Annotated in this window: 85 protein-coding genes and 14 pseudogenes (1 of these 99 running past the window's edge); 57 read left to right on the plus strand and 42 right to left on the minus strand. The window is 68.2% G+C overall.

All coding sequences use genetic code 11. The features are described 5' to 3' along the window. The 3 genes from OG689_RS40855 to OG689_RS40865 form a co-directional block, all read right to left on the minus strand. A protein-coding gene (locus OG689_RS40855; RefSeq protein ID WP_266328128.1) for an ABC transporter permease crosses the window boundary here: on the minus strand, positions 1 to 897 show its 5' portion. Its footprint begins 102 nt before the window's first position; only the first 897 of its 999 coding nucleotides appear in the window; the start codon lies at positions 895 to 897; its stop codon lies beyond the left edge, outside the window. Beyond that, positions 894 to 2,342 (minus strand): sugar ABC transporter ATP-binding protein, encoded by a 1,449-nt coding sequence (locus OG689_RS40860; protein ID WP_266328130.1) that lies wholly within the window; start codon positions 2,340 to 2,342, stop codon positions 894 to 896. Before OG689_RS40860 ends, OG689_RS40855 begins: the two co-directional genes overlap by 4 nt. A 131-nt stretch (positions 2,343 to 2,473) precedes the next feature. Next, positions 2,474 to 3,490 carry a sugar ABC transporter substrate-binding protein gene (locus tag OG689_RS40865; protein WP_266328132.1) on the minus strand — a complete coding sequence of 339 codons (1,017 nt, stop codon included), beginning with the start codon at positions 3,488 to 3,490 and terminating at the stop codon, positions 2,474 to 2,476. A gap of 1,004 nt (positions 3,491 to 4,494) precedes the next feature. Here OG689_RS40865 and OG689_RS40870 point away from each other — a divergent pair. Beyond that, complete coding sequence (locus OG689_RS40870; protein ID WP_266328134.1) at positions 4,495 to 4,962, plus strand: ATP-binding protein; 468 nt, start codon at positions 4,495 to 4,497, stop codon at positions 4,960 to 4,962. A 298-nt stretch (positions 4,963 to 5,260) separates the two neighbouring features. Here OG689_RS40870 and OG689_RS40875 read toward each other — a convergent pair whose 3' ends face one another. Both OG689_RS40875 and OG689_RS40880 read right to left on the minus strand, forming a co-directional pair. Further along, positions 5,261 to 6,940 carry a hydantoinase B/oxoprolinase family protein gene (locus OG689_RS40875; protein ID WP_266328136.1) on the minus strand — a complete coding sequence of 560 codons (1,680 nt, stop codon included), beginning with the start codon at positions 6,938 to 6,940 and terminating at the stop codon, positions 5,261 to 5,263. Next, positions 6,937 to 8,958 (minus strand): hydantoinase/oxoprolinase family protein, encoded by a 2,022-nt coding sequence (locus tag OG689_RS40880; protein ID WP_266328385.1) that lies wholly within the window; start codon positions 8,956 to 8,958, stop codon positions 6,937 to 6,939. Before OG689_RS40880 ends, OG689_RS40875 begins: the two co-directional genes overlap by 4 nt. Positions 8,959 to 9,721: 763 nt before the next feature. Here OG689_RS40880 and OG689_RS40885 point away from each other — a divergent pair. The 7 genes and pseudogenes from OG689_RS40885 (at position 9,722) to OG689_RS40920 (ending at position 20,733) form a co-directional block, all read left to right on the plus strand. Then, entirely contained in the window at positions 9,722 to 10,270 is a 549-nt protein-coding gene (locus tag OG689_RS40885) for an MFS transporter (protein ID WP_266328138.1), read from the plus strand. After that, on the plus strand, positions 10,249 to 11,061 hold the full coding sequence (locus tag OG689_RS40890; RefSeq protein WP_266328140.1) for a GDSL-type esterase/lipase family protein: 813 nt from the start codon (positions 10,249 to 10,251) through the stop codon (positions 11,059 to 11,061). The genes OG689_RS40885 and OG689_RS40890 overlap by 22 nt, the downstream gene beginning before the upstream one ends. Before the next feature lie 54 nt (positions 11,062 to 11,115). After that, positions 11,116 to 12,542 (plus strand): annotated as a pseudogene (locus OG689_RS40895) (IS3 family transposase). Positions 12,543 to 13,778: 1,236 nt separating this feature from the next. Then, on the plus strand, positions 13,779 to 14,867 hold the full coding sequence (locus tag OG689_RS40900) for a bifunctional DNA primase/polymerase (RefSeq protein ID WP_266328142.1): 1,089 nt from the start codon (positions 13,779 to 13,781) through the stop codon (positions 14,865 to 14,867). Next, positions 14,867 to 16,477 (plus strand): phage/plasmid primase, P4 family, encoded by a 1,611-nt coding sequence (locus tag OG689_RS40905; RefSeq protein ID WP_266328144.1) that lies wholly within the window; start codon positions 14,867 to 14,869, stop codon positions 16,475 to 16,477. The genes OG689_RS40900 and OG689_RS40905 overlap by 1 nt, the downstream gene beginning before the upstream one ends. Then, the gene (locus OG689_RS40910; RefSeq protein ID WP_266328146.1) at positions 16,474 to 16,878 is read left to right on the plus strand and encodes a DUF6009 family protein; all 405 of its coding nucleotides are present in this window, start codon (positions 16,474 to 16,476) and stop codon (positions 16,876 to 16,878) included. Before OG689_RS40905 ends, OG689_RS40910 begins: the two co-directional genes overlap by 4 nt. 2,685 nt (positions 16,879 to 19,563) lie before the next feature. After that, on the plus strand, positions 19,564 to 20,733 hold the full coding sequence (locus OG689_RS40920) for a S53 family peptidase (protein ID WP_266328387.1): 1,170 nt from the start codon (positions 19,564 to 19,566) through the stop codon (positions 20,731 to 20,733). A gap of 247 nt (positions 20,734 to 20,980) precedes the next feature. Here the strand turns inward: OG689_RS40920 and OG689_RS40925 are convergent, their stop codons facing one another. Then, positions 20,981 to 21,226, minus strand: a complete 246-nt coding sequence (locus tag OG689_RS40925; RefSeq protein WP_266328148.1) for a hypothetical protein — start codon at positions 21,224 to 21,226, stop codon at positions 20,981 to 20,983. 998 nt (positions 21,227 to 22,224) lie between these two features. Between OG689_RS40925 and OG689_RS40930 the strand changes: the two genes are divergently transcribed. Both OG689_RS40930 and OG689_RS40935 read left to right on the plus strand, forming a co-directional pair. Continuing rightward, positions 22,225 to 22,635: a hypothetical protein gene (locus OG689_RS40930; RefSeq protein ID WP_266328149.1), complete on the plus strand. Its 411-nt coding sequence runs from the start codon at positions 22,225 to 22,227 to the stop codon at positions 22,633 to 22,635. A gap of 315 nt (positions 22,636 to 22,950) precedes the next feature. Then, the gene (locus OG689_RS40935) at positions 22,951 to 23,169 is read left to right on the plus strand and encodes a hypothetical protein (protein WP_266328151.1); all 219 of its coding nucleotides are present in this window, start codon (positions 22,951 to 22,953) and stop codon (positions 23,167 to 23,169) included. 137 nt (positions 23,170 to 23,306) lie between these two features. On the opposite strand, the gene OG689_RS40940 is transcribed toward OG689_RS40935, so the two are convergent. The 3 genes and pseudogenes from OG689_RS40940 to OG689_RS44970 form a co-directional block, all read right to left on the minus strand. Further along, complete coding sequence (locus tag OG689_RS40940) at positions 23,307 to 23,540, minus strand: DUF4193 family protein (RefSeq protein ID WP_266328389.1); 234 nt, start codon at positions 23,538 to 23,540, stop codon at positions 23,307 to 23,309. Between the two features lie 124 nt (positions 23,541 to 23,664). Continuing rightward, complete coding sequence (locus tag OG689_RS40945) at positions 23,665 to 24,927, minus strand: ISL3 family transposase (protein ID WP_266328087.1); 1,263 nt, start codon at positions 24,925 to 24,927, stop codon at positions 23,665 to 23,667. Between the two features lie 500 nt (positions 24,928 to 25,427). Continuing rightward, a pseudogene (locus OG689_RS44970) lies at positions 25,428 to 25,940 on the minus strand (helix-turn-helix domain-containing protein); the annotation flags it as partial. Between the two features lie 15 nt (positions 25,941 to 25,955). Here OG689_RS44970 and OG689_RS40950 point away from each other — a divergent pair. After that, positions 25,956 to 26,405 (plus strand): plasmid pRiA4b ORF-3 family protein, encoded by a 450-nt coding sequence (locus tag OG689_RS40950; protein WP_266328153.1) that lies wholly within the window; start codon positions 25,956 to 25,958, stop codon positions 26,403 to 26,405. A gap of 1,049 nt (positions 26,406 to 27,454) precedes the next feature. Here OG689_RS40950 and OG689_RS40955 read toward each other — a convergent pair. The 8 genes and pseudogenes from OG689_RS40955 to tnpA form a co-directional block, all read right to left on the minus strand. Beyond that, positions 27,455 to 27,634: a hypothetical protein gene (locus OG689_RS40955; RefSeq protein WP_266328155.1), complete on the minus strand. Its 180-nt coding sequence runs from the start codon at positions 27,632 to 27,634 to the stop codon at positions 27,455 to 27,457. 201 nt (positions 27,635 to 27,835) lie between these two features. Beyond that, positions 27,836 to 28,202, minus strand: a pseudogene (locus OG689_RS40960) (IS110 family transposase); the annotation flags it as partial. Between the two features lie 1,529 nt (positions 28,203 to 29,731). Continuing rightward, positions 29,732 to 30,585: pseudogene (locus OG689_RS40965) on the minus strand (IS5 family transposase). A gap of 65 nt (positions 30,586 to 30,650) precedes the next feature. Further along, complete coding sequence (locus OG689_RS40970) at positions 30,651 to 31,079, minus strand: RacP protein (RefSeq protein WP_266328157.1); 429 nt, start codon at positions 31,077 to 31,079, stop codon at positions 30,651 to 30,653. Positions 31,080 to 31,082: 3 nt separating this feature from the next. Continuing rightward, positions 31,083 to 32,204: a DUF6192 family protein gene (locus tag OG689_RS40975; protein ID WP_266328159.1), complete on the minus strand. Its 1,122-nt coding sequence runs from the start codon at positions 32,202 to 32,204 to the stop codon at positions 31,083 to 31,085. 526 nt (positions 32,205 to 32,730) lie between these two features. After that, positions 32,731 to 33,300 (minus strand): annotated as a pseudogene (locus tag OG689_RS40980) (IS110 family transposase); the annotation flags it as partial. A 2,420-nt stretch (positions 33,301 to 35,720) separates the two neighbouring features. After that, entirely contained in the window at positions 35,721 to 36,188 is a 468-nt protein-coding gene (locus tag OG689_RS40985) for a hypothetical protein (RefSeq protein ID WP_266328161.1), read from the minus strand. 692 nt (positions 36,189 to 36,880) lie between these two features. Further along, a pseudogene (gene tnpA / locus OG689_RS40990) lies at positions 36,881 to 37,326 on the minus strand (IS200/IS605 family transposase). Positions 37,327 to 37,351: 25 nt separating this feature from the next. Here tnpA and OG689_RS40995 point away from each other — a divergent pair. Next, a complete protein-coding gene (locus tag OG689_RS40995) occupies positions 37,352 to 38,590 on the plus strand; it encodes an RNA-guided endonuclease TnpB family protein (protein ID WP_266328391.1) in 1,239 nt (412 codons plus the stop codon). A gap of 865 nt (positions 38,591 to 39,455) precedes the next feature. On the opposite strand, the gene OG689_RS41000 is transcribed toward OG689_RS40995, so the two are convergent. From OG689_RS41000 to OG689_RS41020, 6 genes are all read right to left on the minus strand, one after another. Further along, on the minus strand, positions 39,456 to 39,893 hold the full coding sequence (locus OG689_RS41000; RefSeq protein WP_266328163.1) for an ATP-binding protein: 438 nt from the start codon (positions 39,891 to 39,893) through the stop codon (positions 39,456 to 39,458). Positions 39,894 to 39,953: 60 nt separating this feature from the next. Continuing rightward, entirely contained in the window at positions 39,954 to 40,988 is a 1,035-nt protein-coding gene (locus OG689_RS41005; RefSeq protein WP_266328165.1) for a hypothetical protein, read from the minus strand. 142 nt (positions 40,989 to 41,130) lie between these two features. Next, complete coding sequence (gene ltrA / locus OG689_RS41010; protein WP_266328079.1) at positions 41,131 to 42,912, minus strand: group II intron reverse transcriptase/maturase; 1,782 nt, start codon at positions 42,910 to 42,912, stop codon at positions 41,131 to 41,133. Positions 42,913 to 43,524: 612 nt separating this feature from the next. Further along, positions 43,525 to 43,971 (minus strand): hypothetical protein, encoded by a 447-nt coding sequence (locus OG689_RS41015; protein ID WP_266328077.1) that lies wholly within the window; start codon positions 43,969 to 43,971, stop codon positions 43,525 to 43,527. A gap of 104 nt (positions 43,972 to 44,075) precedes the next feature. Continuing rightward, positions 44,076 to 44,264 carry a helix-turn-helix domain-containing protein gene (locus OG689_RS45110; RefSeq protein WP_354536926.1) on the minus strand — a complete coding sequence of 63 codons (189 nt, stop codon included), beginning with the start codon at positions 44,262 to 44,264 and terminating at the stop codon, positions 44,076 to 44,078. A gap of 415 nt (positions 44,265 to 44,679) precedes the next feature. After that, on the minus strand, positions 44,680 to 44,865 hold the full coding sequence (locus OG689_RS41020) for a hypothetical protein (RefSeq protein WP_266328167.1): 186 nt from the start codon (positions 44,863 to 44,865) through the stop codon (positions 44,680 to 44,682). 99 nt (positions 44,866 to 44,964) lie between these two features. Here OG689_RS41020 and OG689_RS45115 point away from each other — a divergent pair, with 99 nt between their 5' ends. The 3 genes from OG689_RS45115 (at position 44,965) to OG689_RS41030 (ending at position 46,107) form a co-directional block, all read left to right on the plus strand. Then, positions 44,965 to 45,204 carry a transposase gene (locus tag OG689_RS45115; RefSeq protein WP_354536927.1) on the plus strand — a complete coding sequence of 80 codons (240 nt, stop codon included), beginning with the start codon at positions 44,965 to 44,967 and terminating at the stop codon, positions 45,202 to 45,204. Further along, complete coding sequence (locus OG689_RS41025; RefSeq protein WP_266328169.1) at positions 45,183 to 45,878, plus strand: transposase; 696 nt, start codon at positions 45,183 to 45,185, stop codon at positions 45,876 to 45,878. Before OG689_RS45115 ends, OG689_RS41025 begins: the two co-directional genes overlap by 22 nt. Positions 45,879 to 45,951: 73 nt before the next feature. Then, complete coding sequence (locus OG689_RS41030) at positions 45,952 to 46,107, plus strand: hypothetical protein (protein ID WP_266328171.1); 156 nt, start codon at positions 45,952 to 45,954, stop codon at positions 46,105 to 46,107. Positions 46,108 to 47,331: 1,224 nt separating this feature from the next. On the opposite strand, the gene OG689_RS41035 is transcribed toward OG689_RS41030, so the two are convergent. The 5 genes from OG689_RS41035 to OG689_RS41055 form a co-directional block, all read right to left on the minus strand. Further along, positions 47,332 to 47,577: a hypothetical protein gene (locus OG689_RS41035; protein WP_323189404.1), complete on the minus strand. Its 246-nt coding sequence runs from the start codon at positions 47,575 to 47,577 to the stop codon at positions 47,332 to 47,334. Beyond that, positions 47,574 to 48,068, minus strand: coding sequence for a hypothetical protein (locus tag OG689_RS41040; protein ID WP_266328173.1), 495 nt, complete (start codon positions 48,066 to 48,068; stop codon positions 47,574 to 47,576). The genes OG689_RS41035 and OG689_RS41040 overlap by 4 nt, the downstream gene beginning before the upstream one ends. Positions 48,069 to 48,689: 621 nt before the next feature. After that, positions 48,690 to 49,883 (minus strand): ParB/RepB/Spo0J family partition protein, encoded by a 1,194-nt coding sequence (locus OG689_RS41045; RefSeq protein ID WP_266328175.1) that lies wholly within the window; start codon positions 49,881 to 49,883, stop codon positions 48,690 to 48,692. Beyond that, on the minus strand, positions 49,880 to 51,079 hold the full coding sequence (locus OG689_RS41050) for a ParA family protein (RefSeq protein ID WP_266328177.1): 1,200 nt from the start codon (positions 51,077 to 51,079) through the stop codon (positions 49,880 to 49,882). The genes OG689_RS41045 and OG689_RS41050 overlap by 4 nt, the downstream gene beginning before the upstream one ends. 294 nt (positions 51,080 to 51,373) lie before the next feature. Continuing rightward, positions 51,374 to 53,104 (minus strand): IS1182 family transposase, encoded by a 1,731-nt coding sequence (locus tag OG689_RS41055; protein ID WP_266328179.1) that lies wholly within the window; start codon positions 53,102 to 53,104, stop codon positions 51,374 to 51,376. 1,341 nt (positions 53,105 to 54,445) lie between these two features. Between OG689_RS41055 and OG689_RS41060 the strand changes: the two genes are divergently transcribed. The 3 genes from OG689_RS41060 to OG689_RS41070 all read left to right on the plus strand — a co-directional run bounded on the left by OG689_RS41060 (position 54,446) and on the right by OG689_RS41070 (position 58,075). Beyond that, on the plus strand, positions 54,446 to 56,146 hold the full coding sequence (locus tag OG689_RS41060; RefSeq protein ID WP_266328393.1) for an IS1182 family transposase: 1,701 nt from the start codon (positions 54,446 to 54,448) through the stop codon (positions 56,144 to 56,146). A 233-nt stretch (positions 56,147 to 56,379) separates the two neighbouring features. Continuing rightward, positions 56,380 to 57,573, plus strand: a complete 1,194-nt coding sequence (locus OG689_RS41065) for an ISAs1 family transposase (protein WP_266328181.1) — start codon at positions 56,380 to 56,382, stop codon at positions 57,571 to 57,573. A gap of 64 nt (positions 57,574 to 57,637) precedes the next feature. Beyond that, positions 57,638 to 58,075: a hypothetical protein gene (locus OG689_RS41070; RefSeq protein WP_266328183.1), complete on the plus strand. Its 438-nt coding sequence runs from the start codon at positions 57,638 to 57,640 to the stop codon at positions 58,073 to 58,075. Here the strand turns inward: OG689_RS41070 and OG689_RS45120 are convergent. Further along, positions 57,991 to 59,646, minus strand: a pseudogene (locus tag OG689_RS45120) (IS701 family transposase). The gene OG689_RS41070 and the pseudogene OG689_RS45120 overlap by 85 nt on opposite strands. Before the next feature lie 656 nt (positions 59,647 to 60,302). Here OG689_RS45120 and OG689_RS41085 point away from each other — a divergent pair. The 3 genes from OG689_RS41085 (at position 60,303) to OG689_RS41095 (ending at position 62,698) form a co-directional block, all read left to right on the plus strand. Next, positions 60,303 to 60,842 (plus strand): winged helix-turn-helix domain-containing protein, encoded by a 540-nt coding sequence (locus OG689_RS41085; RefSeq protein WP_266328187.1) that lies wholly within the window; start codon positions 60,303 to 60,305, stop codon positions 60,840 to 60,842. Beyond that, positions 60,839 to 61,366, plus strand: a complete 528-nt coding sequence (locus OG689_RS41090; protein WP_266328189.1) for a transposase — start codon at positions 60,839 to 60,841, stop codon at positions 61,364 to 61,366. The genes OG689_RS41085 and OG689_RS41090 overlap by 4 nt, the downstream gene beginning before the upstream one ends. Before the next feature lie 582 nt (positions 61,367 to 61,948). Further along, positions 61,949 to 62,698 (plus strand): transposase family protein, encoded by a 750-nt coding sequence (locus tag OG689_RS41095; RefSeq protein WP_266328191.1) that lies wholly within the window; start codon positions 61,949 to 61,951, stop codon positions 62,696 to 62,698. A gap of 10 nt (positions 62,699 to 62,708) precedes the next feature. Here OG689_RS41095 and OG689_RS41100 read toward each other — a convergent pair whose 3' ends face one another. From OG689_RS41100 to OG689_RS41110, 3 genes are all read right to left on the minus strand, one after another. Beyond that, on the minus strand, positions 62,709 to 66,530 hold the full coding sequence (locus OG689_RS41100; protein ID WP_266328193.1) for an alpha/beta hydrolase: 3,822 nt from the start codon (positions 66,528 to 66,530) through the stop codon (positions 62,709 to 62,711). A 277-nt stretch (positions 66,531 to 66,807) separates the two neighbouring features. Continuing rightward, positions 66,808 to 68,001 (minus strand): ISAs1 family transposase, encoded by a 1,194-nt coding sequence (locus OG689_RS41105; RefSeq protein WP_266328181.1) that lies wholly within the window; start codon positions 67,999 to 68,001, stop codon positions 66,808 to 66,810. A 26-nt stretch (positions 68,002 to 68,027) separates the two neighbouring features. Next, positions 68,028 to 68,528 (minus strand): reverse transcriptase domain-containing protein, encoded by a 501-nt coding sequence (locus tag OG689_RS41110; protein ID WP_266328195.1) that lies wholly within the window; start codon positions 68,526 to 68,528, stop codon positions 68,028 to 68,030. Positions 68,529 to 68,925: 397 nt separating this feature from the next. On the opposite strand from OG689_RS41110, the gene OG689_RS41115 reads away from it, so the two are divergent. The 7 genes and pseudogenes from OG689_RS41115 to OG689_RS41145 form a co-directional block, all read left to right on the plus strand. Continuing rightward, positions 68,926 to 69,237: a transposase gene (locus OG689_RS41115; protein ID WP_266328197.1), complete on the plus strand. Its 312-nt coding sequence runs from the start codon at positions 68,926 to 68,928 to the stop codon at positions 69,235 to 69,237. Beyond that, the gene (locus OG689_RS41120; RefSeq protein ID WP_266328199.1) at positions 69,234 to 70,019 is read left to right on the plus strand and encodes an IS3 family transposase; all 786 of its coding nucleotides are present in this window, start codon (positions 69,234 to 69,236) and stop codon (positions 70,017 to 70,019) included. Before OG689_RS41115 ends, OG689_RS41120 begins: the two co-directional genes overlap by 4 nt. A gap of 74 nt (positions 70,020 to 70,093) precedes the next feature. Next, positions 70,094 to 70,774 (plus strand): annotated as a pseudogene (locus OG689_RS41125) (transposase); the annotation flags it as partial. 178 nt (positions 70,775 to 70,952) lie between these two features. Next, a pseudogene (locus tag OG689_RS41130) lies at positions 70,953 to 72,379 on the plus strand (IS3 family transposase). A 582-nt stretch (positions 72,380 to 72,961) separates the two neighbouring features. Beyond that, the gene (gene ltrA / locus OG689_RS41135) at positions 72,962 to 74,773 is read left to right on the plus strand and encodes a group II intron reverse transcriptase/maturase (RefSeq protein WP_323189265.1); all 1,812 of its coding nucleotides are present in this window, start codon (positions 72,962 to 72,964) and stop codon (positions 74,771 to 74,773) included. Positions 74,774 to 74,846: 73 nt separating this feature from the next. After that, a pseudogene (locus OG689_RS41140) lies at positions 74,847 to 75,365 on the plus strand (IS30 family transposase); the annotation flags it as partial. A 4-nt stretch (positions 75,366 to 75,369) separates the two neighbouring features. Next, a pseudogene (locus OG689_RS41145) lies at positions 75,370 to 75,672 on the plus strand (integrase core domain-containing protein); the annotation flags it as partial. A gap of 475 nt (positions 75,673 to 76,147) precedes the next feature. Here OG689_RS41145 and OG689_RS41150 read toward each other — a convergent pair. Then, on the minus strand, positions 76,148 to 76,606 hold the full coding sequence (locus tag OG689_RS41150) for a hypothetical protein (protein WP_266328201.1): 459 nt from the start codon (positions 76,604 to 76,606) through the stop codon (positions 76,148 to 76,150). 1,036 nt (positions 76,607 to 77,642) lie between these two features. On the opposite strand from OG689_RS41150, the pseudogene OG689_RS41155 reads away from it, so the two are divergent. Then, positions 77,643 to 77,911: pseudogene (locus OG689_RS41155) on the plus strand (transcription termination factor Rho); the annotation flags it as partial. 348 nt (positions 77,912 to 78,259) lie between these two features. Here OG689_RS41155 and OG689_RS41160 read toward each other — a convergent pair. Together OG689_RS41160 and OG689_RS41165 are read right to left on the minus strand one after the other, a co-directional pair. Next, positions 78,260 to 79,816, minus strand: a complete 1,557-nt coding sequence (locus OG689_RS41160) for an exonuclease domain-containing protein (protein WP_266328203.1) — start codon at positions 79,814 to 79,816, stop codon at positions 78,260 to 78,262. A 303-nt stretch (positions 79,817 to 80,119) separates the two neighbouring features. Continuing rightward, positions 80,120 to 80,320: pseudogene (locus tag OG689_RS41165) on the minus strand (5'-nucleotidase); the annotation flags it as partial. A gap of 579 nt (positions 80,321 to 80,899) precedes the next feature. Here OG689_RS41165 and OG689_RS41170 point away from each other — a divergent pair. The 8 genes from OG689_RS41170 to OG689_RS41205 all read left to right on the plus strand — a co-directional run bounded on the left by OG689_RS41170 (position 80,900) and on the right by OG689_RS41205 (position 89,316). Continuing rightward, the gene (locus tag OG689_RS41170) at positions 80,900 to 81,709 is read left to right on the plus strand and encodes a hypothetical protein (RefSeq protein WP_266328205.1); all 810 of its coding nucleotides are present in this window, start codon (positions 80,900 to 80,902) and stop codon (positions 81,707 to 81,709) included. Between the two features lie 90 nt (positions 81,710 to 81,799). After that, entirely contained in the window at positions 81,800 to 82,636 is an 837-nt protein-coding gene (locus tag OG689_RS41175) for a nucleotidyltransferase domain-containing protein (protein ID WP_266328207.1), read from the plus strand. Positions 82,637 to 83,047: 411 nt separating this feature from the next. Next, positions 83,048 to 83,440: a hypothetical protein gene (locus tag OG689_RS41180; RefSeq protein ID WP_266328209.1), complete on the plus strand. Its 393-nt coding sequence runs from the start codon at positions 83,048 to 83,050 to the stop codon at positions 83,438 to 83,440. Between the two features lie 380 nt (positions 83,441 to 83,820). Continuing rightward, on the plus strand, positions 83,821 to 84,258 hold the full coding sequence (locus OG689_RS41185) for a hypothetical protein (protein ID WP_266328211.1): 438 nt from the start codon (positions 83,821 to 83,823) through the stop codon (positions 84,256 to 84,258). 18 nt (positions 84,259 to 84,276) lie between these two features. Further along, positions 84,277 to 84,555, plus strand: coding sequence for a hypothetical protein (locus OG689_RS41190; RefSeq protein ID WP_266328213.1), 279 nt, complete (start codon positions 84,277 to 84,279; stop codon positions 84,553 to 84,555). A 768-nt stretch (positions 84,556 to 85,323) separates the two neighbouring features. Further along, a complete protein-coding gene (locus OG689_RS41195) occupies positions 85,324 to 86,595 on the plus strand; it encodes a hypothetical protein (protein ID WP_266328215.1) in 1,272 nt (423 codons plus the stop codon). A 1,254-nt stretch (positions 86,596 to 87,849) separates the two neighbouring features. Further along, positions 87,850 to 89,040: a hypothetical protein gene (locus OG689_RS41200; protein WP_266328217.1), complete on the plus strand. Its 1,191-nt coding sequence runs from the start codon at positions 87,850 to 87,852 to the stop codon at positions 89,038 to 89,040. 45 nt (positions 89,041 to 89,085) lie between these two features. Beyond that, the gene (locus OG689_RS41205) at positions 89,086 to 89,316 is read left to right on the plus strand and encodes a hypothetical protein (protein WP_266328219.1); all 231 of its coding nucleotides are present in this window, start codon (positions 89,086 to 89,088) and stop codon (positions 89,314 to 89,316) included. 429 nt (positions 89,317 to 89,745) lie between these two features. On the opposite strand, the pseudogene OG689_RS41210 reads toward OG689_RS41205, so the two are convergent. The 3 genes and pseudogenes from OG689_RS41210 to OG689_RS41220 all read right to left on the minus strand — a co-directional run. After that, positions 89,746 to 90,105 (minus strand): annotated as a pseudogene (locus OG689_RS41210) (DUF742 domain-containing protein); the annotation flags it as partial. Between the two features lie 14 nt (positions 90,106 to 90,119). Beyond that, positions 90,120 to 90,704 carry a sigma-70 family RNA polymerase sigma factor gene (locus OG689_RS41215; RefSeq protein WP_266328221.1) on the minus strand — a complete coding sequence of 195 codons (585 nt, stop codon included), beginning with the start codon at positions 90,702 to 90,704 and terminating at the stop codon, positions 90,120 to 90,122. Next, on the minus strand, positions 90,701 to 90,943 hold the full coding sequence (locus OG689_RS41220) for a hypothetical protein (protein WP_266328222.1): 243 nt from the start codon (positions 90,941 to 90,943) through the stop codon (positions 90,701 to 90,703). The genes OG689_RS41215 and OG689_RS41220 overlap by 4 nt, the downstream gene beginning before the upstream one ends. Positions 90,944 to 91,229: 286 nt before the next feature. Between OG689_RS41220 and OG689_RS41225 the strand changes: the two genes are divergently transcribed. From OG689_RS41225 to OG689_RS41235, 3 genes are all read left to right on the plus strand, one after another. Beyond that, positions 91,230 to 91,991, plus strand: coding sequence for a hypothetical protein (locus tag OG689_RS41225; RefSeq protein WP_266328224.1), 762 nt, complete (start codon positions 91,230 to 91,232; stop codon positions 91,989 to 91,991). 134 nt (positions 91,992 to 92,125) lie between these two features. Next, positions 92,126 to 92,386 carry a hypothetical protein gene (locus OG689_RS41230; RefSeq protein WP_266328226.1) on the plus strand — a complete coding sequence of 87 codons (261 nt, stop codon included), beginning with the start codon at positions 92,126 to 92,128 and terminating at the stop codon, positions 92,384 to 92,386. Positions 92,387 to 92,500: 114 nt separating this feature from the next. Next, positions 92,501 to 93,055: a hypothetical protein gene (locus tag OG689_RS41235; RefSeq protein ID WP_266328228.1), complete on the plus strand. Its 555-nt coding sequence runs from the start codon at positions 92,501 to 92,503 to the stop codon at positions 93,053 to 93,055. Positions 93,056 to 93,847: 792 nt separating this feature from the next. Here the strand turns inward: OG689_RS41235 and OG689_RS41240 are convergent. Beyond that, the gene (locus OG689_RS41240) at positions 93,848 to 94,051 is read right to left on the minus strand and encodes a hypothetical protein (protein WP_266328230.1); all 204 of its coding nucleotides are present in this window, start codon (positions 94,049 to 94,051) and stop codon (positions 93,848 to 93,850) included. A 647-nt stretch (positions 94,052 to 94,698) separates the two neighbouring features. Here OG689_RS41240 and OG689_RS41245 point away from each other — a divergent pair. The 12 genes from OG689_RS41245 (at position 94,699) to OG689_RS41300 (ending at position 103,186) form a co-directional block, all read left to right on the plus strand. Continuing rightward, positions 94,699 to 95,256: a hypothetical protein gene (locus tag OG689_RS41245; protein ID WP_266328232.1), complete on the plus strand. Its 558-nt coding sequence runs from the start codon at positions 94,699 to 94,701 to the stop codon at positions 95,254 to 95,256. Positions 95,257 to 95,508: 252 nt separating this feature from the next. Further along, positions 95,509 to 95,913, plus strand: coding sequence for a hypothetical protein (locus tag OG689_RS41250; RefSeq protein WP_266328234.1), 405 nt, complete (start codon positions 95,509 to 95,511; stop codon positions 95,911 to 95,913). Positions 95,914 to 95,995: 82 nt separating this feature from the next. Then, positions 95,996 to 96,151, plus strand: a complete 156-nt coding sequence (locus OG689_RS41255; protein ID WP_266328236.1) for a hypothetical protein — start codon at positions 95,996 to 95,998, stop codon at positions 96,149 to 96,151. Positions 96,152 to 96,227: 76 nt separating this feature from the next. Continuing rightward, positions 96,228 to 97,175, plus strand: a complete 948-nt coding sequence (locus OG689_RS41260) for a hypothetical protein (RefSeq protein WP_266328238.1) — start codon at positions 96,228 to 96,230, stop codon at positions 97,173 to 97,175. A 396-nt stretch (positions 97,176 to 97,571) separates the two neighbouring features. Next, positions 97,572 to 98,168, plus strand: a complete 597-nt coding sequence (locus OG689_RS41265) for a GNAT family N-acetyltransferase (RefSeq protein WP_266328240.1) — start codon at positions 97,572 to 97,574, stop codon at positions 98,166 to 98,168. A 174-nt stretch (positions 98,169 to 98,342) separates the two neighbouring features. Then, the gene (locus OG689_RS41270) at positions 98,343 to 98,624 is read left to right on the plus strand and encodes a hypothetical protein (protein WP_266328242.1); all 282 of its coding nucleotides are present in this window, start codon (positions 98,343 to 98,345) and stop codon (positions 98,622 to 98,624) included. Next, on the plus strand, positions 98,578 to 99,105 hold the full coding sequence (locus OG689_RS41275) for a DUF6879 family protein (RefSeq protein ID WP_266328244.1): 528 nt from the start codon (positions 98,578 to 98,580) through the stop codon (positions 99,103 to 99,105). The genes OG689_RS41270 and OG689_RS41275 overlap by 47 nt, the downstream gene beginning before the upstream one ends. Before the next feature lie 41 nt (positions 99,106 to 99,146). Next, the gene (locus tag OG689_RS41280; protein WP_266328246.1) at positions 99,147 to 99,995 is read left to right on the plus strand and encodes a helix-turn-helix transcriptional regulator; all 849 of its coding nucleotides are present in this window, start codon (positions 99,147 to 99,149) and stop codon (positions 99,993 to 99,995) included. Between the two features lie 260 nt (positions 99,996 to 100,255). Beyond that, on the plus strand, positions 100,256 to 100,768 hold the full coding sequence (locus OG689_RS41285) for an ATP-binding protein (RefSeq protein ID WP_266328248.1): 513 nt from the start codon (positions 100,256 to 100,258) through the stop codon (positions 100,766 to 100,768). A 2-nt stretch (positions 100,769 to 100,770) separates the two neighbouring features. Beyond that, a complete protein-coding gene (locus tag OG689_RS41290) occupies positions 100,771 to 101,652 on the plus strand; it encodes a carbon-nitrogen hydrolase family protein (RefSeq protein WP_266328250.1) in 882 nt (293 codons plus the stop codon). A gap of 362 nt (positions 101,653 to 102,014) precedes the next feature. Next, positions 102,015 to 102,734, plus strand: a complete 720-nt coding sequence (locus OG689_RS41295) for a hypothetical protein (protein WP_266328252.1) — start codon at positions 102,015 to 102,017, stop codon at positions 102,732 to 102,734. Positions 102,735 to 102,943: 209 nt separating this feature from the next. After that, the gene (locus OG689_RS41300) at positions 102,944 to 103,186 is read left to right on the plus strand and encodes a hypothetical protein (RefSeq protein WP_266328254.1); all 243 of its coding nucleotides are present in this window, start codon (positions 102,944 to 102,946) and stop codon (positions 103,184 to 103,186) included. A 63-nt stretch (positions 103,187 to 103,249) separates the two neighbouring features. Here OG689_RS41300 and OG689_RS41305 read toward each other — a convergent pair whose 3' ends face one another. Further along, positions 103,250 to 103,414: a hypothetical protein gene (locus tag OG689_RS41305; RefSeq protein ID WP_266328256.1), complete on the minus strand. Its 165-nt coding sequence runs from the start codon at positions 103,412 to 103,414 to the stop codon at positions 103,250 to 103,252. Positions 103,415 to 104,445: 1,031 nt separating this feature from the next. Between OG689_RS41305 and OG689_RS41310 the strand changes: the two genes are divergently transcribed. From OG689_RS41310 to OG689_RS41325, 4 genes are read left to right on the plus strand one after another with little or no spacing between them, the layout of a single operon-like run. Then, positions 104,446 to 105,681 carry a helix-turn-helix transcriptional regulator gene (locus OG689_RS41310; RefSeq protein WP_266328258.1) on the plus strand — a complete coding sequence of 412 codons (1,236 nt, stop codon included), beginning with the start codon at positions 104,446 to 104,448 and terminating at the stop codon, positions 105,679 to 105,681. A 46-nt stretch (positions 105,682 to 105,727) separates the two neighbouring features. Next, positions 105,728 to 106,987 carry a hypothetical protein gene (locus OG689_RS41315; RefSeq protein WP_266328260.1) on the plus strand — a complete coding sequence of 420 codons (1,260 nt, stop codon included), beginning with the start codon at positions 105,728 to 105,730 and terminating at the stop codon, positions 106,985 to 106,987. Beyond that, a complete protein-coding gene (locus OG689_RS41320; RefSeq protein WP_266328262.1) occupies positions 106,977 to 110,315 on the plus strand; it encodes a hypothetical protein in 3,339 nt (1,112 codons plus the stop codon). The genes OG689_RS41315 and OG689_RS41320 overlap by 11 nt, the downstream gene beginning before the upstream one ends. 56 nt (positions 110,316 to 110,371) lie before the next feature. Continuing rightward, complete coding sequence (locus tag OG689_RS41325) at positions 110,372 to 111,814, plus strand: DUF3962 domain-containing protein (protein WP_266328264.1); 1,443 nt, start codon at positions 110,372 to 110,374, stop codon at positions 111,812 to 111,814. A gap of 685 nt (positions 111,815 to 112,499) precedes the next feature. On the opposite strand, the gene OG689_RS41330 is transcribed toward OG689_RS41325, so the two are convergent. Together OG689_RS41330 and OG689_RS41335 are read right to left on the minus strand one after the other, a co-directional pair. Further along, entirely contained in the window at positions 112,500 to 112,907 is a 408-nt protein-coding gene (locus OG689_RS41330; RefSeq protein WP_266328266.1) for a hypothetical protein, read from the minus strand. A gap of 602 nt (positions 112,908 to 113,509) precedes the next feature. Further along, positions 113,510 to 113,779: a hypothetical protein gene (locus tag OG689_RS41335; RefSeq protein ID WP_266328268.1), complete on the minus strand. Its 270-nt coding sequence runs from the start codon at positions 113,777 to 113,779 to the stop codon at positions 113,510 to 113,512. 159 nt (positions 113,780 to 113,938) lie between these two features. On the opposite strand from OG689_RS41335, the gene OG689_RS41340 reads away from it, so the two are divergent. After that, the gene (locus OG689_RS41340) at positions 113,939 to 114,205 is read left to right on the plus strand and encodes a hypothetical protein (RefSeq protein WP_266328270.1); all 267 of its coding nucleotides are present in this window, start codon (positions 113,939 to 113,941) and stop codon (positions 114,203 to 114,205) included. Positions 114,206 to 115,343 lie beyond the last annotated feature (1,138 nt).

The following is a 115,343-nucleotide window of genomic DNA, read 5'->3' on the forward strand; positions in this document are numbered from 1 at the left end:
GCCGTTGCCGATCAGGGTGAGGATCGCGATCCCGACCAGCCCCCGCCAGAGTGCGCCTTGCCCGCCCAGGACGCTGGTGCCGCCGACGACCGCCGCCGCGATGGCTGAGAGCTCCAGCAGGGAGCCCATGTCCGCCTGGGCGGACCCGCCGCGTGACGCCAGGACCAGACCGGCGAGCGCGGCGCACACACTGCTCAGCACCAGCACCGCCACCCGCACCGCCCCGACTCGGATGCCCGAGAGACGCGCCGCCTCGGCGTTTCCGCCGACCGCGTAGACCCGTCGGCCGAAGGTGGTACCGGCGAGGAGCAGCCACAGCGCCGCGGCGACCAGGAGGAACAGCACGGAGGCCGGTGTGACACCCGCGGGCAGGTCCGGCCGGGCGAGGAGCTGGAATCGGGGGAGCTGCCGGGCCTGCGGATAGACGATGGCCCCCGCGGTCAGGATCAGGGCCAGTCCTCGGTAGACGAAGCCGAGCGCCAGCGTCCCGATGAAGGAGTGCACCCCTATCCGGATTACCACGGCTCCGTTGACCAGGCCGCACAGCGCCCCGGTGAGGATGCCGGCGCAGGCGCCCCACAGGATGCCGAACTGGCCGGTCACGAGGACGGATGTGACGGCTGACAGGGCGAGGACGGCGCTCATGGACAGGTCGAACAGTCCGCACAGCAGGCACAGGGTGGCGGCGCAGGCCAGGAGACCGGGCACCGCTGCCTGGTCCAACAGGTTGACCAGGTTGGTGCTGGTGAGGAAGGCGTCGGTCGACATGGACAGCCAGAGCACGAGCACGAGCAGGCTCAACAGGATGCCGTGGTCGCGAACGATCTCGGGCCGGCGGACACGGGAGGGGCGCGTCGGCCCGCTCGCGCTGCGCTGGGCCTCTCCCGGGTGGTTCACGCCGTGCCTCCCGCCGGCCCGCGGCCCTCGGGGGACGCTGCCGCGATGACGTCCTGCCGGGTCGCGGACCCGCGGGCGAAAGCGGCCTCCACCCGTCCCTGCCTCATCACCAGCACGCGGTGGGACAGGGTGATGACCTCGTCGATGTCCGAGGAGGCGATCAGCACCGCCACCCCCTGCCGCGCCAAGCCGACCAGCAGCTCGTGGATCTGGGCTTTGGCGGCGACGTCCACGCCGCGGGTCGGCTCGTCGGCCAGCAGCACGGTGGGCCTGTACAGCAGCCATTTGCCGAACAGGACCTTCTGCTGGTTTCCGCCTGACAGCCGGCGTACCGGGTCGCGGGCATGGGCGCCGCGTACCGCGAGCCGGTCCATGGCCTGCGCGACGACGGTGGCCTCGGCGCGCAGCCGGAGGAACCCGGCACGCTGCCGGGTTCCCAGAGTCGCCAGCGCGAGGTTCTCACGCACCGGGCGGCCCCCCACCAACCCCTGCTCCGCCCGGGACTCGGGAACCAGGACGAGGCCGGCCCTGATCGCGTGCGCGGGCGAAGCCCGGCGCAGCGGGCGCCCGGCCACTTCGACCGTGCCCGCGACGGGCCGGTCGGCACCGAAGACGGCCCGCAGCACGGCGGAGCGTCCGCTGCCCACCATCCCCGTGATCCCGACGATCTCTCCGGCCCGGACCTCGAAGTCCACCCCGCCGCACGCAGCGGACGGGCGCAGCGCGTGGACCGCCAGCTGCACCGGAGCGCCGGGGGGCACCGGATCGGGCTCCGGGCCGGGGAGGGACGTCGGCTTACCCGTCAGGAGTTGGACCAGGTTCTCCCGTGTCTGCTCGCGGGCTGGGCCGGTGAACACCTGCCGGCCCTCGCGCAGGACAGTGACCGTGTCGCAGGCCCCAAGAACGTCGTCGAGGTGGTGCGAGGCCAGGACCACCGCGACGCCGGTGTTGGCAAGCGCGCGCACCTGCGCGGCCAGCCGCCTCGCCTCGACCACGGTCAGCAGTGCCGTCGACTCGTCCATCACCAGAATCCGGGCATCGTGCGCGAGCGCCCGCAGCATCTCGACCTGCTGGCGATCAACGAGGGACAGATCCCGCACCAGGGTGTCCGGACGGAGCCCGAACCCGCCGAGGGACAGCAGCCGGTCGAAGGTCCGGCGATCGGCACGCGAACTGCGCAGGCCCGCCCGGTGCGACCAGGTGCCGAGCATGACATTGTCCAGGACGGTCATGTCCGGTACCAGCACGGGCTCCTGGCCGAGCAGGGCGATCCCGTGCCGCAGAGCCTCACGCGGACTGCCGGTTCGCACCTGTGTTCCATCGACGAGTACCCGGCCGTCGTCCACGGGAACCACGCCGGCTACGGCACGCAGCAGGGTGCTCTTCCCCGCGCCGTTCCCACCGACCAGGCCGTGGACCTCGCCGCCGCGCACGGAGAGTGTCACATCGTGGAGGACCCGAGTGCGTCCGAAGGCCTTACCGATTCGCTCCACGCGCAGGTGGACGGAGGCGCCGCGCTGCTGCGCCTTGCGGGCAGGGCCGCGCTGCCGGAGGTGCGCCGCCTGGCCCGGTCGCCTCATTCGTCGTACTCGCCGGTGAGTTCCTGGAGTGATTCGAAGGTGGCCGCACCGCCGTGAGGCACCAGATCGGTGACTGTGAGGGTTGTCGGTACGCTCGCACCACGGGCTTTGTCCAGGCCGAGCGCGGCGGCCTTGGACCCCATGGTGGTGGGCGCCACGTAGTAGAGGCCGAACCAACGGCTCTGCTTCACTGCGTTTACGGCCTGATGTGAGCCGCCGTTGCCCACGAAGGCGATGGACTTGCCCTCTGCCACGGCCTCCGCGCCGGCTATCGCCTGCGTGGATCCGATGACGACGTTCACATCGGGGTGGGCCTGCAGGATGTCCTGCATCGCCGTACGGCCGCTCTGCTGCGTGTAGCCACCCTCGACGTCGGCGACCAGTTGGATGTCGGGGCCGGCTGCCTTCAGCGTGTCCTTGACCGCCTTGGTACGGGCGTTGTCCAGGGGGAGGCTCTTCATGCCCTCCAGGTAGGCGACCCGGCACGGCTTGGTCTTCGTGGCCCCGCAGGCATTGATGCCGAGGCTGCCCAGCTTGGTGCCGTTGTCTGTGGGCACGTCGACCAGGGAGATGACTCCGGGCAGCTGCGGCTCCGCAGTGTCGAACCGTGGGCCGATGGGTGTGAAGACCGCGACAACTGCGATGTCGGCGGCCAGCGCTGCTTGGACGGGCAGTTGCACGGCGTTGCCGTCGTTCGCCTGGATGATGAAGACATCGAAGCGCTTGGAGGTGATGGCGTCCTGAATCTGCCGCACCTGGGTCTGCGTGTCGAAGTTGGGGTCGAAGAACTGGGCGGTCGCGTTGTGCGCCTTGGCGTACTGCTCGACTCCTGTGAACGTCGCCGTCGCGAACGAGTTGGCCTTGGCGAACCCGAAGAAGGCGATCCGTTTAGGTGCATCCGAGGCCGAGGCCGCGCGCTCGCCGGTGCTCGTGGTGGCCGTACCCGAGGCGGAACAGGCCGTCGGTAGGAGCAGTACTCCTACTGCGGCCGTCAGGGCCCCCCATCGCCTCATGTGTTTCTCCTATCGGTACGAATCCCGGGAACCGGATGGCCTCCGGTCGGCAAATCCCGTCTTGCGACCTGAGGTCCGCCGTGAATGGCGACCAATCTCCGGATTAACATACACGAATCAGCCCTCCCACCACCCGAGTTGTCTTTGGATCAGAAAATGACGTCGGCTCACGGGGAACAAATTTCGTGCGTCATGTTCCTCTCGTTCCGGCTTATTCGGTCCCGCTTTGGGTGGTTTCGTGAGCGTGGCGAACGGCTCTCTTCGCCCCTGCTCGGGACCTTCGGGGCACTTTCCCCAGGGGGCCCAATTATTTGGGCCTCCCGCTCCGGGGGCCGCCCGCAATACAATCCCGCAGAAATTTGCATGGCCCGAGCGCATTCACCGTTCGCGGGTCCATGGACACCTCGCAGTCGGGGAAGGTCGAGGCGGGACTTTCAGGCCCACGAGTAATTTGACTTGTGGCCCCCAGGAGACCATGAGGATCTTTGCCGCTATTCGCACATGAGTACGATGCGGTAGTCCTCACAGCCCGTTGCTCCGCCGTGCCCTGCGACCGCCGAGACCGCCGCCTCCACGCCTCTGTCGCCGCGGATCAGAGCGGGGCGTTCTCTCAACCGGAAGCCGCTGGTTCACCGTCAGGATTGTCCACTGGAAAGGGTCTTCCGGCGGATGCGGACAACGGGCGGAGCTGCTCGCGCGCCCGGCGTGTGAGGGCGGTCCGACCTGCCGCAATGGCAGGCCAGCTGCCCGGTCGACAGGTCGAATGTGCGGAGAGTCCACCTGCGGCCCCGTCCAGTGGGCGCGAGGCCCACAGTCGCAGCTAACCGCATCACTACCGTCATCTCATTCAAGTCCACGGCTCGGTGAGCCCCCAGCCCTCACCGAGCCGAGCGACTGCTGTGGGTCACGGACCGGTCTCCCCGGTGTCGAGGGATCTTAGGGATCCTCGGAACGTGGGAGCGGGACATCAGTGGGCCAGCCGCCTTGGGAGAGGGAGAACGCCGATGTCAGTCATCTACCACGACCGAAGGGACTCCGGACGGCTTCATTCGACGGCGTTCAGCACCGAGAGCGCGGCCGGCCTCGGGCACAGCACGCTCTTCCGGCCACTGCCCTGCGAAGTGGCGTCTGTGCGTCGGCATGTACGGGAGGTCGTCATCACCTGCCGGCCGCCCGCCTCATACCCGCTGGACACGGTTCAGCTGGTCGCCACCGAGCTGTTCACGAACGCGGTCAGGCACTCCGCCCATCATGGGGCACCTCTGCTGGTGGTCGTCCAGGAGCGGAGGACCACCCTCCGGGTGGAGGTGCACGATCCGGACCCGGAAATGCTGGTGGCTCCCGCGCGGCCCGATCTGGCCGACTCCGGCCGAGGACTCCTGCTGGTCGACCTGTTGTCGCAGGAATGGGGAGTGGTCCCGGGGCCGACCGGCAAGATGGTCTTCGCAGAGATCGCCGGGCCCTGCCGGTGACGGCCCATCGCCGGCGCGACTCCTCCTGGGCACCACACCGCCAAGAGCCCGGCCAGCCTCTCTGCGCTGGCGCTGGCGGCCACAGGTCCGGTTCCGGTGCGGGGCGTCCCCTGCGGTACCCATGAGAGCGCGGACGCCCATCGACCACGGCCAAACCGATCCCATCGCGATCGGAACCGCCCCGCCGCAGCCACCGCACCGGACATGACTGGGCCGCCGACGCCTCTCCGTCGTCTGCGGCCCAGTCGGGCTTCCCATCGGAAGTCCGACTACCCGGCTGCCCCGCGAAGCGCGGACGTCACAGGTGCGCGGACGGCGCCACCTGTCCCCCACCGACGCCAGTGACGTACCTGTCCAGGAGGTCCGATCGGACGGCTTCCGAGCTGCGCTCGGCGGGGTCGCCGAATCCTCCTCCTCCGCCCGTCATGCAGCGGACCACGTCCCCGGCCCGCAGAGCCAGGCCGTTGCACTTCAGCACGTGCCGCTCTTCCGGTCGGCCCGGATTGATCACCACCTCGGGCGGTGCGGCGTCCTGTCCGCCGAACAGGCCCCAGGCCGGCGTCACCGAACGCTCGAACCACAGTGAGACGGCGCAGTCCTGCAGCGCGACGTACTCGCGGACGACCCCGTTGCCTCCGCGCCACCGGCCGCGGCCGCCCGAGTCCGGTCGCACCTCGTAGCGGGTGACACGCAGCGGATACCGTGCCTCCAGCACCTCGATCGGCACGTCCTTCAGCGAACCGTTCACATTGTTGATGAGAGCGCTCTGCCCGTCCGAGCCGTTCCAGGCCCCCCAGCCTCCCAGCGTGGCCTCCAGGCTCACGTACTCCAGGCCGCTGCGAGCATCGGTGCCCGTGAACATCACAACCATGGAGTCGCCGTAACTCGCCGCCGCCACCTGATCCGGCAGGGCCGGAGCCAGCGCCTTGGCGACCAGGTCGATGAGCAGCCCCAGATGGGAGAAGTACCACTGGCATGCGGCCGGCGGGCGAGCCCCGAGTACCGAGCCATCGCGTACCTTCACGCTCAGCGGGCGAAACGATCCTCCGTTTCCCGGGACATCAGGGCTCACCAGTAGTTTGTATCCCACGCGGCAGGCGGATACGGCTTGTGCGGCGCCGCAGTTCACCGGACCGGTGGTCTGGTCCGCGGACCGGGTCACGTCGAACTCGACGTCGCTTCCGGAGACGGTGATCTGCAGCTTGATCAGAACCGGGCTGCTCAGGTCGATCCCGTCGTTGTCCAGGGCTCCTTCGGCGGTGTAGACGCCGTCGGGGATCCTGGCGACGACCTCCCGTTCCATCCGCTCGGTCTGTGCGAAGATCTCGTCCCGGGCGGCTCGGACGGTGGCCGTTCCGAATCGCCTCACGATCTCCTCCAGGCGGACCTGCCCTGTGCGGATGGTGGCGATCATGGCCTGCATGTCGCCCCTGGTCGGGTACGGGAAGCGGACGTTGGCCGCGATGGTCTCCACCACCGCGGTGACCTCCTGGCCGGCTTCCACCAGCTTCTGCGGCCCCAGCCGAAGGCCCTCCTGGAAGATGGTCACCGAGTCCATCGAACCTCCGGGGTCCTTTGAGCCGACATCGATCCAGTGCGCCCGGGTGGCGGTAAACCCGACGAGGTCGGCATCGACGAACACGGGCCCGAAGATCGTGACGTCGTTGAGATGGGTCCCGGCGACATAGCTGTCGTTGAGGATCCAGACGTCACCGGGTTGCCAGGCCTCCCGGCCGAAGCGCTCCTCGGTTGCCGCCGTACAGCTCTCCAGATTTCCCAGGAAGATCGGCAGGCCCGAAGACTGCCCGAGGACGCGATGCTCGTCGTCCAGCAGCGCCACCACGCAGTCCCCGCACTCGTAGATGACGGGCGTGTAGGCCGATCGCATCAAGGTGGCGTTCATGTCGTCGGCCGCGGAGATGACGGCATTGCGGATGATCTCGATCGTCACCGGGTCGATCGGCTGATTGTCGGTCACTGCTCCTCCAAGGACATGACGAGCGAACCGTAGGAGTCCACCCGGGCCCCGAAGCCCGGCGGGACGACGGTTGTGGCCGTGTCCTCCACGACGACGGCCGGGCCGGCGAAGGCATGACCGTGCGCCAGCGCGTCACGGAAGTGGATCGGTGTCCGGTGGAGGACGCCGTCGAAGGTAACCGACCGTACCGCGTGGGGTATCGGATCGCCCGTCACGGCCGGGGCGGGTTCCGGTTCGATCCTGTCCAGGTCGCCAAACACCGCCGTGCGCAGGGTGGTGAACTCGATCGGCGCGCCGAGGTTGGCGTGCCCGTAACGAGCCTGGTGGAGGTCGGCGAAGCGTCGCGCTATCAGGGCGGGGAATCCCTTGCGAGCAGGCTCGTCCTCATCAGTCAGGGGGACGCTCAGGGTGTACTCCTGCTCGGCGTAGCGGATGTCCACCGCGTGCTCGACGTGCCGCTTCGCCCCCGGTACGTCCTCACCGCCCAGCGCGTCCAGCGCCCGCGCACCCGTGTCCGCCAGTCGGCGGGACATGTCCTGTACATCCAGGTCGCGGTCACGGCGGAAGTAGGGTTCCGTGAAGTCGCGGCGCACGGCGCTCTGAAGCATCCCCCAGGCCGAGAACGCGCCCGGCAGGTTCGGCACGAGGACCTCGCGGATCCCCAGTTCGCGTGCCAGGAACGCCCCGTGCATCGGTCCTGCGCCGCCGAAGGCCACAAGGGTGAAGTCCCGTGGTTCGATGCCGCGGGCCACGGTGATGGTTCGGATTGCCTGTGCCATCTTGGCGTTGGCGACATCGCAGACACCTTCGGCCATGGCGTGGACATCCAGGCCGAGCTCGGTGCCCAGCGCGGCCAGGGCCCGCTCGGCGAGGTCGCTGCGTAATTGCAGCCGCCCGCCGGCGAAACGGTTGTCGTCCAGCCGCCCGAGTACCAGATTGGCGTCCGTGACCGTCGGTTCGGTGCCGCCGCGGTCGTAGCAGGCAGGGCCCGGACTGGCGGCGGCGGACTGTGGTCCCACCCGCAGACCGCCGGCCTCCGCCCGGGCGACCGAGCCGCCACCGGCCCCGACGGTGTGGATGTTCACGGTGCTCATCAACATCGGAAGGCCCTCCAATGAGGCCTCCGACGACTGGTCGGGCCGACCGTCGACGATGAGCGAGACGTCGAAGGACGTGCCCCCCATGTCCATGCAGATCAGGTTGGGACGATCCACTGCCCTGGCCAGTGCCGCACCGCCGATGGCGCCCCCGACCGGACCGGACAGCAGCGTGTGCATGGGCCGACGGCATGCCCACTCCGTCGAGGTGATGCCGCCCGAGGACTGCATCACATGTAACGGCACCCGCAGGCCCCGGTCGGCCAGATCCCCGTCGAGCCGGGAGAGGTAGCGGCGGATCGCCGGTCCGATGTAGGCGTCCACGACTGCGGACGAGGTGCGCTCGTACTCCCGCCATTCCTGGGCCACCTCGTGCGACAGGGAGACGGGAAGGCCGGGACCGAGCTCCTCCACGAGAATCTCCCGAGTGCGGAGCTCGTGGTCGGGCCGAAGGTGGCTGAACAGATAGGCGACGGCCACGGACTCGAAACCCTCCGCGGCGACCCGGCGAGCCGCCGCACGGATCGCCTGCTCGTCGAGCTCCTCGATCTCGGTCCCCTCCGAGCCGACCCGGCCGCCGACCGCCACGATGTCGCGGGGCGCCAGCAACGGCTCGGGCTTGCGGTAGTGCAGGTCGTACAGGCGGGTACGGGGCCCGCGGGCGATGTGGTAGACGTCAGCCGCCCCACGGGTGGCCAGGAGCATGACCCGATCTCCGCGGCGCTGCAGAAACGTGTTCAGCCCATGGGTGGTCCCGTGCACCAGGAATGAGATGTCCTCAGGAGCGACGACCGAGACACTCAGCCCTCCGAGTAGTCCCGCCGCAAGATCGTCAGGCGTCGTCGGCACCTTCTCCGCCCGGCAACGCCCGGTCTGCGCGTCATAGGTGACGACATCGGTGAAGCTGCCTCCGATGTCCATGGCCACGCGCAAACGACTCATCTGACCTCCCGGTCTGTTGATGCTCCAGGCATATGCACGGCGCGAGTCTGGCACCAGGGCACTGCCCTCAGGTGTGCGAAATGCACACCACCAACTCACGCTGCTGGGCACCCGGCTGGCCGACGTCACCACAATGCGACAGATGCACAGCCCAGCGCGGATGGGGCCGGTCGCTCACCCGACGGGCTCCTCGCGGTGGTATCCCGCTCATCGCGGCATCAGGCTCTCCTCCCTCGTCGGAACCGCTCAGGGGCGGCGTCACGCCCACCCCGCGGCAGCGCACGGAGGCGATCGGCGACTTCGATCCCCCGGTTCGCTCCGCACGGGCACAGCAGGAAGTCGCATCCGCCGCTCGCGCAAGCGGTGCCGCTCACCCCATACGCCACCGCTCTGCAGCGAAGAGTGTCCGGGCACACGCCAAAACTGAGCCCAGGAGCCCTCGACGCCGCGCCTTCTCTCGGACGACCCTCGGTCATTCGGTTCGCTCACTGAACATCCGTATCCACCAAGAGCTCCGGTCAGGCGCACACCCGCGGTGGGCAGGTCCGGAGTCCGGATCAGAGGCCGTGAGGCCCGTGAGACGGCCTCCGCCTCTTGAGACCTGTGCCCGGCCTCATGTACCCGGCCCAGGTGGCTGTGAGTCGAACCGAGCCACCAGATAGGAACTGGAGAACCCTCATGCGCGCTCCAGCAGCAACGGTGTCCGCCGCCGGGACAAGCCGCCAGGCCTGGAGGCGCAGTGGTGACGTGGAGCAGAGCATGGGCCGCCACGGCAGTTGTCTGCTCGGCGCTGTTCCTGCTCGGCCTCGACTTCACCGTACTGAACGTGGCGATTCCCTGGCTACGCCAGGACCTGGGACCGTCCTTGGCACAGACCCAGTGGATCGTCGAGGGCTACGCGCTCACCCTGGGCGGATGCGTCCTCCCGGCCAGCGCGGGGAGCGGCAGGTACGGCAGACGGCGGGCGTTCGTGACCGGGCTGGCCGTCTGCACGGCCGCATCAGTGGTCGGAGCGCTGGCCGACGGTACGACGCAGGTGGTCGCGGCCTGGATCGCCTGCGCCGCGACCCTTGCCGGCGGGGCCATCGCCTGGCTCCGGCTGCACGGACGAGCGGCGCTTCCAGCATCGGACGGACGGTCCCACCTCTACGAGCCGAGCGGCAGGCTCGTCCGTGGCCCGACGACTGAAATGACTGCCACACCCCTCCCGCCCCCGGTTCGGCTGATGAAGGCTCCCCGCACACCACCGCCCGACCAAGGAGACCACCCGTGTCTGCCGTACCCTCCGTAGTCCCAGGGCCGCCCGCGATCCCCGAGCAGATCGTCCACCAACCGGCCGGGCCGCACGGGCGCCAACGCATCATCACCGGCACCATCAGTGCGTACAAGTGGCTCCTGATGAAGCATTCCTCGGCCGCGCGGTTCCTTCACACACCCGACGGACGCTACGGACCCCCGGACTGTGAAGCGTTGACCCTGCTGGTGCTCGGCGACTCCCTCGCCCTGAGCATCGGCGTCCGCAAGCCCGAGGAGACCTTCGGCTCGCTCCTCGCACAGTCCGTCACCGACGCCACCGGGCTGCCGGTCGACCTACGAGTCCTGGCCAAAGCCGGCGCCACCACCAACTCGATGCAGCATCAAGTGACAGGCTCAACCCGCTACCGGCCCGGAATCGCGGTGGTGATCATCGGCAGCAACGACACCTTGCTCCCGGCACCCATCGGCCGCTGTACCCGCTACTTCGGCCACGCGGTAAGCCAACTACGCGACGCAGGCTGGGAAGTAGTCGTGATGCCTTGCGCAGATCCGGGAGCCGCGCCAGGCTTCCGCATCGTGGTGCGCTGGTTGGCCTCGCCCCGGGCCCGCAGGCTTGCCCGACGGCAGCGCTGCATCGCCCAGCGGTTCGGCGCGTTGATCGCGCCGTCGTCCATCGACGACTTTCGCACACGGGCCACCGAACTCCTCAGCCATGACGGAGTCCAACCCTCGCCCCAGGGCTACGCCGAACACACCGGCCGTGTGCTTCCCATACTCCTGGAAGCAGCTGCCCGCCTCGGACCCCTCTCTGACAGTCTCGACTGAGACGCCCGGAATGTCGGGTTAGTCTGGATGGGCGAGACAGGAGATCCCTTCAGCATGGCCAGCACCACCAAACCCGACCCGGCGCCGAAGCCGAAGCGGCGGACGTTCTCACCGGAGTACAAACTGCGGATCGTCGCCGAGTACGACGCCGCGCCCACCGGCGAGAAGGGCGCGATCCTGCGCCGCGAGCGGCTGTACCACTCACACATCATCGAGTGGCGCCAGGCCCGCGACGCCGGGGCGACGGCCACGCTGACCGACAAGCGGACCTCGCCCGCCCGCTCGAAGAAGGCCTCCGAACAGGCCGAGCTGGAACGGCTGCGCAAGAAGGTCGCCCGCCTGGAACAGGAGGTCGCCAAGCGCGACGCCGCCCTGGCTGTGCTGGGAAAAGCACATGCGCTCTTGGAGATGCTCTCCGAGAGCGCGGACTGAACCGCGCCCTCGCGCCGGTCCTGGACGAGGCGTTCGCGGGCCTGGAACCCGAACTCGGCACCACCACGGCATGCCGCCTGATCGGACGCTCGCGGGCCACCCACTACCGCAGGCTGAAACCGCCCCGGGCCGCCGAGCGCAAGCCACGACCGTCCCCGCCCTCGGCGCTGAGCCCGGCCGAACGGGCGGCGGTGCTGGACCTGCTGAACCGGCCCGAGTACGTCGACCTGCCGCCCGCCCAGGTCTGGGCACGGGAGCTGGACGCCGGCACCTACTGGTGCTCCGAGCGCACGATGTACCGCATCCTCAACGCCGCCGGGCAGTCCGGGGAACGCCGCAGGCAGGCCACCCATCCCGCCAAGACCGTGCCCCAGCTGCTGGCCACTGCCCCCTGCCAGGTCCTGACCTGGGACATCACCAAGCTTCGCGGCCCCAACAAGGGCGAGTGGTACCACCTTTACGCAATCATCGACATCTACAGCCGCTACATCTGCGGCTGGACCGTCGAGGCCGCCGAGGACTCCCGCCGCGCCGAGGAGCTGATCCGCGAGACCATCGAACGCAACGGCATCGTGCCGGAGACCGTGCACGCCGACCGGGGCACCTCGATGACCTCCAAGGCCGTCTCCCAGCTGCTGATCGACCTCGGTGTGACCCGAAGCCACTCCCGGCCGAAGGTCTCCAACGACAACCCGTACAGCGAAAGCCAGTTCAAGACCATCAAGTACTCCACCGACTTCCCGGAATACTTCAACTCCCTTGCCCACGCCCGCGAATGGTGCGAGGGCTTCTTTACCTACTACAACCACGAACACCGGCACTCGGGCATCGGTCTGCACACCCCCGCCTCCGTGCACTTCGGCACCGCCGATCTGGTCCGCGAGCAGCGGGCCGTCACCCTCACCGAGGCCTACGCACGCCACCCCGAACGCTTCGCCCGACACCCGAAGCCGCCCGAGATACCCCAGAAGGTCTGGATCAACCAGCCAAGCCAGAGACACTGCCCGCACAACAGTCCATATAGCGTCAAACCGTCTCATTTGACTTGACAACTTCCGGACGCATACCCGCCTCCGCGAACGATGCCTTCCTACCGGGCGGCTGACCAGAGCAGCTCGATCCGAGCGCTCTGGCTGGACCTCTGCCTGCACTTGCCCACATGCTGATACAGCCAGGGCCGTCGTACTCCGGTCCGAGGCCACCGACAGTCGAAGGTGTCCCTATCGGGGTCCCCTCGAAGACTCAAACCCGTAGGCGGTTCCCTGCCGGCCGATCAGCGGCTCATGGATCAAACTCATACGAACACCAGCGAGTTCGCGTCTCTGGAGGGCCATTGTGCCGATGATTTTGTCTGAAATAGCCGAAATGATCTTATGGGGCGCTGCTCGGGGGTCGCCGCAGTCGCCGAGGTGGCATCGCGGGACTCTACCTGTCCAGCTGGGGGCCAGCGCGAGCTACCGAGTGCCCTACCGGGCCTTGCTGGTTTGGTCGCTGGTAAAAGGCCAGGTCAGGGATGGTGTGGATGGGTGGCAGCGACTGAAGCGACCCTGAGTTGGGTATATGAGGACATTCATGCGCGCGTGTGCGCGTCATATATCCGACCTTCAGTCGCTTCAGTCGCTGTCTCTCCGGTCGGATGCGCTCTGACCTGCGAAAACAGGTGCCTCTCCAGGCCCAGCGACTGAAGCGACTCAGTCACTCACCCCCCACTCCAGTCGCTGTCCCGGCTTTGACCAGCCGGGCGGCTGGTGGGGTGGTGCCCATGCTCTGATCCGCCTTGGCCGTCGGATGCATGGCAGGGACATGCAGTTTGGGTGGAGGCTGCAGGCGCGCCCATCTCCATGCACCGCACCCCTTCGGTCGGTCGCTGGTTTGGTCGCTGGTAAAAGGCCAGGTCAGGGATGGTGTGGATGGGTGGCAGCGACTGAAGCGACCCTGAGTTGGGTATATGAGGACATTCATGCGCGCGTGTGCGCGTCATATATCCGACCTTCAGTCGCTTCAGTCGCTGTCTCTCCGGTCGGATGCGCTCTGACCTGCGAAAACAGGTGCCTCTCCAGGCCCAGCGACTGAAGCGACTCAGTCACTCACCCCCCACTCCAGTCGCTCAGCCACGCCGGGTGGTGCCGTTGGCTGATATCTGGCCCCTCCTCGGATAGTCTGGCTGAGCCATATCGGAAATTGAGTCGCTTCAGTCGCTGGCAAGCCTCTGACCTGCGGATTTACCTAAGCGACCGAAAAGCCGGCCCTCGGGCCCAGGCACGTAGCAGGGTGGGGAAGGCCACGTGATAGGAAGCAGCGCAGCCCGGAACTCCGTCGGCACGCCGTCAGCGGCCTTGGAGTCTGCCCGGTGGTGTGCTGCGCAGGGCTGGCCTGTTCATCCCTTGTCCCCGGGGTCCAAGACACCCGCAGGCAACTGTGCTGCCTGTGAGGGCGACAGCCACAGTGCGGTGGCCTGTGGCTGTAGAGCAGCGGGACGGTGGTGTCACGGTTTCCTCGGAGCCACGACAGACCACGAGACTCTCACCTCATGGTGGGAAACCAACCCTGGCTTCGGAGTCGGAGTCTCCTGTGGTCCGGCCGGTCTGGTGGTGATCGATGTGGACATGCATCCCACGCCAGTCCCGGGTCGTGATCGAATCCTTCCCGGTATCCCGATCCACGCTCACGTCGACCTGACGGGCCTGGCCAACGGTTACGACACCTTGGCGCTGCTGGCCGCACTGCGTGGTGAGCCGAGCCCTGCTGACGATGACTCCACTCTGAGAGTGCGCACTCCCTCGGGGGGACTGCACATCTGGTACCGGGTGAGCTCCGGCACGGTTTTTCGTTCCTCCACGGGGACAGGGAAGAAGCGAGCCTTGGCCTGGCAGGTCGACGTGCGCGCGCACGGAGGCTACATCATCGCCCCCGGGACCCGTGTGCGGACCGGCGTGTACGACCCCGTGGGCCGTTGCCGTACTCCGGCTCCGCTGCCGACGTGGTTGGCGCAGGAGCTGGCTCGGACCGGACACCTGGACACACCGCGCCCTGTGACGAAGGCTCACGGAATTCCGCCTCGTGCCCGGCAAGCCGTTGTCGCGGCCGGCGGGGGGAGGACGGCAGCAGCCCGTGCCCTGGAGACCGTCCTCACCGAAGTCACCAACTGTGCCGGCATTCCAGAAGGGGCCGGCTTCAACAACAAGCTGAACCGGGCGGCCTATACCGCCGGGGGACTTGTCGCAGGTGGCTATCTCTCGCACGGGGAGGCCGAGCGACACCTTCTGAACGCCGCCACCTACGCCCGCCCCGGCGAGCCGGTGCGCATCACCGCTACCATCCGCAGCGCCATGGCAGCCGGAAGCCGGGCTCCGCTCCACCCTGAAGGGCCTTGATGAACACCTTCAGCGCGCCGGAAGGGGGCTTCGATCCGATGGCTGCGGCTCGACAGATCCTCACCCCGCCGCCCGGACAACCCCAATCTCCCATCTCGCCTCAGCCCGGTCAGCCGCCTCATGTGCAGGACAGCCTGCTCGACTACGTCGCGCCCGAGCCGCTCGCCCCAGCCGCCATCACCCGCCCTGTACAGCTACCGGATGCCGTCGCCACGCCGCACGGACTGCTCCCCGACTCCCTGAGCGACCGGGGCAACGCCAAGCTGTTCGTGCGTCTCTACGGTGGTGACTACCGGTACGTCCCGGGCCTGGGTTGGTACAGCTGGGCCGGTCACCGCTGGCAGATGGACGAGACGGATGCCGTCGTCTGGTCCGCGGGGGAGATGGCGGAGAGCCTCGCCACCCACGACCCGAGCGGGAACTACACCAACCGCGAACTTGGAGGCCACCGGCGCCGAGCGTTGTCGACCAACGGTATGAACGCGATGCTGGAGCAGGCCAAGGCCGCCCCCGGGATGGTTCTCCATGCCTCGGCCCTGGACGCGGATCCCTACGCACTCTGCACCCCGGGTGGAGTAGTCGATCTGCGCACCGGTCTGATCAGCCGGCCTGATCCCAGCAGCCAGTGCCACTCGCGCTCCACCACCATCGCCCCCGAGGTCATGCCGACCCCCCGCTGGCAGCGCTTCCTCGACGACACCTTCGGTACGGACGCCGAGGGCCGCAAGATGATCCAGTACCTGCACCTGATGCTGGGCTACTCCATCTCGGGCGACGTCGGAGCCCAGGTGCTGCCCTTCCTCTACGGCAAGGGCAGCAACGGCAAGTCCGTTCTGCTGGACGTCATGCTGCAGCTCCTCGGCGACTACGCGGATGCCGCGCCGCCCGGCTTCCTCATGGCCAAGGCGTTCGAGGGGCATCCGACCGACCTCGCCGAACTCCACGGGCGGCGCGTCATCATGTGCTCGGAACTCAAGCCCGGCGACCGTTTCGACGAGGCCCGCGTCAAGCTCCTCACCGGCGGGGACAAGATCAAGGCACGCCGGATGAGGCAGGATTTCTTCAGCTTCCATCCCACCCACAAGCTGTGGCTCCTCGGCAACCACCGCCCCGAGGTGGGCACCGGCGGGATGGCCTTCTGGCGCCGCATGCGCCTCATTCCTTTCGAACGGGTCATCGCCAAGGACAGGAAGATCGACAACCTGGCCAGCCTTCTCGTGGCCGAGGAGGGCCCAGGCATCCTGACCTGGCTCATCGCAGGCGCCGCCCGCTACTTCGCGGGTGAGAAGGACCTCACCGGTCCGCAGAGTGTCCAGCTCGCCACCACTGCGTACGCCGAGACCGAGGACAGCGTCGGCCGCTTTCTCACCGAGTGCTGCAAGATCAGCGACGGTATGCGTGCCGAGCAGGCTCGGTTGTACGCCGCCTACAGCAGTTGGTGCGGTCTGGAGGGGGCCAACCCTGTCACAGCCCGCAACTTTGCTGCCAGGGTCCGCGAGAGCGTGGGTATGGCGTCACCAAAGGGAATGATCCTCTCGAATTCCCGCAAGTACTATCCGGGCATCGGCCTCGTGGCCGACGACCAGGCCGCCGAGGAGCCGCAGCAGTGAGCGCGTTGATTGATCCGTCCGAGCTTCAGCACGAGGTCGAGATCCGCTGGCTCGAAGACCCGGAAAAGCTCGACTATGTCCGTCAGGTTCTCGACCGGCTCAGCTCCCGCAAGGGTCGGCCCCCCTACCACCGGGACGGCCGAATGGTGGGCTACGCCATTCTCGGGCCGGAGGCCAAGGCATCGCCCGCCTCCGGTACCTGGCGCCGAAGGGTCTTCTGGCTGGCCCCCCACGACAGGGACCAGCAGCCCGCCGGCGTCTACGCGTCCGGTGCTCCCTCCGAAGCCGTGGATCCCCGTACGATCGCCCCCACCGTCAAGGGGGAGAAGACCGAGCGCTCGCAGGGGGGCCCGGCCTCCCCCGCGATGGTCGAGCTCGGCATAACGCTTCCGCGGTTCTAACCGCGATGAAGTCGTAGGGGGTGCCTGAGTTTGCGGGGCCAGGCGGGCCGAGCCGGCGGCGAACTGGCCTGAGGGGCTGACTTCGACGGGAGGCAGGGCGGATGCGGCCCGAAGGAACGGCGCGACCGGTTGGAGGCCATCGACGCTGATGGCTGCCCGGTCGTCGGTGTCACGATCCTTGCCCATTCGCCGAACACCTTGGCAAGAGCGTCTGAGTGACCACTCGACTGTGAGCCCGGGTCAGCGCCCAGCGCTGCAGCCAGATCTGCCCCCGTGCGGCCCTACCCGAGTCGGTCGTGCCCCGCGATCCTGCGCGTACCTCACGACCCCAGGGCTACGGAACCGGACCGGACGCCGTCAGGCGAACAACTCCGACATCACTCAAATCAAGTAGTAGGTGTACGGGCATCGGCGGGGCGGCCTGACAAGGGCCGCCCCGCACCCGCTCCCCGACTTCCATCCCCCACTCCCGGATTTGAACCAGAGGGATGGGGAGTTCTAGCCGGAAGTGCTAACGGTATATCGTATTGGTCCAGAATCACAATCCCCCTGTCGGGGTCGCGTTGTAGTCATACATGCCACCCTGGCACCAGTTCTTCACTCCCACTTCGAAGAAGTATTTCCTGGTCGTGCCTGGGAAGGACCTGTAGGGGCCCAGGTCGCCATGCCGCCCGGTGCTGCAGTTGAGATTGAAGTCGAGCCTGCGCGAATGCCCAGTGTCGTTGTAGTACGAGATCTCGTATATCCGATGCTGTACGACTTGAGGCAGAGCGGTGTGTTGACGGTGACGCCATTCAGGGCCATCCCGCACTTCTTCTCCCCCACGACTGCTGAGGCCGAAGTGGCCGTCATCGCACCCCCGCTAGTAGGATGAGGGTTCTGATTTCGGCGCCGATAAGACGCTTGGCAGAAGCCGTGGTTCCTCCTGATGAATCTCCGAAGCTCACGGTGAATCGGCCCTGCCAGCGACTTCGATGGATGGCTGGCCCATTGACTTTCAATGCGTGATGGATCTCGATTGGAATTCGGTTCGAAATTCTCCGCCAGCCAATCTGATCAGACATCTTCTTGCCGATCGGTAGGTATATCATCCGTCCCTTCTGGCTCGTTGCCCATAGGTCCTCCGGCCCATGTTTGTCGAACGGACCTCAGCGGCTGGAGAGAGCTGGCCGAGCTTGGCCGGGCCGGGTGGTGGCCGCCAGGACGACGAAGCCCTCGTCGTCAGGACTGAGCAGGAGGGGGCCGGTCGAGGGGTCAGGCAAGCCAGGCCCGTGAATCACGTCCCGCACGTTGTCCTCGCCGGCCCGGACCAGTTGGATGATCCCTGGAACCCGGTTCCCGGTCGAGGCCCACAGCATCATCGCCCGCCGCACCGCGTTCGGGCTGCCCCGGAGCACGATCCGCTGTACTGCTGCCCTTCCTGATCGGTCAGCCTCCGGGGCCCGAACGGCTCCGCCACAACGCCTCCCCACACCGAATCGGATGTCGGTCCCCATCCACCGGTTCAGGCGTCGCCACCCCCAACCATGCGCACCTGTGCAGTCGCACCAGTAGGCTACTGGCGCGCGAAATTGACGATCAATCAGCTATCTCGCAAGGTTGCGACACCCCGGTAACCGCGGAACTTGGGCGCAGGCGCAGCGACGCGCGAGGAGCCTCTTGAGCAGAGGTGAAGTAGACCGATCCTCCGGGTTCCCCGCAAACGGTCGCTGCTGACGTATTGAGGCAATCGAGTTGAGAGATCTCACTTGGTGTCAGAGGTTCAAGTGCTGAGGCGATGAATCTGGGCAGGCAGACCCATAGACGGGTTCTCCGCACGGTGGCACTATGTACCAACATCAGAGAAAAGGCGACACAAAGGCCTTCTCTCCATTCATTCGGGTGGGCTGGAAAGTACCGAATCCGGCCGCCTTTCTCTGCCGCAGTCCTCATCTCTGCCATCCACAAACTATGGACGGAGGATCCAATGCGCAAAATCGCCAGCGTATTGGTGGCAAGCCTCATGGGCTTTGCCTGTGTTGCGGGTGTCGCTGGCACCGCGAATGCTGCACCTGCCTCAAAGACTGTCGTCAAGCCCAATTCAACTTTCGTATGCTACCAGGGCCATTGGTACATCTACGCCTATGACCTGAGTGGCCATGCGCTGTGGAGGTGGCATTGCGATTATGGTGCCTACGTCTAGGACTACTCGCATTCCAGGCATTCCAGAATTTCTTCTGATTCGGCGGAGGAAGTAAGCAGCCTGACTTCGTCGCCCAGCCGGACTGCGTTGAGGGTGTGGGGAAAACAGCTGTCTGTATTTCGGGTCAGCAGTAAGACGGCTGGCTCAGGTGCTGGTCCGAAGCGACTTCCATGAGCACCAGATCGATGCAGCAGAAGGCTCCTAGCCCGTTGCGCCGAACCGTCTACCTGGCTGTGCCCGGCAGAGCCGGGCACAGCCAGGTAGACGGTTTCGGACATGCTGGCTGGTGCGAAGTGCGCATCGCCCCCGCCCCATCCAGTCATGAGCCACCCGCCAAGGTGTCGTGACGGACTCGTCGTTCTCGCGTGCCGGTTCCCAAGCCGGACCCGGGCTGCGACCTTACCCTCAGCCCCGCTTCCCCCGACCTACAGGAGACAGTGTTGCGGTCGATCGGTCTTCCCTTGTCTACCCGACGGCCCGCCACTGCCCTGGCGACCACCGTGCTGGCATTCTCCACTCTCATCGGCGCCTCCCCGGCGGAAGCCCAGGGGGCGGGCGGGAACGGGGTCTCGTGGATCCGGGCGTGCTCGACGCTCGCAGCCGGTGACACTGTGCGGTGCCACGGGCTCCAGGTCACTAACACCGTCCAGCGCATCGCCCCGTACGGTGTTTCGCTCAACGGCGCGCCAGGCGGATACGGCCCCGCTGATCTGCTCGATGCGTACAACCTGCCGGCCAACGGCGGGGCGGGGCAGACCATCGCTGTGATTGACGCCTATGACCACCCCAATGCCGAGGCCGATCTCGCCGTCTACCGCGCACAGTTCGGCCTGCCCGCCTGTACCACCGACAGCGGCTGCTTCAAGAAGGTCGACCAGAAGGGCGGTACCCGCTACCCGCGCAAGGACGCCGGCTGGGCAGGTGAGATCTCGCTCGACCTCGCAATGGTTTCCGCTATAGCCCCCAACGCAAAGATCATCCTGGTGGAGGCCAAGAAGGCGACCCTGGCCGACCTCGGCACCGGCGTGAACACCGCGGTGCGCCTCGGCGCCAAGTTCATCTCCAACAGCTACGGCGCCATCGAGGCCTCCTCGGATCCTGCCCACGACGCCTCGTACTTCGATCACCCCGGCGTTGCCATCACAGCCTCCTCGGGTGACTCGGGTCTCACCGTGCAGTACCCGGCTGCTTCCCGGAAGGTCATCGCCGTCGGTGGTACCGCGCTCTGGCGTGACTCCAGTGCCCGTGGCTGGAGTGAGTCGGTGTATGCCAACGGTCCTGCGGCTGCCGGCTCCGGCTGTTCGGCATACGGTGCCAAGCCCGTCTGGCAGAAGGACACAGGTTGCGCCAACCGAACTGTCGCCGATGTCTCCGCGGTCGCCGACCCGGCAACCGGCGTCGCCGTCTACCAGACGTACGGAGCCAAGGGTTGGGTCGTCTACGGCGGCACCAGCGTCGGCGCACCGATCATCGCCGCGGTCTATGCCGATGCCGGTGCACCCACGGTGAGTTACCCGGCAGCGAATCCGTACGCACACCCCGCTGAGCTCTTCGACGTGAGCAGCGGCGCCACCGCGAACTGCTCGCCCGCCTACCTCTGCACCGGTACCGTCGGCTACGACGGACCCACCGGCCTCGGCACACCGAACGGCATCGCTGCCTTCGCCGGCTGATCGTGACGGCTGGTGTGATGCGCGCAAATCACGAGGGTAGGCGTCCGCTACGGTGCTCGCCCCGCGCACACGCTCTGAAGTGGTCCACCTGGCGGTGGACGGCGTCAGGCCGGTCGCCGGCCGCTGCCACTACCAATGGCGGCTTCACGCGATCGCGGGGCGGCCCGTGAGGACCGCCCCTGATGACCCATGCTCACAACCGACCCTTGTCGCCACCCAGCCCCACCTCAGCTGAGCGGCGTCGGTACTAGATGTAGGAGCAGCGCTGGTACCCCTTGCCCAGGATGTAGATCGTGTAGCAGTTAGGCGTCGCGGCCTGGATGGTGCTGTTCCTCTCGGAAGGTACAGCGCTCGCTGAGGTGCTGCCGAGGACTCCGGCGGTGCCGAGGCCTACGGCAGCGCAGATGATCATGGTGGTGAGGGAGCGGCGCATGGGGTTGTCCGTTCGTGTGTTGCGGATGCCGCTGTGCGGCAGGATGTGAATGGTTGGCAACGCGACTTCTTGTGGATCGTCCGACAGCATTGGGGCACCCATGGCCGTGAGATCCCTGCCGGTATCGGGTGCAATCGATGCGGAACCTGGCGGCTGCGCTTGCTGGTGCGCATATGGTGGCCCTCTCGGAGTGGGCTGGTCTATGGGTCCCCTGGATCAATTCCTCCAGCGCCTCGGGCTGCTGCTCGGGCGCGTGCGACCAGGGCTGATGAAAAGTCGCCATGGTCAAGTAAACGTGCTGGTCAGGCGAAAGGAGGGCAGGACCGGCGGCCGGGCGAAAGGCTCGGTTGAAGCGCCCCTTGGTGAGGCTCACCGGCGAGGCCTCGGAAAATTGGGCCCTCCGGGCGTGCCTATTACGTCGGGAGAGGTCGGAAGGTGTGCGGCTGGGCGATCCGGCCGTGGCGGAGCGGAGGCTGTTCGGCCGGTTGGTCGCCTTCTCGACGGTGTCGCGTTCTTGTGGCGCGCCTCGAAGCGGTGGCCGGTCGCTCTGCCGGCCCCGCTCGTCGCGATCGGCAGTCTGACCGGGCTTCTCCGGGATGACGTACCGCCATGTCCCGCGCCTGCGCAGGTAGCTGAGGATCCCGCGGTTGCTCTGAGGCTGTTTCGTCCACGGCTCGTGCCACTCCGGCAGGTCCCGGTACGCAGCCTGCCCCGACTCCGGGTGCTGCCTTCCGCGCGCTACCTGCCGATGGTCCCCGCTGGTTGCCGCGACGATCCACTGCTGACTGCTGGAAGCGGCTCCAGTTGGTCGCTGAACGTTCGTCAGATCACCGACTTGCCAGGTCTGCCCGCGATTCAATTGATCGCCAGTCGCCGCCCATTAGATCACCTGATGACATAGTTCGTAGACGGTGCAAATTGATCCACTGGACCTATTTAATTGCCGCTATGCGATTGTCATTGACTCGCCCCACAGGAGGCTGCTTCCCTGGTCATCCCTCGTAAGGATTTCCGGATGATGAACGGAATCATTGCGGTGCGGTGAAAGGAGAAGCTTAATGTCCCCAGTGAAGCGGTTCGTTGGTGCGGGTGTTGCGGTCTTTGCCCTGCTGACAGGGGGTATCAGCATGGCCCCTGCAGCTTCAGCCATGACCACCCAGACCACCTGCTCCAGCGTTGATGGCGGGAGGCTCTGTCTCACGCGTTCGGATGCGGGGTACAATGCGAGTTTCCTGAATCGGAGCGCATATCCCAAGCGTCTCCACTTCTACCTGGTCTGCAAATCCTTTCGGCCTGGCGCTGGCGGCACTGCCCTGCTTTCAGATCGAGGGTCCTTCATTTCCTACCCGAACCACGTCAACAGTTTCTTCTTCAATGCCTCGGCGGTTCCCGCGGGCGGCATTTGCTATCTGGGTATGAGTGACCTGACCTCAGGCGTGGTCAGGCAGTACCGTACAACGTCACTCTGATCCGCCCCGAGCCGACGACCCCCGTACCAGGCATAGCACCCAGGAGCGGGAACAGGGGCCGGACGCCATCACAAGCAGGCGCAGCACGTGCATCAGCCGATGATTCTCTCGGCTGATGCACGGCCTGGCGGCCGAAAGCGGGCGGAATCAGCCACCGCTCCGACAGCAACCCGCATCGCCCGCTGGGACACCGCGTCCCACCACCGAACCGGAGGCCGTGCCGTGCGCAGCCTTGTGAGCCGGAGCAGCGTGAGTGCCTCGCCACCGCCTATGCGGAGGGCGATGTGGTCGTACCGTTGGGCTTGGGGAACGGGCTTGGCGGTGATGGTCATGGAGCAGTACGCCGAGGTCGGGCCTGTGCCGTTCATGGTCTGCGCCGAATGTGCGCGGCCAGCGCCGTGGAATCCGACGACCTTCTGCGGCTGGGCCTGCTACGACGCCCGGCCCCGCGATCCCGAGTCGGCCCCGCTGGTCCTGACGTTCTTCCTCGGCCTGGGCCCGTCCACTCTGACCCGCCACAACCCCAACCCCTGACCGAACGGCGGGCCGGCCTCACCGCCGGGCCCATGGGTGGAGGGGGCTCGGCGAACAGCGCGCGACCGACTGCCCGCCCGAGCCGGATGCGGCAGCGCGAGCCCTTTCCGACACCGGGTGGCTGCTCCCGAGGCAGGTCAGTCGCAGTCGCGGCAGATCTGGTCCTGGTTCTTGATGCGTGCAAGTCGACTGAGGTGGTGGACGAGGAAGCAGCTGCTGCAGGTGAACTCGTCCTGTTGCTTGGGGAGCACCCGGACGCTGAGTTCCTCGTCCGAGAGGTCCGCGCCGGGCAGCTCCAGGAGGTCCTCGGCTTCGAGCTGGTCGTCCTCGCTCGTGCGCGGGATATCGAAATTTGTGGCCACTGCGGGGATCCCCTTGCGGTGAGCTCGATGGTGGGCGCGGCAGCGGCCAACGCGCGCCTGCCAGCCGCTTCGAGGACGCCACCGGTTCGATGAGAGCACAAATGGGGCTCTTGTGCTGGACCTGTGGGTCGGGTCATGCGAGTTGGCGTCGGGGCAGGGTGGGGCGGTTGCCGCCGAGGCAGAGCATGACGAGGGCGATGACGGCCTCGGCGGAACGGAAGCCGAAGCCTCGGCGGATGATCAAGCGGGTCTTGGTGTTCGTCGACTCGATCAGGCCGTTGGACAGCTTCTCGATGATCGCGTGGAGGATGGCCTCGTAGTGGCGCTTGATCTTGCGAGCGAGGTCGGTGAAGGCCGGAAGGCGGCACCGGGCGGCCCAGGACAGCCATCGGTCCAGGGCCTTCACCGCGGCCTGGACGCCCTCCTCGGCGGCGATCCGGTAGATCGTGCGCAGGCCCTCCTTCAGCAGGTAGGCGCGGTGCAGGCGGGGGTCGTTGGTCGCGATCCAGGCGAGTTTGACCTGCTGGCGGGGCGTGAGGTCCTCGGGGTTCTTCCACAACGCGTGGCGTGAGTGCTTGAGGCGGCGGGCGAGTTCGGGGTCGGCGGCCTCGCGTCGTGCCCGGTTCCACGCGGAGCGGCGTTCCTCGTCCAGGGCCTCGGTGGCCCAGGCCACGACGTGGAACGGGTCCATGGCGCGTACCGCGTTGGGAGCGCGCTCGGCGACCACGTCGGCGATCCACTCGGCGCCGTCGGCGCTGATGTGGGTGAGCCCGTGCGCGCGGTCGGCGCCCAGCACGTCGAAGAAGGAGCGCAGTACGTCCTTGCCGTGGCCGTCCGCCATCCACACCACCCGTCGGGAGTCGTGGTCGACCACGACGGTCATGTACTTCTGCCCGCGCCGGTAGGAGATCTCGTCGATGCCGACACGCCGCAGGCCGGCGAGCCGGTCGATCCCGGCGTCGGCGTCGGCCTGGTGGCGGGTGATGATCGCGCCGACCGTGCGCCAGGCAGTCCGCATCAGCTGGGCAGTGGCCGCCTTGGAGCATTCGGTGGCCATCCAGGCGACTTGCTGATCGAAGTCGCGGGTGTGCCCGGCGTCGTGGCGGGCCCAGGGGACGGCGGCGACCACCACCCCGTGCCGCCGGCAGGTCACCCGGGGCGCGTCGGCCTCCAGGTAGAGCTTGAGGCCGGCAGCGTCCAGGTGACGCCAGCGCCGACGCCCCGCACCGGCGTCGAACCCCGGACAGCGGCTCCCACAGATCCCGCAACGGCGACGCGCCCGAGACCTCGGCCGGACCGCGACCACGATGACCTGCGCATCTACCTCGAACCGCACGTCCTCCGGCACCGCCTGCTCGCATCCGACCAGCGCGTTCAATACCGTGGTGAACCGCACGCCGTTCTCCCTGCGCAAACCGATCTCGGGCCTCAACACCTCAAGATCTGCACAGGGGACGGCGTGTACTGCGTCAGGCGCTCCTCAGCGACCCACAGATGGAGCACAAGAGCCACAAATGGGAGCACAGGCCCGGCAGACGCGGCGAGACCGCGTCCCTTGGCCACGTGGGCACATGAGGGCGCAGGCGCCCGGCTCGGCTGAGCTTCGGCGATCAGTCAACTGGTCCGCAGGCGCCACGACCTCCGGGTTCCACGTGGCGGGCTGGTGCAGGTGACGTTGGGGTGGACGAGAGGTTGTAGACCCCGTCCGTGGCGTCTGCGGTCACTACCCAGCCCTTTCCCCGCGTAGGCGAGGGGCGCAAGGTCTATCGCGGCACTGAAGCCCGGCTTCGGCCCCCCAGGCGGCAGCGCACCCGCCCAGCCCGGCACGCCGGCACCATGGGGAGCGCCCGTGGACGACCAGCCGGGAAGGCGGGCAAGGCCCGGATGCGCGCGCGGCTACTGCTCGGCGCAGCGGCCGGCCAGCAGGCCACCGTCGACGGCCGCTACGGACCGACTACAACCGCCGTGGCCAAGGCTTTCCAGCAGGCCAAGGCCGCGACGATGGAGGGGTGCCGTGGCGCCGCGAGCGGGCCTGCATGGCGGTCTTCTCGTCCACGCTGAGCACCACCGACCCGGGCGGACGATGCAGGTAGAGGGCGCACACCTCAGCGGCCTTGCTGTGGATCTCCGGGTCGTCGGGGCGGGTGAGCCAGCCGCGGACGAGGTGGGGCTTGAGGTCCAGGTCGGCCAGGATCCGCCCGATCTGGGAGGCGGAGCGACGGGCGGCAAGGGACTTGGCGATCGACCTGTGGGTCCATTGACTGTCGGGGCGGGTTTGACGGACGTCACCGCGGCGACGATTGCAAGGGGCACCTCGGGCCCGTAGCGACGTGGGCGGCCGGGCCTGCTGCGGTCCTCCAGAGCGGCCGTTCCCTCGTGGTGGAACCGTTTGCGCCAGCGCCTGACGGTAACGATGTGCAACCGGTGGCTGCGGGGATAGCCGCGCTGGAGACACCGTCGGCGGCGGCCAGGGCCACCGCAGCTCGCTGGATGCGCCGCAGAGGCGCGGTGCGCGAGTGGACCAACTGTTCCAGAGCCGCCCGCTGGTTCTTGTCCCAGACCACCGTGAACGGGCTGTGCGCCGGCAACTGGGAGCACGACATCCTCGTCGAGGCCGTCACCGACGCCGAACCGGGTATCGCCTACCCCCGCTGCCTCACCGGCCGCCGTGCGTGCCCGCCTGAGGACTGCGGCGGGATGTGGGGGTACGAGTACCTGATCGAGATCCTCGCCGCCCCCGGCCACGAAGAACACGACGAACGCCTCGAATGGCTCGGCCTCGACACCGCCGACCAGTTCGATCCCGCTGCCTTCGACCTGGCAGAGGTCAACAGCGCACTGTCCGGCTTCGCGGCCATCCTGATCGAGAACTGACGCCCCACCGTGTGGCATCGAACGCCCCGGCCACCACGGCCGGGGCGATCCTGACCCTCGCAGGATCAGTGGGGCGCTGCACTAGTGTCCCGCGCCGGACGGATACCGGCGTAGCGACCGGCTCCTACACTACGGACTGCGCCACCCACCTGGCCATCGACGCCGACTTCGGTCCCGCCACGGGCCAAGTCCTCTGCTGGCTCCAGAACTGTGCGCACCTCAACGTCGACGCAAGGATCGGGGACGCCACCTGGCGGGCCCTGGACAACCCGCCCCGCTGCTGTGGATGAAGTGAAGGGGCCAGCGGCCGGCGATTCCCGGACGGCCGACCGTGGCCTGCCCAAACTCTCCCTGCTCCTTCCGGAGTTGAGGGCGATCTGACACGGGCCTGCAGCGAGATTAGTGCCGCGGTCCGGCCCCAACCGGCAGCGCTGCGGCGGATGGTGGGTCGGCAAAGGGACAGAGGCTGGATCGTAGGCAGTGCCAAACACCCTGAAGGGCCAGAAGGGCCCGTCATCGGACGGCCCGTGCGGGACCCGGTGTTGGATCTGGGAGGATCGGTGGTGGTGCGCGCCGCACACCATTGCCCGCGGCGCGCACCACCCTGCGTAAACCTGGGATCAGCGGGCGACGTGGACCTGGTCGCCGCATCAGCGACGTTGTCACCCGCACGCCCGGTGTGCCGCCCTCCACCGGATGCCATCCGTAGAACAGCGGGATGGGCGTCCACCCCGTACGCGGTGACGCCCGAGAGCGACCCCACCCGATGGGAGAACACCACTGGCTCGGGCAGTACCAGCAGCCTGGTCGGGACCGGTGGATCCGTCTCCCGTTCGAGCGTGGCGGTACCGGCTATGTCGAGCGTCGTCGCCGCTGCCATCACCGCGGCGTGTGCGGCTGGAGAGATGACGAACACTCTCTGCTGCACAGTAGTTCCTTGTGTCTGGCGAGGGCCCACTGAGCGTACTCGTCCATACCTCCGTACAGTGGCGGGGACGCCGACGCAGCCATGGAGACGGGCAGGGCGTGTTGCCGCGCTTGGTGGTCGGTCAGCCCGCCGGTGAGCACGCTGCTCGGGAGGTATCGCCGAGCGCGTGACGGGTGTTTTGCTCGATCGTGATGGCCGTGAACGGGTTGTCCACGGTCTCGAGCCTGTCCCGGATCATCGCGTGGGCCCGCCGGGTGACACGCGTCGCGGACCACTCCCCCACCTGCTCGACCGCTCCCATGCTCGCCTTCCCCACCTGGTTGTTCTTCCCCTGCCGGTATCTGCCCGAGACCTTGCCCTTCCCGTCGGAGCCGTAGGCGCCCGTACCCCGATGCGCCGCCAGTGCGGCGCCGAGTCGGACCAGAGTAGGTGTGGCGATGTTGGAGGGCCTCTGTGTCTTTCGTCAAGGACGTGGTGCCGGGTTTGGTGCTGTTTGGGGTGGTCATGCGGCGAGGGTGACGGCTGGGGTTCGGGACTCGTAGAGGGTGCCGTCGCGGAGCATGGCGAACAAACAGGACGCTGATGCGTTGGCGGGCGAGGCGGAGGAGGGCCTGGGTGTGGGTTTTGCCGCAGGCTCGTTGCCGGTCGTGGTAGGTGCGGGAGGCGGGGGCGGCGTTCATGCAGGCGAAGACCGAGAGGAACATGGCGCGCAGGGACGGGATGACCACGTCGAGTGTGCCGGCGCCGGGGACGACCACGGTCTGTTCGTCGAGGGCGTCGAAGACGTCGTCGATCAATCGCTGGGCCATGCGCGGGGCTTGGGGGCGGATCAGTTCGACCAGTCTGCGGCGTCCGGCTTTTCTCAGTGCCTGTTTGCATTCCTCAGAGCAGCGTCAGCCCGGGTCAGGAATCGAACAGGGATCAGGTCAGATGCCGCTGACGAGTTGGATCGGCGTTGTGAACCGAACACCTGATGCTGGTCTCGCAGCGGGGTAAGACCCCGGATCTCCTCGCCGCCGAGCAGGCAAAATCCCATAACCGGTTGAGCCTAACGACCCAATCGGGTAGGGCAATGGGCCCAAATATCGTACACCGAGGTTGACCGTCCCATGCGCAGAGCACCAACTTTAGTCCACGCCTCGGTGTCGTCACGCGAGGTTGGCACATTAAGGAGGCATTCTTGAATTCCCTACGGCGTATTGCCGGAACTGCCGCTGCGGCCCTCGCTCTGGCCGCGGGAGGGATCACCCTAGCTCCTGCAGCATCGGCAGCCCAAGTGGGGGACCGGACATGCAGGTCGGTCGATGGTGGATATCTCTGCAACATCATGATGGCCAATGGGTGGCAGGCAAGCTTTCTGAATCAGAGTACCGCAACCAAGCATCTCGACTTCAACCTGAACTGCTACTACGACTACCCCAGTACGACGACCTTCCGACTCGCTGACCAGGGGAGCTTCTACGCGCCCCCCGGGCAGGTAAGGAGCTACGTCTTCCCTTGGCGCACCTACTCCAACCTGAATTGTTCCGTGATGATGCACGACCTAGCGACCGGCGCATGGTACTCGACTGGATACCTCTCGGGCCCAATCTGATCCGCACCATGGCGGCTGTAAGAAGCTGATCGCACCCGGCAGCTCGGCCGCCGCACTCCATCGGGCAGTGCTGCCCGTGGGGGCTCGCCAACGCGTGGAGTCCGCCATGTGGCGGACCCCACGCGTTGGCGAGCCCCCGTCCTGTGACGGGCGTGGCTTCTTGAGTACCTGCGTTCAATCCTCCGGACAGCGTTAGCCCAGGTCAGAAGTCGAACAGGGCTGGGATCAGAGGCCGTCGGCGAGCCGGATCGGCGTGGTGAGGAGCAACAGCTGGCCGACCGCGGCGGCGGGCTGGAAGTCGAAGACGCTGGTGAACGGTCCAGTGATCAGCAGCAGGTTGCGATGCGCATGGACCGTCTTGCGCCCTTCGCGGGTGGCGGCGGCCTCGCCTTCGAACCAGGTCGGTCCCGCCGGGCCGGTGGATGGTCATCCGGTAGTCGTTGAGAACAGCTGACCAGGCCGGTTGGGGGACCGACGGCCAGCGCGGGCGCGGTGTCGCGGTCGGCCCAGCCATCTTCGAGGACCGGGAGCCAGCCGGGGGCGGCGGGTCAGGACCAGGACGGGACGGTGGTCGGGCATCAGCTCGGGCCAGGGCCTGCAGCGCAGGGCAGGGCCGCTGATCATCTCCAGGCGGCCCACCACACTCCCGGGCCCGGCCCGCTCATCCCGTTTCCGAACGAACAACAACATCATCGGCCAGCTGGCAACCTCAGCGCCGGGAATGGGCTGACGGGCCGCCAGGGGTGATGGGAGAGTGGAGCCGAGCCGGTTTCGCGAGGTCCGGGACCTGTTGTTCCCGAACATTCAGTCCCGCTGGCTCTCGCGGGATGCTGGCTGGCCCTTGCGGCGGGACTGTCTCTGGGTGATGCGCCTGGTCATCAGGGTGATCGCGGCCCAGGTGATCAGTGACTCGCTGTGCTGGACGAGGCGTTCGTAGTCTCGCGCGTGCCGGCGGGCGTGCATATCCCAGGCGTGCGTGCGCTCGACCACCCAGCGGCGGGGCAGGACGACGAACCCCTTCGCGTCCTTGGGCCGGTTCACCGTCTTGATGGTGAGGTTCAGGTACTTCTTCGCCCAGGTCACGAGCTGTCCGGCGTAGGCGGAGTCGGCCCAGACGATGGTCATCTCCGGGTGCATCAACCGCAGCCGGAACAGCACTTCCTTCGCCGCGTTGCGGTCGGTGATGTCGGCGGGGGTGACCATGACGAACAGCGGCAGGCCCTTGGTGTCCACGACCAGGTGCCGCTTCCGCCCGTTGATGTCTTTTTCGCCGCGTCGTAGCCCCGGCTGTCCCGCCCGACGGTCTCGGCGGCCTTCACCGACTGCGAGTCGATGATGGTGGCCACCGCTCCGGGGGACCGTCCCATGTCGCGCCGGACACGCTCGCGGAGCCGGTCACGGATCTGACCGATCACCCCGGCCGCCGCCCAGCGGGCCATGAAGCCATAGGCAGTGCGCCAGGGCGGGAAGTCCTTCGGCAGCGCGCGCCACTTGCATCCCGTGTCCACGACGTACCGAATCGCGTCCACGATCTCCCGGCGCGGGTGCTTCTCCGGCCGGCCACCGGCCTTCGTCTCGCAGGCCGGGGTCGGCAGCAGGGGTTCGATCAACGCCCACTCGTCGTCCCAGGTGTCCGAGGGATAGCAGCGGCGACGCACCACGAACTTCCCTTCCCTGATGTCGAGTTGGCGGTCCGGCCGCCTTCGGCGGCCGGACCCGGTGTTCATGCGTCGCTGTAGTCGGCGATCACGTCGAGCGTGGATTCAACCGAGTTGAGCTGGGTGTTCAGGTGCTTGATCCACCGGCCCTTCGGTTGCAGGACCGCGTGCGGGGCGACGACGCCGGTGATGAACCGGCGGATCTCGGTGAGCTTCCCGCGGATCACCGCGACCTCGTATGCCTGCAGCTCAACGGGGTCGGAGCAGAACTTGTAGCCGTCCGCCCGGTTCCAGATCAGGGGTGGCCAGCCCTGTTCGGTGATGATGTCCCGCAGGCAGGCCAGGCCCGCGCGGACCTGGCTCGTGCTCAGGGCGGAAGCCCTGCCCAGCTGATCGAAGGTCAGCCCGGCCGGCCTCGCCTCGAAGAGTACGAAGCGGACGGTGTGGGCGTGCCGCTCGGCGGCGAGCGACCTGCGCTGTGAGGCGCGAGGCATCGCCTACTCGCCTTGCAGGAGCCGCGCCAGTTCGTCGTCGACGTCGACCTTCCCGGTGTCGACGGCCGTCTCGATCCAGTCCAGCGTCGCCCGGACCCGGGCGACGTTCTCGTGGATGATCACACGCTCGTCGTCGCCGAGCTGGCGGTCGCGCAGGCCCGGGACGACCCGGCCGGAGGCGGCGACGAACGCGTGGCAGGCCGTGATCAGGTCCAGGAACTCCACCGACCGGTCGAGTCCGCGGATCGCCGGCGCGACGGGGCTGCTCTGCTCGAAGTGCTCGCGGGCCTGCCGCCCGCGCTCGTTCTGGGCGTTGTTGACCTGGTGGCGGGCGGTGTCGTCCGACATCGCGCGGAACGCGACGTCCGGTCGCCGCAGCAGGCCAGCGGTCACCTCCGCGGCCACCTGGTCGTCGCGGGTAAGCTCCTCGACCACCCGCACCTTGTCCTGCTGGGCGACACGGGCGACGACTGCCGGGCGCCGCAGGAAGTCCGGAGCGACCGCCGCGGCGACCTTGTCGTCGCGGGTAAGCTCCTCGACCACCCGGACCTTGTCCTCCTCCTTGACCTGCGCGACCACGGTCGGGCGCCGCAGGAAGTCGCCGGTCACCGTCGCGGCGACCTCCTCGTCCTGGGCGAGGGAGTGGATGGCGCTTACCTTCTCCTGCGGGGTGATCGGCTTCGTGACCTGCCAGCCGACCCGGCGCTTGGCCTCATCCGGCGTCCAGCGGGACTTGCCCTCCGGCGGGGTGAGGATGGCGGCGAACCGTTCCTCCTCGTCCTCGATCCGCGCCAGGATCCGGTGGACCGTGAACGACACCTTGTCCTGCCGGCGCTCCTTCGGCCACTTCGACGCCACCCACCGCACCGTTGACACGGTCTTGTAGGTGAGACCGATGTCCTCCGCCAGGCGGAACACCGACTCCTTGACCGTGAAGAGCCCCTCGCTCCGCTCGCCCTGGGCGTACTGGTCGCGCATCGGCTCGATCTCCAGCGCGCCGTCGCCGATGACGAACTGGCCCCTCGACTGGGCCTCCACCACCTTGAGCAGCTCGGCCACGATCTGCTCGTAGCGGCTCGTGCTGACGCTGCCGACCCTGTCGGCCGTCTCTATCTCCTCGGGCATGGTTCACCACCAACCCGCGGGCCGGGCACGGCCGTTGGCCGCACGGGACAACGGCCCGCTTCGCCAGCAGAGTCGAGCCGGTAATACGTTGATCACAACAATGGGCGTTCAGATGAACGGACCTGACCGGTTCCGACCGAATGGGCCGTTCGCTCAACGGTCAATGTGACCGTTCACCGAACGAATCAGTCCGGGCCCTCCAAGCCCTCGTCACGCATCGCCGCGAGCAGTAGACGGCGTTCGATCGCCGATCCACCCCGGCCACCCACCGCTCGCTGCACTCCGGGCACTCGACCCGACCGGCGCCGCTGATCTCGGCCGCCACCCGCTTGCGCAACCGGCGGTCAACCCGCCACTGCCTGGCACGACACGCAGTCGAGCAGTACACGGCATCCGGCCGCGACCCCGGCCTCAGCCGTACGTCACAGCCCCTGCACTTCCGCTCTCCGACCCGCCCGGCGCCCTCGGACACCAGACCAGGCTAGGGCTCCATGCTACCCAAAGTGAGGGTTCAGACACAGGCACTCAGGGCGGCCGGGGAGCCGTGGCGCTCAAGGAGCCAGGTGACGGCCTGGTGGTCGAGGCGGGGGCCGAGGACGCGCTCCAGGCTGGGGTGGCACTGGGTGAGCAGGCCGCGTATCCGGTTGGAGGTGCGGGTGGCCCCGGCGGCGAGGTCCTGGTCGAACCCGGTCAGGACGGTGAGCTCGGCGGTGATCTCGTCGGTGAGTTCCAGCGAGCGCAGGGTGCGGGCCGCGTCCGCGATCACGGCGGCGCCCTTGGCGTCGGTCTTCGCCTCGCCGGGGTAGAGATCGGCGATTCGTCGCATGGCGAGGCCTGGAAGGTAGGCGACCTGGCAGCCGGCGTCGCGGGCGACGGTCAGGGGCAGGGCGCCGATGGAGGCGGGCTGGTCCACGATCACCAGGACGGTGCCGAACTTCGCGGTCAGTTTCTCGAGGACGGCCCGCAGTTTCGGCTCGCTGTTGGGCAGCGGTTTGTCGAAGACCTTCTTGCCTGCCGGGGTCAGGCCGTGGCCGTGGTGAGCGGTCTTGCCGACGTCCGGGCCGAGGAACACGCCCACGTCTTCGGTGTTGAACATCGCACCCTTCCAGGGGAGTCGGACGGGCCGGCCTTGGTGGTGGTGTCGTACGCGCGCATCCACGTTATGCAGACCTGTCGCCCGCGGGCCGTCCGGCATTGCGCCGGACCGGGCGGTGGCCGGACCTCTCATCAGCGTTTCCGACGGCACCTCCCGGGCCCGGTGACACCACCCCCCCCAGGTCATCTCTTCGACAGGGGGACACAGTCATGCCGGGCCCGGAGGCCAGCGGCCCTCTTGCAGGACCGCGAAAAACATAGCGGGGGGCGTCCGCGTGATGGATGACGTCGTGGTGGTCACCGCGGTGTTCGAACCGAGCGTGGTGCTGGTTGCCACAAATCGCGAAGGCATCCGGTCAATGCGTTTGGGCCGGATAGTTGTCGACTCGGGCCCTGCTCATCGGTGGTCCGTGATCCAGTGGTCGCGGTCGGCAGCCACTGGCAGCTGCTACCTGTAGCGCCCCGTCCTACAACGCACCTGACGGATAGTGCCAAGGCGCGGGCATTTCGGCTTCAGGCGGCGCCCCGGAGAGGGCGGGAGCACTATGGTCCGCGAGTGGCGTCGCGCTTAGGATCGCTCTCACAGAACATGTTGCTTCGTCAACTATGTTGAAATTCAAGCGACACTGTTCCCTTCGAAGTTCACTAGGGCAGTCCGTCAGCCAGCTGGCGTGATGTCCGAATCGTCGGGCGCAGCCGCATCCTGCTGCCTCGGCACTGCGGGGATGTAAACGCCGTTACCTCAGAGCGTTCCCCACGACTGTGACCCCGGCGTCGGCCACGGTGTAAACGGCGTTTACATCGCCGAGCGGGTGCTGGCTTGTCCGACGCTTGGAGAACCGCCCCGCCATGGTGTCCCGTCCGGATCCAGGAGGCTTCATCCGGCTCAAGTTGTCCAGCTGGCGCCTTCGCGACGGATGGTCTCAGCTGTGAACTGCGGGCTGATGTCCTCTTGACCGGCTATGTACAGCCGGACGGCCGACGGGATTCGATGATCAGGAGCCGGGCCAACCCGGACGTGCCGCTCTGGGTGTCCGGGTGAAGCTGCCGACCTGCTCCTGAAGCTCCAGTGTCAGGTGAAGCAGCGCCAGGCACTGACTGTCAGCGGACACAGCAGACTGGCCCAGGCGCGAGTTCCGTGAAAGCCGCCCAGGAATCCTGGGAGTTGGCGATCATGACCGGATGTCTGTTGCTGAGCTCCGGGCTGGCCCGTCCCCCACAGTTCGCGCTGCTGCAGGTGGACTTGATCAGAACGGTCGGCCGGTCGATTCGGGTGCATGTCCGGGGCCGGACATCGAGACTGGCGTGCCCGGGCTGCGGGAGCTGGTCCGAGCGTGTTCACAGCGGCTACGAGTGGCAGATGAGTGACAGGGCGGTCTTCGGACAGGATGGGAGGCCGTCATGGGGCCTCACTCCGCTGGAGCTCCGGCCCGGTCGATGGGCATGTCGAACGGATCATTCTGTGGAATCGAAGCTGTCAAGTGCCGCCGAGGATCCTGCCGCTTCCTTTGCGGGTGGCCGGTTGGGCCGCAGGCAGGGAGACTCAGCTGCTGCGGACATGGGGATCTCTGGTTTCAAGCCGTCCTTTCTGGTCGGGATCGCGGCTGTTCTGCAGGCCACGGATCACGTCTGGCGACGCTCGTTGGTGGGCGGCTGACGGGGTTCGCCTTGGTGCGCTTCGTCGAGGACGGAGACTGGTTTGCCGACTGGCCGTTGGTGCTGGACTTCGACGGCGCCCAGGTGGAGGTTTGCCACTCGAAGCTCGATGAACTCTCGATCGGCTGGAACACGATCAACACCGCAGCGACCATCACCGGATGGGAGTGGTTCGAGCTCACCCCCCAGTGGTCTCACAGCGATGAACGCCTGGAGCGTTCGTCGGCCAGGAACTGCGCGAGGTCGCGCTGCTTGAGTGGCGGCCGACAGACCGTGACCTGGCAGCCGGAACGGTGGCGGTGGAGTTCGCCTTCACCGAGAGCTGTTTGCGGATCGTCAACGGCCTCGACGAGAACCGCATCGAGGTCGGTGCGGCCCAGCCGGACTACATCCGACACAGGCTGGACCGCTGATCGCTACTACTCAGTCGGCTTCTGGTTGATCTCAAGGACAGGCAGCAGGGTGGCCTGCGCTGAGATACCGATCTGCCGAGGAGTCGGCCTGCCGGTGTGGGGACGTCGTAGAGCAGCTTCAGTAGCTGGTCGACGGACGGCTTGTCCGTCGTCGACGGCGGCGCGTTCGTCGTCGGTGAGGGGGATTGGTCGAGAGCATCTCCTGCAGGTTCTCCTTGGCCTCCCGGAGCTCGCCCTTGCTGGATGCTTGGGGGTGTAGAAGTCGTAGCGTGTGAAGGCCAATCGATGCTGGCACCGCTCGAAGAAGGCGTGACTGCAGTAGCCGTGTCCGAGGTCGTAGTGCTGCCATGATTCACCGGCCGCGGCCGGCGCCGGAGGCGTCAGCGTCGCGGTCGACCAGGACCTCGATGGTGCGCACGTTGCGCTCGAAGTAGCCGGCTTCGGAGTGTGCCTTGGACAGGGTGTTGGGCGTGATCTTCGGGTTGTACTGGGTGGATTGCGGGGAGTGGTGCCCGAGCCAGGCCTGAAGCTCGAACAGCGTCATCGATTCTTTGGCGTTGTAGAGCTGGCTGGCGATGGTGGACCGGGCACGGTGGCTGGTGATGTTGCCGCGGACGTCGGCGGCCGGAACTCCGGCCTTGCGGCGGAGCATCGGGATGATGGTGTTGTTGACGTAGCTGGTAGAGACGTGGCGGGCCCGGCTGGCGAACTGCGGGTCGACCAGCTCTCCGGTGCGGCGGTCGGGGAACTTCGGCTGGTCGGGGTGGGCGGCCTGCCAGGCATCGACGATCAGGTCGCCGCCACTTCCAGAAGCCTTCAAGGTCAACCGCGACCCGGGCGAACCCCGAGCCCAGTTGAACGCACCGATATCCGAGCTGGGACAAACATCCGAAACGGTTCCAGGGTGTGCCGGCCCCGATCCAGTCCGACGACAACAGGGTTGTGGAGCGCACGCCCCCGCGGACGAACGGCTACGCCAAAATGACCCTCGCTGACGCCTTCTGGATGGAACCCACGGTCGGCGCGAAGCGCGTGAGTGGAGCACTGCCTTGGGCCGCGCCGCCGTGGAGAGACTTTGAAGGCTGCTGACGTAGGCACCTGACGGCGCCGCCCTGGAGAGTCCGTGGCTGCGTGGCCGGTGAGGGGATCTCACCGGCCACGATTGGCCAGGCGCGTCCTTTCGCGACTACGGACTCGCCCTGGCTGGCGTGCACCCGCAGTTGGCCGCTGGGGTCTGGGTGAAGTCATGCGACTTCACCTCCCGAGCCACGAAATCCGAATTCTCGGGCGCAGCCGCATCCCGCTGTCCCGGCACCGCGGGATGTATACGCCGTTTACACCTGAGCGCTCCTCGCACTCTGGCCTCCGTTGGTCGCAGAGTAAACGGCGTTTACACCGCCATGGCGGCTACCGGATCTGATCGCGGTGCGCCGGGCTTCAGTCCGGTGGTGAAGCGATTCTGAGTGGTGCTCTGACCGGGGTCGGAGCACCCTCTCGCGCGGTGGACCTCAGCTAGGCAGGCCGGTTCTGCTGTTCGATGTACTGGCGGACTGTCGACTGGGGAGCGCCGGCGACCGATCCGGCGAAGTAGGAGCCGGACCTCAGGCGCTGTGCGCGCCGGTAGTGGCGAACCAGTTCGGGGTACTCTCCCCCAGCCTGCGGCCGGGAGGTGCCCCCGGGCGCATCCGGCGGGAGCTGACGCCCTTGAGGCTGTTGACCAGCTTCGACAGGGCGGCCTTCGGCGGGAAGTCGACCAGCAGGTGGACGTGGTTGTTCTCGCCGTTGGACTCGGCCAACTCCACCTCGAAGTCCGCGCGGACGCTGCGCATGATCTCTTCGAGGCGCGTCAGGTGCCGGTCGGTGAACACCTTGTGCCGGTACTTCGTCACGAAGACCGAGTGCGCGTGGAGAACGAACGCGCAGTGCCTGCCTGTTCTGATGTTCTGATACTCAGCCATGAACCAACACGGTACGGTGATCATCGTGCGGCTTCGGTACTCCTTCCGCCTCTACCCGAACGGGTCTCAGCGTTCTGCGCCGACGCGTGCGTTCGGGTGTGCGCGGGTGGTGTACAACGACGCCTTGCGGGCTCGTGAGACCGCCCGTGCGGACGGGTTGCCGTTCCCGAGGACCGGTGACCTGTCGAAGGCGCTGATCACCGAGGCGAAGAAGACCCCCGATCGCGAATGGCCCGGGGAGTTGTCCGCCGTGGTCCTGCAGCAGTCGCTGCGGGACCTGGACACCGCGTACCGGAACTTCTTCGACGGGTTGAAGGGCAAGCGCCCGCGTACGGGCGCGCCCCGCTTCAAGAGCCGCAAGGACAATCGGCAGGCCGTCAGGTTCACCGCCAATGCCCGGTGGAAGATCACGTCGGGCGGTGACCTGTCGTTGCCGAAGGTCGGCGACGTGCGGGTGAAGTGGTCCCGCGTCCTGCCGTCGGAGCCGTCCACGGTGACCGTGGTCAAGGACGCCGCAGGGCGGTACTTCTGCTCGTTCGTGGTGGAGAGCGACCCGGACACCGACCTGACCCGCATGCCCGACACGGACGCGGTGGTCGGGATCGACCTGGGCCTGACGCACGTCGCGATCCTGTCCGACGGCACGAAGATCGACAGCCCGAAGTTCCTGCGCCGGGCCGAGAAGAAGTTGAAGCGCGCGCAGCAGTCCCTGAGCCGCAAGGCCAAGGGCAGCAACAACCGAGGTAAGGCCCGGCTCAAGGTCGCCGAGGCACACGCCAAGGTCGCCGACGCGCGGCGCGAGTTCCACCACCAGCTCTCGACGAAGGTGATCCGCGAAAACCAAGCGGTCGCCGTCGAGGACCTGGCGGTCAAGGGACTCGCCCGCACCAACCTGGCCAGGCCCGTCCACGATGCCGGATGGTCCGCGTTCGTCACCATGCTGGAGTACAAGGCCGCCCGGTACGGGCGCACCTTCCTGCGCATCGGCCGCTTCGAGCCGACCTCGCAGGTCTGCTCGAACTGCGGCGTCAAGGGCGGACCCAAGCCCTTGGACGTCCGCGTCTGGCAGTGCCAGGGATGCGGCGGCCGGCTCGACCGGGATGTCAACGCGGCGGTCAACGTCGCCAAGGCCGCAGGACTTGCGGTCTCAGCCTGTGGAGCGCAGGTAAGACCGGGACTCCTCCCGGCACCACGCAGTGAAGCAGGAACCCGCCTGAGCGCCGCGCCATCCGCGCGCAGCGTGGAGGGAATCACCGCACGTTAGGGCGGTGAGGAAGTCAATTGACCGGACTCCATGCGGGCCGCTCTACCCTGGCAGCAGCCCTGCCTGACGGCCTGCGCCGCTCCAATTGCTCGTCGGTCGTGAGCCTGCCTGCCCGTGCGGGGAGCCGGCTCTGTATCCGGTATCACGGTGGCGATCCATAGCTCCGCTATGGCGGCGACGATCACGGCTGGGTTTACTGCGAGCGTCAGGACTGCCGCATGGCTAGCCTGGTGAGCCGGGACTGGTTGGCCGCGCTCCTCCCTCGGTGTCAGGACGGAAGTCTCTGCTGGCAAGAGGACCGATGGGCAGGGCCGCCGACATCGGTCGCTGCGGGCAGCGAGAGGCGGGACGATGGTGAGAGCGGAGCAGGTGTCGGCACAGGCGGTGGGTGGGGCCCAGGCGGCAGGTCGAATGAAGCCATCCGGGTCACTTCTAGGGACACGCTCCCCGAATCCTCGAACACGGCGGCATCCCGCTGCTCCGGCACTGCGGGCGTGTAAACGCCGTTTACATCCTCCTCGGGGACACCTGTGCTCGGAACGGACGGCTCAGGCGTCGCGTTGGTGTAAACGGCGTTTACTGTCCCGTCCGACTGAAGTTGTCCAGTGATCACGTGTTGGCCTGCGGCGGGACAACTTCACCCGGACACCCAGAGCGGCACGTCCAGGTTGGCCTGGCTCCTGATCATCGAATCCCGTCGGCCGTCCGGCTGTACATGGCCAGTCAGGAGGACATCGCATGTCGACAAGCCCGCAGCTCACAGCTGAGGCCATCCGTTGCGAAGGCGCCAGCTGGACAACATGAGCCGGACGGATCGGCGAGCCGGACAACTTGAGCCGGATGAAGAGCAGCGTTGAGGTCGCGGTCATGCAACACAGCGCACACCGAACAGGCCCACTCGCAGGTCCTTCTCGATCGCGGCCTGGGCCAGGCCCTCGGTGAAGTGGCTCTTCCCCGTCCCGGACGGGCCGGCTATCACGAGGTTCTCCGCGCGGCCGATCCACTCCAGGGTGACCAGGGAGTTCTGGGTGGGTTCGGGAATGGTGGAGTCCTCGGCCCGCCAGGAGGCCAGGGTCTTGCCGGTGGGGAAGTTCGCCGAGTGCCGACGAAGGCGCCGGGTTGCAGCGTCCCGGCCGGTGACCTCCTCGGCGATCAGCAGCCGAAGGACCTCGGCGGGGTCCCAGCGTTGCGCGCGGGCGGTGGCCAGCACGTCGGGTGCGGCCTTGCGCATATAGGGCAGGCGCATGCGGCGCATCAGCTTGTCGAGTTCCTCGGGGATGGCCGGCGGGTTGGGGAAGCTCACGAAGGGGCCGTTCTGTTGGGGTGACGTGAAGTCAGGACGTGTTCAGGGACAAGATCGTGGTCACCGGCCCAGGGCCTGCCAGCCGATCGTTCCGCTCTGGACCGAGTGGGCCTCGTCCGCGCGCACGACCTCGCCGGCGGGTTTGCTCGCCGCGATGTGCTCCAGGATGGAGACCAGGTCGTCGTCGGCGAAGCGCCCGGCAGCAGCTGCCAGCCCGAGGGCCTGGTCGACCCGGTCGCTGCCCAGCACGGCGGCGAGCTCGACGGCGCGGGCCATCTTGGCGCGGATGCGGGAGGCACCTGCGGGCCCGGCCTCCTTCAGCCAGCGTCCCGCTCCGGGGCCGATGCCCACGAACGCGATCTCCGCCTCCGAGCGGGGCTGCAGCCGGGGCTGGTGGACGCTGCGGCCGTCGGGGTGGTCGGGGTAGTGCGCGTCGATGATCTGCGGAACCCCGGGAGTGGAGAGCTGGTGGCGCCAGATCTCGGACAGGTCCCCGGAGTGGGTGCGGGCAGTGATGGACAGCTCCTCGCCGACCACCCGGCACCAGACCCGGGCTCCGGTATAGCCCGGCGGGGTCGAGTAACGCACAGAGTTGAAGCTGATGGTGCGATCCGAGCCCACCACCCGCTCCTCGCCCAGCGCGAGCGCCAGCGGCTCGGCCGGCAGGACGTGCAGCGTGGTGCGTTCGATGTCGAGGCGGTCGACGGGTATCTGTCCCGTTGCTCGGTGGCGGCGCGTGTTCACCGCATCGCACCAGGTCAGACAGGCGTCCGCGAGCTCGGCGAAGGAGTCGTAGGCGGGCAGCAGGTTCGCGTCGGTGGGCACCAGGTCGGCCTTCGCGATGCGGACCGTGGCCTCCGCCCCGCCCTTGGACTCGGGGTCGTAGGGCACGCAACTCACGACCTGGCAGCCGTAGTGCCGGCCTGCGGCGACCATCTGCGGGTGGCGGACCGGGATCCCGGCGATGTGCTCGACGGTGACGGTCTTCGCGTTGTCGGTCAGCACGTAGGTCGGCGCCCCGCCGATACGGCGCAACGTGGTGTCCAGGCAGGCCACCAGGGTGCCCAGCGTGCAGTCCCGGACCGGGATCACCACCCGGAAGCGGGACCAGGACAGCCACGCGCAGAACAGCCAGGTCCGCCGCCCCGCGATGCGCGGGCCCTGTCGGGTAGCGGGGACGCATTGCTGCGTCCCCGCCCCCTCAGAACCGGGCGAGCGGGTTTCCCCGCACCTCGGCTCAAGCAAGCCCCGAGGGCATTGCGGTGGATGGAACCGAACTCCTGCGCTGCCGGACCATCAGGCTCCGGTTGCAGGAGGCGTGAACGAGGCGCGTTCGATTCCCGTCCGATCGGCCGTCCCGCCCATGGTGGGTGAGATAGTCGGCGGCGATCGCCCGTTTGACGACGTTCAGCCACCACCGCTCCCAGTCCCGAGGGGACCGCGGGGGCTGGTGGGGGCTGAGCAGGTGGTCTCCGCAGAGCAGGCACCGACCGCCCTGCTCGGAGAGCAGGCGCAGGTTGTAGCCGTCCAGCGGAGGGGGCACCTTGCGTCGTCGGGCGGCCCAGTAGTCGGCCAGGTCCGGGTCATCCGGGGATGCCCGACCGGTCACCAGCTGATGCCGGACGATGGTGGTCCAGGAGAACTTGGTCAGGAAGGTGATGTCCCCGCGATCGTTCACGCTGTGATCGCGGGCACCGAACACCCACCAGTCGTTCCTGAACCGGTTGAACCGGCCGAAGTAGCGGCGAGCAATCCACTTCTTCGACTTGTTGGGATGGCTGTGGCAGGCCCACCGGTAGGTGAGTTGCCACGTGTAGTGGTCCAGCCTGCTGAACAGCGCACTGGACACCACCCCCCGGTAGTAGGCAGCCCAGCCCCGGATGATCGGGTTGAGCTTGGCGATGACCGCCATCGCGTTCGAGCCGCGCAGTGCACGCACCTCGTCGGCGAGCCTCTTCCGGATGCGCCTGACCGCGTCCTGGCACGGTGTGATCAACAGCTTGCCGGGCCGATCCCCGCGCCGGTACCGGCGCAGGTTGAACCCCAGGAAGTCGAAGCCCTCTTCGAGGTGGACGACCTGCGTCTTGTCCTCGTTGAAGACCAGCCCCCGGGGCGCGAGCCATTCGGCGAGCCGTGCCTTGACCTGCTGGGCCTGCTGTTCGGAATGACAGCAGACCACCAGGTCATCGGCGTATCGGACCAGGATCGGGGAGTTCGCCTTCGCGATCCCGGCGTGAACGCCGCGCTCGCGGTAGCGGACCCCTGCGGCCTCCTCCAGGCCGTGCAGGGCCACGTTCATCAACAAGGGGCTGACCACGCCGCCTTGGGGAGTTCCCTCCTCAGTGCGGACGAGCATGCCCTCCTCGACCACCCCGGCCTTCAGCCAGCCCCGGATCAGATCCCTGGCCGGGAACGAACCGAGGCTCTCCAGGAGCCGGACATGGTCGATCTTGTCGAACGCGGCCGACAGATCGGCGTCCAGAATCCACACCCGCTGGGTCCGGGACCCTTTGAGCGCGTTGTAGAGGGCGCCGATGGCATCGGCACAGCTTCGACCGGGACGAAATCCGTAGGAGCGGGACTCGAACCGGGCTTCCCACTCGGGCTCCAGCGCGTTGCGGACCCGTGCCTGGTGGCACCGATCCATGATCACTGGGATGCCGAGCGGACGCTGCTTGCCGTTGGCCTTCGGGATGAACACGCGTCGAACCGGAACCGGGTCCCAGGTCGAGCGGTCACGGTGCACTCGCTCCGCGACCTCCGCCCTGGACTGCGACGACAAGGCGACCTCGCCGTCGATCCCGGCCGTCCGACGCCCGGTGTTGCGCTGGGTCACCTGTCGCACGCTGATCAGCGTGTTCGACCATGAGCCCAGCATCATCTTCTGCAAGGACCGGACGCGGGCCCAGTCCTCGTTCCGCGCCGCCTTGAAGATCCGGTGCCGCAGCCTCGTTACGTTCTCCTCGTGGTGCCGCCAGACGACGGCGTCCCACTCCAGACCGCCCTCGGGTCCGTTCACCTCAACGGTGTCCAACTTGTCCCTCAGTTCGCAAGGTCGCAAGACCATCTGTTCAAAGGCTCACCTGCCCACGTCAGCGCCCTTTCGGGCCCGGTCGCAGGACCGGCATCCGGTCGGTTCCCCTCGGCGGCCGCCTGGAGCGACGGCCCGTTGCCGCGAGTCCCGTCGCCTTTCGGCTACCGGCATCTGCTTCTTGGGCATCCTGTCCCGCCGGGGGCTTCCGCCCCTCTTGCGATCGGCCTACCGGGCCGGATGACCGGCTCGGACCCCGACGGGGTTTCCACGTTCCGCGTATGTGAGATGCGACCGGGGTGGGTGCCTCCTAAACCCCGGGGCCAGCGGTGTTCACGCAACCTCTGGGGACGCTGAGGTCGCCGCTTGCCGCCTCCACCAGCGGCCAGGCCCTATCACCTGGTGTCCTTCCCGTCTTCCAGGCTTGCGATGACGAGGTGTCATCAGAGGTTCACTCACGTTCACCCGTCCGGTCTTCCCCTTGCCCGGTTGCTCCCCCGGACAGAACGGGGGCCCTTGGGCGTCTTCCTCAAGCTCCGCACCCCCGGCAGGCAGGACCTGCGGACGCACGTTGAGGAGGGGACCGATCTCGAACACTGATCAGGAACTACGCAACCGGCATTGCCGGCCTCCAATCTGCGAGTTCACTCGCCATACGCGACTTCGTGTCGCACCGCCCCAGTCGAACTGCAGCCACCGCCCGGGCTCGGGGATCCACGGTCGGTAGGTCCGCCGCTTGCCCGCCTTCCACGCGGCCTTCGCCGCGTTCACCGCCCGCCGGGTCGAGCGGGCACTGCCCGGATAGCCCATCTTCACGAGCTTGTCGTGGACCACATCGGACCGGATCGTCGCCTTGGACTGCTCGATCCACTCCTCGATCTTCTCCAGGAACGCATCGATCATCTTCGGCCGCGGCTCGCGCTCATACGGATTGCGCCCGCCGGCGCGGGCCTCGACATACCGCTTGACCGTCTTCGGGTCGTGCCCTGTCAGGGTGGCCGCCGACCAGACCGTCTCGGTCAGGTCGTACGCCTCAAAGATTTCCATGATCTCTCTGTCAGACTTCGTCACAGGACCTCTCCGGCCGGTTGCTGTTGCTTCGCAAACACCAGCAAACCGGACGGAGGGGTCTCCTTCAGTTGAGGAAGCGATCAGGAACACCGCAGGCCGGACGACCATCCACCTGGATTTCCGGTGGCCATCAGCCGGGACTCAACTGGCCGCACACCTGGACTTTGCCACGGCCGCCGACAACGAGCCGCCAAGGCGTCGTTGTACACCACCCGAGCACACCCGAACGTTCGAGCCTGCGCTTGGCGCCGACCCGGCGCCGGATAGATGCGCTAGGAGTACCGGAGATATACAAGATCAACCTACCGGGAGCCACTGACAACCACTCACGTCAGAACTTCCGAAGATCACTCCGCCGCTTCACGGCTCCGAGTTAAGGACCCATTCCTCCCCGGCCTGAAGGCCCGGGCATCCTGGGAGATCAGCGGTGAGGATGTTCATGAGCCGGCGGGGCCTGACCCACCGACTGACTGACCCTGGGTCCTTAACGGGATCTGTCGGCCCCGCCCGGGAGGCGTTCGTGGGCAGCCGCCGGCCCGGCTTGCGTGACTTCATAGGAGTCAGCCGTTCACCTGCGGGTGATGCCTCGCGGGCATGAAAATCGTTGCGGGGGCTGCCCGCTGACGCCGCATGATGTTGGGCTTCGAGCCGCATAGGAGTCTGGTGAGGGAGCCGACCGAGGGATCACGCACTGTCGGCCTTGAGCACGCCGTTCAGCTTCTCCGTCTCCCTCTGGCTCCCCGGCCGGCCCCCGTTCCAGTGCGTACGAGGGAGGATGACCGTGGAAGAGACGAGGGAAGACCAGGCCGACGGGGCGGTGGCCCGCGTTGCGGCGATCGACATCGCGAAGGCGTCCGGGGTGGTGTGCATGCGGCTGCCTCACGAGGAGCGTGAAGGCCTACGGGTGCAGGAGGTCTGGACGGTGGCCTCCACCACCAACGCCGTCCTGGAGCTGGGGGACCGACCGCTCTGCCAGGGCGTACAGAGGGTGGTGATGGGGGGACCGGCAGCTACTGGAAGCCGTTCTTCTGCCTGCTGGAGGCCCGGGGCCTGGAGTGCTGGCTGGTCAATGCCCGTGAGGCGAAGAACGTCCCGGGCCGCCCGAAGAGCGACAGGTTGGATGCCGTGTGGCTGGCCAAGTTCGCCGAGCGCGGCATGGTCCGCGCCTCGTTCGTGCCCCCAAGCCGGTGCAGCAGCTGCGGGACCTGACACGGACCCGCACGGCATTCACCCAGGACCGCGCCCTGCACAAGCACCGCGTTGAGAAGCTCTTCGAAGACGCCCAGATCAAGCTCTCCACCGTGGTCTCCGACCTCTTCGGCGTCTCCAGACGCGCGATGCTGAACACCCTGGTCGCCGGTGAACGCAACCCCCGGGTCTTGGCGGACCTGGCCAGAGACAGCCTGGTCAAGAAGCGCGAGGCCCTCATTGAGGCGCTGACCGGCCAGTTCGAGGACCACCACGGCCACCTTCTGCGGATCCTGCTGGACACGGTCGACCACTTCTCCGAGAAGATCACCGAACTCGACCGGCGCATCACCGCATTTGTCGGCGAGATGACCGGGCCGCCCAGCGGGGACGACAACGGCGACGGCAAGACGCCTGCCAGTGCCGGACGAGCGGGCCGTGAGCTGATCGACTGCCTGGACGCCATCCCCAGCGTCGGAGCGGCCACTGTGCAGATCATCCTCGCCGAGATCGGCCATGACATGAGCCGGTTCCCCAGCCCGGAGTACCTGGCCTCCTGGGCGAAGCTCTGCCCCGGACCATCCAGTCCGGGACGAAGAACACCACCGGTCCCGCCGGACGCGGCAACTCCTGGCTCAAGGGCCCCTGGGCGAGGCGGCCAACGCGGCCGCCTGCAGGGACACCTTCCTCGGTGACCGCTACCGGCGCATCGTCAAACGCCGAGGCCACGCCAAGGCTCTCGTCGCCGTCGCACGCACGCTCCTCGTCATGGCCTGGCACCCAATCAACGACCCCGACGCCCGCTACCAGGACCTCGGTGCCGACTGGCACCAACGGCACCTGAACAGCACCCGCAAGACCCGCGACCTCGTCCGCCAGCTCCAGGCCCTCGGCCACCAGGCCACCCTCGCACCCGCAGCCTGATCCTTCCGACCCACCCGGATGTCCGTTCCGCTCCGCGCAACGGATGCTGCCGCCTGCCCGGCTGAGGTCCGATTTTCCGTTCAGCATCCCGAGGTGAGCTGACGGATGCTGACCTGCCGCCGGGAAAGGCGGCAGAAGAGGAGGCCGGCTGCAGAAGGCCTATCGAGCGCGGTCGCAGGAGGCGGCACGCACGGCCTGTGCTGGAAGACTGGCAAGTGAGGAGGCCGGCGGCTGGTCGTGCTCGGCGACCCGGGAGCGGGAAATTCCACGCTGGCGCTGGTTCTGGCACTGGCATTGGATGGCGTGCCGAAGAGGGTGCCGACCCGAGTACCCGCAGTACCGCCCTGATCGTGCTGGGTGGGCGATGGCCCGATCACGAAGGCACGCGGTCGATCGTCCTCCAAGCCGCCACCGACGCTAACCCGAAGGTGGGCAGCACTGCCCTGGGCGTACTGGGGGAGTGGTTGTCGGACCGTGACGGGGCTTGGCACGCCATGCTCAGTGCCGCCCGCGACAGCAACCCGGACGTGCGGGGCACTGCTTTGCGGATGCTGGGGGAGTGGTGGGCCGACCGCGGGGAGGCATGACTCAGCGTGCTTGAGACGGCTACTGACCGACCGGACGGGCGCGTCACTGCAAGGGCAGCAGTGGCAGCGCGATTCGGTGATTCGGCCTTACCCGTCCTCTGCGAAGAGGCTACTGTCCCGTCCGACTGAAGTTGTCCGGTGATCACGTGTTGGCCTGCGGCGGGACAACTTCACCCGGACACCCAGAGCGGCACGTCCGGGTTGGCCTGGCTCCTGTTCATCGAATCCCGTCGGCCGTCCGGCTGTACATGGCCGGTCAGGAGGACATCGCATGTCGACAAGCCCGCAGCTCACAGCTGAGGCCATCCGTTGCGAAGTGGCCCGTCTCATTAGATCTTGCAGACGTGGGCCCGTTGACCTGCGGGGTGACAGGTTGACCGGCGACTTACTGGTGGAGTGACAAGGCGTCGCGGAAGACCCGAAGGTGGTGCTGGTGGCGTGTCTCGTTGATCACGGCGGAGGTGATGCCGCTTGAGCAGGTCTTTGTCAGGATAGCGAGACGCTTGACGCCCGTTTTCGCACTGAAGATGGCAGCTTCCTGATCAGAGGCCGCAGCAGTGGACGTGCTCAGGAAGGATGTCGGCGCTGACGATCCTGAAGCTGCCAACGGGCGGTCGACCAAACGATCTCGAACTCATCACTGCGGGTCGTGCCCCTCCCACTCGGAGATGGGCAGTTCCGCAGTCAGACCGTAGACACTCTCGTATTTAGCCAGCCGACCAGCACTTTGGGCTTCCTGCCACTCGGTCAGCGACGCCGCGACCAGAGCCTTGCTGCCGGGCTCCTGCAACTCGACTTGCCGGATCACGTGCCCATCGGTGTCCAGCTCGAAGTGGAAGCAGACGGCCTCCTCGTCCCAGAAGCAGCGAAGCCAGCGCGTCACTGGTTCACCGTGTCGAAGGGCTCGTCGTGCCAGCGCCAGCCGGCGGTACCGTCGTCGTGGATGTGCAGCATGAACTCGGCGACGGGGTTCCCGTCGGGAAACGTCATGGTGAGCGCACTGCAGATCCGGAAGTAGCACTTGTCGATCTGCTCCCAGTCCTCCTTGTCGATGGCCCGCTCCTGCTCCGCAAACAGCGGGCGGAACTCTTCAAAGCCGGGAAGTGTCTCGACGTCGGCGTGCATCCAGGGCCAATCGGCGCCGATCACCGCCAGCCGGGCAACCTCATGGTTGCCGCGGTGGAGTCGCCAGACACTGCCGGTGGCCAGATTCGGGTTGCTCATCTCGCAATGATGGCGATCACCACTGACATTGCGATCCCCATCGCGTCCCCTCAACGGCCGCCGGACCTCGACCCCGTCCTCCACCCAGGTCGCATCGAAGCCCGCCACCTCCAGCAGGGCCTCATCGGAAAGCGCACGTGTCCTGTCCATGGAACGACCAGCACGGGTCCGGTGAGACAAGCCAGACCAGACTGAGACTCAATCCACCCTGAAGGTGAAAACCGGGCACGGCCAGCCACGCGCACCGCGAATCGGCCGACTACCACCTGAGACGAGTGAGACGCCCCGAGGTCCGGTGAGACCGGACACGAAGGCGCCAGCTGGACAACTTGAGCCGGACGGATCGGCGAGCCGGACAACTTGAGCCGGATGAAGCCACCTGGATCCGGACGGGACAGCCACCCCACCCAGTTGGGCACGGTAAGGGTAGCGGTCGCCCAGCTGCTCGCCCTGCTCCGGCATAGGGAGACCGCTACCGCCGCCGTGCTGAGAGAGGTGGCCGGGCAGGAAGTGGCCATGATGTGGTGTACAGCGAATGAGACGCTCGCCTTGATGAAGGACTGGCCACCCTCCGATTCATCGGGGCGGGCCTAGGGTCGCGATCTTGTGGTCGCCGAATTATGAGGTCCCCCATCGACAGCGCCGGAACCCGTCCCCGTGCTGCGATCACCTATCGACACATAACGCTGAGCGCCTCGCCCGTCCCGCTACTGGCGATGCCGTTGAGGCCCGTACCCCATGAGCGGGGTACGGGCCTCAACGGCATCGATCTCAGGAATTCCTGCTCCTCATCGAGTTCATGATCTCTGGGAACCTCGGTTCACGCTGCAGGATGGCGAGCAACGCCGATGTCACCTGAACGGCTTGCAGCACGTCCATCGACGCGCGGATGGCCTGTGCCGTCTGAATGAAGTCATCGGGATTCACTTCCAGAGTCACGGTTCCCGAGCCCTCGGACACGGCGGCATCCCGTTGCTCCGGCACCGCAGGCGTGTAAACGCCGTTTACATCCTCGTCCGGGACAGCTGTGTTCGGAGCGGACGGATCAGGCATCGCGCTGGTGTAAACGGCGTTTACACCAGCCCCCTCCTGGCGGTTCGCAGCCGGACCACCCACCGCGATGTAAACGCCGTTTACATCCTCGTCCGGGACAGCTGTGGTCGGAGCGGACGGCTCCCGTGAGGACCGTTCCGCCCTGGCGGCAGCCTTCGCCGCCTCCTTCTCCGCAGCAGCCTCCTTGGCTGATCGCGCCCGCTCCAACTGCTCGACTGCCGAGAGTTTCCCTGCCCGCGCCTCAGCCCCGATCTTGCGGGCGTCCTCGATCGCCAGCTCACCCGTGCCGGCCTGCTCTTGAAGCTCCGGGGTGAGGTGAAGCAGCGCCAGACGCTGACCCACCCATGCCCGGGACTTTCCGAGCTTGCGGGCCACAGCCGCCTGATTGCCGTCGTACACCGTGTTGAGGAGCTGCTCGATGGCCTGTGCCTCCTCGAAGGGAAGCACGCCCTCTCGGTGTGCGTTGGCAACGAGAGCGGCCTCCACCATTTCCGCCGCTGTGGCCACCAGGTCGTCATTCAGGTCCACCCGCAGATTGGCCAGACCCGCGCGCTGCGCGGCCAACAGTCGCCGATTGCCGTCCAGGGCCACGAAGTCGGCTCCGCCGACCGCTGCGGCCTGGTCGGGGTGCGCGTCCAGGAACGCGTCCCGGCTGACCACCGTGACGGGGACGATCTGATGGCGGCTCAGGCTCTCTGCCAGCTCGGCGATCGTCTCGTCGACGATGGTCTTGCGTGGGTTGAGCGGGTTGAAGACGATCGATGACACCGGCGCCAGGGAGGACCGCCGGACCCGTCCGGTCGCATCTAGGGCCTCGCTGCGCGCGATGGCCTCGTTCCTGCCCCGCGCCTCACCCTGAGCCAGTGCCCCGAAGGACCCTCCGCCGCCCGCGAGCTTCTTGGCAATGCTCATCCGAGCCTCCGACGGATCTCGCGCATGCGTTGGGCCTGGGTGGACGTGGGCGCGTACATCAGCAGCGGCTGCTTGACGTGCACTGCCTCACGCTGATGCTTGAGGTCGGGTACGACAGCCACGACGGGCGGGCTCCCGAGGGACTGCCAGTTGTCGAGGGAGGACGTGGCGACGTAGCCCTTACGTTTGTCGAACTTGTTGACGACGAGGCCGAGTCGGTCGATCTCGACTTCGTAGTCCAGGCTGACCGTTCGGATCTGGCTGTCGAGCATGGCGTAGGCGTCGGCGGAGGAGTCCTCTGCCTCGACGGGGATGAGGACGCCGGAGGCTCCGATGGCTTCGTTCTTTCGACGGTGCCCGTAGTAGAGGCCGGCGTCCATGGCGAGGCCGAGGTTCGGGGGAGCATCGATGACGATGATGTCGAAGTGCTCCTCCAACGGGGCGAGGGCGCGTTGAAGGCTCGCTTCACGGGGGCCGCGGACCGAGCCGAGCCGGGAGTCGAGGAGAAACGCGTCGAAGCTGGACGGCAGGAGGAACAGGCGTCCGTCGAAGTGGTCGGGCGAGATCGGTACGACCTGCTCGAGGAGGGTACCGACGACACGGTCGCGCTCGACCATGTGCGTCACGAGGCTCTCGCTGCCGGGTGGGACCTGCTTGACTCCGAGCTGGGAGGTGAGGTGGCCCTGCGGGTCGTAGTCGACCAGCAGCGTGCGCCGGCCGGGCAGCGCAGGCAGTTTCGAGCCGCCGGTCGTGGCGGGCAGTCCAAGTGCTATGGCCTGCCCGAGGCCAGCGGCGACCGTGGTCTTGCCGACGCCGCCCTTCTGGTTGCACACAACGATGCGGCGCGTGTACTGGGGGATCGTCAGCTCGTTGAGCGAGGCGGCGTGCGAATCGACCCAGACACGTACGGCCTGGGCGAGGCCCTGGACGAAGGAGATGTCCCGCCTGGTGCAGTCGAGCTTGAAATCGTCGTACAGACCGGCCGGGAGCCATGTGTTCCAGCTCTCGGCACCGGCGGTGTCGACGGTGGGGTTCTCCCCGATGGGGCGAGCACGCCACTGCTCGACTGCCTCGGTGACGGCGTCCTGCATGTCGATGCCGAGTTGGGCGGATCGGGTCTTGAGTTCCTGACGAAGGGCGACGGGAAGCTTGGATGCCACCTTTTCCCGGCCACCATCGGAGTATGGAGATGCCATGACGTCACCATAGTGGCGCGCGCCGGATTTGGGGGTATCCCAGAGGTACGTGTTGCGCCCCGATCCTCGCTCAGGCATGTAAACGGCGTTTACCTCACATGGGAAATCAACCTATAAGGTCAGAAATCGGTCACAGCATCCCGTTGGCGCACTGGGTCGCGGTTCTGCAACCGTCAGCGGCGACGACGGCAGGTGCTGTCCAAGGGAAGCCCCCGACACGAGTTGTCTGGCCGACAACGGTGGATGACGTCGTCGGCCCGATGAGCGACTCTGTTGCTCTATTCGGGTCGAGGATCAGGCCGCGAGTTGGTGGGCGAGTCGGGTGAGTCGGCTGGTCTGGGGGCGTCGGGGGCCTTCGGACCAGTGGGCGTCGAGGCGGATGACGTTGGTCGCTGCGGCCGAGTAGGCGTGCTGCAGGCTGACCTTGGGCAGGCCGCGGTAGCGGGCCCGGCGCAACCCGGTGACGTCCAGGGCCTGGTTGATGGTGCCCTCGACACCGGCGCGGAGGGCGTACCTGGCTTGCCAGGTGTCGGTGTTCTGCTCGGCGCGGGCGACGGTGACGGTCTCGTGCAGCTCGCGGGGCCGCAGGGTGAGCATGCGGTTGCCTCGTGCCGCGGTGGTGCACTTGTCGCGGGACGGGCAGGAGCCGCAGTCGGAGCGGGCGAACTCGATCACGATGGCGTCGTGGCCGTGCTGCTGGACGGGATACCAGCCGGTGCTGGTGCGGCTCTCGGGGCAGCGGACTTGACGAGTTGTCCAGTCGATGCGGAAGGCGCTCTTGTCGAAGCCGTCGGCGGCTCGGGCCTGCGGGGAGTGGTCGGCCAGCAGCGGTGTGATCATGGCGATGCCCTCGTGTGCGGCGGCTGTGACCAGGTCGGCGGAGGGGTAGCCGGAGTCGAGGTAGTGCTCGCCCGGCTTGAGCTGCCGCCCGGTCAGGCGCTGCTGGATGCCGGCGGTGGCGGTCACGTCCGGCGCGGTCGAGACAGTGGTGGCCACGTCCGTGATCAGGTTCGGGGTTCGGGCGCCGGTCCCGCTGGCCTTGTCGTCGCAGGTCTCGGTGAGGCGGACCTTGTAGCCGCACCAGAACAGCTCGTCTCCCTTGGCGGACCAGCGGGCGTCCGCGTCGTGGGGGGAGGCGAGCCGCAGATGGCCGGGCGGGACGCCGTCTTTCTCGGCCTCCCGCTTCCTGACCACCTCCCGTCCCCGGGCGTCGGTGTGCACGTAGTAGGTCTGCACGAAGATCCGCCGCAGTAGCTGGACCGCCTCGATCTCCCGCAGCCATACCGGGGCGCCGGGCGCGTGGACCGCGTGCAGCAGTGCGAGCGCGTCCTGGCCGTAGACCTCGGCCAGCCGGTCCCGCTTCGTCTTCGAGGTGGGCAGCCGCCATGAGTCGACCCTGGCCGCGTAACGCAGTTCCAGCTCCGCCACCGGCATCGCCTGTCCGAGCCAGGCCGGCGCCGCGATGGCCAGTGCCTCCAGCGCCGCCCGCACGCTCTCCCCGGCCAGCTCCAACCGGTTCAAGTCCCGCACCGCACTGATGACATGGGTGGAGTCGGTGCGCTGCTTGCCCCCGGCCGCGATCAGCCCCTCCCGGCGGCAGTGTTCCACCAGCCGGTCGAAGAGCAGGCGCTCCATACCGTGCTCGACCAACCGGGCCCGGAACTTCGCCAGCACCGTGAAGTCGAACCCCGGATCGGTCAGCTCCAGGCCGACCGCGTACTTCCAGTCGATCGCCCGGGCCACCATCCCGGCCGCTTGGCGGTCGGTCAGGTTCTCGGCGAACTGCAGCACCGTGACCAGTGCCAGCATCCCCGGTGGCAGGCCCGGAGCCCCGCGCACCCCGAACGCGGACGCGAACGGCTCGTCCGCGAAGACCTCAGCCAGCCTCTCCCGCACCCGCATCGCCAGCGTCCCCTTCGGGAACGCCGCCGCCGCGACCAGCGCCGTCTGCTCCGGGACCTCCGGCAGCCCCACCGCCCTCATCGACACCCGCACCACCCCCGCGACCGCCTGCCCACGAGACAATCGCAAGAGCGATCATGCCGCAGTCAGCGATCCACGACCGAATAGAGCAACAGAGTCGGGAGCGAGCCCAAAGTATGGGCGGTGGGAGGGACGTATTCGTGTGCACCGGGCAGGCATGTCCACCTACCGACCCGCGATCGGTGCGGATCAGGTGGGAACATCGCAGCGAGGGCGGGGCATCGTGTCGGTCACCTGTGCTCACCCCCTGTGATGGAACGGTGTCGAGTTGGAACCAGGTGGCGCCGGGTGCGGGGGAGTCCGACCAGGTAGCGGTCACCTGGTAGTGGCCGCCAGGCGGGACCACGATGACACCGTCGGCCTCGGTGCCTTCGAGCAGGCCCAGGTCGTAGCCGTGGCCGGCGGGGAATGTCATCAACACCTGCCCGCCGTCGGTAACCTCGTCGAGGCGCGCCGAGCCGAAGACCGGCAGTCCGGTTCCGAGCCCTGCCTGAAGCACCGCCGCCGCGTCCCATCCCGGCACCAGCGGCAGGGACGCGAAGACCGGCTCCGGCAGCCGGGCGGCGGCCACCCACTGCGCGGGGAGCTGTCCTGCGAAGAACGCGGCCGCCGCCTGCTGCCACCTGTGTTCCGGCGCCCCGCCGCCGTCCTGCAGTGATGGCGCGGTGGGCCAACCACCCTGTAGCGGTGACACTGCTGGCGGATCGATAGCCGGGTCGGTCGGCAGCTCGAAGCCGGGCAGCAGTTCCTCCAACCCGGGGAGCACCGGCAACTCCGCCGACGGATCCACTGCGGAGTCCATCTGCAGGTTGTCCTCGCCTGGTCCCGCGCCGAGAGCGGTGTCCAAGGCCGCGTCCAGCCAGGAGCTACCGTCCGGTGCCGGCCCCGCCCAATCAGCCTGCCCGCCTGACCACCCGGCCCCGTCCTCCATCGCGCGCACCGCAGCCAGGCCACGGCCGTCGCCGGGACCAGGAGCACGGCCTGGTGGATCGCGTCGGTGATGGTCATCCCGACCGAATACGAGAGCCATCGGCCGCGTGCGGTGAGCCAGTCGAGGAAGGCGTGGGTGCCGCCGGCGGAATCGGTGCGGATCAGGGTGCGGCGTCCGCGCCGGTACTTCTTCTCTTGACGACGCTAAGGACCCTAGACAAGTCCCATCGTCCCAGGTCAGAGGTACTCCTCGTCTTTTTGATCACGCCTCGGACAGCCCCGCTCGTGAAAGCGCGAGGCTAACCGGCACCGGTCTCGGCAAACTCCAGGACGCCGGCCGCGACCCTGTTGCCCATTCGTGGTGGGGGCTGACAGTGGCTTGATCGTTGGGCAGGCTGGGGCGTGCGGCCGGTTCCCTCGTTCCCGGTCGTAGGGGTGGGTGGGGTCGTGTCGATGGAAGCGATGCCGTGGCCGGAGCCGGCGCCCGAGGTGGCGCGGGCGGTGCGGGCGAAGAACTACGGCCGGCAGGTGCCGTTGTCGGTGGCGGTCCGGGATCGGCTGGGTGAGCTGTTCCCGGACGCCGAGTTCACCGAGGCGTTCGCCGCGACGGGGCCGGCGGGCTGGTCGCCGGGACGCCTCGCGCTGATCACGGTGTTCCAGATGGCCGAGAACCTGACCGACCGGCAGGCCGCGGAGGCCGTGCGGGACAAGCTGTCCTGGATGTACGCACTCGGCCTGGGGCTGGAGGACACCGGCTTCGACTTCACCGTGCTCTCCCAGTTCCGCGCCCGGGTGGTGGAGCACGGGCTGGAGGAGAAGGCCCTGGACCTGCTGCTGGCCCGGATGACCGAGCAGGGCCTGCTCGCCGCCGGGGGCAAGCAGCGAACCGACTCCACCCACGTGATCTCCGCCGTGCGGGACCTGAACCGCCTGGAGCTGGCCGGGGAGAGCGTGCGGGCCGCCGTCGAGGCCCTGACCGTCGCCGCCCCGCACTGGATCGCCGTCGTGCTGGATGTCCCGGGCTGGTCACGTCGCTACGACACCCGGATCGACACCTGGCGCATGCCCGCCTCCAGGACCAAGCGCGATCAGCTCGCCCTGACCTACGGCCGGGACGGCTTCGCCTTGCTCGGCGCGGTCTTCGACCCGGGCTCCCCGCACTGGCTGCGGGAACTGCCGGCGGTGCAGACCCTGCGGATCGTGCTGCTGCAGAACTACACCCGCACCACCGACCGGAACGGGCGGGAACAGGTCAAGCGGCGCGAGAAGCAGGACGAGGGCGGTGACGGGCTGCCGCCCGGCCACCTACGCATCGCCTCCCCCTACGACCTCGACACCCGCTGGTCGGCGAAGCGCGACCTGTTCTGGAACGGCTACAAGCTGCACGTCACCGAGACCTGCACCAGCAAGGCCGAAGACCAGCGCACCGCCCCGAACCTGATCACCGACGTGGCCACCACCGCCTCCACCGTCCCGGACGTCAAGGCGCTCGATCCCATCCACCAGCGCCAGCGGCACCGCGGCGTGCTGCCCGGCGAGCACTACCTCGACTCCGGATACGCCAGCGCCGACGCCATCCTCACCGCCCGCAAGCGCGGTGTCGCCCTGCTCACCCCGGTCCTGCTCGATCGGTCCCGCCAGGCCCGTGAACGGCTCGGCTTCGACGCTGCCAACTTCACCATCGACTGGAAGTACCAGCAGGTAACCTGCCCCATGGGACAGGCCAGCTCCTCCTGGAGTCCCTGCCTGCAGCACGGCAAGCCCATGACCGTCGTCAAGTTCACCCGCACCACCTGCGGCCCCTGCCCCGCCCGCGAGCAGTGCACCACCGGCAAGTCCGGTTACCGGCAGCTGACCCTCCACCCGAAGGCGATGACCGACACCCTCCGCACCGCCCGCGCCGAACAGGCAGGACACGACTGGCGATGCGATTACGCCCTGCGCTCCGGCGTCGAGGGCACCATCCGCCAAGCCGTCGCCGTCACCGACAGCCGCCGAGCCCGCTACCGCGGCCTGGCGAAGACCCACCTCGAGCACGTCTACTCGGCCGTCGCCCTCAACCTCATCCGGCTCCACGCCTGGTGGCACGCAAGACCACTCGACCGGACCCGCACCAGCCACCTCGCCCGCCTCGAACTCACTCTCGCCGCATAACCTCCACGAATGGGCAACAGGGTCGGCCGCAGCATCAAACGCCTCTTCACAGACAAGTTCGGGCTCCGGCTGCCCGGGTTCCGGAACCGTGGCGCCCTCGCAGGGCGGGATCGTTCTCGGGTAGTGAGATGTCATGATCTGCCGCACTTGGGGTTGTTGCCCGAGTCGCCAGGACGCACGACGGCCCCGGATGATCAAGGTGTCTAGCCAGTGATCACTACCGGGGCCGTGCCATGCCATCTTCCCTGATCCCCACCCTCGCCCGCCAGCGTGGGGGTGCCCTCGGCGACCTGCTCGCCGACGCCGACCGCTCGGCGGACCTCGCCGCGGTCTTCGACGCCCTGTCGGACCCGCGGCGGGTACGCGGGCGTCGCTACAGCCTCGGCGCGCTGCTCGTGCTGTGCACCGCCGCCGTCCTGGCCGGCGCCACCACGGTCGCCGCGATCGCCCGCTTCGCCGCCGGACTCGACCCCGCGCTGCGGGCCCGGGCCGGCCTGATCCGCGGCATCCCACGGGCCTGCACCCTGCGCCGCCTCCTGGCCCGCCTGGACGGCGACGCCCTGGACACCGCCGTCGGCACCTGGCTCCAGCACCAGGCGGCAGACCCCCTCACCGCGACCACTACCTGCCCCGGCCCGGTCAAGCGGCGGGCCGTGGCGGTGGACGGCAAGACCCTCCGCGGCTCGCGCACCCGCGACCGACGTGCTGTGCACCTGCTGGCCGCTGCCCTGCACGGCACCCGCACCGTCATCGCCCAGCGACAGGTCGACTCCAAGAGCAACGAGATCACCGCGTTCCAGCCCCTGCTCAACCCGCTCGACCTGACCGACACCGTGGTCACCTTCGACGCGATGCTGACCCAGCACGACCACGCCCGCTTCCTGGTCGAGGACAAGCACGCGCACTACATCGCCCTCGTCAAGGCCAACCACCCCACCCTGCACGACCAGTTGAGACGGCTGCCGTGGCGAGAGGTCCCGCTGATGGACAAGACCCGCACCACCGCCCACGGCCGCGACGAGATCCGGCGGATCAAGGTGGCCACCGTCCCCGACCTGCCCTTCCCCCACACCGACCAGGTCCTGCAGATCGTCCGCAGACGCCGCGTCCTGGCCACCGGCAGGCTCTCCCTGGAACGCGTCTACGCCCTCACCGACCTGACGATGCACCAAACCACCCCCGCCCACCTGGCCCAACACGTCCGGGAGCACTGGGGAGTGGAAGCCGTGCACCACCTGAGGGACGTCACCCTGCACGAGGACGCATCCAAGATCCGCACCGGCCACGCACCCCGCACCATGGCCAGCCTGCGCAACACCGCCCTGGGCCTCGCCGACCTCGCCGGCTGGCGCAACCTCGCCGCCGCCACCGACCACTACCGGTCACACCCCGGCCACGCTCTCGACCTGATCAAGCCCGGCACCTGAGAAAGATCGCGCCCTGGGCGCCCTCGCAGTCCCGGCAAACCCTGCGGCGCCGGGCGCCGTGCCCGTGGACAAGCTGAGCAACCGCGACATCATGCGCATCCACGCCCACCGCATCGGCCACGAGGACTTCGGTGTACTCAGCCTGCACAACGACGCCGACTGGGCCTTGCGTAGCCCCCACTGGGCGACCTACACCGACGGCCGGACCTACTACGCGTCCATGCGGCCGGGCAGTCTCACCTCTGTCAAGCAGGAAGCCCCCTGGGGAAACCGTCCCGTCTTCTACGTCACTGGCCATGGCGAGTTCGACAAGGCGAAGGCGTATCTGTCGTCGGGCCAGAAGAAGATCCTCGACGCGCAAGGCATCAGCCGGATCCTGCAACGGGACCGGGAGTTCACCGCGCTGCGTAGCTGGTACTACAGCGGCGGATCTTGCTGGTGTGATCGGTTCGGATCGCCTGGTCGGAGGTGCACGGGGAGGGGGTCTCCGCGTCGCTGGTAGTGGCTGATCGCGGCTGCGGTCTGGTGTTCGGTTCGCCAGTGGTGCTGACGCAGGAGCTCGGTGTCATCGTGGCGAACGGCGAGGCCGGTCAGGGCCAGGAGGCAGGCGAGCGCGGAGAGGGTCAGTCGGACCATCGGATCGGACCGACGCGGTGGGCTGCCAGTCGCGGGTGGGGACTCTTCGGTGGGCGGGGCGTCTGCCGTTTCTTGGCCCAGGGCCGCTTGCCCGTGGAGGACTTCGGGGGCGGCGGCAAGGTGGCGGGCGCGCTGGACGGCCAGGAAGGCGTGGGCGAGCATCGTGCAGGTGACGCTGCGGTGCCAGGGGATCCACTTGCGGACCTGGTACTGGTCCAGGCCGGTGAGTTGCTTGCCCTGCTCGTTGTCCTCTTCGATCTTCCAGCGGATCCCGGCCTGGTCGATCGCGGCGCCGGCCGGGGTGGCGGCGGGTGCGTGGACGAGGAAGTAGGCGTACTCGAAGTCGACTCGCCCACCGGCCAGCTGCTTCTTGTGTGTGGAGCGGCGTATCAGCAGTTGGTGCTCGAATCCCTCGGCGGGGTCCTGGCCCTTGGCCCGGACCGCGAACAGGGTCCAGTCGTAGTACCGCTGTCCCTTGGATCCCTGGCCGCAGGAGCGGCGTTCCCACCGGTCCCGGCGATTCGCGTAGGGCAGCAGGTGGTCGGCGCGCTTGATGGGGGCGGTGCCGGGGGCCGGTCTGCCGGGCGGGCCGACCAGCGGCAGGTCAACCGGGACGGCGAGCACGTAGGACAGGCGTTCGCGGTGCAGGAACGCGCGCAGGCCGGCATCGCGCCCGTAGCCGGAGTCGGCCACCACCCACGCGAACAGCACTCCCTCGGCCGGGGCCCGTTCGAGCATGTCGGCCGCGAGCTGCGGTTTCGTGGCGAACGCGACGCCGTCGGGAACCCCGGCCTCCCGGCAGCGTGCCCGGTCCCCGGTCCAGGCGGCGGGCAGGTAGAGGCGGCGGTCGATGAAGGAGCCCTTTCAGCTGCTCCTCGGCAGGGTGAGGCCGCGTCCGCCGTTGACGTCCACCTGGGCCAGCGAGATCACGGTCGAGCGTGCCGGCTGCCGCCTCGGCTCCGTCACCCGATCGGTGGCCGCTCTGAAAGAGCTCAAGGTGTGCCCGCTCGGCGCCGCGTAGGTCAGCATCACCATGACCTGGCAGTTGCGCACGTCACCGGTCATCCCGCAGTGCTGCCGGGCGACGCCGACGGACTTGGTCCCCTTCTTCTGCACCTGGGTGTCGTCCAGCACCAGCGTCGCGGACGGGTCGCCCAGATGCTCGGCCACGTACGTCCGCAGCTCGTCCAGCAGCGTGTCCGCCGACCACGAGGCCGCGTTGAGGAACTTCTGGATCCGCGAAGGCGTGACATGGCCCGCCCGTGCGGACATCGTCCACGCGTTCTTCCGGCGCAGGTCCGAGAGCAGGCCCTCGACCAGGTCCGCGAACACCTCCCGCGGCTCCGGTCGCGCGAACAGATGATCGAGCCCACCCAGCAGGACAGCCAACTCCTCGGCCCACTCACCGAGCCGCTCCTCCGTCACATCCACCAGCATGACCGCTCAACGACAGAACCGATCAGCAGTCACATGATCTGCCGCTGTAGTACAGGTACCCCGACCTGCAAGTCGTGCTCGCCATCTGCGAGGCGGGCTGGACGCGCGAGCACAGCATGGGACAGCAACTCGCGGACCTCCTCGGCCTGCCAGTGCACGCGCCGAATGGCGAGCAGTCCATGTCGCACTCGTCACTGCACGGCACGACGTCTCTTCCCAGGGCACGGACCCCGGCGTCTACCACTCGTTCGCCCCACGTAGGGTTCGCCTTCGACTCGAGAGCAGTCCCGGACCCACCTGGATCACTGAGCCCTTTCAGCTGCTGCTCGGCAGGGTGGAGCCGCATCCGCCGTTGACGGCCACCCGGACCAGCGGGATCGCGGTCGGGCGTGCCGGGCTGCCGCCTCGGCTCCGTCACCCGATCGGTGGCCGCTCTGAAAGAACTCACTCACGCGGTAGATGTACACACCAGCGCGTCCGGTGATAATGTCAATAGGGTTATCAGCCCGAACTCCAATGCGCCCGACCCTGAGACGGATTTCGCGGTTCCTGTGACGTCAATCAAGATACTGAAGTTGAATTCGTGATGTCGCTCGGATGAGTGAAGCAGTAGCGTTCGCCTGCCGGTGGAGGGTTGGCCCCGGTAGTCGTGTGCTGTGAGGTACGCACAGGGCGGCGGCTTGACCGACGCGGAGAGGGCCGCGCGGGAGCGGATCCGGCGGCAGGCCGTAGAACGCTTCGAGGGCGGCGAGAAGAGCCGGGAGATCGCGGCCACGCTGCGGGTGAGCGTGCGTTCGGTGGAGCGCTGGCGCCGGCAGTGGCGCGAGGGCGGTGCCGCGGGAATCGCCTCGAAGGGCTCGCCCGGTCGTCCGAAGCTGTCCGATGCCCAGATCACCCGGCTGGAACGGGAGTTGGAGCGTGGGCCGCTGGCCCATGGTTGGGAGGACCAGCGGTGGACGCTCGCGCGGGTGAAGACGTTGATCGGCCGGCTGTTCCATGTCTCCTACACGGTGGAGGGCACGTGGGTCCTGCTCAAGCGGCACGGCTGGTCCTGGCAGCAGCCGGCCCGCCGGGCGATCGAGCGCGACGACACGGCAGTGGAGTTGTGGAAGAAGGAGGTGTGGCCGCGGGTAAAAGCGCCGCAGCGGCCCGCGGGGCCTGGCTTGTCTTTGAGGACGAAGCCGGGCAGTCGATGAGGCCGCCGCGTGCCAGGACCTGGGGCAGGCTCGGCTGCACGCCGGTCGTGCGGGTGCGTGGCCGGGGAGCCGGCCGGGTCTCCATGGCGGGGCTGAGCTGCTACAAGCCCGGGCAGAGGTCCCGGATGTTCTACAGCTTCCACGTCTACCGCGGCCGCAAGGGCGAGAAGAAGGGCCTGACCTGGCAGGACTACCGCGACCTGCTCATCCGCGCGCACATCCAGCTCGGCGGCCCGATCGTGCTCGTGTGGGACAACCTGCGTGCTCACCTGATGGCGCCGATGCAGGAGTTCGTCCAGGCGAGCAAGGACTGGCTGACCGTCTTCCAGCTTCCCTCGTACGCACCGGACCTCAACCCGCAAGAGGGCGTCTGGTCGCTGGTCAAACGAACCATCGGCAACCTCGCCGCCGCAAACCTCGATCAACTGGCCAGAGCCGTGAAGCGCAGCCTGAAGCAGATCCAGTACCGCCCCCACCTCATCGACGGATGCCTCGCCGGCACCGGCCTGATCATGGACGGCTGACCACCTTCAGACCGACATCACGAATTCAACTTCAGTAGCAGCCTCGCCAGTTGGTCTGCAATTAAAGGTGCCCACGCTCAGAGTCCAGGGACTCAAAGATCCACTGGGGGCGGCATCTGACACGCGGAATTCCATGTCGGACGGTTCCATTCGAGACGCCCCCGACCCCTCCTTGAATATTCGGCGGACAGTCATTCACCCCCACCGCGTGAGCTGTTGCACCACCAGTATCCTCAATCATCCGGAGAAGCCGACGAAATTGACCCAAATGTGCGCACACGACAGCGATACAACATTGACACGCTGACAGGAGAACAGCGCAGATTGGCTGCACCATGGGAGATCGGCACAGAGAGTGAAGGGCCATGATGGAGAGCAGGAACGTACAAGCTGAAGAATTCGCGACTGCTAGAATTCTTGGACCGCGCCGATGACAGACTTCGCCGAGATATAACGCTTTCCATCTGTATAAGGAGCGGCGCACCCAAACTGTCCACTGCTTTCCTATTCGGCCAGGCCGGACATGCCTGGCTAGAATTCCGCCTGCCCACTGGACGCAGGCAGGCCAGCCAGGGAGCCTCGTTGGTCACCAATCCTGCCGCACTGGACCTGCCGCATGCGCTCGTCGAGTGGGTCACCATGCTGATCGTCACCCGGGAGGGTGACCGCCGATGCAAGCTGCGCCCTTCCCAGCGAGCCCTGGTCGCGCTGGTGTACCTGCGCAAGCACGACACGCTCGCCCAGATCGCCGCCGGCTTCCGGATCAGCGTCGGCACCGCCCACGCCTACGTCCACCAGGTCACCGACCTGCTCGCCCGGAAGGCACCCGGCCTGACCCGGAACCTGCGGGACGCCGACCCGGAGTACGTCCTGGTCGACGGCACCCTCGCGGAGTGCGACCGTGTCGGCGACGCCCGCGCCGACTACTCCGGAAAGCACCGCCGCCACGGTGTGAACCTCCAGGTCATCACCGACCCGACGGGCAGGCTCGTGTGGACCTCCCGCATCCTGCCCGGCCGCACCCACGACCTGACCGCTGCGCGCACCCACCGCATCGTGAAGACCTGCGTCCGACTCCGCATCCCCACTCTGGCCGACATGGCCTACACCGGCGCCGGCGGAACGTTCGCCGTACCCACGAGGCGCCCGCCTCGCGGAGAACTCACGGCCGGGCAGAGATCGCTGAACCGAGCCCACGCGCGGCTCCGCCACCCCGTCGAACGTGGCGTGGCCACCGTGAAGCGCTGGGGGATCTTCCGTCACGCCCGCTGCAGTCCGAACTGGCTCACGTCAGCGGCCAAGGCGGTCCTCACCCTGGAGTTGCATCGCTGAAAACGCTCAGTCACACGATCTTCCGCTGCAGCACTGGGTTGCCTGTGACAATGTCGGCCATTGCCTGCAGTGATATGGAGCCCTCATCCCAGTACAGTCTGTGGGCATCCCATGGTCCAGTCTTCGTCCGGGCCACGTCAAATCGGTTGCCTCCGAACTTCCTCGACACCGGGTCGATGCCGAAACTCTTCAAACTCCCACTACTCGGGTCACGAGGATTCGGAATAGTCGCGACCTTGATGAGGTCGTTCGGCGACTTCCCCGCCCACACTCTTGAGGGCTCTAAATGGAGATCCCTCGCATGGTCCACCCCGACCCCGGGACTGCCAACAAAAATCACATTGTCCACGGGTGTGAGCTGATCAGCTGCAAGCGCCTTCCCGGCCACCAGAGAACCGTAACTGTGACCCAACAATGTCATATTCCTCGACACTTCACCCTGATGTGACTCCTTCAATCCGCGCAAGAAATCGTTCAACTTCAGCGCACCATCAACCGCCAAACCAGGGAACGCGGCTTGCACAAGAGACTGAGGAGCCTTGTAACCCATCCACATAATCGAAGCCACCGAGCTCCCCGGATACCGATTCATAACCTCCGAGTGCAACGCAATAGCCCGATCAATGTCCACACCGATCAAAGGAAGATTAGTACCTGTCCCGGGTACGTACACCACAACATTCTGTGCCGTATCCGGATCCCCAACAGCGACAATCACATGCCCTGATCCCTCGGTACCGAACCCCAAGAGATATCGGTGAGCCCGCTCTCCATCGGCCCGCAACTGATCCGATAACCGCGCAAGGATCGCCAATTCCCTGCCAACCTGCGCCAATTTCCTCCCGTAGACAGCCCGGCCCACAGGGTCTTGCGATCTTTCGAGACGAGCGGCAACAGTCGACTGTCGATCACGAAGCGACTTCTGCAAGTCGTTCAGCATGCGCCGGTTCGCTGAATCCCGCACCCTCGAAGGCAGACCGTCCAGCCTTCCCACCAAAGCGGGATCAAATTGCAGAAATCGTCTGTGGCCGTCATCGGAGTGACCAGACCACCACCGCGCATTGTCTTTGGCCGTATTCGAGCTAGCTCCCCAGGCAGCTCTGGCGAGTGCTGTGGCGGTGAGGGGGCGGCCTTTGGCTTTGGCATGTGGGACAAGGTCGATCAATCTCGCACGCTGTTCGAGGGTGACTGGGATTCCGTCGCCGAGCTTGAGGACGTCACGGACCAGTGGGTCCAGAGCGTTGAGCCGGAACGGTCCGGTGTGCGAGTACTGCTTGATCAGAACATCAGCCGCCCGCCGGATCGCGGTGAGCTGTTCAATCGACACATTTCGGCCGGACCCGTACAAGTACTGTCCGGCCCGGACGATCTCGCCCGCCCTCTCGACCTCCTCAGTCGTCACCGCCGTCAACCTGCTGAAGAACTTGCCGTACCATTCTTCCTTGTGGATCCCGATGACACGGGCCAGCGAGGCGAGTTCCAGACGACTGTGAGTAACCTGGTCAGCAGGATTGACGTGCAGGTCGGCGCGGGTGATCTGGCCCGGCGGCTGGGCGAACTCTGTCGGGATCTCCTGATGGAGGGCTGTCACAGGGAGCTTCGACCTCCCACCATCGATTCCCGTCTCCGAACCCGACGTCGGAACTGAGTCGGCTTCATGCCCAGAAAGAGCCTTGGACGGCACGGTGGGAGGAAACACCGCATCCCCCGACACATCAGCGGAAATCTGGACCGGCACACCATCCTTCCCAGCGCCAGCCAGAACAGCGGACAGAAGGTTAGGCCGCGGCCCACTCAGCGTCGTCGGATCAAGAACCCCCCCAAACTCGTCATCAACCACTCCTTCCTCCAACCGATCAACGGGGCGGACGGTGTCGGCCGGAGCGTGCTTGGCGGCCACCCCCGTTCTGGAAGGGTTGGTCTGGGCGGAACTCACGATGCCGAGGTCGGCGGTGGAAGCATCGGACCGGCCGTATCCCGACACCGTCTGCGGGACAGACGTTGCGGCCTGACCACCGGAAGGTTGAGCGTGGGCCTGCACCTGCGCACCACTGCCCGCGGTGCGGGTCGTCGCCCCCGTGCCCGCCGTACCGGTGCTGGTGCTGGTCGTGGCAGTGCTCGTGGCCACACCCCCGCCTGCTCTCCCGCCCTTGCCTGCGCTGGTCGTGGCCGATCCGGTGTTCTGCTCCGTCGGCGCGTGCGGGACCGTCCGGGTTACCGTGGTCGGCGCCGTGGCGGACCGGTTGGTTGCGGGACCGAGCACGACCGACTGCTGCCCTGTCAGGGTGACTGTCCGGTCCGCCACCACGGGCGCGGCCCCGACCGGAACGCTGCGCGCCGACGGGGTCGGGGTGCCCGATAGCGCCGTGACAGTCCGACCGGTCGGCTCGTCGCTAGGAGTGATGTGCAGCCACTGCACGGCGGCGGGCGCAGCCGCCGTCGCCGTGTGTGTGCCCCCTGCGGTCACGAACAGCGCACCGTCCACCGCGGCCAGCACCCGACCGATGGGCGCCGAGACACTCACCCCATGTGCGGCAACGAAATCCTGCAGCCCGGCGAGCTCGTCCGGGCTGACGGGCGTAGCCAGGACGATCTCCTGCGGGAGTCCACCGGGCGGCCGCTGCACCGCACCCCACACCGTCTCCAGCCGCTGCACCGCACCACCCGACGGCATGTAGGGCGTGCCCACGACCAGCCGCGGACGGCCGTCCTGCCCGGCACCCATCCCCCGCACCGCGGACCCGAAGGCCGCCCCGGCCGACACACCACCCACATCCTGCGACCGCGCCCACCAGGCGCCACCCGACGTAACCTCCAACCACTGCCCGCCGGGCAGAGAGAACCCCTCCCCGGAATCGGGAATAGCCTCGAACGGCCCGAAACCCCCGCCACCACCGTCCGCCGTGAGGCGGTCCAGCGCCTCCGCCAGACCCTTGGGCGCACCCCCCGCCGCCGTATGAGCACCGCGCCCGCCGGCGAGTCCAGCCGCCACGCCCTGCCCGGCCAACCCGGCCACGTCGGTGCTCCCGGTGCCCTGAGCCTCCTGGAACACCGTGCCCGTCCCCACACTGATGCCGGCCTGCTCCGCAATCTGCCCCGGCATACTCATCGACCAGACCGGCAGGACCAGCTTGTCCCCGGCCTCCCCACCCGTCAGCGCCTCCCTGGCCGCGACCTCCCCCTTCGCCAGAGCGGACATCACGCCCAGACCCACCATGCCGGCTGCCGCGCCCATCCCCGCTGACACCAGGAACGACTTCACATCGAAACGATCACTGTGCCCCTCGGCGATCACGATCGCCTGCGACAGCCCGTCCGCGGACATCATGAACGCCGCACCCGTACCCGCCGCCACCACCGCCCGCACCAGCCACTGCCCCACCTCCCCCAGCAACCGCTGCGCCAAAGCCTCCGCCGCAGCCAGCCACCCCAGCGACGCACCCCCCGTCCACGGCGCCATCGCCCACGCCCACGCGATCGACGCCACCAGCCACGCCAGGATGATGATCGCCTCGTACTTCGCCTTCTCCACCTGCGCCGCGGTCTCCCGCACCCCCGCAGCGATCCCCGCCGCCGCACTCACAACGTCGGCCAGACCCGACTTGCGCAACACCCGCTCGACCATCGCATCATGCGCCTGCCGGGCATCGCCCTCCCACCCCGGCACACTCGACGACTGCCACGCCAACGACTCCACCAGGCCCTGAGCCTCCAGCGCCGCCGCCTCGTACACACCCGCCAAAACCCGCAGGGCATCCTCGTCCGCCGACGGCCACACACCCACCACATAGTGCGCAACCGACCGCAACCACGGCGGCAGATCCAACGACACCCGCTACTCCGCCGATCGATCGGTACCCCGCGGACCACTAGGGGTATGGGGTCCTCGTTCCAGTTCTTGATCCAGTTGCGGATGGCGCGTTCCTCGTTCAGGCATGTAAACGGCGTTTACCTCAAGCAGACCATTCATCTAAATGCTCAGAAAGTGGGCACAATATCACGGCGGCAGCGATCCGTACGGTAGGCGGCCACGGGTCGGGTCGGAGGCGCAGACGTTGACGGCGGCCACCGGTTTCTCGGGGCCCTCAATGCGCAGGGCGCGATCTTTCTCAGGTGCCGGGCTTGATCAGGTCGAGAGCGTGGCCGGGGTGTGACCGGTAGTGGTCGGTGGCGGCGGCGAGGTTGCGCCAGCCGGCGAGGTCGGCGAGGCCCAGGGCGGTGTTGCGCAGGCTGGCCATGGTGCGGGGTGCGTGGCCGGTGCGGATCTTGGATGCGTCCTCGTGCAGGGTGACGTCCCTCAGGTGGTGCACGGCTTCCACTCCCCAGTGCTCCCGGACGTGTTGGGCCAGGTGGGCGGGGGTGGTTTGGTGCATCGTCAGGTCGGTGAGGGCGTAGACGCGTTCCAGGGAGAGCCTGCCGGTGGCCAGGACGCGGCGTCTGCGGACGATCTGCAGGACCTGGTCGGTGTGGGGGAAGGGCAGGTCGGGGACGGTGGCCACCTTGATCCGCCGGATCTCGTCGCGGCCGTGGGCGGTGGTGCGGGTCTTGTCCATCAGCGGGACCTCTCGCCACGGCAGCCGTCTCAACTGGTCGTGCAGGGTGGGGTGGTTGGCCTTGACGAGGGCGATGTAGTGCGCGTGCTTGTCCTCGACCAGGAAGCGGGCGTGGTCGTGCTGGGTCAGCATCGCGTCGAAGGTGACCACGGTGTCGGTCAGGTCGAGCGGGTTGAGCAGGGGCTGGAACGCGGTGATCTCGTTGCTCTTGGAGTCGACCTGTCGCTGGGCGATGACGGTGCGGGTGCCGTGCAGGGCAGCGGCCAGCAGGTGCACAGCACGTCGGTCGCGGGTGCGCGAGCCGCGGAGGGTCTTGCCGTCCACCGCCACGGCCCGCCGCTTGACCGGGCCGGGGCAGGTAGTGGTCGCGGTGAGGGGGTCTGCCGCCTGGTGCTGGAGCCAGGTGCCGACGGCGGTGTCCAGGGCGTCGCCGTCCAGGCGGGCCAGGAGGCGGCGCAGGGTGCAGGCCCGTGGGATGCCGCGGATCAGGCCGGCCCGGGCCCGCAGCGCGGGGTCGAGTCCGGCGGCGAAGCGGGCGATCGCGGCGACCGTGGTGGCGCCGGCCAGGACGGCGGCGGTGCACAGCACGAGCAGCGCGCCGAGGCTGTAGCGACGCCCGCGTACCCGCCGCGGGTCCGACAGGGCGTCGAAGACCGCGGCGAGGTCCGCCGAGCGGTCGGCGTCGGCGAGCAGGTCGCCGAGGGCACCCCCACGCTGGCGGGCGAGGGTGGGGATCAGGGAAGATGGCATGGCACGGCCCCGGTAGTGATCACTGGCTAGACACCTTGATCATCCGGGGCCGTCGTGCGTCCTGGCGACTCGGGCAACAACCCCAAGTGCGGCAGATCATGACATCTCACTACCCGAGAACGATCCCGCCCTGCGAGGGCGCCACGGTTCCGCTGTTGCAAGGTGCCGTCGGGCAGTTTCAGCGGGGCCTGCAGCCACCGCTTGACATACAAAATCACCCAAACGGCGTCGGTGTGCGCTTCCACGGCCTTGACGACGAGGTCCCACCGGACGCTGTCGAAGAACTTCTGGATGTCGAGCTCGATCACCCAGTCCTTCTTCCAGCAGCGTTCCCGGCAGAGCTCCACCGCGTCCAGAGCCGACCGCCCCGGGCGGTAGCCGTAGGAGTCCTCATGAAACACGGGCTCGGCCCGGTCCGTAAGGTGCCTGGCCACCACGGTCTGGGCGATCCGATCGGCCACCGTTGGCACGCCCAAGATCCTCACCCCGCCTCCCGGCGAGGACTTGGGGATCTCAACCGCACGCACCGGCGGCGGAAAGTCAGGGCTGATTCAGAGCGTGGTGGTGAACCGGGTGGTGTTCGGTGGGGTCGGGCCGGGGATGCCTCGAACGTTCATGCTGGCCACTGGGCGGGCATAGAAGAACGGGCCTCTTGGTAGGAGTGCGGTTGTCGAGACCAACCCTCCGGCCCAGGAGGCCCGTTGCCGTACCAGTTCACCACCTGCGTGCCGGTCGACGCCACTTCGGACACTCTGGCGTGTGACTGCTTCGTTCACCAGTACGGGGCGATCGCGGCGGGACGGCGCGCGCCGCACTACCCGTCCGACATGACGGATGCGGAATGGGCCCTGAGCTGCTCCGGCTTTCGTGGAGTCCCTGATGTCTGGGTTTGTTACGATCCAGGCGTAAGGAGAACCACGAGCAATGCCAGCACCACGCAAGTACCCCGATGAACTCCGCGAACGTGCCGTACGCGAGGTCCGCTCGACTGGCCGTCCCGTCGCTCACGTGGCCCGTGACCTGGGCATCCACAAGGAGGCCCTGCGGTCCTGGGTCCGCCAGGCCGAGGCCGACGCCGGAGAGCGCGACGACCGTCTCACCACCGTCGAGCTCGACGAGCTGAAGGAACTCCGCAAGGAAGTCGCCGAGTTGAGGCGGGCCAACGAAATTCTCAAAGCCGCCAGCGTGTTTTTTGCCCAGGAGATCGACCGTCCCCGGACGAGGCCGAGCAGGTGATCGACCACCTGCGTGACGGCTTCGGGGTCGATCCCGTATGCCGGGTGCTGGACCTGTCGCCCTCGACGTACTTCGCCCGCAAGACGCGCCCGAAATCGGCCCGGCAGCTCCGGGATGAAGAGCTGATTGCGCTGGTCACAGCGGTGTGGGAGGACTCCGGTCGCACCTACGGCGCCCGCCGCATCACTCGCGCGCTGGTCCGGGCCGGGCACGAGGTGGCGCGCTGCACCGTCGAGCGGCTGATGCGCGAGCTCGGCATCGAGGGCGTCATCCGCGGCCGGCGGCGCCGTACCACGATCCCGGAGCCGGCCGCGCCTCGCCCGCCGGACCTGGTCAACCGCCGGTTCACCGCCGATCGCCCGAACCAGCTGTGGCTGGCCGACCTCACCTACGTGCGGACCTGGTCGGGCTGGGTCTACGTGGCGTTCGTCCTGGACGCGCACTCGCGCCGGATCGTGGGCTGGCAGATCGCCGACCACATGCGCACCGACCTGCCGCTGGACGCGCTGGAGATGGCGCTGTGGCGACAGAAGATCAAGAAGGACGCCGAACTCATTCACCACAGCGACCGCGGGTCGCAAGGCGGATTCAACTGGTCGTCGCAACACCTTGATCACGGAGGTTTGCGATGGGACGGGGCCAGCGGCAGAAGGTGCCAGCGGGAGTGCGACGTCAGTGGGCGGCGGATCGGGCGATGCGACCGCCGATGCGTTCGCCGGGGCGGCCGGAGCCGTCTCGTGCAGTGCAGCGCCACTTCTGGCGGCGGATCGCGTCGGGAGTGACGACGGCAGAGGCCGCGGCGGCTGTCGGTGTTTCATGGCCGGTCGGATCCCGGTGGTTCCGTCACGCTGGGGGGATGCCGCCGATCAGCCTGGATGAGCCCACCGGCCGCTACCTGTCGTTCACTGAGCGTGAGGAGATCGCGCTGCTACGCGCCCGGGAGCTCGGTGTGCGGGAGATCGCCCGCAGGATCGGCCGCGACCCGGGCACGATCTCACGCGAGCTACGCCGCAATGCGGCGACGCGGGGCGGCAAGCCGGTCTACCGGGCTGTGGTGGCGCAGTGGAAGGCCCAACAGGCGGCGAAGCGCCCGAAGACCGCGAAGCTCGCAGGCAACGACCGGCTGCGTGAGTACGTGCAGGACCGGCTCGCCGGCAGCGTCCGTCGCCCCGACGGCACGATTGTCAGCGGGCCGGAGACGAAGACGTGGAAGGGGCTGAACAAGCCGCATCGGCAGGACCGGCGATGGGCAACGGCATGGAGCCCGGAACAGATCTCGCACCGGCTCCAGGTCGACTTCCCCGATGATGAGTCCATGCGCATCAGCCACGAAGCCATCTACCAGGCCCTGTTCATCGAGGGCCATGGCGCGCTCAAGCGGGAACTGGTCACGTGTCTGCGCACCGGCCGGGCGCTGCGGACTCCCCGCGCACGGTCGCAGAACAAACCCCAGGGGCATGTCACCGCGGACGTCGTCCTCCGCGAACGCCCCGCCGAGGCCGGGGACCGCGCGGTCCCCGGACACTGGGAAGGCGATTGTGCGACACGAAGCTGCACGAGTTTGAGTGGACTGACCGATTGGAGGGGCGGCTGATGAGGCCGTAATTGCAGTCACGGGTCCGTGTCCGTATGACCCGTCCCTCTCTGACAGTCTCGACTGAGACGCCCGGAATGTCGGGTTAGTCTGGATGGGCGAGACAGGAGATCCCTTCAGCATGGCCAGCACCACCAAACCCGACCCGGCGCCGAAGCCGAAGCGGCGGACGTTCTCACCGGAGTACAAACTGCGGATCGTCGCCGAGTACGACGCCGCGCCCACCGGCGAGAAGGGCGCGATCCTGCGCCGCGAGCGGCTGTACCACTCACACATCATCGAGTGGCGCCAGGCCCGCGACGCCGGGGCGACGGCCACGCTGACCGACAAGCGGACCTCGCCCGCCCGCTCGAAGAAGGCCTCCGAACAGGCCGAGCTGGAACGGCTGCGCAAGAAGGTCGCCCGCCTGGAACAGGAGGTCGCCAAGCGCGACGCCGCCCTGGCTGTGCTGGGAAAAGCACATGCGCTCTTGGAGATGCTCTCCGAGAGCGCGGACTGAACCGCGCCCTCGCGCCGGTCCTGGACGAGGCGTTCGCGGGCCTGGAACCCGAACTCGGCACCACCACGGCATGCCGCCTGATCGGACGCTCGCGGGCCACCCACTACCGCAGGCTGAAACCGCCCCGGGCCGCCGAGCGCAAGCCACGACCGTCCCCGCCCTCGGCGCTGAGCCCGGCCGAACGGGCGGCGGTGCTGGACCTGCTGAACCGGCCCGAGTACGTCGACCTGCCGCCCGCCCAGGTCTGGGCACGGGAGCTGGACGCCGGCACCTACTGGTGCTCCGAGCGCACGATGTACCGCATCCTCAACGCCGCCGGGCAGTCCGGGGAACGCCGCAGGCAGGCCACCCATCCCGCCAAGACCGTGCCCCAGCTGCTGGCCACTGCCCCCTGCCAGGTCCTGACCTGGGACATCACCAAGCTTCGCGGCCCCAACAAGGGCGAGTGGTACCACCTTTACGCAATCATCGACATCTACAGCCGCTACATCTGCGGCTGGACCGTCGAGGCCGCCGAGGACTCCCGCCGCGCCGAGGAGCTGATCCGCGAGACCATCGAACGCAACGGCATCGTGCCGGAGACCGTGCACGCCGACCGGGGCACCTCGATGACCTCCAAGGCCGTCTCCCAGCTGCTGATCGACCTCGGTGTGACCCGAAGCCACTCCCGGCCGAAGGTCTCCAACGACAACCCGTACAGCGAAAGCCAGTTCAAGACCATCAAGTACTCCACCGACTTCCCGGAATACTTCAACTCCCTTGCCCACGCCCGCGAATGGTGCGAGGGCTTCTTTACCTACTACAACCACGAACACCGGCACTCGGGCATCGGTCTGCACACCCCCGCCTCCGTGCACTTCGGCACCGCCGATCTGGTCCGCGAGCAGCGGGCCGTCACCCTCACCGAGGCCTACGCACGCCACCCCGAACGCTTCGCCCGACACCCGAAGCCGCCCGAGATACCCCAGAAGGTCTGGATCAACCAGCCAAGCCAGAGACACTGCCCGCACAACAGTCCATATAGCGTCAAACCGTCTCATTTGACTTGACAACTTCCGCGTCCCCACCCTTGACGTGCGATGCCGGTAACGGCGTGGTGCGAAGCTCAGGGGAAAGCCCAAGGACTTCCGTTCCATCCGGAAGTTACCGGCAAGGGGAAGACCGGACGGGTGAACGCAAGTGAACTCTCGTTGATGCCTCGTGATCCCAAGCCCCGCCGATGGAAAGCACCAGCGGGGTGCATGGCTGGCCGCTGAGAAGCGGCAGGCGCTGGCCGGTAGAGGTCACTCCGGCCAGGTGGACACCGCCGCCTCGGGGTAAAGAGAGCACCCACCCCGGTCGTATCTCACTCGTGTGGAACGTGGAAACCCCGTTGGGGTCCGAGCCTGCGTGGCTCGGTCGGCCGACCGTGAGGAAGGCTCAACTCCCCAGCGGGAACAGGATGGCCCAAGAAGCCAATGCCGGAAGCCGAAAGGAAACGGGAACCCGGGGCAGCATGATCGGCCTCTCCGTCGATCGCCTCGCATAACCGTCCGGATACAGGCTGCTGCCTGGACCCGAAAGGGTGCTGACGTGGGCCGGGTGAGCCTGTGCGGACTCACTGGACGAAGACGACGGAACCGAGGGACAAGTTGGACACCAACACGGATGCGGACGGAGCGGTCCAGACCGTCCCGGCTGCTGCCGCGACGGTGAACGGACCTGAGGGCGAAGGCCTGGACTGGGCGTCGGTCAACTGGCGCCGCGCCGAGGAGGACGTACGGCGTCTGCGGCAGAGAATCTTCACGGCATCGCAGGCAGGGGACCTGAAGAAGGTCCGCAACTTGCAGAAGCTGATGCTCCGGTCCCGTTCGAACACGCTCTTGAGTGTGCGGCGGGTCACGGAGATCAACGCAGGACGCGCGACGGCGGGAGTCGACGGGAAGGTGGTACTGCTTCCCCAGTCGAAGGCCGCGCTGGCCCACTGGGTCCAGCACCGGGCCCGACCCTGGACTCCCCAGCCCGTCAAGCGGGTGTTCATCCCGAAACCAGGGACCACGAAGAAGCGCGGCCTCGGGATTCCCGTGATCGTCGACCGGTGCCTTCAAGCTGTGGCACTGGGCGCACTGGAACCCGAGTGGGAAGCGCGGTTCGAGCCGAAGTCGTACGGCTTCCGGCCCGGCCGCGGCTGTCACGACGCGATCGGGGCCATCTACTCCACGCTCAACGGGAAGAACCCGCAGCGTGTGTGGGTGCTCGACGCGGACCTGACGGCGGCGTTCGACCGTATCGACCACGCCCGGCTGATGGCCGCGCTCGGCACCTTCCCCGCCCGGGGACTGGTCCGGCAGTGGCTGAAGGCCGGGGTCGTGGACAAAGGTCGGTTCGCCCCGACCGAGGAGGGAACTCCGCAGGGCGGGGTGATCAGCCCGTTGCTCTTCAACGTGGCCCTGCACGGGATGGAGGAAGCCGCAGGGGTCCGCTACTTCACCGCCGGCCGAGACGCCGGCAGTGCGCAGAGCGGAAGCCCCGTGCTGGTGCGGTACGCAGACGACTTTGTCGCGATATGCACCAGCCGTGAGCAGGCCGAACTGGTCAAGGAACGGCTGGCCGCATGGCTGACGCCCAGAGGACTCGCCTTCCACGAGGACAAGACACGCATCGTCCACGCGGAGAGCGGGTTCGACTTCCTGGGGTTCAACGTCCGCCGGTATCACGGCAAACTGCTGATCAAGCCGAGCACAGCGGCGCAACGACGGATCCGGGAACAGCTGCACGCCGAGATGTTGGCCCTGCGAGGGGCCAACGCTGCGGCCGTGCTCAAGAAGATCAACCCCATCGTGCGGGGCTGGTCGGCCTACTACCGGACGGTGGTGTCCAGCGAGGTCTTCACGGCGCTGGACAACTACATGTGGACGCTCGCCTACAAGTGGGCCAAGCACAGCCACCCGAACAAGCCGAAGCACTGGGTCTCCAGCAAGTACTTCGGCCGGTTCAACAAGTCCAGGAAGGACCGGTGGGTGTTCGGCGACCGCGACAGCGGCGCCTACCTACTCAAGTTCTCCTGGACGAAGATCGTCCGGCACCAGTTGGTCAAGGGCAGGGCGTCTCCGGATGACCCTGCCCTGGAGCCGTACTGGGCCGAGCGGCGCCGCAAGGGACCACCTCTGCCGGTGGACGGTATGACCATGCGCCTGCTTCAGGCCCAGCACGGTCGCTGCCCAGCCTGCGGAGGGCTCCTGCTGCACGCCGACCACCCGCCGCGAAGCCCCCAGGAGTGGGAGACGTGGCGGGCCGTCATCAGGAAGGCGATCTCCAAGCAGTACGTCGCGTTCCTGGGCGGGAGCACGCCGGGCGATCAACGAATCCGTCTCCTCCACACCCAGTGTCAACGGCGGAACGGAGCCGCCGAGCCGACACGTCCCGCACCTTCGCCTGCCCGCGAGCCCACGGGGCTTGCTTGAGCCGTGTGCGGTGAAAGCTGCTTGCACGGTTCTGAGGGGGCCGGGGTCCCAGTAATGGGCCCCGGCTACCCGACTGATCATCGGGACGGGCCGCTCCGCGATCGGCACGCTTGTCGAGCGCAGCAGCCGCTCCACGCTCCTGGTGCACCTGCCCCGGCTCGAGGGCTGGGGCGAGAGTCCGCCCGTGAAGAACGGCCCCTCGCTTGGGGGCTACGGTGCGATCGCGATGAACGCTGCACTCACCACGTCGATGGCGCAGCTGCCCGAGCAGCTACGCAAGACCCTCACCTGGGACCGTGGGAAGGAACTCTCCGGTCATGCCCAGTTCGCTCTCGATACCGGGACGAAGGTGTTCTTCGCCGATCCGCACTCACCCTGGCAACGACCGACAAACGAGAACACGAACGGGCTGCTGCGTCAGTACTTCCCGAAGGGCACCGATCTCTCCCGTTGGTCGTCCACGGACCTCGAAGCCGTCGCCGTGGCGATCAACAACCGGCCCCGCAAAGTCCTTGGTTGGCGGACACCGGCCGAGGTCTTCGAAGAGCAGCTACGCTCCCTGCAACACCCCGGTGTTGCAACGACTGGTTGAACTCACCCAATACGTGTCCATTCGCTACACGGAGCGACTGGCCGAGGTCGGCGCCTCAGCGTCGGTCGGGTCCGTCGCGGACTCGTACGACAATGCGATGGCAGAAGCCCTGAACGGCACATTCAAGGCCGAACTGATCGAACATCAGGGGCCGTGGCGGGACTTCGACGAGGTCGAGCGGGCCCTCTTCCAGTGGGTCGCGTGGTACAACGGTGAACGACTCCACTCCGCCCTGGGCTACGTCCCGCCCGACGAGTACGAGCAGGCGTACTGGACCGGCGTGGAGGCAGTCCCGCAGACCGCTTGATCACACGATCGCGGACTCCACGAAACTCGGGGCAGTTCAGTGCCGTGACCCCGGGCGGCTGCGGCAGCCGTTCGCGCGGCCTGATACGCAAGGTAGGCAGGGTCCCAGCGGTTGCGCCGCTTTGTCACACGCCACCCGACGAATGCACGCGGCCAGCGGGGCCACGCCCGCCAGTCGGCGGCCAGGATGAGGATCTCGATGATGCGGCCCAGAGCCTGCGCGGCAAGGCCAGCGGCCGCAGCGCTGGCCAGGATTGCAGCGAGAAGAATGATCTGGCCGCTAACGGTTGTGACTGTCGGAGACTTCGCCCACGCTGCGACCTGGCGTGTTAGCCGGTTGGCATCGAGGGCGTGTACATGACCAAGACTCGGCGCGGCGACGACGGCGGCGATGTAGAGAGCGCCGGGCAGGACGAGCAAAGTGAGCCAGCGTTCAGCGAGCTTCTCGCCGAGAGTGCTCAGGAAGTCACCCATCGCTACAGGTGGTCTTCACGTAGGGCTTGACCGCTGATCGCACAGCGCGGGGGTGAGCCGGGTTGCGGCCAGCTGTAGCGCGAGCACTGGTCCAGCGGACACAGATAGACCACGTCGTGGGATGGGGGCGGCTTTGCGGTGTCGAAGCCGTCCGGCACCAGCCCCCGATCATTAGGATGAACCCTGCCGTAGAGGCCGAGCACGTCGCCAGCGTCGAGCAACGCGCGGTGAATCGCCTCCAGGGCTGGGCCGTACTGTTGGCCGGCGGCGAGCGTTTGCTGCAGATCATGCAGCACACCCGGAGCTCCCACGGGACCGTCAGTTTGATTGCCGGTCAAGTCTTCACGGATCTCCTGCATGTGGACGCAGATGTAGGCAAGGCCCGCCTTGATGCGACGCGCAGCAGCTTCTGAGCCTCCGACATTCGGGAGGATAGAGGAGTCAGGGGGTTGATCGACCATTGGTTCTCGGCTCTGATTCACAGTCGACAAATTGCGAACCTGCAGTAATCGGTGCAGTGAAGGCCTGGCGGATCACACGCCGACGCCACAGTTCGCACTATAGGCGAACGATTCTGCCTAGTTGTGAACCTTTGCGCCGTTTGGGTAGCGAGAAGTCGCTGCCCCACCGCTCACGGGTGCCCGCTCCCAGGGTGCCGTCCGCCCCGGCTCCTTTTTTCCGTCACCGACCCCAGTTGGCCCACTCCCAGGGCCGTCAGACCCCGCCCGGCGCCGCGCCGCATCCCCGGGCTCCCGCGCCACCCCCGGGACCGGGACAGCTCTTGCGGTCCAGTTACGCGAGGCGCTCGGTGCGAGCGGCGGGGTGTCTGCGCGCCTGCTGCGGTGGGCAGGCAGTCGCCGGTACGCGGGTTCGGCAGCCACGGCAGGGCCGTGCGGTCCTCGCCTCGCGTGAAGGGATGTCACGCGCGGCGCCCAGAGTGCTCCCGGCGAACCATCGCCAGCAGCGCGACAGTAGCAAATGAGTGGTCGCCAAGTCGCCTGATAGATAATAGACTTGATGAATCGTTACTTAAATGGTAAGGGCGCTACCCTCGCCCCAGAGGAGTTCCCAGCCTGTCCGCCGAGAACCTCCCAGCGTCTTGACACCTGCCCGCGCCGTACGGTGCTCGACCCCGGACCGAGCGCCCGACGGGAGCTTAGGACCGGATGCCGTCGGACCCGAGGCGACCACTCGATGACCCACCTCGCCCCCGCGCCGGCCAACCGCGCCAACTGCTCCTCACCAAGCCGGTCACGGCGGTTCTTGACGTTGGACGGCCACACCCCGAGCTTCACCTTGCTCCCGTCCTCCAGCGCCTCCACATGGCCCCGGGGGACCACCACCCGCTGCTCCCGCTCGGCGTACCGCGCAAGGGCCGCCACGCCCCGCTCGAACGCCGCAGAACCCCCACCCGCGCCCTCCCCACCACCGCCCTCACGACCGTGCGCTGCGCCCTGCGGCCCGGGGACCGGGTGGGGCGCGATGCCCAGCCGGGCCAGGAGTACCGGCAACATGGAGCTGCGCCTGGACCGCAGGCTCGCGGACAAGCGCATCTTCCCCGCCGTCGACGTCCAGGCCTCCGGCACCCGCCGCGAGGAACTCCTCCTCGGCCCCGCCCGCACCTCCGCAACCTGGACATGCGCCGTGTGCTCAACGGCCTGGACACCCAGCAGGCGATGGAACTGCTCCAGGACCGGCTGAAGAAGACCATGAACAACACCGAGGTCCTCCGCCAGGTCACCGCGACCCGGCCCAACACCGGCTGACCGCTCCAGGTCACTCCACCAACAGCGTCAGCGCCGGATCCGCCGACGAGCGCGTCAGGACGACGGCGAGGAAGACGGCATGCCCGGGTCATCACGGGAGGGATGGATAGGCCCGCACACGGGGATCGATGCTGTCGTCCAGCAGCGAGACGTCCGGCTTCGACGGCCTCCGGCCCCGCTCCAGGATTGTGTCGATGAGGCTGAGCGTTCGGACGATGCCAATGACCGCAGTCCTCGGATGCGTCCATCATCGCCCGCATCACCAAACGCAAGCGCTACGCCCAGTACGGCGCCCCGCTCCACCTGCTCGCCGACCGGCAGGGCTTTCAGGTGACGTCGTACCGGAGGTCAGTGCAGTTTGATGGTTGCGATGCCGGAGTCCTGTCCCCATTGGGGGTCTTGCTCATGGGCGCGCCACGCGTGGGTGAAGTAGGCCTCCCGCTCGGCACTTTCGGCGGCACGTTGCTCTTCCAGTGCGGCCTGTTGCTCTGCCAGCTGTCGTTCCTTCTGGGCTGCCGCCTCGATGCCGCTTCTCAGCTCACGTTCCGCTTCGGTGGGGCTGACAGTCCTAATGCCCAGCTCGTGCGCCTTCGCCGCACTTGAGCTACGTCCAGCGAGGTCCGCGGTGACGAACATCCGCACCGTCTCGGTCAGGCGCTTCGCGATGGAGGCACCGTGGCGGAGGGCGAGATCCTTGAGTCCGGACAGTTCTGGGGTGTCATCGAAGCCCAGTCTCCAACCTTTCAGTGCACTCTCCCAGGGCTCACGTACCGCGGGCGTCGGCAGGCCGTGACTCAGCGAGCGGGCGTGTTCCACGAGCCCGAGGTGGGTGGCCAGTCGTGCGACGTCGTGTCGTCGTCCCTCCGACCAGGAGGCCGGGTCCGGTGCCGTGTGGAGCATGTGGCGCCATGCCAGGAGGTTGGTTCGGTGCAGGAATGCTTGGTCCATGCCGGCTCCCTGGGCGAGCCTTGCCAGGGTCCAGGCTGTGTCCCATGTGATCCGCCCGGCGTCGAGGGCGAGAGCGAGGGTTTGCTCGTACTCCTGGGCAGGGCCGGTGACCGTAGGGTGGTCGAGTTCGGTGAGCGGGAAACGCCGTGCCATCGATGCCAGCAGGCCCTCTGGGGCGGACATGGAGGGGGCCCGGGCTGCGATCCGTCCCGCAGGGGTGTCGGCCAGGTCCGGTGCATCGGACATCGGCGGCCCCAGGTAGCGCAGGGGGCTGGGTGAGCGGTCGATCAGCTGCGTCAACAGGGTCGTAGTCGCCCGACAGTCGCTGAGAGCGGTGTGGGCGTCGGTGATCCACTCGCCGGTGAAGGTCCTGTGCAATGAGCGCAGGCTGTAGGCGGGTCCGTCGAGCTGCGCTTGCGTGGTCACCAGCGTGCAGAGTCCGGGCCACCGTGGTGCTACCTGTCCTGTCCGCCCGAACTCTGCCTTGAGGAACATGTCCACGAAAAGCAGATTGTGCGCCACAACGATCGCGTTCGAGAGCAGCCTCATCAGGTCGGGCAGGACCTCGGCGAACGTCGGCGCCCCCTTGACATCGGAGCCCTCAAGGCCGTGGAACTCCGTCGCTCCCATAGGACGTTGCGGATCGACGACGGTCGCATACTCACCGAGCTCGGTCCCGTCGCCGCGGAAGCGGACAACGGCGATTTCGCAGATCCGGTCACGTCCGGGGTTCAAGCCTGTGGTCGCCAGGTCGATGGCGGCGAAAGTCAGCGCCCGCGGGTTCACACCGAGGTTGTGGTAGCGACTGAGGTAGGCAGGTTCGAAGATCGACAGTGGCACTTGACCGCTCGTCTTTTTCGGGCCACTCCATCGTGGCGCGGTGCGATCGGCGGCGCTGTGGCCACCAGCAGCCAACACTCGGATCGGCAACCTGCTCCGCCTAGGGTCGATGCTCATAGGGTGATTGTGCCGCCCTGGATGCCCAGGCCCGAGGGCATCGTGCGAGCCAATCCGGGACCAGGCCGTGGAGGGCCTCTGTGCTCGCAGTGGCTCCTTGCGGCCGACGGCGACCCTGGCTCTCCCCAGATGCGCAGCACGCCGTTTCCCTGCTCGGGCCGTACTCGACCAGCGGAGCGCCTGAACCCGCCAGCGGGGGGCGGCGCCCGAGCCGGCGAGGACGAGGGCGTGTCAGTGCCCCCTGGCACGCGTGCAGCCCGGCCGCGCGGGCCGGGGCGGCTGGTTGCGTGCCAGAACCCGCGGGGCGAGGTCGTTCAACGACAGCAGCCGCCGGATGAACGGGAACGCGACTCCGGGCGGGAGCGTGTCGTCCAGATGCTCTTCCTGGTAGGCCCGGTAGATCTCCTCGCCCTGCTCCCGGAACACCTTGTCCGAGTCGGTGAGGTCGAACAGGGCGCTGGAGGCGATGCCGAGGACGAGTCGGTCCGCGAGCTCGTAGGCCACCTCATCAACCCCTCTGGCCCCCGGCTCCCGGTACGTCCGTTCATTGTCGCTTCTGTGTGATATCACGTCCCGGGCGAAGGAAGGGGGCCGGGGCGCAGGCGGTGGGCCGGTCCCAGGTGCTGAGGACGCGGGCCACGGTGCCGAACTGGCTGCGGGGATTGGGGCGGGAAGGCACTGGACGGTGTCCACGTGGTCCCGACGGCCACCGATTCGGCTTCGGGCGCCTCATGCCCGGCTGGTTGGTGCTCCGGCGGCTGAAGTATCACGGATACCTGCCCTCGCCCGGCCCCGCGCACTACGGACCGGGCAGCTGAGGACCCAGGACATCCTGGGGAGCCCGGCGAGCCGGACGGGAGCAGCGGGTCCCGGCCGGGATCGTCGCCCCGTCCTGGAGCCGTCGGTAGAGACCCGCAGCGCGGCAGCTATCCGAAGAGCGAACGGACGCAGGCGAGTTCGGGATATAGTCGAGGTATCTCGCGCCTGTGGGCGCGTGCCGCCCTACCTGGCCACCGCCTCGGGCGAACCGGGCCGCCGCCCGGACCACAGAGGATGCACCCGGCACCGGTTCTGGCCCTTCTCGTGTCCAGCGGTCTGCCCGGAGACATCGCGCGGTGGGATGCCTCTGCTTCCGGCAGACCCGATCGGATACGCATGACCGCCAACCGTACCCACCGCACGCGCCTGGCCAAGACCCTCGCTGAGAGCCGGTCCATGCCCTACCAGAAGGCGCTGGCGCACGTTGTCACCTGCGGTGACGCAGGCCTCCTCCCGGCCCGGCTCGACCAGGACGGCATGAACCGGGCCTTGACCGTTCTGGAGCGGCACCTGGACACGCCGGCCCCCGTTCTCGCGCCCGCGGCGGACGACCGACCGGTCAGTGAACCGGCTGCCGCGTCGGCGAAGAAGACGCCGCTGTCGAAGGACCCGTGGTGCGCGGCGCTGGCGAAGGCACTCCTGCCCGTCCTGGAGTCGACCTGTCCGGAGGGCGCCGGCGTCTACGGCGGCTCCCTGCAAGCCAATCTGTCACCGGCCGATGCCGAGGCCCTGGGCGGTATCTCGCTCATCCGTGCGGCGCTGCGTAGCGCAGCCCGCCGACTGGGCTGGCGGGTGCAGACCGTGGGACACGAGAGCGAGCACGTCGCGGTGGTGATCATCCTGGACAAGCGGGAGGCCCCGGCCGAGTTCGCCGCAGCGCTGGAGAGGGACCGCCGCAGGAAGGACACGGAAGCCGTGGAGCGGATGTCCGTGGTCTTCGACCAGCAGGACCCGCGCGACCTCGGGCCCGGCCCGGTTGCCCGCCAGACCGCACTGTTCCTGGCGGCGGCTGTGGAGGCCTTCACGAAGACACCGACGGCAGCGGTCGGCGCCGTCACACATCCGACGGCATGAGCGCGGTGGCCGGGCGCGGCAGGTGCGTCGCGCCCGGCCACCGGGCCGTCACGGTCTTCTACGCACGAGGAAGAACTGGGAGAAACAGAAGTGAAGCGCGAACGCGGCACCAGGCTGCTGGCCGACATGATCGACCGGCTGGAGGGCGGCCATTGGCCGCTGGGCCTTGTCGACGAGGTGTACGTCTTCGGGTCCTACGCGCGTGGTGCCCTTGAACCTAAGGACATCGACGTGGTCGTCGAGCACGGCACCGACAAGCGGTGGCTCAACGAATCCCTTCACGCCTCCTGTTACGGCAAGGACTCCTACACGTCCATGAAGCAGGGCCTGCGGGGCAACACCCGGGGGATCTCCTTCCAGTTCCGCGGCAGGGACTCCCTCACAGCCGAGGGCTTCCCACTCACCCTCCTGTGGCGCCGTGGTGAGCCGTTCGACCTCGCCCGGCAACGACTGGCAGCACTCACACCGGACCCCGATGCCAGCAGAGCCCCGCGCGACCATATGCTCCCGGCCTTCGCCGGTATCGAGGACCTGGTGCCCCGGCCCGCCCGCATCGAGCTCCACAGCCGGCACGCCCAGGGCGAGATCACCATCACCGCGCTGACCCTGGACGACGGCCGGCCCGGCGAACCCCGGACCACCCGGCACATCGAGCGGCGCTGGCTCGACACCAGCCCCCTGCGCAGGGCCGCTTTCGCGGCTTCGTCCTTCCTCGAGAGCCGCGGCAGCGACCTGTCGACCGTCGCCCTCCACGGCAAGAGACTGCAGCACGCGGCAGTCGAGGAGACCTGCTTCGTCGACCTGGGCTGGCACTACTTCCAGTTCATGTCCCGCTACCTGGACGACGGGCAGTCATGGCTGGAGGTCCTCAACCCCCACCGCACGAAGACCCTGCGCGCCCTGCTTATCGAACCGGCCGACGGCTGACCTCTCCCTGACCGACGCTTGCGCGGGCGGGACGGGAGTGCCGAAGAGAGGAGGCCCCGCGATGAGCGGACGAGGGTGGCGCCCTGCCGTACGGCGATGACCTGGTCGAGCAATGGGCGCAGAGGCGGCTGGCGAGCTACCGCAACCAGATAGTTCGAACCTCGACGCCGCCTTGGAAGATCCCCAATCGCGCCCGCAGTGCTGACACGGCAAGGCATGATGAGGACCTTCATCGCGCAGGGGACCGCAAGGTGCGGTGGGACGACCGGTCAAGGCCCCATGCCACTCAGGGAGGACCTCGTGTTCGAACACCAAGACCCCCGTCCCTGCGGTAGACCCACCAAAGCTGGGACACCCTGCAAATCACAGATCTATGGCCGGGTCGTCGCCTGCAAACTGCACACTACTGACATGGAGAAGCAACTCCTCGACGCCTACCAGCAGGGACACCGGGACGGCTACGCTCAGGGTCGCCAATCCGCGGACAGCTCGGCCAAGGTCCACACCGAGAACCTGGAGCGGAGAGTCAAGGCGCTGGAGGAGCAACTCGACGCCCAACTGCGTCGGTTCGAGGACCGTGGGGCCCAGGCTGTGACGGTGAACGGCTACGGCTACCGCTGGACCGGCCCCAGCCGCCTCGAGGTCGGCGACCGTGTTCTGCTGCCGGAGAACTACGTCAGCGCACTACGCCACGGTCCCGGCCCCCACCCCGGAACCGTCACCGAGCTGGGGACCACGTACTCCGGGGCCCTCAGCATGATCGTCTCCCGTATCCCCGATCAACAGCCCGGGACCGCGCGGTAGCTGTTCCCGGCCTGCCGGAGGCTGAAAAACGGTGACGGCCCCGCAGCGGGCGCGTGTGCGGGAGACGCCGTCCGCTCCACACCGGCCGCTCCGCCCCGGCGCGCCGGACCGCGACCCCAACCCCCTGGAAGACCCCGTGCTGCCGCAAACCGTGCCGTGGAGCCCGGCACCCTCACGGCCGGGCACCCCCACCGCCGGCTACACCGCCACGGTGGCACTCGCCGCCCGAACCGTGTCCGGGGCCAGAGGCAGTCGTTGAACGCTGCGACACCGGAGGCCGTCGCCGGAAGCGGCGGCGGCCACCAGTTCCGTCGCCGAGCACGGTGACAGGTCTCGATCGATCACGGTCGCCGTCGTTGGCGGCGCAGGAGAAGAGCGGCATGCCAGACGAGCGGGAGCACACGCCCGGAGTGCGGACCGGCCGGGAGACGACGGCTGCCCGGAAGGCGGCGGCGGCGCTGATCGCCGCGCACCGGCTCTTGGGCCGTGAAGCCAAGGCACTCGCCGACGACGAGAACAGTGGCCCCGCTTCCAACGACCGGGCCGCGACGCTGCGCCGGAAGCAGGCTCTGCTGGGGGACACCTGCCGGAACCTGTCCGGCGCGGTCAGCGTGCTCGCTTCGGTTGTCGGGCTGCAGGAACTGGATGTCGACGGGCAGTACCCGCAGGATGCGACCGGCAAGCCGTACACGGCGCTGTCCAGCCTGGAGAACCTGGACAGCGACCTGTACACCGTGGCCTTCGAGGAGCTGAGCAACGCCATCGAAGCCCTGCGCAAGGTCTACACCCCAACTCGCAAGCACCCGGATCTCGCCTAGCCAGAGGACCGGGCGGCAATGAACGAGGTGGTCGCGCACCTGCGGACTGCCCTCACGCTGACGACCGCCGCGTTCAACGGCGGTGAGGACGCCGAGGAGGAGGAAGGCGATGCCGCGGACCTGCTGGCCGAGCTGGAGCAGATTTGCGCACCGTCGCCCGCGCAGCACGGAGAGCTGAGCGACGACGCCGTCATCGCCCGGGTTCTCAGCGATCCTCGGCTGGCCGCCAAGACCACGAAGGCGCTGCGCTCACGGAAACTGGCAGTGGAGCCGGCTGAGCAGGCGCCCGTTCGTTGATCAGCGCCCGACCCGGCGCGGCCAGCGCTCTGCCGGACTGCCACGAGGTGGAGTCCCAGTCCGGACGGTCGGTAGAGGTCCGGACGAAGCCGCGCGGCTCGACCAGGGTGCCGGCCTCGCAGGTGCCCGCCGTACGGTCCCCGATCAAGCGGCCGCACGGGGCGGGTACGGGACCGGAGGAGTGGCCGCCGGGGGTTCCGGTGGAGCCGTTCATCGCAGGTCCTGGACCGCAGGCGCATCCGGGACCTGCCCCCGTGCAGCCCGGCACTCGCCGGCGACCCCGGACGCCGTCGGCCGGCGGCAGGGCCAGCTGCAAGGTCAGCGGGCCGACCAGACCGGACACCTCGGGGCGTGCCAGGTCCACATGATCACGCCGCCGCCTTCCCGCACATCACGGCTGACCACGACCGCGCAGCGGCCCCCGGAGGCCACCGAGGCGCCCTCTCCGGTCCCAACGGCGGCGCCCACTTCCGGCAGCGCCGTACGGGGCCGCTCCGGGTCCGGCCGTACGGTCCTGCGGCGCGGCCTCCGGCACCACCAGGTCGACGGGCACGCGTAGGACCCGGGTACGGCGGAGGTCCCCACTGCACTGAATGACCTCGGTCCGTTCGTGCCGCCGTCCGGAGTCGCCGGGGAGATCCTGGACGCGGTCCTCGCGGCCGGGCCAGGTACGGGGCAGATCTACGTGACTGGCGGCGCGCCGTGGCACGAGCTGCAGGAGGGCGGAAACTCGTTCGGGCTTGTCAGTGTGCCGTCCTACCATCAGGCATGACCTACGAATCTGCGCATGACCTGCCGTCGTTCGTGCAACTGCGCCAGCAGCTCGCACTGTGCCGGGTGCTTCCGCGGAAGGGTCGCGACGTGAAGGAGATGCAGCGGCAGGTTCGCGAGATCGCAGACACGGTCGACCGGTTCTATATACTGCTGGGTGGTCGGAACTGGGTGTTCCACGACATGATGTCGGTACAGGCCGTGGCCGCGATCCTTGACTCCGTGCAGGACGCCGAGCGCGCCGAGGCGATGCTGATCGAGTATCACAACGACCATAACCGCCTTTTCTTTATGGTGAACTCCCTCAGGAAGCTTCCGGCGATGCGGAAGCGCTCCGGGCTCATCGACAAGGCGAAGGAAGACTACTTCGCTGGCCGGTACTACTCCTGTGTGCTGGTCCTGCTCGCGGTCATGGACGGATTCGTCAACGAGTTCGAGATCGTTCGCCGCGGACTGCATACCCGACAGCCCGAGGAAATGGGTGCCTGGGACAGCGTCGTCGGCCACCACATGGGGCTGGCCAACGCCCACAAGACCTTTACCAAGGGGCGCAGCGCAACCAATGAGAAGCCGGTGTACGAGCTCTACCGCAACGGCATCGTGCACGGCAGCATCCTCGACTTCGACAACATCATCGTCGCCACCAAGGCTTGGAACCGGCTCTTCGCTGTGGCGGACTGGGCGCGAGCACGCGAGAGAGAGAAGCTGCAAGCTCAGGTCACGCCGCCGACATGGTCCTCCGTCCTTAAGGACCTGGCCAGCGTGGCCGCCCGCTCCGCCGAACAGGCCAAGATCGATCGTGTCGCGACGCAGTGGAACCCCCGACTGCTCCTGCCCGCCGACCCTGACTTCGCGGCGCACCCGGTCACCGAGCGGGCACACCGGCTGCTCACCTTCTGGGCGCGGCGAAACTACGGAGGCATCAGCCAACTGGTGACACGTGCGGTGCGGGCGAAGCATGCCAACGCCGCCCCTCTTCGTATCCGGCACTCCTACGAGGGTTTCGCTCTCACCTCGTTCGAGATTCTCCGCATCGAACACGGCATGGCAGCGGCCCTCACTCTCAGAGTCGCCCTGCGCTTCGCCGGCCACGATCCGGCCGAAGCCGAACTTCGATGGATTCGCGAGGACGAGACCGGCTCTCCCGTGCCCGACCCGTGGGAGGGTGAGTGGCTGCTCTGTAACTGGGAACCCACCACCTTTCTGGCATCGCAGAACCAACGCCTCCGGGCTTCCGGTACGTCCGCCGTGCGGAAGCGGAGCGAGTAGCCCGGCCAGCGACCGCTGCTTCACGCGGCGGACTTCAAGGCCTTGGACCGCCACTGACCATCGTGCGTCTATGCCTGCCTCGCTTGTCTGAACGCAAGGGTGGTCGGCTGGGTCGAGGCCGGCATCCGCGGCGGTCCCGGCCAACCGGACCACTTCGTTCGCGAGCCGCGTCACGACCAGGTCGTCCTCCATCCCTCCGCTCTGGCCGCGATTGCCACTCTCCAGGCTGCCCACCGCGACCGTGCCCCGAAGGCCATGCCCGCCGGCGCCTGGACACATTCGAACCCGCGTTGACCTTCTGGCCCTCGGAGTTCGAGCACCGCGCGTCCGACGCCGCTGAGGACGGGTGGCCGCGGCGCGGCGCTCTCATCGCCCGGGGTGGGCCGGTCGCCTGGGAGACGTGGGTTGTCGAACTGGTGCGGCCGCCCGAGCCGCCACACCTGGAGATTGTTCTGGCCTGCGATCTCGCTCACGACGCCGGCCTGGCGAGGTTGCCGAGCGGCCAGTCCCGCCCAAGCCAGGCGCCGTTAGGTTCTCAGCGAGGAGGGTACTGCGCGAGATTCTTGTCGCTCCCAAAGCAACCCCACACAAGTTGGCTCACATCATCGGTAGTCACAATCCAGCCGTCTGAGTCGTCATGGAAGACGGCTACTCGGAGCTCAGTGGGCTCCATCAGAACGGTGTAGGGCACAGCAACCACGGTGTTGCCTGTGCGGTCTGTGCCATCAATGTGGGCTGCACTCAAGTGAAGGCTCAGCGTACTGGCCAAGTTGCAAGTCGTAAGTCGATGCCGGACGGCATCCAACTTCGCCGAATCCGAGTCAGTCCCTGAGAGGACATGGAAGGCCAGGAGACCAATACCGAAGATCGTCAGCACGCCGCCAAGCCCGACGACGAGCCGGCGCCGGCTCCGCAATACTCCCTGAGGGGGCCACCACGAAGTACTCTCTCGTATCGACGAGTTGTCCACACAAGCCCCCTCACTTTACAACTGTGTCGTTGATTCTAGGGTGCAGAGTGTTCCTTCGGCTCCAGCGCATGAGCTGGCGAGCGCCCGGGCACGGCTACGACGACGGTTTCGACGCTCGGACATGCCGATACCCTGCTGCCCTCGCCCGCTCCACCACCCCGCGGCGCCGCGACACGCCGCCCCGACTCCCCGTTGAACCCGGGCACCACCGCCAGTCATATTTGTGTGCGGTCCGGTTCGGGGCCGCAGTACGCTCGCCCTCCTGATGCGACGTAGGAGATGGTGTGAACAGCTTCCTGGACCCGCTGGACGAGCCGCAGCAGTTGCTGGTGGACACCGTCTGGGAGAAGTTCGCCGAGGTCCAGAAGTTCCCGTCGTTCCGCTACATCGAGTTCGTGATGCGGCGCGCCGGCTACAACGCCGAGGTGGTGCTGAGCAGCTTCCCGGTGCTGTCCGAGGGGAACATCGAGTACCGGGCGGCGAACGCGAACTTTCCGCGCCCCTTGGAAGGCCCGGTCTGGCTGACGCTCGCCGGACTGCGCCACGTCCAGGACCCCAGGGCGGCGAAGATCACCAGCACGCTGCTGGACTACATGCGGGCCATGACGAAGGCACAGGAATGGGTCCTCCGGGACCCCTTCACCTACGCCGGCCCCGGCCCGAAGCTGGAACTCCGCAAGACCGTGATGGCCGAGCAGCCTGACGCGGATCACGGGCTCACCCCCTGGGTCGCTCTCGCCCGCGTCGCGAACTATGAATGGCCCGGCATGCGCTTCAACTACGCGGAGGGCGGCAATGGGAACGGCAGGCTGGGACTTCTGCCGGACGCGGACTTCGACACCGTGGAGGACTACCTCGCCGCGGTGGTCGCCGCCCTCACCCCTGCGGACCACCCCGCTGAGCTGACCTACACCGACCCCCGAGCCCTGGTGCGCTCGATCGGCTTCTTCGACGTGACCTGCGAGCTGGTCATCGGGCGCCCGCTGGTCAAGCGCCCGCCGCTGGACCGCTCGGGCCTCCTGGTCCTGGACGTGGCGACCGAGGACGAGTTCCTGGCCGGCCTCGCGGCCCTCGCCGAACTCCTCGGACAGCTCGACATCCCGAAGAGGAACCCGCCGCACGCGCTCGGCCGGATCACCGACCACCTCAAGGAGGTGCTGCCGGGGATCGACCGAGCCGCCGTCGAGCGGGCGGTGCACACACTCGACCAGATCCGGGTTCTGCGGAACTCCAACATCCACACCAAGCCCGGCGCCAGCCTGCTGGAGGCCTACCAGAGTCTCGGCCTCGCCTTCCCCGTCCGCGACTACGGGACGGCGTGGGACAGCATCCGTGCCTACGCCGACCGCGCCTTCGCCTCCCTGCAGGAGCAGATCCTGGCCGCCCGCCCGGCCTCCACCGGGACGCAGACTCCCGGCGTTCCGGCGGCAGAGGCGCCCAGTGCCGTGGTACCCGCCCAGAAGCCCACCGTCTGACGGGTCGGCAGGCCAGTCAGGCGGCAGCTGGGAAGACTGATCACCATGAGTTCTGATCGTCGCGCACTGCACAGCCCGTCCTCCTCCTCCCCCGTCGACGCACCGCTGCCCGCCGAGGACGGGGAGCGGCTGCTGCCGGTGGAGCGCGCTTCCTTCCGGGAGCCGCCCGCCCCCGCCGACGAGGACCAGGCACCGCAGGCCGCCCAGCCGCCGGCCGGGCGCTGGCCCCTCGGTCCGGGCGGCGCTGCCTTCCCGGCCGCCGACGCCGCGCACTGACCCGGCCCCGCAGCGCCGCTGTTGCGGGAGTACGGACGGCTGCGCACTCCCGCACAAGCCGCAGCGCGTACGCACCCGCACTCCCGTAAAGGCCAGTGCGTGGCCGTCCGTACTGCCACAAGGGGGTGCCCGCTCCGGCGGGGGCCGGATCGGGCGTGGCTGGCAGGGCGGGGGTCAGGGCCGGCCCTGGTCGGAATCGCCGTGCTCACCGAGGACTTCGCGCAGGCCGGCTTCGACGTCCATCATGGTGTCGAGATCGCGGACAGCGGCGTCGTGATGCGCCTGGAGCAGTACTTCGCGCAGACCGCCTTCGGTGTCCAGGATCTGATCGAGGTCGTCTACGACCCTCTTCAGGCCGTCGGCGAGCAGCTGCAGATCCCCGGTGGGGGCACGATAGGCGTCGTCCGGCGGGTGGTCCGTGGGCTCGTCGCGAAGGCCGCGGAGGACCCTCTTCAGCAGTGGCACGTCCGGCCGGTCCTCGCCCGAACCGTGAATGGTCACCAGGTCGAGTTCCGCGAGGTCGGCGATGATAATGCAAGCTACCCCGAGCGGCAGCGAGAGCAGCGCCGACACCTCGGCCACCGACTTGGTCTCACGGCACAGCTCGTAGATGCGCTGCAGCTCGGGGAGCAACGAGGGGACATGCTCCGGATCCGCCGTGCTCGTGACCAGCGCCTCGATGGCCAGTTGGTGACGAGGGCGCCCACGCCCGCCGACGAACACGAACGGGCGCTGCGACTCCGTGGGCCAGGCGGCGTCCGTCTGGGCGGCCGCCTCGTCGTAGGACATGCGCTGCTCGCTGTTCACGGCTTGCCCCCACTTCCCTCGACGCGTGCGCTCACCGCTCGCCGGGCCCGCCACAGGTGGGCCCGCACTGTCGCCGGGTCCAGATCCAGCTGCTCCGCGATCTCGGTCGGGGTGAACTCCTGGAGGGTCAGAGCCAGGACCTGCCGCTGGCGGGGCGGGAGCTCACGCAGGGCCCGCACCACGTCGTGCCGGGTCTCGAACTCGGCGAGGGCATCGGGGCGTGGTACCAGACTGGTCGGCTCCGGCAATTCTTCGACGGGCTCCTCCAGACTCACCCGCGCGAACCTGCGGGCCCACATCTGGCCTGCGATTTTGTAGACGTAGGCCCGGGGGTAGGGGACGGTGGTCCACCGCTTCAGCAACTCCAGCATGCAGTCCTGAGCGAATTCGGCGGCCAGGGCCGGGGGCGCGCCAAGGGTGATCAGATACCCGGTCAGCAGTTTGATTTTCGCCCGGTAGAAGGCCGAGAACGCCTTGACTGTTTCGGCGTGCTCGCCAGCACGGTGGTCATCGCCCACCGGTCGGGCATCGGCCTGCTTGGCGAGTGGGTCAGCGTCCCCCGCCGGATCGTGGACAGTCACGTCGCGTCCCTCTGCTGGCCGCGGACAACCTGGATGTGGATGCTGTGCCCGTCGGGCCGGTGCTCCACGATCTCCACCTTCCCGTCCTCGGCGATCGATCCGGTTACCGAAGCAAGGTGTCGGCGCTGGACCTGCTCGTGCCGGGTTCGCCACCGCAGACGCAGCCACAGGCCGATCAGCACGCAAACCTTGCCGGTGACGATCGACACGATGCTCACCACAACGGTTGCCGTACTCATTGAGGTTCCCCTCCCTCGAAGCGGGGCCTTCACGCCCCGTCTATAGCTGAGAGGCTCGATACGGCGTCACCGTGTACCGGGACGAGAAGATTCTTTTCAGGGCACCGCTGCATAGTCGCTCATGCGCACCCGTTCTTCCCACCAGACCGCCCCGCGCCCGCCGCCCGCGAGCGCCCAGGTGCGCGATGCGCAGCGCAACGGCCGGGGTCCACCCCTACGCGTACCCGTCGCCTCCTTGTCGAGTCTGCAAGGATCCTGGCAACAGTGGCGACAGGTAGGAGAAGGCATGCATGCGGCGGAGTGGATTGCCCTGGCCTCCGGAGTTGTTGCCCTGGGCGCGGCAGGGATCAGCGTGCAGCAGGCCTGGACGGCCTCCAAGTCGGCGAAGCACTCCGATCGGCAGGCCCAGGCCGCCGAGGAGCAGGTCCGGATCGCCCGTGAGCAGCTGCGGCAGGCGGAACGCGTGCATCGTGAACAGCTGGCGCTGGCTCAGCGGGTCCACCGGGAGCAGAACGAGCCCTATGTCGTCGTCGACCTCGCCGTCGACCAGCCAGGGACAGGGCTTGTGGCGCTGATCGTTCACAACTCCGGGCCCACCATGGCCCGAGACGTGCGCATCCGGTTCACGCCGGAACTGGAGTCCAGCCTTCCCCAGCTCACGCCTCGCGTCCGGAATGCCCTCTCACGCCCTATTTCGATGCTGCCCCCGGGACGCCGCCTGGTGTACCCGTTCGACACCCACCAGCGGTGGGATGCAGGCAACTTGCCCATGGAGTTCGATGTCACCGTGGACGCGACCGGGCCGGCCGGCCCGGTGGAGCAGTTGACCTACAGGATTGATCTGCAGGTGCTCGCGGAAGCGTTGGTAGGCGAACGCCCTCACCAGCGCATCGAAAGCAGCCTTGGGGAGATTGCCGACAAGGTCGAAGAGCTGGCGAGCAAGTACGGGCAGGCCAACAGTGAGGCGATCCGAGCCGAGCATCGTCGCGAGCGGGAGGGGCGGGAGGAGCGGGAGGAGTGTCAGTCTTCCGAGGGCTCGAACGAATGAGGCGACCGTAGGAGATCCAGTGCGGCCTGCGGGCCGATGTTGCCGGGCGGGCTCGCCGTAGTGCGGCCTGCGATCCTGCACGGCCACGGCGGCTGCTGGTGAAGATGAGCGGCTCCGGCTGGGAGACTGACGGGATGTCTGCCGACCGTCGTGCGCTGCACAGCCCGTTCTCCTCGTCCACCGCCCACGCCCCGCGGCCCGCCGAGGACGGGGAGCGGCTGCTGCCGGTGGAGCGCGCCCCCTTCCGGGAACCGCCCGCCCCCGCCGACGAGGACGACGCACCCCAGTGCGCCCAGCCGTCGGCCGGCCGCCGCCTGGGCCTGGGCGGTGCCGCCCTTTCGGCCGACGCTGTCCCCGCCCACCGCGAAGTCTTCCCCCACCCTGGCGACTCCTGACCCGGCAGCCAGCCCTGCACGCAGTGATCACCGTGTCCGGTCAGGGTGGTGGGGTGTGTGCCTGCCCTTCTTCGAAAGGCCTCAGGTCTCATGTCAAATTCGAACAAGCGCCCGTTGTCGTCGGTCGGCTCCCGCCGCGAATCCGCGGGCGTCGGGGCTGCCTCGGTGGGGCTGCTCATGTGCATAGCCGCGATCTGGGCCGGAGGCGGTATCGGGTGGCCGGGGATGGTCCTTTTGTTCGCCGGCATGATCCTGGTCGGTACCTCGCCCGAGGGGCGCAAGCAGCAGGCGCAGCAGGCAGAGGTGAAACGGTCGATTCCGGTCCTCGGGCGGAGTCTGCTCGGGTTGAGGGTCACCGATGGTCGGGTGTTCGCCGTTGACCAGGAGCCGTTGGAGCTGGCCGGCACGGTCGCCACGGTGGAGTCCGCCGGCAGCGTCGTCCACCGTGCGACGGCGACCCGTGTCGTTGCCGGCGCGGCCCTCGGCGGACCGCTGGGGGCCGCTCTCGCCGCTGTGGCGGCGAAGAAGCAGGTCGACGACCGGACGATTTTCGTTGTCCTGACGGACCCGAGCGGAGCCCAGGTCCTTGCGCAGGCGAACAAGCGGGACGAAGCCGCTGTCCGGCAATGGGTCGCCAGGTTCAACACCTGGACACGTACGACGGCCTGACGCCTGGGCCCCGCTGTGCCGCCGCTGGGGGGCGTGTCGGTGCTGGCCTGTTGCGTCGGGTGTCGCTTATGTCCTGCGTGCCTGCCGGGGGTGTTGCGCCCGTTGCCCTGTGGTCTGCTGGGCGTTGCGTGGTTGTTGTCGGTGTCCTCGGATAGGTTCGCGGTGCGGGTTGCGGGGTGGTGGCGCGGCCGTCGGGTCCGGGGGGTGTCGGGTATGCGGGGCGTGGTTGGTCCGGGTGCCGGGTGCCGGGGGAGTTGGGTGTTCGGGGGAGTTTTGTCGGTCTGTTCTTGTTTCGGGCCGTGCAATGGATGACAGGGTGGGGGCGGGTGTGTTGCCCGCCGAGCGCCGATGACGAGGAGGACGATGTGGACGGTGTTTCGCTGGACGGTCGTGAGAGCGAGGGCGGGCCGGCCCGGGTGCGGCCCGCTCCGGTGGAGTTCGGCGCTGCGGGCCGGAGCCTGCAGCAGATCGCGGCTGACGGCGGCGACCTGCCCATTCTCGTCGGGGTGCGGGGCCTTGAGCGACTCGGCGGCCTCGCGGATCAGGCGCTGGATGCGGGCGCGGTCTTCTGCGGGCACCCCAGGCCCGGGCGCTCCGCCGCCGACGGGCGACGACCTCGCCCGCGCTGCCGGCGCCCCCGGTCGATCCGTAGATCCGGGCGCCGCCGCAGTCCGGGCAGCGGGTGGGGCTCGAATGACCGCTCACAGCGGGCGCAGTCGTGATTGCGGCGGCCGTGAGCAGCTCGCCACCGCCGACAGGTGGCCTGCTCCGGAACGTGGGCCCGGTGCAGTCTCAGCGGCGTTGCCGGTGGGGGCGTCTGGAGAGGTGGGCGCGGGTGTCGGTGCGGGGGACGGTGTGGCACAACTGCTCGGGCTGGGCATGGCAGTGGGGGCAGGGGCGGGTCATCGCGTCGAAGTAGTCCTCTGTCTCCGCCCAGTCGAGGTCCCACAGGCGTGCGACGTGGGCGACGCCGGCGATCCGTCGGGTCGACGGCATACGGCGGCATGCGCGGCCCGCGCGCGCGTCGCACAGCCAGCAGGCCCGGTCGCAGACGGGGCAGCCGTCCGCGTTTCGTAGTGCGGCGCAGCACATGACCTCGTGCTCGCCGGGCCCCAGGGCTGAGGCGCGCAGCTCGGTGGGGCCGGGTCTGCTGAAGTCGTCGTCCCACTGCGGAGCGTCGTCGGGTCCGGCGTAGCCGTCCCACGGCGCGCGGACGACGTGCGCGGGAACGGTAGGCTCGTGGAGCGGCGGGATCTGCGGACCGCTTCGGGCTGCGCCGCGCCGTACGGGATGGACGGTGCTGCGGCCGCCACACATGATTCCGGGCAAGGCTTTGCAATGGGGGCACAGCACTGTGAGTGCGGGTTCCTCGCCACTCGTTTCCACTCGATTGTCCTGTCTGGGGCCCTGTACTGGCTCCTCCGATCGGGGTGGGATGTCGATCGGAGAAGCACCGCGGACACGCTACCGCGCCGACCAGGTCGTCCCCGTAGTCGTGCCGGGCAGCCGCCGCTCCCGGGCGGCCGAGTCCGTACACAGCCCGGCCGCCCGGCCCCGCTTCCGCAGTCCGTGCGAGCCCGATCGGTGACGCCGACCTGGAGGGCCTCAGCGACGAGCAGCAGCTCCAGCGGCTGGAAGAGTCGATGGCCGAGGCGCAGACCGCGCACGACACCGGCAGCCTCGCCGTCCGCGCCCGGTACGTCATCGAGATGGGCACTGCCCTGAGGTACGTCCAGGCACGCAAGCTCCACACCGTCGCCGGCTACGCGACCTTCGAGGAGTACGTCGCCGCAGCGGAGATCGGCGTCCGGTCCCGGGCCTACCAGCTGATGCAAAGCGCCCAGGCGATGACGAAGGTCATCGTGTCTAAAATTTTGGACACGGTCCCAACGAGTCTCAAGCGGTCTTCCTGGCGCCGCTCCTGGACCCACAAGCCCGACGACGCCAGGGCGGTCGTTGAACTCATCGAGGGCGAAGGCAAGAAGCCTACGGTCGCCAACTTGAAGGCAGCCGCCATTGAGCTCAAGCTGATGCCCGAGTTCGAGAAGACCACGCCTGCGCCCGGTAAGAACGACAAGGCGAGCACCGAATCAGCTCCCGACCCGATTAGGGACTGGCGTGTCGCCCTCAAGGGCCCGCAGAACTCCTATGCCGCGCTCGCGCCGGCGACCCACTCCGCTGCCAGGGAAGCAGACTCGTAGGCCGCCGAAGCCCTGCTCGCGGACATGAAGAAGACCGCATCGGGGATCCTCCGGCGAATTCAGCAGGCCACGGAGACAAGCTGATCAACCCACTGCGCAGGCCACGAAGGCCACCCCACGGCCTGTCCCAGTGAACGGCACTCGGCTCTCCAGTCGGGTGCGCTTTTTTGTCCCCCGCCCTGCTTGTCTGACTTGTGCTCAGCTCGGCGAGCCACCGCGAGCAGGCGCCGGGCATCATGGCTTTCTGACTCCATGCAAACCACCACCTACGAGACCGCCCTCCGTGACCTCGCCCGAGAGCGGTTCGCCATCACACCGCCCCAGCCATATGCAACGGCAACCAACGTTGTGACGCTCGTCGCCGGCCTTCTCCCCGCGTCTGACTTCGCCTCCATCCTCCAGGCCGCGGTCGAAGCGGTCGATCAGTCCACGCGCCCCAATGGGTCGATCAGCTGGGACTTCACCGACTACCTGGGCCGCAATATCCACAACGCCCTCGGCACGGGGCCGTACAAGCTCGATGTCTCCGCCGAGATTACGGAGGCATGGCACCTCCTGCGGATCCTGCCCTCACTGGTTCCCGCCGACGACTTCGGCACATTCATTCGCTGCACCCAGGCCGCACTGAAGCAGAGCGACAAGTTGGTCAACGCCTGACTCGCGAACCAAAGGCGAGAAGGAGGGCGCCCGGTCGCACGGCCGGGTGCCCCCTTACAGCCTCGGCGGGCACCATCGGATCGTGACTCCCTCACCTGATGGGCTCGAAGCCGTCCGTACCCCCGCCAGCGGTTGGACCCGGGCGCACCTCGTGGAGCGGGGCGTGCCGTGGCCGCCACCCAACGGCTGGAAGGAACTCGCCGACCTTTGGGAGGCCGAGCAAGCCTGCTCCGACTGATCTCCCGCATCACCGCCATGGTGGCCGGTGTCAAATGCCCGTGCTACACGGTGGGCTGAACCTCTACGGTGACGGGGTGACGATTGCGTGGACTCCTCTGCCCTACCGCGACGGCGGAACCGCTCCCCTGCGAGAGGACGTCTCCGCCGCACTGGAGACCCGGTTGCGGGAGTGGCTGCACGCCGCTGTGCTGCGCCACGGCGAGGACGTGTGGCAGAGGGTCGCGATCCGCTGCGACCTGGTCCTGGATACGGAAGACGGCTTCGACCAAAGCGACGTCGACCACCCGGAGCGCCTCGCCTACTGGACGCCGACGGAGCAGCTGCTGGAGGCGATCGACGCCCTGCTGGACCTGTTGCCCCTCCCGATGCCGACCGTCGTTCCCGCCCGGCCGGGCCCGCCGGCAGGTGACATGTCGAAGCCCGGTGCGCTGCGGACCCTGGCGGCCGGGATATATGCGGCCCAGGCCCAGCAGCACATCGTGAGCCGCAAGCCGTTGCAGCGGCTGCTCGATGACGCGTGCTCGCGCTACACGGTCCGCTCCGACGGCCGCGCCCTGGTGGCGCGCGTCGACCCGGCTGTCGCCCGGACGCTGAAGGCCTCGCTCGACAGCGCGGACCGGCCGGAACGGGGGTCCGCTTCGGAGCACCTGCACGAGGCGATCACCCAGGCGTACGCCCTCGTCCCGGACCCGGTGAAGGCCTACAGCGAGGCGATCAAGGCGGTGGAGTCGGCGGCTCACGCCACCTTGGACCCCAAGCGCGACCGGGCGACGCTCGGCACGATGCTCGGCGAGCTGCCGAAGATTGCGCACAAGCTGGTCTTCGAGATCGAGGGTGCCGACCCGCAGGACGGCATCGAGATGGTGCGCCGGATGATGCTGCAGCTCTGGGACGGCCAGACCAGCCGGCATGGCAAGCAGCGCCCCACCCGCAAGGAGACCCAGGCGGAGGCGGTGGCTGCCGTCCACCTCGCCGCAGTGCTGGTCCAGTACTTCAGCTCTGGGGCGATCCGCCGGGCGTAGCGCAGGTCACCCCGCAGGCCCGGGAGGCGGCGCGGACGTTCGTGCAGCAGACGATGGAGCGGGACTGGCCCGGCTACATCGGCGGCATGGTCACCGACGGCAAGATCCGCAACTCCTGACCGAGCCGGTGGTCCCGGGACTGGACGTTCCCGCCTCGGGACCGTCGGCCCGATGCCGCGTTTCGGTCAGGCCGCGGCTGAGAGCCGGGCGGCTTTCCCAAAGGACCGGCACGGAACGTACGCGGGTGGCTACGGTGCTCGCATGGCGAAGCGAGCGACGAAGACGCGCGGTGGTTCTACCCCGCCGCAGCGGGTGACCGGCAAGCGGCTGACGGCCGGTTGGTCCGGGCCGGACGGCGGGCGGTTGAGGCTTGCCGGGCCGGGAGACGGTGAGGCGGTGGCTGCGCTGCTGAAGCTGGCTGACGTGGAACTGGACGCCCGGTACGGCAAGGCCATCGAGGCGTCGTCCATCTCCGCAGCCCTGCGGACCGCCCTGGACAGCGGCCCCGAGGCGCTGATGGAAGGCGCCGTCGCCGCGCTCGCGGGTGCCAGCTTCGCTGACGGCATGCCGCCGCTGGCCCTTGCCCTGGTCGCCGAAGACTCCACGGCCCGCGTGGTCGGAGCCCTGGTCGCCCACCCGCCGGCCCCGCTCATTTCCCGGCTCCTCCAGAAGAGTGCCAACCCCGGGGAAGCGCTGCTCCCGGCCATCGCCATCGCGAAGATCGGCGGCCTGGCCGTCGAGGAGACAGCCCGCGGCGCAGGTTGGGGGACCCAGCTCCTCAAGCGCGCCGTACAGGTCTACCAGCAGCTGCAGTTCCCGCTCCTCTACGGCCAGTTCAGCACCGACTCCGCGCACCTGGAGAACTTCTACCGCGCCGGCGGCTTCACCCCGCTCGCCGACGGCGAAGGCCTGAGCATGGCCGAGCGTCTCGGCCTGCCCTACGGCGTCGAAGGCATCGCCGGTGAGCGGCTGTTCTTCCGCTGGCGCCGCTAGCACCACACCGCGGCCCGCACCCCATCCACGAACGAAGGCCACCACCGGCGCCCGTAGCGGACGCGGAGCGCGTGCCGCCGCCTGGGTGCCTCCGCGCGCTCTTGACGGCCTGTCAGCGTCGCGGAACGGTGATGGGCGCAAGGACTCGCAACTGTCTTGGCAGAGGGAGTGGTCGTGGCACTACGGTTCAGGGGTATCGACCCCAACACGCCCAACGGTGGTTCGCCGACGGTGTGGTTGGAGGACGAGAAGGCGGAGATCGTCGTGCAGGGCTGGCTGCCCGACATGGAGATGTACCGCGTGATCAGCGAGACCGAGTGGGTCCAGGGCCACGCCACCGGCGTCCCGGACCACGAGGGCGTCGTCCGGCTCCCGGTCCGGATGATCCCGTTTCTGCGAAAGGTGTGCGATGAAGCCGAGCGTGCCGGACTTTGGCGCCCTGCTGAGGAAGGCTGAGCGTTCCGCCTGCCACCTGGAGATGCGCGACTCCTACATGGACGACCCGGTGTTCGCCGACTGGCGGGCCGGCCTTCCGGTCGGGCGGCCCGAGGCGTACGACCTGCCCGAGGAGTACACGGCCTGGGCGGCCTTGGTGCGGGAGACCGTCGGGCGCGGGGTGGTGATGCGCCGGGCGAGGATCGTCTCGGAGCCGGTGACCGCCTACATCCGGTGGGAGCACGCGATCACCGAGCGGCACAACGTCGCGCTCGGCGAGCAGGTCCGTTGGCTGCCCCGGTCGAAGGCCTCCAGCCTCGCCCTGCCGGGCAACGACCTGTGGCTGGTGGACGAGCGCCTGGTCCTGTTCCACTGGTTCACCGGTGACGGCCAGTGGGCCGGCCACGAGACCACCGAGGATCCGGCCGTGGTGAAGATGGTGACCGACGCGTTCGAGGCGGTCTGGGAACGGGCCGTCCCGCACCAGCTGTACAACGTCTGACCAATCCGTCCACCACCAGCACCCGCCGGGCAGTCAGCACCATGTCGTCGTCCCCGTCGTCCAGCGTCATCGAGGCGCGCAAGGCCCTCGCGAGCCGCCTGGTCGGCCTGCGCAAGGACGCGGGCTTGACCGGCGACGAGCTGTCCGCCCGTTGCGGCTGGCACCCGGCGAAGACCTCCCGCATCCAGAGCGGCAAGTCCGCTCCCTCCGAGGACGACCTGCGCGCCTGGTGCACCGCCTGCGGCGCCGGCGGCCAGGTCCCCGATCTCATCGCCGCCGCCCGCGCGGTCGACTCCATGTACACCGAGTGGCGCCGCATGGAGCGCACCGGGCTGCGCGCCGCCCAGGAGTCCGTGGCCGCCCTCTACCGCCGCACGGGCCACTTCCGTGTCTACGCCAGCCGCGTCCTGCCCGGCATGGTGCAGACCCCGGAGTACACCACCGCCGTTCTCCGCTCGATCCAGCGCGCCCGCGTCGAGGTCGACGACGTCGCCGACGCGGTGGAGGCCCGGCTGGAGCGTCAGCGGATGCTGTTCTCCGGCCGGCACCGCTTCGGCCTGCTGATCGAGGAGTGGGTGCTGCGCGCCGCGGTGTGCGACCCGGAGACGATGGCGGCCCAGCTCGGCCACCTGCTCGCCGTCTCGGCCAGCCCCTTCGTCAGCGTCGGCGTCATCCCGACCGGGCACGCCCGGCCGCACCTGCCGGTCGAGGACTTCTACCTGTTCGACGAGGACGAGGTGGCCGTCGAGCTGACGTCCGGCTACCTGCGGATCACCCAGCCGCGCGAGATCGCCGACTACGTGCGCACCTTCACCGACCTGGCGTCCATGGCCGTCCACGGGGCGGGAGCACGTCAGCTGATCACCGCCGCGATCACCACTCTCGGGTGACTTCGCGCAAGATGCCGCAATCTCGTGGAGAGCCCGGCCGTGCACTCCCTACCGTTGCTCTGTCGCCCCTGGAGGCTCCGGGCACCCGGGCCCGCCGGGCGAGTTGGGGCCGCTGCGCGGGCCCGCCCCCCGTCGGGTCCGCGCAGCCGTCACCCGCCGACGAGAGAGCGGAGTACCGCCGTGGCCGCGCACCCCATAACCCGCCCACCGGCCGCAGCCGCGCCCAGGCCGCGCCGGAGCCGGCGGGCGGCGGGTGCCCGGTGACGGCGGCCGTCGAGATCCCGGCCCGGCCCCCGGTCGCCGACGTGGTGCGGGAGCTGCTGCCCTACGAGCCGCAGTCCGCCGCGGCCGCCCGCCGCCTGGTGCGCACCGCGCTGCACGGGTGGGAGCTGGAGGACCTGGTCGAGGCCGGCGAACTCATCGTCAGCGAGCTCGTGGGCAACGCCGCGAAGACCGGATGCCAGCTGAGGATGGCCGTCACCGTCGAGCGGATCACCGCCGGTTGCGTGCGGATCAGCGTCCGCGACAGCTCCCGCGTCCTGCCCTGCCTCATCGACGCGGGCCCCGCCGCCGAGTCGGGCCGCGGCATGGCCCTGGTCCACCACCTCACCGCCGGACAGTGGGGCGCCACCCCGGAGCCGTTCGGCAAGACCGTCCACGCAGACCTGCGCACCCGCCGAGGGCAGCAGGAAGAGACAGCGCCGGCCCGGCGGGACTTCCCCTCCCCGGGCGAGCCGCACCCGCCCGGCCGGCCCCTCGTTGATCGGTGGTGAGCATGTTGCGGTTGGCTGTGGCCCAGAGCACGGTGCCGGAGGACCCGGCGGACGTCGACCAGTTGCGCGCGGCGGGCCGGGAGATCCGGGCGCTGATGCGGGAGGCCGCCGCGGCGGGGGCGCGGTTGGTGCAGTTCCCCGAGGGCGCGATCGTCTACCCGGGCAAGCACGTGGTCGCCCAGCGGCCGGACGGGTCGATGAGGCCGGCTGACTGGAGCCGCGCCGAGTGGGGTGTCCTGCGGGAGGAAGCGGTCGTCGTCGCCGCCCTGGCGGGTGAGCTCGGCCTGTGGACGGTGTTCGGCTCCCTCCACCCGCTCACCGCACCGAACCGGCCCCACAACAGCCTCTACGTCGTCTCCGACCAGGGCCGCCTGGTCGCCCGGTACGACAAGCGGATGCTGTCGAACACCGAGCTGTCCTACCTCTACACCCCGGGCACCGACCCGCTGACCTTCGACGTCGACGGCATCCGCTTCGGCGCCGCCCTGTGCATCGAGGCCAACTTCCCCGCCCTCTTCGCCGAGTACGAGCGCCTGGACGTCGACTGCGTCCTGCTGTCCGTCATGGTCGACGACGCGGCCCGCGCCGGCGTCGCCCAGGCCTACGGCACCCTCTACAACTACTGGCTCGGCTATGCCGTCCCCGCGCAGTACGGCGCCACCGCACCTTCGGGGATCATCGCCCCCGGCGGGCGCTGGCTCGCCCGCTGCCCGGGCGACGACCGGCCCGCTCTTGCCATCGCCGACATCGGCGAAGCCACCAGTCCCGACATCGATGTCGCCGTGCGTCTCGCCCGGCCGTGGCGCCGCCTCGCGTCAGCCGGCCTCTACGACGGGCACACAGCGCCCTGTGACCCGAGAAGTCGGACCCGAACGGCATTCTGACGCCGACGGACCTGACCCTGGCCTACCAGCTGGCAGGTTGAGGGGGCTCGACGTGACGCAGACCGGGAGTTCGATACGAGACCAACCACCCTGCCTGCGAGCGGTCGCGCAACCGTTCCGCGTTCCCCTCGTTGACCACGGGGAGCGCCCCGACCAGGGCGTGTGGCTGTGCCTGCTGCGCACCGTCCGGCACGTACACCCCCACGGTGCCGGGCCCGGGCAGCGCCGCCGCTTCGGGGCGGCCGGGCCTGTACACAGCCCGGCCGCCCCGTGCCGTGTCCCAGGGTGCCGGGGGGCGTTGTTCGGGTGGACTTGGCGGGCCCCGACGGAGCGGCCGCCACCACGAGTGAATCGAGGACACCATGGCAGGCTCCAAGCCCCGCAAGAGCGGTAAGGCCGACAAGGGGAGGGCGAGCAGGGAGAGCCGGAAGCGTGCTGGGGCGCAGCAGCCGACCGAGTGGTTCGGCAGCGCCGTGCATGCTGTGGCTGGGCTGATGCACCTCGACGTCCGCGCCGCCGGGAACGGGCTGCTGCTCACCGCGTCCCCGGCCGAGTCGGGTGACCGTTCCGCGGCGTGGCAGCTGCGCCTGCGCAACAACGACGGCGGCCAGAGCCTGCGTGAGCTGGCCGCAGCGTTCCGCGCCGGCACCGCGTACCAGCTCGGTGCGGGCGACCGCTACTACGCGTTCTTTCCCGCCCCTCACCAGCCCGGTATCGGTTCTCTCGTCAATGCCCGATTCGGACCCGATCCCGAGGCTGCCCCCGAGATCCTGTGCCGCGCCGACCGGCCGCTGGCGCTGTGGGCCGAGGCCGGCACGGCGATGGAGGGGATCATCGCGGACCTGGACACGACCCTGCCGCCCGAGCGCTGGGAGCAGGAGGAAGCCCTGGTGTGTCCCGGATGCCTGCGCCCCGTCTACGACAGCACGCAGTTCAGCGGCATGTTCATCGGCGCCGGGATGCCGATCGCCGGCCTGTGCCAGTTCTGCGTGAGCGGGGAGACGCTGCACACCGTCCGAGAGGCGGGCCTGGTGCTCCCCGAGCAGCAGCGCGCCGTCCTGGAGGCGATGGCAGGCGCGTAGCAGCGCGGACCTTTGTCTGGCCGGCCACGGTCCCGCCGCCACGGCGGCGCCGGGGCCGTGGCATGCCGCGCGAATATCACTTCGCAAAATGCGTGCCCCACCGTGGGAGGACGCCCCCGGCCATACACGTTCCGCGCGCGGGTCCTGCCTGGTGGACTCTGCGCACCTCGAAGGGGTGAAGGAACACACCTCATTCGAAGGAGGGCGTCATGACGCCCGTTCAGTCCGTTCTGCAGTTCCTTGTCGAGGCCGATACCGACCCGGCCGGCCCGCAGGCCGACCAGCTCGCCAACGCCGCCAGCAACATCGCCTCCGTCTTCGGCGTCCCGGCCGTCGTCGCGAACACCGTCGGCGCCGTGCGCAAGCTGCGCCGCCGCGAGGACCGGGAGCAGCCGGCTGTCCTGTGCTGCCGCGGTGCCTGCCCGGTTCCCCCGGAGGCCGGCGCCGAGTAGGGCCGGGAAGCGGTCCGGCCCGGCCACCGTGATGGTGACCGGGCCGAATCGTGCGGGGCCGTGTCAGACCTTGCGCATGACGAACGCGACGCCCGCCGTCGCCAGCGCCAGCTGGGCCGCGCTCAGGCCGAGCACGCGGGCCTGGCCCTTGACCACGTTGCCGAGCACGTAGCTGCCGACCAGGGCCGCGCCGAGCACGACGACCGCCTTCTGCTGTCTTCCCGTCATCTTCTTCACCTCCTGTAGCCGCCCGCCGATTCTGAGCAGCAAGGCAGGGGCGAGCTGGGGGTTTCGCAGTTCTGGCGGGTGCAGGGCGGCCCGAGTACGCAGATCGCTTGTGCGTGGTGCAGTTCATCCGGCCCGATCGCAGGCTTCCCACCAGGGCGTTGGCCGACGACCGTACTCGCTGCGCACTTTCGGCGAGCGTGGTGCAGTTCGGGTGGGCCGCTACGCCGTGACGGTTAGTGGTCTCCTGTTCGCACTTCATCGTCCCGCCCGGGTATCCGTCCCGGGTTTGATGTGCCGAGAGGGCACGGGGCCGGTTTTCAGGGGCTGGTGGTGACGTGAATGCAGATGGTGTCGTGCCGCGTGCAGTCGATGCTGGGGGCAGGGCTGGGGCTGGAGCCGAACGCGCAGAGGTTTCGGCAGCCGGGGAGTGCGGGGGCGGGCTCGGTGTTCTCCTGGTTGAGGAGGAACGTGAGGAGACTTCCGGCGACCGTCAGACGGCCTGGCCGTCCAGCGTGCCCGCCACCTTGCCGGCCCCGAACTTTCCTGCGGGGAAACGGCCTCGGACCCGGAGGCCGCAGACGCCCCGCCCACCGAAGAGTCCTCACCCGCGACCGGCAGCCCACCGCGTCGGTCCGATCCGATGGTCCGACTGACCCGCTCCGCACTCGCCTGCCTCCAGGCCCTCCGCCGGCCTCGCCGTTCGCCACGACGACACCGAGCTCCTGCGTCAGCACCACTGGCGAACCGAACACCAGACCGCAGCCGCCATCAGCCACTACCAGCGACGCGGAGACCCCCTCCCCGTGCACCTGCGCCCAGGCGATCCGAACCGATCACATCAGCAAGTTCTGCCGCTGTAGTACGAGGAGGCTCGGAGCGGTACCTGGCTCTACTTCCTCTGGAACCTCACGTCCGGGTCTCCAGGTGTCCAGGTCTACGGGGAAGCTGCGTCGACGTCTTCCCCCGCTACTATCGGCGCGCCTTCGCGGAGAGGGTTGCGGTGGGCAGGCACCCGGGTTTTCCTGTATCGCATGGCATCCGATGCACACGCCCGCCTGAAGTACCGACGCGAGTACGCCGGGCTCAGCATCGAGGAATTCGCCGAGCAGGTCGGTGTCACCGCCCGCACGGTGCGCTACTGGGAGGCGGGACAGCGACAGATCGGCGATCGTCACTTCGGCCGGGTGCTGAACGCGCTGGGCTGCGACGCCCAGGCTCTCGGGCTGCACCGGCGCGGCGAGGAGAATCTGCGGGACCTTCGGCGCCAGGTGGGGCTCAGTGCCGTTCAAGTAGCCACTCATCTGGGCGAGCGCCGCGCAACCGCTCCCATGGGGATCACGGCCGATAGGATCCTTGTCCTGGAGCGGGGCGAGCGCGTCCAGGACACGTGGTGCACCTCAGCGCAGGACTGCGGGACGATCGCCAAGGCGCTCGCCGCCCTGTATGGGGTTTCGCACCGGCTGCTCGCCGACGCGTGGCGCCGCACCAACACGACCACCGCACTCCCCGACCTCGCCACGGTGCATCGGTGCACCAGGTCACCGATCGCGCGGCAAGCCTGGGAGGAGCTGAACGACCGTCAGCGGCTCTATCTGCTCGAACTGTTCCACCAGGACCAGGACCAGGAGCAGGAACACGAGCAGCAGGTGCAGCGATGCCTCGACGGCTCTCCCCGTGTTCCTGCGGCCCAGTGGCGCAAGTTCGTGTTCTGTCTGCACGCCCCCGCGTCCTTGGTCGGCCGCACTCCTGCGCAAGAGCGGCTGCGCGCGGCGGGGGTCCACGATCCAGGGGCCGGATCCTCCCTGAGCGCTTTGGAGCGCCGCGGACTGGTGCTCTGTCACCATGACACTGTCCGCATCGCACCGCTCGGAGAGGTGAAACGGACCCGCGTGGAGTTGACCCGGGCCGGCCGGTCCGCCGCCCGGGCCGGCCTCGGCGTGGAAAGCCGGACACTGCCGCCGCAGATGCTGTCCGAGTGGCTGTGGCGCACCCTGGTCCGCATCATCCGCTGCGCCCCGCTCTCCGACGGGGATGTCCCGGGGCGCGGCACGGGCTATCTCGCGGTCGGCCGTTCCGTGCGCAAGGGCGTGCCTGCACGGGGTTTCATCGAGCACCGGCAGCCTCCCGGGGCCAGCGGGGGTCCGCATTACTGGTACCCGACCCGTTCGGGTCTCGACCATGCAGCCAACCACCTTGCCTATTACCGGAAGTTGTACCCGAGTGTCAATACTGAAGGGGTCGAAGAGCACCTGAAAGGACTCCTGTAGCCGAAAGTAGCAAGGTCATCACGGTCCGGCCTCTACACTCCCTACCGTGGACGACACTCCAGGCGCCCCGCCCGGGCCGCAGGACAATGGTGCCCTCCTGCTGGAGGTGGTCAAGGCATTCGAGGTGTGCTCGGATGCCTCCACCCGTGCAGGCGTGAAGCCGGCCGAGCGCATCGAGCGGATCACGAGGGCCCTCAGCACTCTGATGGCCGCCTTCGGCCCCGGGCACCGGGTGACGCTCGACGATCTGCTGGAGCGCCTCAGCGGTGACCAGGCAGGACAGCTCGAAGGGCTGATTCCCCCCTGGCTCGACGCCGCGGACCTCTGCGGTGTCAGGTTGCTGGACTTCGACAGCGTTCCCACCGCCGGGGGCTTCGACTTCCGGCAGGAGGCAGAACTCGTCCGCCGCAACGCCAAGAGGCTCGGCAAGCAGGCCCGAGGCGTCACCGCGCACGACCTGGACGCCGAGTACAGCCAGGAGTCCGTTTTCCGCTCCATCAAGGGCGAGTTCTACCAGCGCCACCGCACCACGCTGATCACCAGGCCCGTTGTGCCTGCCGGCGAACTCGCCGAGCTCCTCCTGCCGCTCCAGACCAACCGGTTCTACCGGCCCGTTGAGCAGTACGCCCAGCACTGCGGCTGGTTCTTCCCCTGCACTGCGTGCCAGTGGCCGATGCGGATCACCATCACCGGCAGCGGCAAGCGCGCCAGCGGAACCGCACAGTGCCTCTACCCCTGGCACACCGATACCGGCTCGATGTACGTGTTCACCCCCACCGGAAGCGGAGAGCCGCCCACCTTGCATCCGGCGTTCGAGTGCCGGCAGCCATCGGCCCGCCATGCCCGGTTGTGGACCGGGACGCTTCCCCACGTCCCGCAGCCGATGAGGGCCGCGGACCACCTCGCGCTGCACCGGGCGGTGTGGCGCTACACCACCGTCTCCGGACTGCCCGAGCTGAGGATCCACCGCGCCCTCGAGGAAGAACTGGTACAGACCGGATACACCCCGGTGCTGTGGCCTTTCGGTGACACCTTCGACCACGCCGTGATGGACCACGACCACCAGATCCTGTTCAGCGCGGACTTCAAGGACTACACCTGGACGAACCACCTGATCGCCAAGATCCACAGAGACGCCGGCGACAGCGGCGGAGCGAAGTGGCTCATCGTCCCCGACCACCGCGACGAGCAGGTCGACCACCTCAATGCCGTCGGCCGCTCCTACGGCTTGCAGGCCATCACTGCCACCAACTACTTGGAGACGGTCGTGCAGACCCTCAAGAAGGGAGGGCGCGATGGCCGATGAACGGCGTTCCGATGAGGCGGCTCTGATCGCTTTGCTCGCCCTGACCACCCACTACTTCCCCCGCACCGACTCCGCCGGCAAGACAGTGGCGGCCTTCCACGAGGCGACGTTCTTCGCCCACCGCAAACCCCGGGCCTGGTCCCGGTGGGCGGCTCTCACCCATGCCGAACGCGGCCTGATCAGGCAGGTCATGGCCCTGGCACCGCCCGAGTGGACCAGCGAACACAAAATCAAGAACGCCGTCCTGGAACTGGTCGGATCCTTCGCCCTGGACGACGACCCCGACGACCAGTCCGCAGGCACGATCGTCCTCGCCGGTGACGACCCGTTCAAAGCCGATGCCGCGTACGTCCGCGCCGGAGGGGACTACCTCGGACTCGCGCACAACCTGACCGACCGGTTCTTCACCTGGGGCCGCCGGCGCCGAGCCCACCCGTTCGCCGGGCCGGGCACCTGGAGGACACGCACCGCCGACCTGGGCGAGAAGAACGGAGTCACCAACCGCCAGATCACCTTCCAGCCCACCGGGTCGTTCAGGGAGGCCCCCGGACACGAAGCATTGCCCACCCTGGACACCCGCCCCTACCGGGAACAGATCGCACCAGCTGTCGACGAGCTGCTGCGCATTGCCGACTTTCTTGACACCCGGACTCCCGATGCCCCCTACCTGCACAGCACTCTGCGCAGGTTCTTCCAGCAGCTGAAGTCCACCGACGACAGCCTGGATGAGTTCGTGCTGCTCTCAGGCCTGGTGAACCTCCTCAACGCGCCGACGGCCAGCGGCAAGACCGTCCTGACCCGTGTCCTGGCCTCGTGGGCGGCCCTCCACGGATGCCGGATCGCCCTGATCGTCCCCGACGTCGAGTCGACCCTCGAGATGCGCTGGACCATCGCCAACGATCTCGCCTGGATTCACCAGCACCGGGACCTCGACTGGCTGGATCAGTACGAGCACCTCGACGTGCCCCGTACCGTGGCCGCGCTGTTCTCACCCCGAGGCATGCAGCGCCGCGCTCTGACCCGGGCCGCGCTGAACGCGGATCTGCAGATCACCGCGTGGGAGCCGCGTCGCAAGAGCGACATCGGCCTGCTCGCGTACGGGTGCGGCCAGCGCCCCCTCATGGAACCCCACGATCTCTACCCCCACGGCGAGGAGAACTGCCTCACTCTGAGTGCTGCGGGCGAGGGGGGCAACGCTCTCCACGCCTGCCCCTTCGTCCCCGTCTGCGGAAAGTTCGCCCAGTTCTACGACGCCCAGGACGCGACGGTCATCGTCACCAGCCACGCCAACCTGATGGCCGGCACGACGCGCATCGGCATGGTCCTCGACGGCCAGGAAGTCCGCGGCCGGCCGCGGGGGACAGCGGGTCTGACGGTGATGGAGACGATCCTGCGCGGCTGCGACGCGGTCGTCGTCGACGAGATCGACGCGTTCTTGTCCACCGTCATCGCCTCGTGCGTGACGGAGACCACCCTCGCCTCGCGCCGCATCGACTCGGACCTGTGGAACATCAGCAAGGACTTCCGCCGCCTGCCGACCTTCAACGCCTCGCAGATCCTCAACTCCCTCCACCACACCGACCACATGGCAACTTCAACGCTACTGTGGTCGATCTCGAAGAACGGCATCCGCCTCAACCCCGGCACGGTCGACGACGGCTCGAAGGGAGCCAGCCGCGACAACGCCGGCTGGCGGATGGCCAAGTCCAGAGACCGGGACATCATCGCCCTGCTCTTCCCCGGTCAGGGTGCCAAGGGCTCCCCCCTCGCACCGGGCCCACTCGCATTCCTCAACACTTTGATGCCCGACCGCTGGCAGCAGGACATCTTCACGGGCGAACCGGAGGCCCCCGACGGGGCGACCGACTGGGCAGGCGTCCGGGAGACACTCAAGGCGATCGTGGCCCCCCGCGGTGACACCTACTTCGCCGAGGCCAAGACCAGTCTCCACGACCTCCTGGCGAAAACGCTCCCCGAAGGCCAGCAACGCGCCGCCCTGATCAACCTGCTGATCTGCCGCGCCGTCCTGCTCGACCTCGAGCTGGCACTGGGAGAACTGCGCTACCAGGCACAGTCCGCCCGGCACCTCGACCTCGCCTCGGTACGCAAGATCCTCGACGCCGTCGAGTCGTCCGCCGTCGCAGGCCTCTACCCCACGGCAATGCTCGGCGCCCCGATCAACGGCTTCCAACTCAAGGGTATGGACCGGGCAGAGACCAATGCGGAACTGCTGACCCGGTTCATCGGGGGCGATCCCCACACATTCGTCTCGGAGCTGGGCGGACTGACCGCCCTGCTGTCGGCCGGAGTGGAGAGGCCCGTCCTGGGCCTGTCCGCCACCAGCTACTTCCCCCAAGCCGTCAGCGAGCACATCCACGCCCCGGTGCGGTGGTGGATCCCCGATGTGCGCCCGCGGTCGGTCACCGTGCTCGCCGATCCGGTCCACCGCGACGGCAGGGACGGCAGGGAAGCGATCCGCGTCGGAGGCATCTACGCCGAACGCAAGCCTGCCGTCCTGCGGGAACTCGGCCAGGCCCTGTATCAGCAGAAGATCCAGCGCCGCCTGCAGAAACTCCATAAGACCAAGCCCCAGCAGGCCCGGGCCCTGCTCGTACCCAACTCCTACGAGCAGGCAGCGCACCTGGCCTCCGGCGTGGCGATGGCCGAAGGCCTCTCCCACCGCGTCTGTGTCCTGGTCAAGAGCCACGACCAGCCACAGGACTGGGAGAAGAACATCCCCGCACACGTCACACGGCTCACCCGCGAGGAACTCCACCGCTTCCCCGACCTCGGCGAGGTTCTGGTCGCGCCCCTGCCGCTGATCTACCGGGGCCTGAACATCGTCGTGGGCGTGCGCTCGGCCATCCACGACGTCTACCTGTGCACACGCCCCTACCTGAGTATCGAGGCCACCGACTGGCTGCACGCCTCCGTCAACGCCGCAGGCATGAACGCCCTTCCCCCAGGCGGCAGCGACAATCCGGTGGCCGCACTGCGCGCCGCACAGGAGGCTGCCTGGGCGCGGCTGATGATGATCCTCCGTTCCCCCGCGAACTTCTCGAACATCACCACCGACCTGCAAGAGGAACTGGTCGCGACGATGATCGTGCAGCTGATCCAGCTCGCCGGCCGAGGACGGCGGGGTGAGACGGACATGCGGCTGTTCATCGTCGACGAGTCCATGAACGACGCCTCGTTCAGCGCCGGCATGGCGGCGATCATCCGACGCATCGAGCAGAGCTGGAACCCCGAACAACGCACCGTCATGCAGGAACTGTACGGAGAGGCCCTCAAAGCGTTCCTCGCGTACGCGGACATGAACAAGTAGGCGCCGGTCGCCGGTTCTGTCCGGTGCCCGGGACGAGAGGACGAGGTACCCGATCCATGGCGCGAAGCCGCGACCTGACCGCCCCCACGACCACGATCCTGTGCACGAAGGATCTGCTGGACGGTATGACGGCGAAGGTCTGGGAGTTCAGCGAGAGCATTCAGCATCTGTGGAAGGAACTGGGGGCACAGGCCCGGGCCGCACGCAAGCAGGCGACGAGAGGAGACGAGAGGGACCTGTTCCTACTGCCGTACTCGATCGTCGTCAACGTGCTCCAGCAGATCACCGACGGGTACGTACACCTGGACAAAAACCTGCGGTTCATGGTCGCCCTCGACGACATCGAACCGAAAGCACTGCAGAGGGCGTTCACCTACCTGGAGGGCGTCGTCCGCGGAATTCCGCTCGATGAGATCCTGCTGCGGGTCGACTCCGAACTCGCCGCACTCGTGGCTGCCACCGACTGCGCCACCAGGGACCTGGCGGAGGCGATCCTGCCCGGCGAGGGCACTGCTTTCGCCGACCCGCCCTCCTGGGCCTACCAGGCCGTCAGGTGGCACGTGGCGAAGCGGATGGCCGCCGTCTCCTTCCACGACCGGGAGATCGAACCCGTCTACGCGGAGTCGAAGACCAAGAAGGACGACGACGGCAACCCGGTGATGCGCGTCAGCGGGTGGCGGCCGACGGGAAAAACGGCGGAAGTCTCCTATCGGCCGGACAACTCCGGAGACATGATCGCCTGGGACCACCCGATCGGGCCCACCTTCGCGGCCCTTGCGCACCCGCTGACCAAGCAGGCCCTGGAGGACACATACCCGCAGGACCCCACGCCGTCCCAGGCCCAGTACGCGCTGTCGCGGATCTCGGTGGCGATGAGCACCCACCACGGACGACCGGAGCCGGTGATCAACCTCGGTGCGCACATGCGGCGCATCAACGACACCCTGGTGTGGTCGAAGACCGTCATGGTCGACCGGGGGACCGGACCCGTCCTGCTGGTGGGCCTGGACGGATGGAAGCTGAACAGGACGAACCGGCTGGCACTGGAGATCATGGCGCGACTGGACGCCGATGCGGCGGCGCTCCAGGACTTGGACACGCGGGTGCAGGCGGAGATCGCCGCACTTGATGCTCCAAAAAAAGACGGAGGCCGCCCCCGTCGCGTCACCGAGAAGCCGGGCACGATTCGTCCCCTCGTCCCCAAGCAGCGGTCCTTCCAGGTCGGCAGCGGCGCCGGTCTGCACCACCACGAGCTGCTGCACGAGTACGCCACGCGTGCACTCGGGGACAAAGCCGTGTTCCTGACCCTCGCCAATGTCGCCGGCGTTCAGCATCTGTTCTTCGACCATCCTCCGGCCCAGCACACCAAGGTGCCGCTGCCCACACTCAGCGTCATACCTTGGTCCACCAACCCGCCCGGAGTCACAATGTGCCGGGACGGATGGGTCTCACATTCCACCGGCCGCGGCACATGTTCTCACCACGGCGGGATTCGCTGACTGATCTCGGGTTTGCAGATTTCGCATGGGTGCCGCCGCTGTCCCGGTATGCTGCTTTTGCATTGGCGTCCGGAGGGCAGGTGATGAACGACGTGTGGGTTGCAGCGCGGGTGCGTCGCCCATTTTCTGCGGCTGTTGCCAGGTTGATGCTGGTCAGCGTCCGAGGACACTGAAGGATGGTGTCGCGGCCCCACTGAAGAGAGCCGTCGAAGGCCGGTGAAAGTCTGGCGCCGCCCGTTATAGCCGGTGCCTTCGGTGGCAGCGGACAGAGCGATTGGCGCCGCGTCGCCACTGAACAGCGATGTCGTTGTCCTGACTCAGAATTACCCTCCTGCGCCCCCGCTGCCGTGATGGTGGATGGGTCGGGCGCTCGGCCGGCAGGGGAAACACTGCGCTGCGCCTTCCCTCTTCCGCTGCGCCCGCCTGGTGGCGGCCGCGTGAGGCCCGGGGCCGACCGGGCCGCCCGCCTGAGCCCTGCCGCGCATGGCATCCCGAAAGGCCGCCGCCCGATAGGGCGGCGGCCAGGTGTCACTGGCGTGTAGCTGGTGACATTGTCCACCAGGCAGTTGTCATGCTGCTCCGGTGGACGTGGGTGAGCTGCATGTGTCATGCGAGTGCGGAGGTTGGGACACCAGATGATTTATTTGAGCGGCAACCTCGCTCGGGGCGACCGCCGTCACTGGTTTCAGAAACGCGCGGTGTTATAGGTCCTGCCGGTGTCCGTGTCGTGGAGGGTGACACTGCACGTGTAGTTCGTGAAACCCGCAGGGACCTGGGCGTACAAGGTGCTGCTGGCCGTCTGGCCGGGCAGAACGGATTTGCTTCCAACGGAAAGCCAGCCAAGGCTTTGCCAACTGTTGGTGCAGAAGGCTGTGAAAGCGATGTGCTTGGTGCTGCTGCTCTGATTCAGAAAGCTCCCCTGGACACTGAGGTACCCAAGGCCCGTAGTCCGCTTGCCACAGAGAATTCCGCCGTCCTGGGTGCCGCATGACTGCGGGGTTGCCGCCGATGCGGCGGGGGCCAGGGCGATGCCTCCTGCGGCCAGGGCAAGGGCAGCAGCGGCAGTGCCGGCAATTCGCTTCAGGGAATGCAAGGGGTCTCCTCAAAGTGGCGGCCTCGTGCGACGGCACCGAGGCGAGGGCCAAAGACTCTCAGCAGATGAGGGACCATCAAGGCCGCAGTGGGATAATTAGGCCCGCCAGCTCCGCCCGATTGGGGCGTGCAGCCCAACCGGCCGTCGAGCAGCTCGCCGTCCTGCTCGACGACGCCACGCTGCGCCGGGTCGCCGACTGGCTGGAGCGCGCACCCGCGAAGCGGCCCTCCAGCAGGCCGCAGGGCGCCCCCAGCGTCCCGCCTACCGCCGTCCCCGGCCCGACGGCTGGCGCCCCAGCGCACCTGACCCGCCCAGCCGCCCCAGGCGCCCTCCAGGACCGGCCCGCGCAGTCCTATCGCGGCGCGGGCGGGCGCGGCCCTCGGCACCCCGCCCTCCGGGCGCCGGACCTCCTGGAGCCCCGGGCCTGGCGTGTGAGCGCGTGGGTGAGCGGGTGGGTGGGGGCTGGTCGGTACCGGGCGGGGCGCTGCGCTGTACCTACTTCTTCGCGTCCGCCTGGTGGCGGCCGCGCGGATGGTGAGTGGGCCGGCGCCCCGAACTGCGTCCGGTCCTGATGCGGGGGTCCAGGGGGTGGATGGAGCGGCTTACCAGGGGCTCTGCTGGGGGCAGTCCTCGGTCAGGAATTCCAGTAAGTAGTCCGACACCGGGCCGCGCGCGCTGCTCAGAACCCAGCTGTAGACGGCGGTGTGCAGCTGCGCGTCGATCCTCTGCAGGATGTAGCCGTCGACCAGGCCGGCGGAGCCCTCGCGCTGGCGGGCCAGGGTCTGCCGGGGCCGGCCCCCCTCCTCGGCCACAAGTTCGACGTCCTCGGCGTCTGGGCGGTCCCGCAGCTGGTACACCCACTGCATCTGCATACCAACCATCCTTCCCCCCGAAGCAACGGCCACCCCTGATTGCGCCGCCGCGCGGCCTCGTCCGGCCTCGCAGGCGTGAGGGCGCCAGGTCTTGGCCGTGGCTGGCGTCCGGGCGACCCCGGGCTGCCCCCCGGGCTGGAGGTTTTCCTGTGGAGTGGGGTGAACTCCACCTTGTATTGCAGCCCCCGCAGCAGCCACTCCGCCGCCTCCGCACTGCTGCCCCGCTGCGCCCCGCGCAGCTGGATCAGCTGCTCCTGCGCGTCGTCCAGCAAGTTGCCGATCAGCGCGCGCCGCTCCGGCTCAACCGCCGAGCGCCACACCGTCCCCGAACCCGGCAGCCCCGCTTCCTTCATCAGCGCCCGCAGCTGCGCCGCTATGCTCGGCGGCTGGAGCTCGCGCCGTACCCACCACAGACCGTCCCGGTGACCGGGCGCCGCCACGCCGCGACGACGACGGACCACCGCTCCCATCCACGCGATCAGCGGCCCGCCGAAGTCCACTGCGGCCAGCGGCCCCAGCCACCCACGCCCCACCCGCTCGCCCAGCCGCCGGCAGAACGCCCCGTCCGCGGGCAGCGCCCGAGGCCGCCCGGCCCCGCTGTCCTGCCACACCAACTCGGCCACCACCGGGTCCACCAGGGCCCCGGCGACCTCGACGACCTCGGGGAACGTCGCCGCCTCCCGCGCCACCGCCCGCCACCACCAGAACTCGGGCCCCGCATCCCCGCCGGCCAGGAGGTGCAGCCGGGCCGGCCAGATCCGCTCCTGCTCCCACCCCAACGCGAGATCCCACCACTGGCACACCACCGCCCGCGCCACCGCGAACACCGCCGCCGCCTCCACCCCGCCGCGCTGCGCCTGGCGGACCACCCCCGCCCATCGCCGTTGCGCCTCGGCGATCTCCGGCAGGCCGCGCACATCCAGAAACTCCAGGCCGTGGTCGGCGTCGGCGTCCAGCAGCCACCGGCCGTGCCGCGCGCACACCCGCTCCCAGCGGGGCGCGTACCGCACCACCCGTGCCGCAGCCCCGGTCCGCCGCGCCGCGCACGACCGGCATCCGAACGCCACCGGCCCCACCGCCGCGCCGGCCACCCGCCACACCGCCCGCGGACCGTCCCCACCCACCCTCGCGGCCAGCTTCTCGTCGTCCACGCCCCACGCCGGCAGTGCCCGCTCCAGCACCTCCTCCGGCACCCCGCACAACCCGGCCAGGGCTCGCCGCCCGGCCGTGTCCAGCAGCATCTCGGCATCCGCCCGCTGCGCACCGCTCTCGTGCCGGGGGCGGTGGCCGTGCCACTGCCAGTACGTGAGCAGAGAGGTGTCGTCCAAGCCGTACCGGGCTGCGACTCGCTGCAACAGTGAGCAGGTGGTCTCCCCAGCGAACGGAGACAGACGGAAGATCCCGGGAACCATGACCCAAGCTTCGCGGGCAACGGCAGACCCCGAAGGCGGTTCGTTCATTCCGGTGGAGTTCGTTGCGCGGCATGGTGGCGGAGACCGGGTGGTGGCGCCGGACGGCTTTGTCTGACGGCTCCGTTAGTAGAACAGGTGTGTGGCTGTCAACT

The organism is Kitasatospora sp. NBC_00240, from assembly GCF_026342405.1.
Classification (GTDB): Bacteria; Actinomycetota; Actinomycetes; order Streptomycetales; family Streptomycetaceae; genus Kitasatospora.

What these genes read in the sequence shown, in the direction of transcription:
- OG689_RS41180 (WP_266328209.1), top strand. Translation starts at nt 83,048, where the DNA reads ATGGAGAAGCAACTCCTCGACGCCTACCAGCAGGGACACCGGGACGGC.
- OG689_RS41275 (WP_266328244.1), top strand. Translation starts at nt 98,578, where the DNA reads ATGAAGCCGAGCGTGCCGGACTTTGGCGCCCTGCTGAGGAAGGCTGAG.
- OG689_RS41335 (WP_266328268.1), bottom strand. Translation starts at nt 113,779, where the DNA reads ATGCAGATGCAGTGGGTGTACCAGCTGCGGGACCGCCCAGACGCCGAG.
- OG689_RS40975 (WP_266328159.1), bottom strand. Translation starts at nt 32,204, where the DNA reads ATGCCCGAGGAGATAGAGACGGCCGACAGGGTCGGCAGCGTCAGCACG.
- OG689_RS41250 (WP_266328234.1), top strand. Translation starts at nt 95,509, where the DNA reads ATGCAAACCACCACCTACGAGACCGCCCTCCGTGACCTCGCCCGAGAG.
- OG689_RS41115 (WP_266328197.1), top strand. Translation starts at nt 68,926, where the DNA reads ATGCCAGCACCACGCAAGTACCCCGATGAACTCCGCGAACGTGCCGTA.
- OG689_RS40880 (WP_266328385.1), bottom strand. Translation starts at nt 8,958, where the DNA reads ATGGACATCGGAGGCAGCTTCACCGATGTCGTCACCTATGACGCGCAG.
- OG689_RS41205 (WP_266328219.1), top strand. Translation starts at nt 89,086, where the DNA reads ATGAGTTCTGATCGTCGCGCACTGCACAGCCCGTCCTCCTCCTCCCCC.
- OG689_RS41195 (WP_266328215.1), top strand. Translation starts at nt 85,324, where the DNA reads ATGACCTACGAATCTGCGCATGACCTGCCGTCGTTCGTGCAACTGCGC.
- OG689_RS40905 (WP_266328144.1), top strand. Translation starts at nt 14,867, where the DNA reads ATGAACACCTTCAGCGCGCCGGAAGGGGGCTTCGATCCGATGGCTGCG.
- OG689_RS41220 (WP_266328222.1), bottom strand. Translation starts at nt 90,943, where the DNA reads ATGAGTACGGCAACCGTTGTGGTGAGCATCGTGTCGATCGTCACCGGC.
- OG689_RS41280 (WP_266328246.1), top strand. Translation starts at nt 99,147, where the DNA reads ATGTCGTCGTCCCCGTCGTCCAGCGTCATCGAGGCGCGCAAGGCCCTC.
- OG689_RS41225 (WP_266328224.1), top strand. Translation starts at nt 91,230, where the DNA reads ATGCATGCGGCGGAGTGGATTGCCCTGGCCTCCGGAGTTGTTGCCCTG.
- OG689_RS41150 (WP_266328201.1), bottom strand. Translation starts at nt 76,606, where the DNA reads ATGGTCGATCAACCCCCTGACTCCTCTATCCTCCCGAATGTCGGAGGC.
- OG689_RS41290 (WP_266328250.1), top strand. Translation starts at nt 100,771, where the DNA reads ATGTTGCGGTTGGCTGTGGCCCAGAGCACGGTGCCGGAGGACCCGGCG.
- OG689_RS41320 (WP_266328262.1), top strand. Translation starts at nt 106,977, where the DNA reads ATGGCCGATGAACGGCGTTCCGATGAGGCGGCTCTGATCGCTTTGCTC.
- OG689_RS41030 (WP_266328171.1), top strand. Translation starts at nt 45,952, where the DNA reads ATGGCCTGGCACCCAATCAACGACCCCGACGCCCGCTACCAGGACCTC.
- OG689_RS41310 (WP_266328258.1), top strand. Translation starts at nt 104,446, where the DNA reads ATGGCATCCGATGCACACGCCCGCCTGAAGTACCGACGCGAGTACGCC.
- OG689_RS40865 (WP_266328132.1), bottom strand. Translation starts at nt 3,490, where the DNA reads ATGAGGCGATGGGGGGCCCTGACGGCCGCAGTAGGAGTACTGCTCCTA.
- OG689_RS41105 (WP_266328181.1), bottom strand. Translation starts at nt 68,001, where the DNA reads ATGCCATCTTCCCTGATCCCCACCCTCGCCCGCCAGCGTGGGGGTGCC.
- OG689_RS41295 (WP_266328252.1), top strand. Translation starts at nt 102,015, where the DNA reads ATGGCAGGCTCCAAGCCCCGCAAGAGCGGTAAGGCCGACAAGGGGAGG.
- OG689_RS41090 (WP_266328189.1), top strand. Translation starts at nt 60,839, where the DNA reads ATGAGGCCGCCGCGTGCCAGGACCTGGGGCAGGCTCGGCTGCACGCCG.
- OG689_RS41240 (WP_266328230.1), bottom strand. Translation starts at nt 94,051, where the DNA reads ATGCCGTCGACCCGACGGATCGCCGGCGTCGCCCACGTCGCACGCCTG.
- OG689_RS41325 (WP_266328264.1), top strand. Translation starts at nt 110,372, where the DNA reads ATGGCGCGAAGCCGCGACCTGACCGCCCCCACGACCACGATCCTGTGC.
- OG689_RS41300 (WP_266328254.1), top strand. Translation starts at nt 102,944, where the DNA reads ATGACGCCCGTTCAGTCCGTTCTGCAGTTCCTTGTCGAGGCCGATACC.
- OG689_RS41230 (WP_266328226.1), top strand. Translation starts at nt 92,126, where the DNA reads ATGTCTGCCGACCGTCGTGCGCTGCACAGCCCGTTCTCCTCGTCCACC.
- OG689_RS41160 (WP_266328203.1), bottom strand. Translation starts at nt 79,816, where the DNA reads ATGAGCATCGACCCTAGGCGGAGCAGGTTGCCGATCCGAGTGTTGGCT.
- OG689_RS41060 (WP_266328393.1), top strand. Translation starts at nt 54,446, where the DNA reads ATGGAAGCGATGCCGTGGCCGGAGCCGGCGCCCGAGGTGGCGCGGGCG.
- OG689_RS41065 (WP_266328181.1), top strand. Translation starts at nt 56,380, where the DNA reads ATGCCATCTTCCCTGATCCCCACCCTCGCCCGCCAGCGTGGGGGTGCC.
- OG689_RS40970 (WP_266328157.1), bottom strand. Translation starts at nt 31,079, where the DNA reads ATGCCTCGCGCCTCACAGCGCAGGTCGCTCGCCGCCGAGCGGCACGCC.
- OG689_RS41050 (WP_266328177.1), bottom strand. Translation starts at nt 51,079, where the DNA reads ATGGCATCTCCATACTCCGATGGTGGCCGGGAAAAGGTGGCATCCAAG.
- OG689_RS41040 (WP_266328173.1), bottom strand. Translation starts at nt 48,068, where the DNA reads ATGGACAGGACACGTGCGCTTTCCGATGAGGCCCTGCTGGAGGTGGCG.
- OG689_RS41190 (WP_266328213.1), top strand. Translation starts at nt 84,277, where the DNA reads ATGAACGAGGTGGTCGCGCACCTGCGGACTGCCCTCACGCTGACGACC.
- OG689_RS41015 (WP_266328077.1), bottom strand. Translation starts at nt 43,971, where the DNA reads ATGGAAATCTTTGAGGCGTACGACCTGACCGAGACGGTCTGGTCGGCG.
- OG689_RS40870 (WP_266328134.1), top strand. Translation starts at nt 4,495, where the DNA reads ATGTCAGTCATCTACCACGACCGAAGGGACTCCGGACGGCTTCATTCG.
- OG689_RS41305 (WP_266328256.1), bottom strand. Translation starts at nt 103,414, where the DNA reads ATGACGGGAAGACAGCAGAAGGCGGTCGTCGTGCTCGGCGCGGCCCTG.
- OG689_RS41185 (WP_266328211.1), top strand. Translation starts at nt 83,821, where the DNA reads ATGCCAGACGAGCGGGAGCACACGCCCGGAGTGCGGACCGGCCGGGAG.
- OG689_RS41045 (WP_266328175.1), bottom strand. Translation starts at nt 49,883, where the DNA reads ATGAGCATTGCCAAGAAGCTCGCGGGCGGCGGAGGGTCCTTCGGGGCA.
- OG689_RS41020 (WP_266328167.1), bottom strand. Translation starts at nt 44,865, where the DNA reads ATGCACACCACCCCGGACGCCTTCGCGATGTCGATCGCCGCAACGCGG.
- OG689_RS40955 (WP_266328155.1), bottom strand. Translation starts at nt 27,634, where the DNA reads ATGGGAGCGGTCGAGCAGGTGGGGGAGTGGTCCGCGACGCGTGTCACC.
- OG689_RS41245 (WP_266328232.1), top strand. Translation starts at nt 94,699, where the DNA reads ATGGCCGAGGCGCAGACCGCGCACGACACCGGCAGCCTCGCCGTCCGC.
- OG689_RS40930 (WP_266328149.1), top strand. Translation starts at nt 22,225, where the DNA reads ATGTCCCCAGTGAAGCGGTTCGTTGGTGCGGGTGTTGCGGTCTTTGCC.